This window comes from Chroogloeocystis siderophila 5.2 s.c.1 (assembly GCF_001904655.1).
In the GTDB taxonomy this organism is placed as follows: domain Bacteria; phylum Cyanobacteriota; class Cyanobacteriia; order Cyanobacteriales; family Chroococcidiopsidaceae; genus Chroogloeocystis; species Chroogloeocystis siderophila.
Genome location: NZ_MRCC01000008.1, coordinates 1 through 115,343, shown reverse-complemented (window position 1 = coordinate 115,343; position 115,343 = coordinate 1). Strand labels below are relative to the sequence as shown.

Genomic DNA, 115,343 nt, shown 5'->3' with positions numbered 1-115,343 from the left:
GCAAGCGATCATAGAAACCGCCCCCATAACCTAAGCGATATCCTTGGGTATCGCAAGCGATCGCGGGAACGAGAATTAAATCGACTTCGTTAACATCAATGAGTGGCGCACGTGAGTGAGGTTCAGGAATGTTATAGGCTCCTAATTGAATATCATCTCCTGGGTTCCAAGAATGCCAAATCAGTGATTTGTTGACACAGCGCGGCAAGCCCCAAGTTTTATTAATGCTAAATAACGCGTTAAGCTCTGGCTCCCAACGAAAACTGAAATAGCTAAGAACAGTTTTTGCTTGAACAAATAAGGATGATGATTGGAGGTGAAAACAAATGCGATCGCTTTTTTCTTGCCACTCTTGCAGTGTCATAGATTGCCGCTTTTGAAGTAGCAAACGGCGTAATTCTGTTTTATTTGTAGCTTGAATAATCACCCTTATAATTTGACAGATTGAGTTGAATTTAATAAAGCTGAAACTGCATTTAAAAACAAAATCGGCTGCGTTGCAGCAATGGCAACTATTGTATCTCGATTCAATACAATATACAGCGGTGAATGTTGTTATGTTGCTTTGAGCAAACGCGTGCAAGATAAGTATTTAGATCCCTAATGTTAATTCTTTAAGACATTCCGAGTGCAATACCATCGCTACGCAGATCGTGAGCGCCCGTTATCGTACCATCTGCTGCAATACTAATTGCTCCAGGATGTCCGGCTAGTGGGCTTTGTGCTGGAATTGGACTGATTTCGTGTCCGCGTGCTGCCAATTCTTTGAATGTTTCCTCACCTGCGTCTTGTTCTAACTTTAAGAGTGTCGCGGCTTTCAGAGAAAGTTTTACCAAGTAAAAAGCGCGGGCGTGCAAGTGCTGCTAAAGGATTCATTTTGTAGTCAATTATCCGTGTCAAGACTGTAGCAAGCGTTTGCGGTTGACCATCAGCACCTTGCGTACCGTAAAGAATACGCGGCACAAGATACATCCCAGGATTTAAGGTGTGAAACGGACGTTTACCTGGTTGAAGCACATTGTGATGTTTGGGGTCGAGACTAAAAGAAGCACTTCGGTTATGCCAAAGAATGCCTGTACCGCCAACAACAACACGACTACCCCAATCAAAGTACACTGTTTGCAGGACGCTGACACAATTTCCTTGGCTATCATTGAGCCTGAATAGTTGAGCGGGGTTTGTGCTGCCTGTCCCACCCCTGATAGCGTCTTGAGATTACCTTTGCGGTCGGAAATGTGACGAAAAAGGCATCGCCGCCAATTCCAGAAAAATGCGGATAGGTGACGCATAAAACAGCACCCATTGCGATCGCTGCCTCGATTGCATTACCTCCGGCGGCTAAGACTTATAACCCTGCACGGCTAGCTAAGTCATGTGGAGTCGTAACCATTCCTCGTTTTGAGCGTGCCAACTGATCCGCTGGAACTTGTGCTGAATGTACTCTATATAGTATGACTAGCGATCGCAGCACCACAACTCATTAGTGCCAGCGATGAAGTTAGAAACGAGCGGCGTGGAATTTTGTACACCTACACTTCCTCACGTCTAAATTGATTTTTTAAAAACAGAAGTATGAAGGTAAAGGGCTTTCGACAACATTGTATTTGTTACTTAGCGCGTCTCAAGATAGAAGGATGTCTAGATCATTAAAACCTTCTGCTTCCTACCGCTGCGTTGCATCAAGTTCAATCACCAAAAATATTGAGTGGAAGTACAGCAGAAACAACATAGTTCGGCACATCAACTAACTGACCAATCCGCAAATCGACGGCTACTGCGGCAATAATTAAAGCTTGCTCTCTGGTGTAACCGCGTTGTTGCACTAAATAGTCAATCATCTGTAACAAAGCATTGCGCGTTGCTAGGGTCAAATCTTCAGACAAGTTTTCTAATGCTGCGGCTTTCGGGCTATCTAAATAGGCAAGATGCGGTGGTAGTTCTCCTCGTGCTTTGAGTGGAATTCCCGTCGTTGCATAAAACTTAGTAGGTTCAGTTCGTTGCAGTTGTATACCGCCTTCAAATTGGGGAAACTTGACATACTCGCCCCATCCTTTGCGAATTTCAGTGCGGACACTCACGCGAGCAGCCATTTCAATTGCTGTTCCTGATACCTCGCCGTCGCCTTGAGCATAGTGAACGTCTCCACACCATAACCCACCACCTTCGACAAAGCAGGGAAACAACAATGTTGTACCGACTTGCATCTGTTTGATGTCCATATTGCCACCGAACTCGCGCGGGGGAATAGTTCGTAATGCTTTGTCTTTGTGCGCTCCCTGTTCGCCAAATAAATCGGCAGGAATTGCACCTGCTGCATTCGGTAACAAGACAAAACCCCCTGCTTGCGCAAGTTGTGCCTCCCGTGCCAAAGCTTTTTCAAGTTCAATTTCTCCTGGCAAAACACCAATAGAACCTGGAAAGGCGCACATGGAAATTTTTACGCCTGGAATTTGCTCGGAAGTAGCACTCAAACGATCTAATTGCCAATTAGCGATGAATGGCTCGCTAAATTGGTCGCGTAAAAACCCAAATCCAGGCACAATAACGGTATAGCCGTACTCGTCTGGTTCAATATCAACTAAAGTAACAGCCAAGACGTCTCCCCGTTCAGCACCTTCAATATATACAGGTCCAGTCATGGGGTGAACTAAATTGAGATCCGCAAAAGCAACTTGCTCTGGAGTCGATTTTGGTGAAAATTGATTGTCAAATGCATCGCGAGTTTCAAAGACAATTAACTCACCAGGTTTAGCATGAGCTACAGGTTTTAGGGCTGGATGCAGTCGATTAAAACAATTTGGATCGTTTTTAGCTTGAAAACCAGTTCGCGAAATAAAAGTAACATTACTCATAATTTGAATTGCATTTAGTTTAGCTGCTCAAAAGCATGAGCTACCCGTAACACAGTGGTTTCATCCCAGTAGCGACCAACAAGCATCATTCCCACAGGTAATCCTGCTGACATTCCCGCATTGATTGAAAGTGCTGGATGTCCGGTAACGTCAAATGGCGCAGTGTTGGGCAACATTTCTAAAGCTCTAGCAATGCGTTCTTCGCGCGAAGCATCACTTGCAGGTAATTTAGTTGCTTTTAGCGGTAATGTCGGCATAACTAAGACATCGCACTCTTGTAAGGCAGCATCGTAAGTATTTTTCAGCAACCTTCCTAGGTTTTGGGCTTTCGCATAATAACGACCATGATATTTATCTTGCATATATTGACCCGCAAGCAACACTAACTTTGTTGTTTCAGACAAATCATCAGCCCGACTTTGCCAACCGCGCGCGTAGACGTCTAACAAGCTTGTTGTATAGTGTCCTTTCCAATTGGTTCCCATGCTATTGCCCTTAACCATAAGCATTGTTGCACCTTCGGTAGCAATAGGAGTCCAAATATGCAAACCATCGCGGTGCATGGGAATTGAAATCTCACTGACTTTGCACCCTACTTTTTCTAAACGATAAGCAGCTTCCATGACGATTTCATCAACGTCAGCTTCGGATAATCCTAGAATGCCAAAACCTTCTTTCACAATTCCTACCCGAATATTGTTCGCTTCTCCCGTTAAAGATGCAGTGTAAGGCGCTGTTTGCACGTTGTATTGTCGAGGATCTAAACCATCTGCACCGGCGATCGCTTCTAATAGTAGCGCGACATCTTGCACCGTTCGTGCCATTGGTCCTGTATGATCGAGGGTTAGCTCAATCGGAAAAATCCCCGTATAAGGTACTAATCCGTACGTTGGCTTTAATCCGACAATGCCACACCAACTCGCAGGAATTCTAATCGAACCTCCCTGATCGCCGCCGATTGCCATATCAACAACTCCACCCGCGACGAGTGCAGCGCTACCACTCGAAGAACCACCAGCAGTGCGGCTTTCGTCATGTGGATTGCGGACAGCACCTGTATCTGCAGTAAAGCTGCTACCAGAAAAACACAAACTTTCACAGACAGCCTTACCTGCAATTTCACCGCCAGCATCTAATATCCGCTTCACAATTGTGGCATCAACTTCGGGGACGTAGCCTTCTAACACGGCAGTACCATTCATCATTGGCACGCCAGCTACGCAAACATTATCTTTAATGGCGATCGCCTTACCTGTTAATATTCCTGATGCAGCACCTTTAATAGAAGTCTTCCAGTACCATGCATTATATGGATTCTCGTGTGGTAGCGGTCGATAGCCTGGAGTACGAGGATATTTGACAGGTAATGTTGGCTCGGTTAGCTCGTCTAATCTACTGTACGACGCTAATGTGCCACTCATGAGTGATTGAAAAGAAGCAAGGTCGTCTGGCGTTAATTCAAGGTGGTATTGTTGAGAAATCCGATCTAGTTCGCCGAGTGTAGGTTTCTTCACGACCATCAGATCCTCCCGCAAAATTTTGTGAATGTCGATTTAACTACTTTTGTTCTTATTTCTTCAAGAATTTATTGCTGACACGCTGACGAAAATAGCAACACAAAAGTAATCTCCTGAAGTAAGAATTACTGATTTTCTCTGGAGATACTGTATATCTAAATACAGCATTTATGGCTTTGTAATAACTAATACGATGGAATAACTTTGTTAAAATTACTATCAATAACAATGAAAAGCGCTTATTATTTTGAGGAATTAACAAGCTAGAATTATGGCTTATCTAAAAGTAAAACCTACACCAGTTACCGTTATTACAGGCTATTTGGGTGCTGGAAAAACTACGCTTTTAAATCGTATTCTTACTCATAAACATGGGAAGAAAGTAGCAGTAATTGTCAATGAATTTGGAGAAATAGGTATTGACGCTCAGTTAGTTATCGATACTGATGAAGAAATTTTAGAGATGAACAATGGTTGTATCTGCTGTACAGTACGCGGCGACCTGATTCGGATTGTTAACAGCTTGATGCAAAAACGAGACAAATTTGACTACTTGGTCATTGAAACAACAGGATTGGCTGACCCTGCACCTGTGATTCAATCTTTTTTTGTCGATGAAGTGATGCGATCGCACGCCGAACTTGATGCTGTTGTTACTGTTGTTGACGCCAAACATATCTGCCATCATTGGGATAGTAACGAAGCACAAGAGCAAATTGCTTTTGCCGATGTGGTTTTGATTAATAAAATTGACCTTGTTTCACAACCACAATTGCAAGAACTAGAAAAACGAGTTCGAGAAATCAATGCATTCGCTAAGTTGTATCATACTCAAAACTGCAACTTGAACATTGAGGGCATTTTAGGAGTTAAAGCCTTTGATTTGAAGAATGCTTTGTCAATTGATTCCAATTTTTTGGAGGAAGATGCTCACGAACACGATCGTTCTATTAGTTCAGTTGCGATCGCCCAAACGGGAATCGTTGACAGCGATAAGTTAACCAACTGGTTAAATCAATTAACGCAAACTCAAGGTCAAAACATTTTTCGGCTCAAAGGTATCCTAAATGTTGATTCAGAAGATCGACGCTTTGTCTTTCAAGGCATCCATATGCTACTCGATGGTAGACCAGGTCGCCCTTGGAAACCAGGAGAGAGCCGCAAAAATGAATTGGTGTTCATTGGTCGCAACTTAGATGAAAATCAGCTAAAACAAGAATTTCGTAACTGCTTAGCTTAAAAATTTTTCACCATTTGTTTGCACCAACCGTAATTTTTCTTACAAAATGCTGCAAGAACTTTTGGTAAGTTGTAATCGCTTTAACTCAATATGTAATGCGACTCTTACCCGCAGAATTGAATGAAACTTCAGCATTATCTTGGTGGACTTGAGGGATTAGGACGCATCAACTTCGAGAAGCGCGTTTTTGTCCAACCTTGGGAAAAGCGAATTTTTGGTATCCATGTGGCGATGATGGCGCTTAGTCAACACTTAGAAGCTGCTAAGGTAACACCTACTCAATTCAAAAGTATCTGGACGTGGGCAAATTTGCGCAAACTTGCTGAAGGAATGAACCCTTTTGACTACTTCAAGTACCGCTACTACGAGAAATGGCTTGGAGGTATTTCCAGTTTTTTTATTGAATCAGGATACATTTCTACAGCAGAACTTGAAACGAAAACTGAAGTATTTTTAGAAAAATCTGATACACCTCTACCCCATAACACCGAGCCTGCAATTGATAATCAAGTGATTGAGTATCTGCGTGTGGGAGATTCGCCCAAGTGCAAGGTAGAAGATCTAAAACCTAAGTTCAGCGTAGGTGATGCAGTAACGATCAAAAATCCCTTACCAACTGAACATTGCAAATTACCAGGATACTTGCGAAATAAACAGGGAGTCATCGAAACAGTTTACGAAGGTGCTTACAATTATCCTTTACAGACAGGAGATGGTGTGGGAGATCCAATGCCTATTTACAGTATCAAGTTTGATTCCCATGAGATTTGGGGTAATTTGACAGAACCAAAAACCTGGATTTACGCAGATATCTACGAAGCATATATCGAAGACCCAAGTTGAAGGTGTTCATTTTGTGAGGAATTTAAAGTCATGAGCGACAGTAGCAGAGAAGCCTATAATGCAGCCCGTGTAAAAGCTTTAGAATCTCTGCTGATTGAAAAAGGAATTATTACCAGTGAAACGGTTGATAAAGTCATCGACTTCTTTGAAAAGGATATGGGACCATTTAACGGTGCTAAGATTGTCGCCAAAGCATGGGTAGATCCTGAATTCAAGCAACGCTTACTCGAAGATACACCTGCGGCGATCGCACAAATGAATTTACCACGTGGCATGGCGGGTGCTGAGGGCGAACATATGAAAGCAGTCGAAAATACTCCAGACGTACACAACTTAATTGTATGTACTCTGTGTTCCTGCTATCCTTGGCCCGTTCTCGGCTTACCTCCCTACTGGTTCAAAGATCCCACATTTCGCGCCAGAGCAATTAGAGAACCCAGAAAAGTCTTACAAGAGTTCGGATTAGACATTCCTGAATCAACTGAAGTACGCGTGTGGGATACAAGTGCGCAAATTCGCTGGTTCGTCATTCCAGAACGCCCCGCAGGTACAGAAGGATGGACAGAAGAACAACTCGCTGCAATAGTCACTCCAGAAGCCATGCAAGGTGCAGCGAAAGTCCAAATTTCTCAGAGTAGTTAGAATCAGCAAGTAGAGTGCCAAATGCAGATTAAGTTTGAGCAGTTTGTGACTGCAAGTATGCTGGGAAGCCAAGATGCACCGCCTCGCAGTAATGGGGAGTTATTATTTCAAAGCGATTGGGAAAGTCGTGCCTTTGGAATCGCGATCGCACTTTCTAAAAAAGGACACTACGAGTGGGAGGATTTTCGTCAGGAATTAATCGCGGCGATCGCCGAATGGGAAGCAAGCCACTATTTAGACGATCCAAATTGGGATTACTACCAACGTTGGCTTCTTGCTTTGGAACGCTTAGTACTAGAACTCAATCTCATTGACACGCAAGAACTCGAGACAAGAACTCAGCAGCTACTTGAGCGATAGTAGGGGTCAGGATTAGAAGCGAGGGTAGTGGTTCGCGTTAGAACGCAAACTTGATAAGGCAATAGAACGAATCTTCTATTATGTCCTCAGCACCACTTCAATTGCTATAGATGTTTAGTTGCGATCGCTGTAGAAAACTTGCAACCCTTAACTGAGGTATCAAGTGCGTATCTGTTTGTTCTCAAATGTACCGCGCTTGCTGCATTTGCCCCAAAGACATACAAACTCGGATGCCATATTCTATTGCATATTAAAAGACTGTAGTTATATATACGAAGTTCCAGTCTAAATTGGTATTTAATGTTTATGCTGTATACCAACAGACATAAGTTGAAAATTTTGGTTTTGAAATCATAGAAATTCAGCAAAAATCCTATTAGTATTATAAGCTTATGCTGCCTGCCAAACATTTTGCAGAGACAACTGCAACTAATACCGCAAGTCTGATACTCCTAGAATTTGACCGCGTTGGTCTCGAATACATTGTTGATAATAAACCCAAACGAATTATTGAAGATGTTTCTTTATCAATTAACGAAGGTGAGTTTGTTTCTATAGTTGGACCTAGTGGTTGTGGTAAAACATCAATCCTGAAAATGGTTTCTGGCTTAAACCCTACTGCGATTGGAGAAATAAGACTGCAAGGAAAAAAGATTACTAAACCTCTCAAAAATGTGGGGATTGCCTTTCAAAATCCAGTGTTATTACCTTGGCGAAATACATTAAAAAATGTTTTACTACCTTTAGAAGTTGTTCAACCATACAAGCGCGAGTATAAACAACGACTGCCAGAATACAAACGTATGGCGCAGGAACTTTTAGCAACCGTTGGCTTGCAAGACTTTCAACAACAACTGCCCTGGCAACTCTCTGGAGGAATGCGCCAGCGTGCCTCATTGTGTCGTGCCTTGATTCATCAACCAGAAATTCTTTTATTAGATGAACCTTTCGGGGCATTAGATGCCTTTACTCGCGAGGAAATGTGGGTGATGTTGCAAAATCTATGGATGCGAGTTAAGTGTGTTGGCATTCTGATTACTCACGATCTGCGTGAAGCTGTGTTTCTATCAGATACAGTTTACGTCATGAGTCCACGCCCTAGTTCAATTATTTATCAATTAAAAATTGACTTACCTAGACCGCGCACTTTGGAAATGTGTTTAACCGATGATTTTAATCATCTATTTTCTGATATTCGCAGGCACATTCGTCGAAGTTAGGTAAACGCAATATGAGCAAACAATTTAAATTGAATCAGATCTTTTACTCGAAGGTAGCTAGTTTTCTATTACCATTTTTGGCAACTATTTTGTTGTTGATTGTTTGGGAATTTGGAGTTCGTATTTTTCAAATTCCGCAGTTTAATTTACCTTCACCTAGTAGTATCTATCAAGCTGCTATTACATATAGTTCGCAACTTTGGACAAATGCTTGGCGAACATTAGTGACAACAACGATTGGATTTCTTTTGGCGATCGCAACTGGCGTCTTTTTGGGATTTTTGATCGGTTACTCGCGCATTGCTTACCTAACGCTTTATCCGATATTGGTAGGTTTTAACACGATCCCGAAAGTCGCGCTCGTTCCCCTCCTTGCAGTTTGGTTTGGTGCAAACGAAATTCCGGCAACACTGACGGCCTTCTTATTAGCCTTCTTCCCAATCGCCGTTAACGTTGCTTTAGGATTAGATACCGTTGAGCCAGAGATGAAAGACGTGCTGCGATCGCTTGGCGCATCCCAGCTTGAAGTTTTCCAAAAAGTTGGATGGCCCCACACTCTACCATATCTATTTGCATCGCTGAAAGTTGCCGCATCTTTTGCATTTGTTGGTTCCGTGATTGCTGAGTCGGTTGCATCGAATGGTGGAATGGGTTATCTCATCGTTGCAGCTAGTTCCAATTTTGATGTACCACTAGCTTTTGCCGGACTTTTGGCGCTCTCTATTTTAGGAATCCTCCTCTACGGCTTTTTTGTCATCTTGGAAAAGTATGCAATCTACTGGGCGCGTTGAGTGCCGGTAGCTTCAGTTATCTGTGCGTGGAACCATTATTCATCTCTGAAGGACGAAACCAAGTCATGTGGCGATAATTCGGATGAAGGTGTCCTTCGGACTGATGTTGAAACTCAACTGCTCCTAGTATTGCGATGTTTGACAAACTGATGTAGCAAGCGATTCATGAAAAACCTCCTCTTCACACCGTTAATACTTTGCGGCTTTATCTAAATTTTTTCTAATTTCTGTATCTTATTTTACCATTATTACAATTTCTTTAAATCAACTTCTGATCTCCCCAAGACGGATTTCGCTGCATCCGGAGTGATTGATTTCAACACCCCAACCCCTGACCTCTTATACCGTTCGTTTCGCTTAAAAGTTGATGCATATGGGCAGCATAGGAGCCAGTAGTGCAGTGCGGGAGGTCGGTTGCATGTGAAGGTATCCTCTGTTGAAGCAACTGGCGTACGCAGAGGTGCAGAGGAGAAATTATTTGTAGCTCTTTTTCAGGGAACTAGTATTAATCCCTAATTTATCTACATCTGAATTGGTTCGTGACAAAACCCTGACCCCTCTTATTCATGCTTGGCTTTACGCTCGTGTTTCTCAGTTCGCTTTGCCTCGCTGCTCAAAACGTTCTGCTGCGGGTGGTTTTCGTCAACAGTTTCATTTTTGGGATACTGCCCTTTGGTGGATTTGTTATTCCTAGTCTCGCTAACTCATTGTTGCTATTGCAGTTGCGCGCAGTCTTTATGCTACCGTTGATAGTTTTGCTAGCACCCAAGCTTCACGACACGACATGGATAAACTTAAAACAGTTGCTCCAACCTCAAAGCCGCCCTCTATTTATTAAAGCTTTTATTAGTAGTTTTTCTTTATTTTTATCCCTCGCACTTCTATTCATTGCCATTGCCAAGATACCTGCTGGGGTTGCTACCGTTTTATTTTTTATTCACCCAGCAATTACAGTTATCCTCGCTTGGCGAATTTTTGGCGATCGCCCAACGTGGTTGCGTTGGGGAGTGCTAGTTATTGTCTTCACTGGTAGTTTTCTTGTTGTGCCGAGTTTCACCACAACAACCGATAGCGATACTTTAATTGGTATTAGCGCAGCCTTAGGAGCCGGAGTCGCTTATGCTATTCAAGGGATTCTGGCACAAATTTGTTTTCGAGCAATTCATCCTGTGCCTTTTACCGTTGTCAGTTGTACAGTTATTTTAGTGTTTTCTAGCCTCAGTTTGTTATTCGTCAATATCGAGGTAGCTGATGTTTGGTCAATTCTGGGAATTGTAAGTTTAATTGCCGCTTTACTCACACTCGCTGGACAACTGTTGTACAATTTTGGCATCCATTTAGCCAATGCTGTGATCGCCTCCATTGTGGCAATTAGTAATCCTACTTCTACCGCAATCTTAGCTTGGTTGATTATTCAGGAAGCTTTACAAGGTAGGCAAATTTTAGGAGTAGCTTTGGTAACACTTGGGGTAGGATTACTCAGTCAAGATGCACGCAAAACAAAAAATAGCAGTTAGTACGTAACACAACAAGCACAATATATAAGATAACTTTGCACCTGGTTCAACTCTCTTGAATTATAATTTTTGACAAAAAATTGGAATTTTTCAGACAAATAATACTTTGATTTCAGTCAGATTTTAGTAAAATGTGCAATCGCTAAGCATCACGAAGTGCATGACCATCAGGATCGTTGTTGAAGTATACATACACGTCAAATCCTGTGTGCAGAAGGAATGGATGCGCTCAGCCCATAAAGTCAGCTCCCAATCGCTCAAATCAATGCTTGAGTGCTCACTGTGTATGCGGATACAAGTCCAAGAGGTAGTCAAACAGACATCAAGCGGAACAGTTGGCAAAGTGCGACGCCTGCACTTTCCAGTAGTTTGTAAACTTGTGGAATTAGCCAACTTGAATGACGGAATTAGACTGTAAATTGTTGTTGTGGGTAGGTTTGCAGTAATTCCAAAAAAGGCTGAAGACGTTCAATATTAATGTGCCAAGTCTGGGGAAATTGAAATAAAATAAGACCTAGCTTTTCTTGCAATCCCGATGCACGCTCCATCAAGCGAGATAGCGGCTCATCTGGGTCTTTAGTTATAAAACGTTGGGCATAAAATGACAATTGCTGGTTGCTGTTGCAATCTGGTGGATAGAAGATACCTATCCAATGTTTGTCAACCCAACCACTAGTACCAGTTTGTAGCTTAATCATCGATCTGAACACTCTCTGTTGTCAACCACCAAGCCCAAGCGACTAAGAAAACTTGAAAAGGAAATCGCAACCAAATCAGTGGCGGATCGTGCGGTAGCGCTGCAACTTCGATGTTATTAACTGCTTGATAGAGATTAGCTGGAAAAACAGCAATATAAAGTACAACCAGAAGCCATGCAGCAAAACGGCTGACACCAAGAATGAATAATCCTACTCCCGCTAAAACTTCCAAAAATCTGCTAATGTAAACTAGTGCTAAGGAATGCGGAAGGTATTCTGGCACAATCTTCTCAAATCCGTTTGAGTGAGTAAAGTGCAAAGCACCAACTATTATCATTGCGATCGCAAGTAAGATGCAGAAGACTGGTTTGTACTTTTTCATGTTCTAAATCTGCACTTTCCAGTTAAAACTAGCTTGACATTCAGCTAAACTTTTTAACCGCAAAAACTACTGGCGCATCATTAATAAATCTCCCCAAGGCAAAACATAGCGCATCCATGACCGAAAGCTATTTCTGGGATAGCGAATGTGTCCTTTGAGAATCAGACGACAAGTGTTTTTCGATAGTGGAAAAATTACCTAACTAGCGGCAATATTACCAAACATTGTTATGGCTCGTTCGTCATCCATGACTATTGCTAAATATCGATTTTGTTCAAAATCAACAATTTTAAAAACACCCATCACTCTTTGATCAAGGGCTAAATTTTCTACGCCTGGAAGCAGTTGTTTGAGACTTGGATCTGGAGTTTAGACTAAAGCAAGCGAAAATAGCTCGACAGTAGAGTCCATTTAGGTCATGTCGAACAACCAGAGCAAAAAGTGATACCAATTTAAATAGAGGACGAGGCAGATGTAGTAATCTGAGAGGAGTTGTTTAGTCTCCTGTGCTGATGGCTGGTGCAACCTCAATTGAAGTGAAAGAAAGCTGGGAAAATATGGCGCACCAGTTGCGTCAAGCTCAAACAAAGACGGACAAGGAACGATTGCAAGTCCTTTACTGGTTGAAACAGGAGAAGGCACCGAGTATCAGTACGATTGCCCAAGCGCTCGGTAAACATCGCAACACACTGCAAAGCTGGTTATCAATGTACCGGGCAGGGGGAGTATAGGCGATGTTGGAGATTAAGAAATCCCCTGGAGGAGTGCGAGTCATTCCGCAGTGGGCAGAAGATGCTTTGGCAAAGCGGTTACAAAACCCCGCACATGGGTTTCAAAGCTACGGAGCACAGTGCAGCAGTGGTTGGCAGAGGCGATGGGGGTCGAGGCGGAGTATCATGCAGTGTACCAAATGACGCGCTATCGACTCAAGGCAAAGCTGAAAGTGGCTCGTCCTCAGAATTGCCAGCAAGACAGCCAGCAGCGAGAGGCATTCAAAAAAAACCTTGCAGAAGACCTCGCTGTGTTGAGCCAGTACGTTCGCCAAGTCCACCAAGAGGAGTGACCGATTTGCTATTTTGCTCAGGATGAGAGCCGCTTTGGACTTCATACCCTCATCGGACGATTAATTACTGCCTGTGGCATCAAACCGATTGGGCAGTGGCAGTGGTTGTTCAAAGCATTTTGGCTCTACGGTGCCGTTGAACCAGTAACGGGAGAGTCCTTCTTTGTGCAATTTTCCCATGCTGATACCGAGTGTTATCAACGGTTTCTCGACGAGTTTTCCAAAGCTTATGCAGATAGTTTCAACATTCTTCAAATCGATAACGGTCGATTTCACAAGGGCAAAGATTTAGTGGTGCCAGAGAATGTGATTTTGTTGTTTCAACCGCCTTACTGTCCAGAGTTGAAACTGATGCCAGATAGAACAAAGACTCTTGTTTTGCTCTCCCACCCAGACCAGCCATAAAGGTTTGGGATTTTTCTGTTTAGCAACATCTATACGCTCAACTTGAATCACAGACATTGAGTGCTTGGCAGACTGTTGAAAGTGAAGCGCAGACCACAAACGTAAGCACAGACCTCCCCACTTTGGATGGTTGACTTGCATTCTTTGGTCAGGTGTCTTCCATGTTGTCGGGTCGTTAAGCTTAAATTTATCCCCGTGAACACAAGGGCGACCAAGACCTGTGTAAGCTTTTGGTACACCATAAAGCACACGGTTAGAGCGCAAGCGCATGAGTTTATCGGCAGCAACATTCGCAGTTTGCTTCACACACGAGGCACATCCGTATTCTGCATCCCACAATGATATTGCCCGTTGTGGCAAATTTGGGCATACAAGTTTTAGTTGAGCAGCAGCTTTGGTAATTGGATTGTCAAAACTGGTGATGCGTTCATGTAATAAAGGTAATGCCCAACTCCCCGGTTCTTCTGGAATCCAAGCCCGAAGTGCTATAACCTTGCCCCACTGTTACTGGTTTTGTACCTGACATCGGTTGAACTTGATGTTCGTAGGTACGGTCTTTTAGTGTCACTGCATCTGGTCTTGACCAAGCCGTATGATCTCCTGCTAATACTAGTTGTCTTGATTGTGGTAGCTGTGCGATGTACAACTGCATCAATTCAAAGCGTGGTGGCAAGCCATCTTCTATAGCTTCATAGATACTCGACTACTGCCGCCGAAACACTGCTGATGTTGACAACTCCACAAACGAGTCAACACTACGTGTCACTAGCACTGCATCCATCAAGTCAAATATTGCATCTTTGCCGTTACCCAAGAAGGTGTACACTTCTGTACGGAATTGTTTCAGCTTATCAAATGTCATAGTCAAGCTGTTTTTTTCTAAATCTCAGCATTGACTAAAAAGCGGTTACTTTTACATATTTGACCGCTTTTCCTCACCATTTAGTCTAAACTCCAGTTCTGCGCTGATCGTGCGTACGAGTGCTTTCTTTGGACCTTGGGATGATTACAACTTCGTGACTCTCGCGTTGCGTCAGTTGCGTCAAGGACAAATGTTCGTCGCTGCTGAGGATGTTGTCATTTCACCTACATACGTACCGGATCTTGTCAACACCAGTCTTGACTTATTGATTGACGGTGAAAGTGGGCTGTGGCATTTAGCAAACCGAGGCGTGATCGCCTGGGCTGAATTAGCGTGGCTCGTTGCCAAAAAAGCAGGGCTAAATGTTGATTGTATTATTGCCCGTCCCCCCTGCAAGAACTGCATTTTACCGCTTTGCGTCCCAGTTACAGCGTTCTCGGTAGCGATCGCGGTGTGTTACTACCGCCGCTAGAAAGTGCGATCGCGCGTTACTTTGACGAAATCGAACAATTGGACTAGTGTACTTAAATCGGGATGACTGGATTCGAACCAGCGGCCCCTTCGTCCCGAACGAAGTGCGCTACCAAGCTGCGCTACATCCCGTTACTACTTTTGAGCAATCATTATTGAACTTAAAGCATTCTAACATACTCGTTCGCCCACTGAATTTTTGTATTTTGGGTATGAATTAGGTACGAAATGGGTACGAAACAAACAAAAAGCAAAGTATTGAGTGTAATCACTCTCTACAAACCAATAATGAATTAGTTGGTTAGTCAGTTTTACCAGCATATCGTCTATTATATTTAAATTTTATAGTCAATTAGTACATATTTACTATTGCTGCTATCGGCGTTGCATAAGTCTTTACTAAATCAAGTCTAGATACATACACGGAAGATGAAGTGTAGAACTCGTTAAAAGTAGGTGAAATTGCGGAGTACTTTGATGATTTTTAGCGCTTAATATTATAAAACTATCTTTAATGTCTTTAACAACAATTTGAGCATTTCAAAGGAGATTACACTTTTTTTATTGTTATCCATTCGTTTTTCTAACATTTTTAAATATTAAATTTAAAAACATATTTTTTCTTAAACATCATCAAACCAATACTTTGTGTAACAAGATTTTTTAGAAATTAGAATGGCAAAAACCTTATTCAATACTAAAGTTTTATCGAAATCTCGTGGTACAGATCGACAAGAGTTAAATGTACAATTACCTATCGCTATAGCAGCTGCTTTCACTATTACAATTTTAATTTATATTTTGTTGCTTCCTGTACGTAATTCTTATCTAGGAAATCTCCTTTACAATAGAGGAATTACTCAGCAATTTGATATTTTTCTAGCATGTATAGTTGCAGCATTCACAACGCTAAAAATTATTAAGCTACAAAAATAGTTTCTAGCACTTAATCAAGATTACATTCCACAGAATATTTCTTTAGAAGACCCAAAAGCACCACAATTAGCCAAATTACAGCAAAGTTTAGCTTATACAAAAAGCTTAATTGCTACTCGTTGCAGTCGGGTATTAGCAGCCTATTTATATTCAGGAAATCGTAAAACCACCACCGAGTTTGCTTTAGATGATTCAACTTTTTACACAACTGCCTTAGAAGCATCTTATTCGGTTCCACGAATTCTAGTGTGGGCTATTCCTGTCTTAGGATTTATTGGCACAGTTATAGGTATCAGTAACGCTGTTAGTGGTTTTTCTGGATTTTTGTCAGATGCAGCCGACATTGAACAGATTAAGCAGGGAATTGGAACTGTAACTAATGGACTTGCTATTGGCTTTGACACTACCTTGCTTGCTCTTTGTTTGAGCGTTTTGATCATGATTCCTTTAGTTTTTGCTGAAAGGTTTGAGTCGCGGCTACTGTTGGCAATTGATATTTATATAAACGATAAAGTACTATCAAGACTCCGAGATCCTTTTGCTAGCTTAGATGAAGATGCTATTTATAAAACAGTTAAAAATGCACTTCAAGAAAGTTTTCCTAGCCCAGAAGCTTTAGTTCAAACAGCACATACTTATGCTAAACAAGCAGCAATGGCATTAGCAAAAGGGTTTCTTCTTGAAATTGGTAAAGTTCAAGGTGTGAGTGCGCAATTAATTGAAAAAATGAGCGAAGTTAGTCAATTTGCCTTACAAGATCGACAATAATTCCTAGCTTTTGTTGAGCAACAACGTCAGGTCAGTTATACAGCTATTACAAATTTAGTGACCGAATTTCAAGATATAAATTCACAGCTATTAGCTGAAGTCAAAGCGAGTAATTTAACAGTAGCTAACAATTTAACTCAACAAGCTGATCAACTTGGTCTTCGTTTGGAGCAAGCAGCAAAAGCGCTTGATACACGAATTGCTACTTTAGAACAATGTGCATCTCAAGTCTCAGAAATAGCTAAACTCCAGCAAAATTTAGAGCAAACAGTACATTCGCTAGAGCAAACCGCGCAGCTAGAACACGTTTTAGTAGGTGTTAGAGAAAGTTTAACTCAATTAACCCCAATTCTAGAGCAATTAAATCGCCCTCGTCGCATCACTTTAGTAGAACGCGATGACAGGAGTTTAGATTTTCATGCGTAGCTCTCGCCGATCAATTGAAGTCGAACTCTTTCCGTTTCTTTCTGTTTTAGTTTGTGTCATCGGTAGTTTGATTTTACTTATTGTTGTTGTCACTGCACAAATTTCGACTAACCAACGTCAAGTCACAATCGTTGCGCGAGAAAATGGGCAAAATCAAGCTAAAACACCGCGATATATAGAGTGTCGCAGTGATGGTATTGTTATTTACCCTGAGCAGACTTTTGTTAATCGAGAAGACATCAATCGTTCTAATTCGGCATTGCAAAGCTTATTAGCAGAAGTCAGTTTCAACAGAGATAAAGAGTATTTAATTGTGGCGATTCGTCCTGATGGTATCGATGTCTTTCAGGAAGTACGCACTCTTGTTGAGCGGCAAAATATCGATATCGGGTTTGAGCCAATCGACGAAGGTTGGCAACTCAAAGTTCAAGATGCTGCGACAAAGAGGATAAAATGAGAAGACGATTTTACAAACAGTCGATTCCCACACAAAATTTAGATTCTTTTTTAGATATTCTGACTAACACTGTTGGCGTGTTGATGTTTGTGGGTTTATTTGTCAGTGTGGTAGCTGTACAATCTGCTACTATTGTTCGCACTCCTGTAGTCTCTGATTCGGATAAAGTTCCGCAGTTTTTTGAGGTGCGAGGCAACAAAGTTATCCCTCTCGATAGCACTACAGTTAACCGTGAGTTTACAAATTTTAGTAACTCGCTACCTTCGTGTGATGAACCAGAATTACCAATAAATCTAGATGTTTACAGCTATCAATATTATCAACAGCAACGACAAGAGTATCACAATTGTATTAACAACAAAATTAGTCAAGTCAAAAATTTTAGAATACAAACTGCACACTACGAAATACGTATCAACCTAAATTCTTCAATAGGGTTAATCTATGAACCCTTAAGAAGCGACAGTGGTGAATCTACTCAAGAATTGATGCAAGTTAGTTCAGAATTTCACAGCCTTCTCAAAACATTCAATCCGCAAACTGATTACTTAGCATTTATTGTACGACCTGATAGCTTTGTAGCGTTTCGTCGCGCTCGCGAGATTGCCTGGCAAAAAGGTTTTGATGTCGGTTGGGAACCGATGCAGCAGGATGTACCCATTGAGTTTAGTTCACAAGGACGAGCCGTTAGCGTGCAGTAAACATTATGTAGCAATAATTCATTGCAACTGCCGCTGAATACGGCTACTCAAAGTGCTGTGTTTTGATGCTAAGCGCGCTTTACCCGCCGCAGCCCATTCTTGGAGAAACTCAATTTGCTCTTGCGCAGTTCGTGCTAGCGGAATAATTTGGCTAGCAGCTTCTAAAATATCGTCGGTGGTAAAGTCGCGGTTTTGACTAAAACCAATATGCATTGCTTCGATCAGCGTTTGCTCAATTTCTGCGCCGGAAAAGTCAGGTGTTTCGTAAGCTAAGCGTTCGATGTCGTAATTTTTAATATTGTGAGGGCGCAGTCGCGATAAATGAACGGTAAAAATTGCTTTGCGTTCTTCTTGAGTTGGTAAACCCACAAAGAAGATTTCATCAAAACGTCCTTTACGCAGCATTTCGGGTGGCAGCGATTGAATATCATTAGCGGTAGCGACAACAAACACTGGCGATGTTTTTTCCGCAAGCCAGGTGATGAATGTACCAAATACGCGACTTGTCGTACCAGCGTCGCCTTTCCCACCAATACCCGCAAACGCTTTATCAATCTCATCAATCCACAAAATGCAAGGCGACAAAGCTTCCGCAACTTGAATCATTTGTCGCGTACGCGACTCAGACTCGCCAACTAAGCCACCAAACAAACGTCCGACGTCTAACCGTAGTAGAGGTAAATGCCAGTGATGCGCGATCGCTTTGGCAGTGAGTGACTTTCCTGTTCCCTGAATTCCCACTAACAACAAGCCGCGTGGGTGCGGTAAACCATAAGTTCGCGCGCGTTCGGTAAATGCCCCACCCCTCCGCAATAACCAATCTTTCAGATTATCTAATCCCCCAATATCCGAAATCTTTTCCGTAGCAGGGTAAAAGTCGAGAATTTGGGTTTGCCGAATCGTTTGTCGCTTTTCTTGCAACACAAGTTCGACATCTTCCGGCTGAATTTGCCCATGCGTGGCGATTGCTCTTGCCAAAACGCGCCGGATGCGCTCCATCGATAGCCCTTGACACGAACGAACTAATTCATCAAGCACTTTTCCTGTCAGTGACTGTCCTGTGGCTGCGAACAACCGTTCGATTTCTACTTTAATTTCTGGTGCTGTGGGTAGCGGAAACTCTAAAACGGTTAAAACTTCGCTTAAATCTTCAGGAATTGCCACTTTTGGCGAAAGAATAACGATATTTTTAGGTTGCGACTTCAACAGCTTTGCTAAATTACGCAACTTCCGGCAAACCGACACGTCTTCTAAAAAGCGATGAAAGTCGCGCAAAATAAATACCGCTGGTGCTGATACCGGCAGTTTTTCAACTAACTCCAGCGCTTGTAGCGGGTTACGACGACCAAAACCTGCATCATTAGGATTCGCGGTGTATCCATCGACAAAGTCCCAAATATAAATTGCCCGATTGCCTTGACGCTGTGCTACTTCCCGAACTGCTAGTTCTACGCGTTCTTCTTCAAAGGTGGGAATATAAATCAAAGAGTAGCGGGCGCGCAGTAGCAATTCAAACTCATCGTGGAAGCTCATGGCAGTGATGGGGGCTAGAGGCTAATGAAGACTCGTGGGCATTTTAATGTTAAAGGTCTTTCTTTAGAGCTTGCAGCGAAGCCCAGCGTTTGTCAATAAGTACCGTTGCCGCATCATTATTTTCTGGTTGAATTCCTGAGCATTTGACGTCGCATAATTGCCTTTGCGGCAGTTCTAGACATAACTGCTCGTAAAGCCACTGACTAGGCTCGAAAAAACCGCGCGGTGGCAATGTTTCTACCAAGTCTTCCATCGCGATTTCTCGCTCGACTAAAAGTGTATCTGTTTGTTCAGCAGCTTCGTCTAACCAGATAATCTCTAAAGTATCGACAACCAAACGATGATTGTATTGTTGCAGGCAGCGATGGCACGTTAGCGTGATGATGGTTTCAGCAGCGGCAGACACTTCTAAATAATTGCCGCAATGCTTTACTTTTAACCAACCACGAACAGGTGTCAGTGTTTCTAAGTCTTGCAAGAACTCCTGAACTTGGATTGTCTCAGTTTTCTTTGGCGCTTTCAGTAGCTGCGGAACATAAATGGCTTCCATCATAATTTTGCGCCACCCCTTCAAACAAATAGTATTTCCACCACAGCGTTAGTACTCAAATAACAGTCTAGCTGTTGTTGTAGCGGTCGGAGATCGGAACTTACGATTCAAATGGGCGCAATTGCGCCCATGCTTGGTATGCTGTTCCTATTGCAGCTGGCGCACTACTAAATGTCGGTGTGGCTCCTTACCTTTACTAAAGGTTTCTAAATCTGGAAAAGTTTTCAAGAACGTATGAACTTGACGGCGCTCTGCTGATGAGAGCGATTTGATTTCGACTTCTTGCCCCGAAGCGCGAACTTGTTCAGCAGCTGCTTGGGCGATCGCTTGCACTTCTGCTTGACGACGTACGCGATAACCATCTAACTCAACGGTGTATGACGCTTGGTCGGCTGGCGATTGATTTAAGTTCAGCGTTGCGTTTGCTAAGTATTGAATTGCATCAAGTACACTGCCTTCTGAACCAATCAGAATTTCTATTTGTTCAGGAGTGAGTTGTGTAGCATCAATCGTTAGCCAGTAGCTATCTGGCTCTTCTGCACCTTCGACTTGATAAACTTCTAAGTGTGCCTCCACACTCGGCGACACACCCATCAGCTGAAGCAGCGTTTCTAGCCATATTTGACCCCGCTGCATACGCGTATCCTCTGTCATACCTACCCTGAAGCTTTTTTCTTAGAACGTCCTGGCTCAAAAGGAAGTGATTCACGCCCTTTGGCTTCTGATTCTTTTGTTTCGGATGCCGCTACAATTTTTTGCAGGTTTTCTGGCAGAGGTTCGCGGGAAACAATAAAAGTCTGCAACGTTTGGAAGATGTTCGCAATGAGCATATACATCAAGACTCCCGCAGGTAACGGGAAAAACAAAAACATCCCCGAAAAAATGACCGGAGTGATTTTATTGACTGTATCCTGTTGTGGATTACCTGAGGCACCTTGACCGGAAAGCACTTGGTTGAGGTACAAGCTTAAACCAAAGCCAATCACCATCGCCACAATATCCCAGTGAATTGTGCCATCAGCATCAAAAGCGCCTACTCTCCCCAAAGCATCAATAAACAGAAAGCCCTTCTCAGAAGCAATTCCTGGAATTGTCCCTTGAATTGTCGCATCGCCTGGTTGCAATGCTGTAATATTGCCTGCTTCGTCGATTTGTACCCGCTCTTGACCTTTTGTGATCTTCCAGTGGGGTGTAATACTCGATTCTGGATGTTGAGCAACCAACTCTTGCAGTGGCTTGCCTTCTACAGTTTGAAATTCGATCTTTGTTTTTTCGCCGACTGCTAAATTGTTACCGCTAGGAAGAATCGCGCTAATGCGATAATGTTCGCCATCTGCAATGTAGATGTTTTGCGGTGAAGTCGCAAAGGCTTTTGGTTGAATCCGTTCGATTTGTTCCTGAGGCAGGATTTGCAGGTTGACAGTATAGTTGACATCCGAAAACGGCGAACCGCGTAGCGTGGCGAACAAAGCAAATAATACTGGCATTTGCAGCAGCACGGGTAAGCACCCAGACAGCGGATTACCAAATTCTTTGTACACCGCGCTCATTTCTTCCTGCAACTTGGCAGGATTGTCTTTGTGGCGCTCCTGAATTTCTTTTACCCGCTTCTGCATTAAAGGTTGCGTGATTCGCGTGCGCCGCATATTGCGAATCGAGCCAGCACTGAGAGGGTAGAGTGCAAAGCGAATGACGAGTGTTAACGCCACGATCGCTAATCCATAGCTTGGCACGATCCCATAGAAGAAATCCAGGATCGGCAGCATTACGTTGTTAGAAAGAAACCCGATACCAAAATCCATTGGCGTTAAGTCAACCTGAACTACTCTAATATGTCTGAGTCTAATGTATCCGAACTAAGGGTCAGGCGTTGGAATTAGAGAACAGAGGAGCAATTTTCCTGATGTCTAATACCGATATATTGTTATTTAATTTATCAAGCCTGCCCTAGATTAATCGATTTCAGACTATGCTGCACCTACTTTCTTGGCAGCGACTTGCTCGTTGATATAGTCGTAAATCTCGCGAAACTTGGGAACCGCGCGTAATTCCAATCGGCTGCCGTCTCTGAGCGTGAGTACCATATCTCCCCACAAGCCGACACCTCTAGGAACTTTAACAATTTTAACTATTTCCGCATAAATTACATCCGTGCGATCTCGTCCTTGCCACCCTCCCGTTACCGTAATGCGGCGACTTGTAATGCGATAGCGCAGCCACAAGGCGCGGACAATCGCTCCAACTGTTAGCGGTAGACCAATTAACGTTAATCCAATGAGTAAATTAATAATAAGATCTCCAATATGCGGTCCGCCTTCAAAAAATACGTCCTCACGAATGCCCATCTATCACCTCAGCTTCGGTCAACAACTGCTCTAATTCTTGCAGAAATTGACCGTAATCGCACTGAGCTTGTACCGCTGACGGGTGTACAATCACCACCAGTAACCATCCAGGCGCGATTCGCGGTAATAAACTGCGGAAAGCTGCTCGAATTTGACGCTTGATCCGATTGCGAACCACAGCGCGTTTACTCACTTTTGTGCTTACTGAAATACCCAGACGCGTTGGTACTTCCATTAACTCAGATTGCTGAAGATTTCCACTAGCAGTGTTAACCATCTGCTTAGTTTTCCGCTGTAAGGCTCTAAGCGTTATGTGCGAACCATTACGGCGGATTCCTTCCCGAAACACGGCTCGGAAATTGTGCCGACTTTGCAGTCGATTTGCTTTGTGTAAAGCCACGCGTGGTTGATCTCGAATGTATCAACGCCTGATTTGCGACTAATGCTAAACCGTTAACCGATGACGTCCTTTTCTTCTGCGGGCTTTTATGACATTTTGTCCATCTGGGGTTCGCATCCGAGCGCGGAAACCAGAGGTTCTTTTTCGTTTGCGGTTAGTACCTTCTAAAGTGCGCTTCATAATTCTTCCTAGCTTAGCTGTCTATGAAAAAGTCACAATCTCTTATTATATCACCAAAGTGTAACTTTAGCTGCAAGGAAGATACAGTAAATTCCGTATCTCGGAATCCTGATTTTTTTTAAGTGATACTCAAAATCCACGTGCCTACATAGCGTAGCAGCGGGACATCTCCAGGTGTTTGAATCTGGCAGTTGAAATAGTACATCCCACCAAAGGTAGGATTTCTGACGTTAGAAAAGACAATTTCCGTACGCGTATTAGCTGGTACAGGTTCGACTGGGAAGATTTCCACAACGCGGTTTTCTTGATCCCATCTTACTTCTTGTAGTGGTACACTTTTTCCTCTAACACGGACTTCAATTCGGTCTGTGTCAAACTTACCGCGATAGTTTTCGGGATAGGAAACTGTAAACTGAGCAACAGCAAGATTCAGTTTATTTCCTGGAATACGCAAACGGTAGCGATCCCAGCCATTAGCTTGTCCACCAAAATCTAGGCGAAAAGGCAACTGGTTCTCGCGTCTGACGCCGCTAAATATTGTAAAACCAGGCAAGGACTGGGCAAGGGAAATAGCAGGAAACCCAGCAATTAAACAACCAGTAACGGCTAAAGCAGAAATTGCACGACGCATAGATACTTGTGTGGCTACCATCGGTATGATACCTAAATAATAGGTGTTTTTACTAAACTTTACTACTGACTCAATGAAGATAGACGTGCTGTAGTCGAAAAAAGTGCCAATGCTTTGCGATTTTTTTTAGTGCGCGTGTCTCGGCTGAAAAGTCACTAGAACACGCTAAGTCGAAATTATCTTATTGCAGAATTCACAGACATTTATGGATAAATGTATACCAGTGTGTCTATATTTGTGATTTTCGTTATAAAAGTTGAAACATTTTGCCACACAAATGCGGATCAAATACGCTAAATTCATCAAGACTCCCAATTTGTTCAAGAATATTCTTGATTACTAAGCAATAAAGTTACAAAAAGTAACAGAAAAAAGGCTTTTGGCGGCTCAATTTATAAAAGAAGCTAAAGATTAGAATTTAAAATTTGGGGATCGCAATAAGATGTGTAAAGTTAAGTACAAGTTAAGTTTTGAAAAATATTAAATCGCAATTGCCAAACCGATAAAGCCTCCACGTAGTCGCAAAGTGGAAACACCACTTAATTCAATCACGAGGAGGTTTTCATTTGGTTGGAGAGGGAGCTAGCAAAAGGCGTATTTTGAGTTGCTTATTTTCGAGATTGTCAGGAAGGAGATTGCATGAGATTAGCAGTTGCAAAAGAAATTGAAGTTGGCGAACGTCGTGTTGCTTTAGTACCGGATACTGTCGCTCGATTAGTTAAACAAGGAATTGAAGTATTGGTAGAAGCAGGTGCGGGCGAAAGCGCCTTTTTCACAAATACAGACTACGAAACCGCAGGCGCAAAAATTATTAACGACACAGATACTTTGTGGCAGGAAGCTGATATTCTCCTCAAAGTAGGAATACCTAAAGAGCGCGAAGATGGGCGCTTAGAAATAGATTTATTGCGTGAAGGCGCAGTTATAGTTAGCTTCTTAAATCCGTTAGGCGAACCTGCGATCGCCCAGCGTTTGGCACAAAAACAAATTACCGCGCTGAGTATGGAAATGATCCCACGCACAACTAGAGCGCAAAGCATGGATGCATTATCATCACAGGCATCGATTGCGGGATACAAAGCCGTATTAATTGCCGCCGCCGCACTACCAAAATACTTTCCGATGCTGACAACAGCAGCAGGGACAATCGCGCCAGCTAAAGTATTTATCATGGGTGCGGGAGTTGCAGGGTTACAGGCGATCGCTACCGCCAGACGCTTGGGCGCTGTGGTAGAGGCTTTTGATATTCGCCCCGCCGTTAAAGAAGAAGTTCAAAGCTTAGGAGCGAAATTTGTTGAAGTACAACTTAACGAAGATACTGTAGCCGATGGCGGATACGCGAAAGAAGTGTCAGAAGCCGCTAAGCAGCGGACGCAAGAAGTTGTCGCCGAACACATCAAGCAATCTGACGTTGTGATTACAACCGCACAAGTTCCTGGCAAAAAAGCCCCGCTACTCGTGACGGAAGACATGGTGGTAAACATGAAACCAGGTTCAGTGATTGTCGATCTTGCCGCTGAACAAGGTGGAAACTGTGCTTGCACCGAACCAGGTAAAGACGTGCAACGCAATGGCGTGACAATTATTGGTCCTATCAATTTACCTTCATCGATGCCCGTTCACGCTAGTCAACTGTATTCTAAAAACCTGTCTTCGCTCGTTCAACTGCTGATCAAAGATGGCAACTTAGACATAAATTTTGCAGACGATATTGTCAGTGCTGCTTGTATCACACACGCGGGTGAAATTCGCAATCAACGCGTAAAAGAAGCTTTGGCAACGTTGAGTAGTGCTACAGCGGGGTAAGCGGCGATCAGGAATCGGTAATAGGTCGTAAAAGCAATTACCAATTACCAAATCAAATTAGGAGAGTTTTCAATGACAGAAGCATTACTTGCCGCTTTGTTTGTATTTGTTTTGGCATCTTTTACGGGATTTGAGGTGATCAATAAAGTCCCACCAACACTACATACACCTTTGATGTCTGGCGCGAATGCAATTTCAGGCATTGCGGTAATCGGCGCGATTCTAGTTTCAGGTGCCAATGAAGGAAGCGTATCGGTAATTTTAGGCTTAATCGCCGTTGTGCTAGCAACCATCAACGTTGTAGGTGGTTTTCTAGTAACAGATCGGATGTTGCAAATGTTTAAGAAAAAAGAGGTGAAAGCGTGAGTGACTTTCTACCAACAGGAATTCAGTTAAGTTATTTAGTCGCGGCTTCGTTATTTATCGTCGGTTTAAAGAAATTAGGTTCGCCTGCTACCGCGCGTCAAGGTAATTTCTTAGCCGCAGTCGGGATGTTGCTTGCGGTTGTAGCAACGCTGCTCGATCGGCAGGTGCTGAGCTATGAAATGATCTTAGTCGGGTTAGCAGTTGGTTCGTTGATTGGGGCGATCGCGGCGCAAAAAGTTGCCATGACCGCGATGCCACAAATGGTAGGCTTGTTGAACGGACTTGGTGGCGCGGCTTCTGCGCTTGTCGCCGTCGCTGAGTTTTGGCGATTGAGGGGAACATCGCAAGCCATCCCTCTTGATGCCAACGTCTCGATGCTGTTGGATGTGTTTATCGGTGGCGTCACGTTTACTGGTAGTATGATTGCCTTTGCTAAGTTGCAAGGTTTAATCAGCGGTTCTCCCGTGACATTTCCCCTACAGCAACCGATTAATGCCTTACTTTTAGTTGGTTTTGTTGTTGGTAGCGGATATTTATTAGTCTCCCCCGAAAATTTACCAATATTCTTAGCAGTAGCAGGAATTTCCTTGCTCCTCGGCGTGCTATTTGTCTTACCGATTGGTGGCGGCGATATGCCAGTCGTGATTTCGCTGTTGAACTCATTATCAGGTTTAGCGGCGAGTGCGGCTGGTTTTGTCGTGATGAACAATATGCTAATCATCGCGGGTGCTTTAGTAGGCGCATCGGGATTGATTTTGACGCAGATCATGTGTAAGGCAATGAACCGCTCATTGGCAAGCGTCTTGTTCGGCTCGTTTGGTAAGGCGGGCGTCTCTGGTGGTAGTGGTACAGAAGATAAAACTGTCCACAGCATTGATCCCGAAGAAGGCGCAATGATGTTAGGTTATGCGCGATCGGTAGTGATTGTTCCTGGCTACGGTATGGCAGTCGCGCAAGCACAGCACAGCGTTCGTGAATTGGCAGATCAACTCGAAAAAATGGGCGTGGAGGTTAAGTATGCAATTCACCCCGTTGCAGGAAGAATGCCAGGACATATGAATGTGTTACTCGCCGAGGCAAACGTACCATATCCGCAGTTGTACGACATGGATGATATCAATCCCCAGTTTGAGCAAACCGATGTCGCGTTAGTCATTGGGGCAAATGATGTCGTGAATCCCGCCGCGCGTAGCGATGCTGCTAGCCCAATTTATGGAATGCCAATTTTAGAAGTCGATCGCGCTAAGCACACAATCGTCATTAAGCGAGGGATGAGTACTGGCTTTGCTGGGGTTGATAACGATTTGTTTTACAAAGATAAAACAATGATGCTCTTTGGCAGTGCGAAAGATGTCGTCGCGAAGTTGGTTTCTGAAGTGAAGCAGCTTTAGGTTACCTCAATCACAACGACGGTGTCCCCTAAATCCACGCCACTTGCTTCAACGGGGGGACACCCCGCACCGCAGTGGCTCTCCAATTCTCTCTAAAATTGCAAGGCTGGGAGTGGAATTAATACCACTGCTTAGCTTCTATTAATCACAACTAACAAATGCATAAGCTTGCTTTAAGAAATTAATGCTCTTGAGGCAAGTTATTTTATTTAAGTAGAATTACCGTTAGTTATTTTTGTATGTAACTATACAGGCTAGCGGTAGTTGACAAAAAGTTGATTAAAACTTATATTTATAAATAGGCACAGCCTAGGGGTGGTCGTAGACCGCCGCACCACTACCGCACTTCGAGGCGGTTTTGTTGTTTTTACGGCTTATCGTCAAAGCAGTAGTATTTAACTCCTAAATTATCTACAAGATTAGGTTCTAAATTACAATCTACTAGTAAATTAGCTGTTTTGAGGCTTAAAAGCGCTTGGTTATTTGGCTTAGTTTTGCTACTAACAACAGGATATAAACATAAGTCAGCAATTTGCATCACTGCATTGTTCTTTTTTTTACTATCGATTCCACGTAGTAGGGATGAAAAGTCGTTAGCACATAGCGGGGAATATTTGTTAGCTCGAACGGTATCAAAAGGGTGTCCTTGAGAGCGCAAGTCATTAAAATAGGATTTGATGAGTCTATCTTCTCGTTTGCCAGCAGCTTCAAAATAAACCATTAATGTACCATTTTTGGCTGCTACATACTTAGCTGCACGTTCTACTAAAATAGTGAAGGCACTTTTCATCATCTTCCATGTATCCTCGCCATACTTTTCTAAATAGCGTTTTAGATAACCATGACGAGATACAACACACGCATGAACAATAATAGGACAACGAACGATTGTATTAGTTAAGTCCTCCATGAATTGTTGATAGTCTACTTCTGAAAGATTTCCTAGCTATTTGTAGTTGTTCTTTCTAGAACGTATTTCACTTCCATGCAAAGGTATATCTAGACCAATATTCCATCGCTGTTTAAACTCTAATACTAACGTTTCAATAATCCGTTCATGTCCTCTATTTATTAAAACACCACCCATCCCAAAAAAAGGATGTGGATCTTTCGGATCGGGCTTGGGGCTACCTGAATCATCTAGATATAATGCAAATTCACTGTACTCTAATTTCATAAACTAAGAAATAGTAAAAAATCTCTTTTGTTTCATACTCAAAAAGAGCTATAAAAACAGAAACGTTCTTGATAAAACGCATAAAAAGCCGAACTGTGATTCTTTTCAAAGCAACATTTTAGCTTAAAACAAGTTTAACGCTAGCTTGAACAGCAGTTAATTATCAATTGATATCTTTTGGAAGAGTCTTTTACTCAAAAGAAGTTTGGTGAATTTATTAAAATTTTGATTTTTTTGAGTTACCCGACTTTCTTTCAAGAAGATATCTAGAGGATTTATATGGCTGCTTGGGATGTGGAGCGTTTGCTGTTAACTGGGATGCAGCGGCGGCGCTTGCTGATGGGTGTGAGTGCATTAACAAGTTTGGCGATCGCGAGTCAATTTTCGCGGCGAGTCGTTGCGCAACCAAAGTTTTCTGATTATCCGTTTAAACTCGGTGTTGCTTCGGGAGAACCGTTACCCGATGGTTTTGTCATTTGGACGCGGTTAGCGCCTCAACCACTCAACGGTGGCGGAATGCCAAACCAAAACGTTGAAGTGCGCTGGCAAATAGCACGAGATCCAAAGATGCAGCAAGTTGTCCAAAAAGGAACAGCGATCGCAACTCCCGAACTTGCGCATTCGGTTCATGTCGAAGTGCAAGGTTTAGAACCAAATCGCTGGTATTGGTATCAATTCAAAGCAGGTAACGATACAAGTCGCATCGGGAGAACGCGCACTGCACCCGCAAGAGGCGATCGCTTACAAAAACTGACTTTTGCATTTGCTTCATGTCAAGATTGGCAAAATGGCTTTTATTCTGCCTACCGCAACATGGCGCGAGAAGAACTCGATTTTGTCGTGCATCTTGGCGATTATATCTACGAATACGGACCTGATTTGAGCAAACCACGCCAACACAACAGTCCTGAAATTATCAGTCTTGCAGATTACCGCAACCGTCATGCTTTGTACAAAACCGGATTTCATTTGCAAGCGGTTCATGCAAAGTTTCCTTGGATTGTGACTTGGGACGATCACGAAGTTGAGAATAATTATGCGAACTTGATTCCCGAAGACGATCAAACGCGCGAAGAATTTATTAAACGTCGTGCCAATGCTTACCAAGCTTATTATGAGCATATGCCATTGCGTTTATCTTCCTTGCCCAAAGGTCCAAATATGCAACTTTATCGGCGTTTGACTTTTGGTGAATTAGCTGAATTCTTTGTACTAGATACTCGCCAATACCGCAGCGATCAGCCGTGTGGAGATGGCTTAAAACCTCGATGCGCAGAGGCTTTGGCAGAAAAGGCGACGATGACGGGCAAAGAGCAAGAACGCTGGTTATTTCAAGGATTAGAGCGCTCATCCGCGCGTTGGAATGTGATTGCGCAACAAACAATGATGGCTCAATTTGACTTTGATGCGCGTTCAGATAGTGAAACGTTTAACCTCGATCAATGGGATGGCTACGTTGCCGCACGCGATCGCCTATTTAACTTCATCCAACAGCGCAAAGTTGCTAACCCTGTTGTGATTACAGGTGACATTCACTCTAGCTGGGTACACGACCTCAAAGCCGACTTTAGCAATCCTGCTTCACCTACTATTGGTACAGAATTTGTCGGGACTTCGATTACTTCGGATTTTCCTGCACAGTTTATTGCCCCAGTCACCGCAGCTTTAGCCAATAATCCACATACAAAATTCTTTGATGGTGCTTTTCGCGGCTACGTTCGCTGTCAACTTACACCTAAACAATGGCGTAGCGATTATCGAGTTGTTTCATCAATTCTCGATCCACAAGCTCCAGCGAGTACGCTAGCGTCGTTCATTGTCGAAAATGGACAACCAGGCGCTCAGAATGCATAAAGATAATATCTTGTCAAGAGGGTAAGGCAATGCTTTACCCCTTTTTGCGTTTGTATCTACCTGAGGTGCGGTTTTCGCGATTTTCTTTGTCTTGGCGACGGCGATCGCGCCAATCAGCCGCTGTTAAGTACAAAACACCTCCGGTCACTGCAACGAGTAACCCAAAGGCGACTAAAACCAGAACATTAAGTGCTGTCGTTTCCACTTGAGCTTTTACAGTCCGTTACGACCCCAAACTACCATTGCAATTGACCATGTGAACGTAACAAGCAGCGTAACCCAACCAAGTGTCAAAATTTCCATAGCCGTGTATTAAGCAAGTAAATCAGTCTTAAAATTTATCATACTGCAAGATCGTCACCGTAGCAGAGATGGAAGATCAGAGTCAGGGCACTACTCGTATTGAAGAAACCTATCTTCATAGGTTTCGGTTGTGTAGCGGCGATTTCAATCACTCAGCTAACATCAAATTCGACAAAATCAGGTTGACCGTACATCATTTGGCGATCAACAGCGGATAGAATTTTATTATTCGCCTTTTCCGAATTGAGACAGCGACAGACAAGTTGCGCGACATCAGCGCGGTGAATTGTCCCAGCAACGCGCGGATCTTCAGTAAGAACGCCATCGCCTGTTGCGGGTTCTGATTTTAAACCACCTGGGCGAATGATTGTATACGTCAGTCCACTGTTGATCAAATGCTGTTCAGCTTTTTCCTTTTCAGCTAATACAGAACCTAATGTCGCCAAAGCTTGAGGTGGTAAAGCTTGCGCGCTATCACCGCTACCAATCGAAGAAACTAAAATAAATTTCTGTACTCCGGCTTTGACGGCTGCATCGATGAGGTTTTTATTGCCTAAATAGTCTGCGCGATCGCCATCTTTGGGTAAACCACCAATCGTACTAATAACTGCTGTGATTCCTTGTGTTATTGCACTTTCTACATCACTGATACGTAACGCGTCGCCTAAAACAACTTCAATTCCCATTGCTTCTAAATCTGTACGAGTCGCCTCGCTGCGCAGTAAAGCTTTTACCTTTAATTTTTGTTGTGTTAAGCAATGCGCAATTTCTCGACCAACGCCACGGCTGGCTCCCGCTAGAAAAATGTAGGATGGATTTATCATGCTGTGTTAATTCTCTCCTTTGTTGGGTAATGGGTACTAGGAAAGCTTTTAGCACTTGGTAATTAGCTATTTAGCTACACAGACACTAATCGCTACTAATTATTAATCTTAAAGTTATGTTTATTTCACGCGCGTACTTATGAGTAGAAAAATTGTTTTGTGGGGGCTTTGGGCAGCGTTCATTATCTATGTGCTGTTTTTTGCACCACCACTGCATCTACAAGAAACCTTAACACTGTTAATCAACATTCTGACGTTGCAGTGGACAAAGGTAAATCCAGTCATTTTATCGTTGTTTTCGCTCATTGGTGTTTGGATATTCATTTATAGCTGTCTATTATTTATTGATGGCAGAATGCAGAAGATTCCGTTTTGGGCTTTTGCACTGGCGTCAGTTGGTACAGGTGTGATCGGATTAATTCCTTACTTAGCCTTACGCGAGGCGAATCAAGAATTTACTGGTGCGAAAGATCCTTGGTTACAACTACTAGACTCGCGTAGTACTGGTGTCGCTGTGACGATATTTACGCTTGGTTTAGTCGCTTTTGGTTTAGTTGCTGGCGATTGGGGAGATTTTGTGCAGCAATTTTTGGGCGATCGCTTTATTCATGGTATGAGTCTAGCGTTTTGTGTGTTTGCGGCGTTGTTTCCTACCGTACTTGGTGACGATATGGCGCGTCGCGGTTATTCTAGCAATTCACAACTTTTCTGGGTATTTGCGCTTATTCCTTTATTTGGTCCGCTTGCTTACCTTTGCTGGCGTCCGCCTTTACCTGATACCGTTGCATCGATTTAGTACTTGCGTACTATTAAAATAGAAGTCAGGGAGAACATCACAAATTATGGCAGTTGCAGATTTACGCAAAAGCGAGATGATGGCGCATCTACTTGATGCTTTAGACGCGGGTAAGGATATTGGTCATTACGGTAGATTAGTGTTTGCGATGGTAGCGCGGCACTTTTTAAGCGAAAAAGAGTTAATTGAATATCTACAAAAAGACCGCGATTGTAGTGAAGAAGACGCGCGATCGCTTTATCAACAAGTGCAAGGTAAAAACTATAATCCCCCACGCCGCGAAAGAGTATTGCAATGGCAACAACAGCAAGATTTTCCAATTTGCCCCAATCCTGACGATCCTGATGCTTGCAACGTTTACAAAGATTTGCAGTTTCCTGAAGAAGTTTACGAGCACATATCAGAGTACCACGAGCAAAAGGAAAGTTGAGTTAATAGTGAATAGCAATTAGTGGCTAGGGATCGGGAATAGAGGTTTCCTGTATTGAATCGTAGATGAAAAGTTATCCGCAGGGAATCGCACTCCCATTGCAGCAAAGCTTGCGACAAATATTCGCAATATTTCGTTATAGTAGACGGGCTATCGCACTTGTATGGACAACTAGCCGCGTTCTCACAGTTGTTTTTGCAGTCTTCACTTTAACAGCAGGTTTACTTCCTGCAGCGATCGCCTACATTGGTAAATTGATTGTTGATGCGGTTGTTATCGCCTCGCACTCAGGAGGAGAAAATAATCGGGCGATCGCATTAGGCTATTTAACATTAGAAGCCATACTAGTCGCCTTACTCGCAGGTAGTCAACGCGGATTGAGTATTTGTCAATCGCTTTTACGAGTGTTGCTAGGGCAACGAGTTAATATTCTCATTCTAGAAAAAGCTTTAACCTTAGATCTTGCTCATTTTGAAGACTCCGAATTCTACGATAAGATGACGCGGGCGCGGCGCGAAGCATCAAGTCGTCCGTTGTCGCTGGTTAGTCGCACATTTGGTATTGTTCAAGATAGTCTTGCACTCTTTACCTACGGTGGGTTGCTGCTGCAATTTTCGCTGTGGGCGTTGTTAGCACTCGTTTTAACAGCAATCCCAGCATTTATTGCAGAAACAAAGTTTGCCGGCGAAGCGTTTCGTTTATTTCGCTGGCGCGCACCAGAAACGCGAGAACAGCATTATTTAGAAACTTTAATTGCGCGTGAAGATTTTGCGATGGAGGTGCAGTTGTATCAACTAGGACCAATGTTGCTACAACGCTACCACAATATTTTTAATCGCCTATACCGTGAAGATCGCGATTTAACTTTACGCCGAGGCGTGTGGGGTTATATCTTGGGTTTACTTAGTAGTGTGGCGTTTTATGCAGCGTATGCTTGGATTGTGATAGAAGCGATCGCTGGACGAATTTCACTTGGTGATATGACGATGTATCTCGTGGTATTTCGCCAAGGACAAACAACGTTTTCGTCGGCACTTACTTCGCTAGGGGGAATGTATGAAGATCAATTGTATCTATCGAATCTCTATGAGTTTCTCGAACAAGACATTCCCACACCACGCGGTAACGCTACCCAAGGAACCTCACCGCAAGATGGTATTCGGTTTGAAAACGTGACTTTTACGTATCCAGGAAGTTTGCAACCTGCGGTGAAAAACTTGTCGTTGCATCTCAAACCAGGTGAGAAACTTGCGATCATTGGTGAAAATGGTTCGGGAAAAACGACTTTAATCAAATTATTAACGCGCCTTTACTCTCCAGATTCAGGACGAATTCTGCTTGATGGCTTAGATTTACAAGCATGGGATATCGCGGTGTTGCATCGGCGAATTGGCGTGATTTTCCAGAATTTCGTCCGCTATCAATTCACTGTCGGTGAGAATATTGGTGTCGGAGATGTTCAACACTTGGTTGAAGAACCGCACTGGCATATTGCCGCAGAAAAAGGCATGGCGCAACCTTTTATCGAGCAAATGGCAGATAAATTTTACACGCAGTTAGGACGTTGGTTCAAAGGCGGTCAAGAACTTTCTGGCGGACAATGGCAAAAAATTGCGCTGTCGCGGGCTTTTATGCGGACGCAAGCAGATATTCTTGTTTTAGATGAACCTACCGCAGCCATGGACGCAGAAGCTGAAGTATTAATCTTCCAACGATTTCGCACGCTTAGTAAAGATAAAATGGCGATTTTAATTTCACACCGCTTCTCGACTGTCCGTATGGCAGACAAGATTATTGTTCTTTCTGGTGGAGAATTAATCGAACAAGGAACGCACGAGGAATTACTTCAAGCCCAAGGGCGCTACGCCCGACTTTTCTCGCTACAAGCGGCGGGTTATAGGTGAAGAGGAAGCAGAAAAGATAGACACTTATGAGTTCTCGTTGTTGAGTGTTGAGTTCTGAATGAGACGATTTAACTCAAAACTCATCACTCATCACTAACAACTAGCCACTAGCAAAAAGTAAAGAATTCCTAAGAAGACCGATATTTTAACGAAACTAGCGTCAAAATCAATGGCAAGTATTTTGATGTTGCCATGATGGTCAATTCTGCGCAAAACTCAAATCAATCAGCGGAAGTGCTGCTAACAGCGGCGGAACAAGATCTTATTGAGCAAATGCAATCGGAGTTAATATCGTTGACGCGTGTTACTCCTAATGAAACGATGGATTGGCAGCAATTTCCGTTTGGGACGAACTGGAGTAGTACTTGGGAAGGGGAAATCTATCGTAACCTGTGGTAGGAATCGATAAGCATTAAAATAGACAAAGCTTATATCTAAATGCTTTGTAATTTCGTCTTGGCTAAACAACGACTTGACACGCTACTTGTAGATTTAGAACTTTGTTCCTCTAGACAACAAGCCCAACGCTTAATTCGCGCTGGCGAAGTTTTTGTAAATCAACAAGTCGTTGATAAACCTGGTACTGAGGTTGAGACAACAGCAGCAGTTCATATTAAAGCGCGATCGCCTTATGTTTCACGCGGTGGCGAAAAGCTTTTCAAAGCCTTAACTGAATTTGATATTTCAGTCACTGGGCGTGTGTGCATCGATGGCGGAATCTCGACTGGCGGTTTTACCGATTGTCTCCTACAAGCTGGAGCAAAACGCGTTTACGGAATTGATGTTGGCTACGGACAAGTTAACTGGGGTTTACGCAACGATCCGCGTGTTGTTTTGAAAGAACGAACAAATTTACGCTATCTGCAACCAGCGCAACTATATCAAGAAAGTGACGCTATGGCTGATTTTGCGGTAGTTGATGTATCTTTTATTTCTTTAACTAAGATTCTACCTGCTTTGTGGGAATTACTACAACCCCCGCGCGAGGCAGTTTTACTCGTTAAACCGCAATTTGAAGCGGGACGATCGCACGTTGGTAAAAAAGGCGTAGTACGTGATCCAGAAGCCCAAGCTAAGGCAATATTTCAAGTATTACAAGCCGCACAACAAATGAGTTGGCAATATCGAGGCTTAACCGTCTCGCCGTTGCTAGGTCCCGCTGGTAATATTGAATACTTATTATGGTTAGGAATGAGTAGTCACACCTCAGCCCCTGATTTTCCTCAGATTATTCAGTTTGCCCAAACAGTCCGCGAACAATTCGCCACTAAGTAAACTCATTTCTAAATCTTATACACAAATTAAAACAGCGTCGTTGCATAGCTACTGAGTGCGAACAATATCGTCATGAAACTGGAATATTTCAAAGAGATTTTAAGTCAATTTTAGTTTTCTGGTAATCCTTGAAAAATTGCAATTTTCAGTAAATTACAGTAATACTTTTGGCACATCTCTAATCCTCACTTATGATGATGTTTAGTCATTAGGAGTGGGTATAAGTTAGTAAAATATTTAGATTCTTAATTAAGTATTTTTATTCAAGAAAAATTATTCAGATTAAGTTATTAGTTTAAAGAGCAGTAGAAGCACAAGCAATGGAAGTCATCAGAATTTCGGCACTTTATGATAATTACATTTTTTTGCTGCATGAACCCATGCAAAATATAGCTGCGGTTGTAGACCCAGCAGAAGCAGAACCAGTACTAGAACAGCTAGAGCAACTAGACGCAGAGTTAGTAGCAATTTTTAACACGCATCATCATAACGATCATGTAGGTGGTAATCGCAAGTTAATTCAGCGTTTTGGAAGTGTTACAGTGTATGGTGGCGAGAAAGATCGCGGCAGAATACCAGGACAGCAAGTTTTCTTAAAAGAAGGCGATCGCGTTGACTTTGGCGATCGCAGCGCTGAAGTTATTTTTGTCCCAGGACACACTCGCGCACATATTGCTTACTACTTCCCGCCAGAAACACCAGACACTAACGGAGATTTGTTTTGCGGCGATACATTATTTGCAGGGGGATGCGGTCGCTTATTTGAAGGAACTCCCGCACAAATGCTCGATTCTTTGACAAAATTAAGAGCTTTACCAGACAATACGCGCGTGTGGTGCGCCCACGAATATACTTTAAAGAACTTGCAATTTGCGCTGACAGTGGATGGTGGAAATCCCGAATTACAAGCTCGTTATGAAATAGTCAAAGCAGCACGCAATCGTTTGGAAGCTACAATACCTTCGATGTTGAACGTTGAAAAGCGTACAAATCCCTTTCTACGCTGGAATCAACCTGAGTTACAGTCAGCAGTACAAAGCAACGATCCACTACAAACTTTTGCACGCTTGCGCGGAATGAAAGATCAGTTCTGAGTGAAGAAAGGCAGAGAAAGCTTTGCTGTTTTAGATCGATTACTCCTGATATCTTCATCGTTTGAAAGACATTTTGCATGAATACGATCCTATTGCTATCGATTAACCAGACGTAGTAAGATATACGGTTGCGATTGCTTGCTATATTTCGTTACGATTATAGATTCTGATCAATTTTTTAAATAAACATTCGCAACGATACCAACATAATTCAACCACTACAGGAAAGACCATGGCAAAACGCGTGCAATTAGTTCTCAATCAGGATGTTAGCAAGCTAGGAAAATCTGGAGATTTAGTAGAAGTTGCACCAGGTTACGCTCGCAACTATTTGCTTCCCCAAAATCTCGCAATGCAAGCAACTCCAGGGATTCTCAAGCAAGTTGAGCGCCGACGCGAAAAAGAACGTCAGCGTCAAGAAGAATTACGTCAACAAGCCCTAACTCAAAAAGCAGCATTAGATAAAGTAGGGCAATTCACAATCGCGAAGCAAGTTGGTGAAAAAGACGCTATTTTTGGTACTGTAACCGCTCCTGAAGTCGCGGCCTTAGTTCAAGCAGCAATCGGTCAAGAAGTAGATCGGCGCGGGATAACTTTACCAGATATCAGTAAAACAGGTACTTACACCGCTGAAATTAAACTTCATCCAGAGGTAACAGCAGAAATCCTAATTCAGGTTGTACCAGAATGAAGAAGAGGTTAGGGATCAAAGGTCAGAGATCGGGGGGTAATGTTTGAACCGAAGGTCTGCGAAGCGCGTTATTAAATGAGAAATACAGGCATTTTCTCCCCTGCACTTGAAGCATCTCTGCTCGCTTGCTACCTGATTGGAGCACCATAACTTGAAATGGTATTAGCCCACGGAGGTAGACTTAGTCTATCAAGCCGCGACTTCAGTCACCAAGGCTATTCATATCATAAGGGTGTAGTGTGTCTTCCTAAGCAGGACAATCAGGGCAAGCGGAAAAAGCGATAATAGATACAGGATTTAATTCTTCATTGCCCTAACCCTAACCTCTGACCTCTGACCTCTGCTCTATGACTCAACAACTGAGTTTTCAAGATAATATCGGCAGCTTACCTCCACAGAATATTGATGCCGAAGAAGCCATTTTAGGAGGGATTTTACTCGACCCTGAAGCAATTAGCCGTGTAAGCGATCGCCTTGTCAAAGAAGCTTTTTACATCAGCGCCCACAGGGAAATTTACGAAGCCGCCCTCAGACTCCACCAGCAGGGAAAACCGACGGATCTTCTCAGTCTATCCGCATGGTTAGCAGACCACGATTTACTATCTCGGATCGGCGGGAGAAGCAAACTTACCCAACTTGTAGACCGCACCGTATCAGCCGTTAATATTGATGTCCTAGCAATGCTAGTCATGGACAAATTTCTGCGGCGCAAGTTGATTGAATCGGGTAATGAAATTGTCCAGCTAGGCTATCAAACTGATGTTGAGTTAGCAACAGTTTTAGACCGTGCAGAGCAAAAAGTTTTCAGCATTACGCAAGAACGTCCGCAAAAAGGTCTTGTCTCGATTTCAGATACGCTGATTGATACTTTTCAGGAACTCGAAAGTCGCGACCAAGGACAAACTCTACCAGGACTATTGTGCGATTTTTACGACCTTGACGCGCTTACCGGTGGTTTCCAACGTTCTGATTTAGTTATCCTTGCAGGACGCCCAGCAATGGGGAAAACGGCGCTAGCACTGAATATTGCTAAAAATATAGCGGCTCGCTACGAACAATCTGTCGCGGTTTTTAGCCTGGAGATGTCTAAAGAGCAATTAGTGCAACGACTCTTAGCCAGCGAAGCCGGAATCGAAAGTCATCGGATGCGCGCGGGACGTATTAGCCAAAACGAGTGGGAACAATTAAGTCGTGCGTTTGGCAATTTATCTGAATTACCGATTTATATCGACGACACCGCAAATATGACGGTGATGGAAATGCGATCGCAAGCCCGACGGTTGCAAGCTGAAAAAGGAACCGAATTAGCCTTGATTTTAATCGACTACTTACAACTGATGGAAGGTAGTAGTAGCGACAACCGCGTTCAAGAGTTATCGCGGATTACGCGATCGCTTAAAGGTATGGCAAGAGAACTCAAAGTTCCCGTAATTGCGCTATCGCAATTAAGTCGTCAAGTAGAAGCACGTACAAATAAGCGACCCTTACTCTCCGACTTACGCGAATCTGGCTCGTTAGAACAAGACGCGGATCTCGTTTTAATGATTTATCGCGATGATTACTACAATAGCGATACTCCTGATCGCGGCATTGCTGAAGTGATTGCAGCAAAACACCGTAATGGGCCTACAGGTACTGTCAAATTATTATTTGACCCGCAATTCACGAAGTTTAAGAATTTAGCCAAGCCTCCAAGTTACTAATATTGAAGTTTTTGTGAGTTACAGAGAATTTAAGAATCGAATTAAAGCATCGCGATCGCTTTGAGACATCTTTTTAAACATCTCTTTTGATTGTGCAGCTTCTCCTCCATGCCATAAAATAGCTTCTGCTAATGTCCGCGCCCGACCATCATGTAAATAGCCAGAATAAGGTAATACAGTTTGAGTCAAGCCTAAACCCCACAAGGGTGGCGTGCGCCATTCTGTTCCTGTTGCAGCAAAATCTGGTCTACGATCAGCTAATTCTGACCCCATATCGTGTAACAACAAATCGCTATAAGGATAGATTGTTTGATGTGCTAAAGCAGGAATTTTATAGTTTGTAGTACGTAATTCTGCCACATGACACGCAGCACAATTGGCTTGATTAAATAATTTTTCACCCTGCTTGACTATCGGATCGTCTACCATTGTACGAGCAGGAACAGCTAGTGTTTGTGTATAAAAGGTTGCTGTATTGAGAGTGCGATCGTCAATATCACTAGAGCCATCTTTTTCAGGAAATAAAGGATTAGTCACACCCATATCATTGACATAAGCAGAGGCGGTCTGTTGCAGAAGATTGGGAATATTAGCTTTATGCCCAAAACGACCTAACACTACTTTTTGGGTAGTTATATCCCATACCATGTTCGGACGACCAGAAATGCCATCTTTATTGCTATCTTCTGGATCAGCTAAAGCTAAGATGGTTTTGTCCGCGATCGCTTCGAGTAAACCGCGACCAAATATTGGTGTCGGAATCCGCAGTGAGGTTAAAACTTGTGGTGGTAAGGGTTTCCCGTTAGGAAGTGTGATTCGAGCAACAGGTGATCGCAGTTCGTAGGTTGTCCCGTCTGCATAGTTACCAAAAGACTTTTGCCACGAAACTTCTACTTCGGCTTCGGGTTGATAACCATAAACAGCTTGATCCTGAATTTGCGTACCAATTCCTGGAACAGGTGGTGCATTTCCTAAAGTAACTGATGCTTCAGGATGCGATTCAAAGATAACCTCTTGTTGTTCGCTAGTCGTGGGGTATCCTGGTGGTAAACTGACTCGGACAAGCATTTGTCCTTTCACAGGCATTCCTCTTCCATCACGGATGTGACAACCTGCACAAGAAGCATTGTTAAATAATGGTCCCAATCCTGAATTAACAGGCGCTGGCGGCGTGACAAAAACCGCCTCAAATGCGCGATCGCCTTCTAAATGATCTTTTAATTCAGCTTCACTTAAATTTGGTGCTGGCTGTTCAAAACCACGCGAAGTGCGATTGATGACTGTTGTTGCGCCTCCCGCCATTGGCGGCGGTAAAGACCAATCTTGACCCCAGAAAATTGATAAAGAAATTCCTGCGGCGATCGCTACAGCAAAAATTACCAAAAATTTTAGTTGTTTTCTGTGAATATGCAGTGAGGAGTTCATACTTTTACAGCTTAGTTCTGTACCAAGGGCAAAACTTCCTGTCTCATGGTTTGTTGAAGATTATCAATTGCAGTTTGTGCGGCTTGAATTTGTTGTACTGCTTGCGGATTAGCCATTGCAGTTTCTAAAGGTGCAGGAATTTTCTCTAACGCTGTTATTGATGACTGAAATTGACTTTTAATTCTGGCATCCAAGTCAGGGTTAACCTGGGCAATAAAATTACTAATTCCCTTGCCATCGGTATTAGCATCTGGGAAACGACCTAAATAGACGTTCTCTGCACCTTTGACGTTGCTTTTTAAGTCTTCAAGGGTATGAAAGCTAAATCGACTTTCGAGTAATTTAGTGTCTTTTTGCGCTAATGGTTCGCCGATCTTCTCATTAGCAACTTCATCTAGGCTGTCGATTGTTCCCTGAACAATTTCTGCTGCCCCAGAAGGTAGTGTAGGATAGTTGCTATTACTACTTTCACCGGCAGTAGCAAGTACTTCTCGATAAGCAGGTTGATTTTCAACTCCTGTTGTCCAACTAGCAACTAGTTCATTCGCCACGCGGTTAAAGTCTTTACCTAAAGCTTGTAAGTATTCGAGTTCTCGTTGGTTAAAATCACTAACTTTTTTGTTGTTCTGTGTACCAAATAGCAAAAACTCGATCGCATGAAATCCTTTTTCTGTGTCTTGACGCTTTTGAATTGTTTCTACAGTCAAAGGGTCATTACTTTGCAGTACAGCCGTTAAGTCAGTTTCATTAACTGGCCATGAATCTAAGGCTGCATCGTATCCTAAAGAATCTGCAGGTCCAAAGGTAAAGCTTTCACTCTGTTCCCAGGGCGATCGCGCATCGCGCCAAGCATTCCGTGCTGCTGTTAAGGTTTGGTTATTAGGTTCTTGCACAAAACTCTCAATTGCATTTGATAGTTGTACTGCTTTTTGAGCAAACAACTGATAAGTTGGAATCACAACTTGATCGGCAAAGTCACTGACAATCTGGCGATCTCTAAATTGACTATTACTCTGTGCTGAAGTCGTATTGGATGTAGTATTTGCTATTGTTGAAGTTTGATTTTGACAAGCACTCGCGCTCAATAGTATCCCCGCGAAGACTGCTATGCACATCCTTTGCTGCAAATGAAAACGCATTGCTCACCTGTTTATTGCAATTAAAACTCAACTGACTCTTATTATTGATCAACTTATTTGCTTTTTATTTTAAGTAAATCTTGAGATTTTTAGGATAGAATGAGAAAGTTTTGCAAGATAAACAAGTTACTACAAGAAAGCTAAGCTAGAAAATAGCGCGTTCAGAACAATATATATTTACTCCAAATACTCATGAAAGAGCTTGACCAAGAAAAGGCGATTCACCTGCTAAACACCATTATGGAGTTTGAACTTGCTGGTGTAGTGCGTTATACACACTATTCACTCATGGTTACAGGACCAAATCGAATTCCAATCGTAGATTTTTTTAAAGCACAAGCAAACGAATCGCTACTCCACGCCCAACAAGTTGGGGAAATTCTCACAGGCTTGGAAGGACATCCCAGTCTGCGGATTGCACCAATGGAAGAAACTTACAAGCACACAGTGCGAGATATTTTAGAAGAAAGCTTGAATCACGAAAAAAAAGCTTTGGAATTATATAAAAGTCTTCTAGAAACAGTGAACGATGCCAGTATCTATTTAGAAGAATTTGCCCGCACGATGATTGGACAAGAAGAATTACACAACATTGAAATTAAAAAGATGTTGCGCGACTTTAGTGGCAGTGCCGTCTAAAAAACATTTATGAGTATTAGTGCTGCGTTACCAACTTTTGTAATTACCCTCCGCGAAGGAGTCGAAGCTGCTTTAGTCGTAGGAATTGTCCTCGCGTGTCTCAAAAAAGCACAGCAAAGTCAATTGAATTCTTGGGTTTATGCAGGTGTGGGGGCGGGAATTGGGGCGAGTGCGTTGGTCGGTTTGCTGTTTAGTTGGATTATTCCTGTTATTAGTAATGCAAATCCTGAATACGCGCCTGTGATTAAACCCCTGATGGAAGGGATATTTAGCGCGATCGCAATTGTCATGCTAAGTTGGATGCTGATTTGGATGACACAACAGGCGAAGCATCTCAAAGCAGATATTGAAGGTACACTAACTAACACTTTGCAACACAATCAAGCTGCGGGTTGGGGAGTTTTCAGCTTAATTTTTATCGCAGTTCTCCGTGAGGGCTTTGAAACAGTTATTTTTATTGCTGCTAATTTTCAACAAGGTTTATTTCCTGCTTTAGGTGCAGTATTCGGCTTAGTGGGTGCTGTTTTGATTGGCGTAATGTTATTTAAATGGGGTGTCAAGTTTAATATCCGCCGCTTTTTCCAAGTAATGGGAGTTCTATTACTGTTAATTGTTGCAGGTTTAGTAGTATCTGCGTTAAAGCATTTTGATGCTGCTGTTGCTGCCTTTGCAAGTATTGATCCTGCTTCGGAGTCGTTGTGTTTCTATCGTGAACAATTTGTTAGAAATCCTTCTTGCATTTTAGGACCAAGAGTGTGGGATACTTCACAGATTTTGCCTGACAATCGCTTTCCTGGAATTATTCTCAAAGCTTTGTTTGGCTACCGACAAAACCTATTTTTGGTGCAAGCTATAGCGTATGTTGTATTTTTAGTGACGATCGGCAGCGTTTATTTTCGCAGCTTAGGTTGGGGTCAAAAAATGAGTGCTACAGTGCAAAAAACAGCTAGTTCGCAGCAAGATTAGTTTGCAGTAACACTCCTCAATTTAATAATCAGGTAACAGGAGGTAAACCGCGCGACTGACGAACAGCATTAATACAAATTAAACTGTCACAACCAAATAACCTAACTGCGGTATCACTTTCTTCATCGGATTGTTCAGTAGGTTTAGCAGTCGTTGAGATCATCGTAAACCGAGAATCGTCAGAAGTTTGGGAAAATCGCTGAAAAGTTAAAGGTCGTGTGTAAGAAGTTGGTTAAAAATCTAAACTTATTACTGGGCTAACAGGTTCAGCAGCATTAGCAACTCGGACTTAAGAGGAAAGTCAGTAGAAGTTTGCTCATTGAATTCTACCGTGAGAAGTTTTTGCACGCTTAGAGTATCAATTAACTTCGTTAATTACAGCAAAGTTATAGCTCAACACTCAACGTTCATAACTCTCTGTTACCTATTACCCGCTACTCACCTACTTAACTAATGTTCAAAAATATCTTTGAATTGTAATAAATCAAGCGTGACAATTGTCGGCAAACACTCAAAGCAGGCCTGTGCTAACTCTAATCGATCTTCACGTTCGAGCATAGCAACAAGTTTTTGCTGTGCAGAAAGCAAATAACGAACATCGTTTGCGGCGTAACGGAGTTGTTGATCGCTTAAAGATGCAGCGTTTCCCCAATCAGAACTTTGGGCGCTTTTATCAAGTTCAACCTGTTCGAGTTCTTGAATTAAATCTTTTAGCCCGTGTCGATTTGTGTAGGTGCGGGCTAGTTTACTGGCAATTTTAGTGCAAAATATGGGTAATACTTGAATGTCGAGATGATATCTTAAGGTTGCAATATCAAACCGTGCAAAGTGAAATACTTTAAGGATGTGACTTGCTTCCATTAGCTTTTGTAAGTTTGGCGCAGATTCTTGTCCTTTGGCAATCCGAATCGCCGTAACGCGCCCTTGCGGATCGCACAGTTGCACAAGACACAAGCGATCGCGCCAAGGTAGTAAACCCATTGTCTCAGTATCTACGGCGATCGCTTCCGCATTCAGATACTGTGTTAAGATTTCGTCGTCAATATCGCGATCGCAAACTTGAAAATCGGTTAATTCCATAAGGAGGGGTCAGGGTATACTTAAGAATGATTGATTTTGATATTAGCGGCTGCGGATAAAGATTTGGGTGAAGTAATATTCACCGTTAGCGTTGCGACTAATACCGATACCTGTTAAGTCATATTGACCTTCGATGTTAACGCGATGACGAGGGCTTTTAATCCAACCTTGGACAGCTTGCACATCTGGATTACTATAGTCTTGGTTAAACGCAACGTTTTCAGCAGCTGCGCGATAGGGTATTGTACGGCGGATAATTTGAAAGCGTTGATCGAAACCATCGTGACTAAAAGACACTTTACCACTTGCCATTGCTTGGCTGTGGGCTAATGCTTGGGCGCTAATGCGCGAATCAAGCGTGAGTGGTGATAAATTGCGCGATCGCCGATACTCATTGATTTGTCGATGAATTGATTGTTCCAAAGCTGTATGAGAACTGGAAGCAGGTGTTGGTACGCGTGACATTTGTGTGGGTATAATTTTGTGAGCAATCGAGGCAGCATGACAGCTAACAGTTCCACTTGCAATAAGCAAGCTCAAAGCCATGCTGGAAAAATACTTTTGCATTCTAGCGGTTATTGTTCAAACAGTTAATTGATTTGGGCGTTGCTGATGAGCGAATGATTTGCCCCCTAGCCCTGTGAATAGATGATTATTCCTGATTTCCTCTAACGTAGCCCAAAGCTAGAGAGACTTTAAAAGAACACTTTTACTGAAGTGATTCAGGAACACTTACAGCAGATAAACCCGCGATCGCGCGTAAATTTTGGCAACGAATCAGTTCAACAAAGGTTAAGCTAGGACGCTTTTCGAGTTTGGCGACGCTTTCGATTGCAGATAATAAATACTCGGCGGCTTCGGCTTCGATGTAGTTGCGCCTTTGGGCAATTTGAATCGCGGCTTCATCGGCTGCGATTTCGAGTTGCGTACTGCGATTATTACGCCAAATGCGATTAATGGCGATCACACTCAAACCTCCTGCAACTAAAACTCCTACAGCATCTTGCTGCACTAATTCGATTGTTGCGCCGATTAGCCCTGCGATCGCCACACCTTGATAAATATCTGGCTTTAACCACTTGATTCGCAAAAGCCATGATACGGTGCGTAACAACAGCAGATCTCTTTGCGGCTGCGAAAGACGACGCCATAAGTCAAAGTTAATATATATCAGCCGTTGTTGATTCCAAGGTAGAGGAAACGGGCTATTAATTACGGTTGCTTGCTCTGGTTTATTCACAATTTTAGTCATCATGCGACCAGAAGCAGGCATGATCTCTACAAGACGGCGAATTTCAATAGCTGGCTCCATTGATTTTAGTTCAGCAATAATACGACAATAAGACAATTGAGAGTGGAGAAGAGGTATTCTTTGCAACTACCAATTACCAGCTTTCACGCTATATTTATTTTCACCCACTTACTATAGATAATGAACACTTGAAATGAGGATTTCGGTGTGGATGCATTTGCTTCCCTAATTTCCGATTTCCGACCTCCAACCTCTTCAGAAAGGATTCCTGAATGGATGCGTTTGCGCCTGTTCCTCCTGAGTGGACTCATAAGGCAATTCACGCGTATGAATTTTGCTGTCCTACTTGTCGTGCTTCGAGTCGAGATGCGGAAAATGTTTGGCTAAATCGGCGATCGCCGGTAATGACCGATAATTATCGCCGTAAGTGGCAAGAGTTTTATCAGTGTCGTTGTGGTTGTGTATGGTGGGCTTGGAGTAGCGATCGCCCACCCTCAGAGTTTTCTTCATCTGAACAGCAATCGACTTAGCAGAAAAAAAGAATTGGGGCGATCACTACTTTGTTCGCCCCAAAAATTCAGCTAAATAATCCTAGTAATTACTTTAGAACGAGAATGTAGTACGAAGTGTGCCTACATAAATCGTGTCGTTAGCATTATTGTGTTCTGGATTAAAGATCACTAACACGCCTGGAGTGATCGAAACGTTTTCGGTAAGCTGTAGACGATAGAATCCTTCCAAGTGGTAGGAAATATCGGGATCTGTAGCAATAGTGCTTTCTGTCACTCGCGGTGGTTGACCAAAAACGACACCCAGCTGATTGCCTTCTCTTCCGAAGTCTTGTAGTGCTAATGAAGCCGCCCAATAGAATATATCAGCATCAGCAGCAGGTCCTACTAAAGCATCAGCAGTTGAGTAACCTGCCCAACCTGAGAGGTTCAAGGTTGTACCAAGTTGTAAACTCGCTTGTACGCCGTAGTGGTTAGCTTCGGTCGCAACGTTGCCAAACGGTGCATTCGCATTCGCACTACCTGTAGAGCCGAACAGATTAATTCCGCTAGCAGTATTTTGATAACTACGAGCATAAGTCGCACCGATTGTGAAAGTATCGCTGAGCCGGAAAGCAACTTGACCTAAGGCGGTGTAAGCACCTTCAAAAACTCCAGTTCCTGCGTCAGGAGTATTTGCTGTAGGCGCTATAAACGCTCCCGAAACGGTGAAAGGTCCTTGTGGGTTAAGGATGACGGATAATCCAGCACCACTACCACTTGTGCGGTAGATCGAGCTACGCTGACCGTAACGCGAGATTGAACCGCGACCACTACTGTCAAAAGCAGGGTTGAAAGTGAATAGCCCAGTATCTAGTCCTGCATTAGCACTAAGTTGAACTAATGCTGCGTCACCAACAGGGAAACGATAGAACAAGTCGTCGATTTCCACATTGTTATCGGTGGTGATGTCATAGCCCAAGCGGGTCATGACTGTACCCGTCTCGCCAGCGTTATTGTCGATGTTTCCAGCTTGCAGACGAGTTCTTAATAAATCCCGACCGCCAAAGCTCGTGTCAAAGTTTAACCGCGCGCGTGCCCCAGCAACCGTATTGTATTCTAAGTCGGCTCCTCCTACAGCTGCGTCACCAAATACGTCAGATGCGGAAATGATCACTTCGCCGTTGAGTACGGTTGTGGTTGAGAATTGATTTGCTTCAAGTTCGGCGGTTTGTGCTTCTAGCGCATCAACTCGACCGCGTAGGGTAGCAATTTCTGCTGCAAATTCTTCTTGCAAGCGCTGGAGGGTTGCTAAGTCTTCTCTGGTAACTTGGTCTGCGGTTGCTGTTGCAATCAACTCGTTGACACGGTCTAAACACGCGTTTAAACCAGCGGCAAACTCGTAGCGGGTTAAGGCACGATTACCACGATATGTACCGTCTGGATAACCTGCAATACAGCCGTAGCGTTCAACAAGTGACTGTAAAGCTTGAAATGCCCAGTCGGTAGGCTGGACGTCTGACAACTGCGAGACTGATGTCACTTGCGCTAGCGAGTTACTTGCGGGGGCTTGGCTCACCAAACTTGGCGCTACGCGATTGTCGGCAATTTTGATTTCGCTAGCAACGGTTGGTGTTGCTGCATTGCTGGTCGGAACCATGATGCTTTCAGTAGCTGGTTCAACCGCCGCAATTTGACTTGTTGTAGCTGTAGTCGCAACAACTAAATCGGCAGCCGCAGGAGTTTCAGCCGCTTGAGCGCGATTACTTAGAAGCAGTGCTCCTAGAATCACTGGACTTAGCTTCAAAGCATTCCAGAAAAATTTCGTCATAGTTTTCTCACTCACACCAATGTGTTACAGACAAATTTAAACTTGTAGGTGTATCTGCTGCACCATGTAGATTATACAAGTTTATATCACGCAAAAATCAATAGTAAAAACTCTGATTTCATGATTTTTTTAATTTAATGAGTTGACTACTTGATTAAGCAGAGAATTAATCGCCGTTGATGACGAAGCAACATTCCTTCTTCCTCGAATTGCTGTAACAATCGAGTTACGGAAACGCGTGTTGTATTGATAACTTCAGCGATTTCTTGATGCGTGATTGCTAAATCAATTAACCGCCCTTGCTCGACTTCGCGACCGAACTTCTCTGATAGCCAGATTAAAAAGTGCCACAATCGCATAGACACTGGTTTGCGATGTACTATACTAAGAAGTTCTTCAGATTGTTGGATGTGTAGTAACATCGAATCTACTGCTTGGTGCCATAATCCCGCGGGCAAAAGACTCATCTCGACACTTGTTAAGCACTCGATTTGGTAGGGATTAATGCGCGAAAGCGGATAACCAACGACATCGTCAGTTCCCCAATATCCCAGTGTAATTAAGGTGCCTTGTTCGCTCCAAGTAAAGGTACGTACAGCGCCACGTTCTATTTTCCACAACAGATCTTGACGAGGTGGAATAAGTTCTTTACGGCTAAATATACGCTGACTAATTGGAGAAGGTAAGGGTGGGTTTGGAGCGGAGATAGTCATATTTGGTTTAACCGTTTTTTGTTTTGTGGATGTGGCTATTATTTATTACTCTTCACTCATATTGTGGTAAATTTCGTTCTCCATAGGCTGCATATTTAAATCAATTTAGATATTTTGGGTAATGATTACCAAATGTTCTTTTGATATAGTTGTTAATCGTTTTGTTGACAGGCAAAAATACCACACCTTGTCACACTTGAGATCCATCATTTATAAGCTTAAGTGTAACTATAATCATGTTGAACTAGCCTGAAATGAGGCTTTTGTTATAGTTTTAATGATGATCTTAAAATGACAAGTTTAAGAATAGGTAAGCCTTTGTTAAAGATTAGAGCGGTGGGTGAATCGCGCTGGATAACTCACAAAAATTTCGACATAAAGCTGTACTATGATCGATGTCCAGTGACAATGTATGCCACTCTTTGACCAATATTAGTTGCATGATCTGCCATGCGTTCTAAGTGGCGAATGACAAGTACTAACAACAAAATTGGTTCGACAACGCCTTTAATATCGCGTTCGGTTGCTAAAGTTTGGTAGAGTGTTTCGTAGGCATCGTCTACAAAGTCATCAAGTTGCTTGACTGTTTTTCCAGCATCGGCGTCGAGATCGGCAAGCGCAACTAAACTAGTCGCGAGCATTGCTTGCGCGTGGTATGACATCGCTTCGATTTGAGGAACACAGCGATGCGGAGGATAAGGAAAAAGCTTGATGGCGATTTCGGCTAAATCTTTAGCATAGTCACCGATACGCTCTAAGTCGCGGACGAGTTGCATGAAAGCACTCAGTAGACGTAGATCTTGTGCTACAGGGGATTCTGAAGTAAGTAAAGCTGCACACTCTAACTCGATTTGTTTATAAAAGCGATCAATTTGTTTATCGAGGCGGGGTAGTTCTCTCGCGACTTCTAAGTCACGTGCAAACAATGCTTGATGACTCAGCCTAAAGGAATTTTCAACTAAAGCCCCCATGCGTAGAACGTCACGCTCTAAGCTTTTGAGACGACGTTCAAAGTGGCGACGCTCCGAATTAGAATTAACATTCACGCTTCGCAATGTTTGCGCTCAAGTCATTAGTTAGTATTGTCCTAATGTTAGTGCTAATTTTGAGGATTCGCTAATACCTCTGGTAGCAGAACTTGCAACCAAGCGCCACCAGTTTGCGGATGATTCATTGCTTTGATTGTTCCGCCGTGCGCTAAAACAATCTGTCGAGCGATCGCCAAACCCAAACCACAACCTGTACTTACAGGACAACTGGGATGCGTGAACGTTTCTTGGCGCGTGCGCGAGGGATCGCCTCGGTAGAGTCGATCGAACACGTGAGGTAAATCGGTGCTAGGAAAGCCTGGACCAGAATCAATAATATCAATTTGTACTTGCTCGGCTGCGAGCATACTGAGACTGAGCTTGACTTCAACTTTTCCTTGGGGAGGGCTGTATTTGATGCTGTTATCAAATAAATTCAAGAACAAGCGAAAAAGTCGCGATTCATCAGCGTTGAGCCATACGGCTTCAGGTCCAGAATAACTCAATTGCATCTGTTTATTTTTCGCCAAAGGTTCGAGCGTTTCCCACACAGCGCTGATGAGCGATCGCAGTTCGACGCGTTGGCGATTTAACTTACTGTTGGCTTCGAGTTGATTAAGTTCTAACCAGTCTTGAACTAAGTTGATTAGGCGATCAATTTCCGGAAGAATACGCGCCGCCCAACGTTGAAGTGGTGGCTGTAACTGATCGTGCAAAGTTTCGGCGACAAGACGAATTGAGGTGAGGGGTGTTTTTAATTCGTGGGCTAAATCTGAAAGTGTGCGATCGCGGGATTGCGCGAGTTCTACTAAAGGTTGGCGATTTTCAATAAAAACACCGACTCTTCCTTCTGGTAACGAATAACCAAAAGCTCGTAACGTGCGGGATTGGGCTTCGCCGGGGGATACTGCATTTGTGGAAGTTGGATGAAATACCCATTCTTTGACTTGTGGCTGTTGCTGATCGCGGGTTAGTTCAATTAAATAATCCAATTCATATGATCGCACAAGTTCTAGAAGCAGCCTCACTTGTCTTGGGTTCCACTTTTGAATGTTTAATAACTGCTGTGCTTGGGGATTACAGCATAGCAATTGATTTTCTTCATCGACTTCTATGTAACCTATGGGTGCAACTTCTAAGAGATATTTGCTCAAGTCAATTTTTGCTTGTAACTCGGCGTTGTGTTCTTTTTGCTTGAGAATTGCCCGCTGTAGTAAATTGATAGAAGGTAACGAAATTTCTGTTGCTTCTGAAGGAAGCCTGTGTAATACTTGCCGCAATCTTTTTTGGAATTGGGTATATTGCCATAACCAAATCCCAAGTCCTATCGCTAGTCCCAATAAGAATTCTAACAACGCTATTAAAGTCACGAACTTGTAAGCTATTAGCTACTAGCTTATCTATTTTGGCTAGGAAGGGATCAGATTGAGAAGCTATTACTAAAAGTTACTATTCCTACCCGAAGCGGTAGCCGAAGCCGCGTACGGTGATGATATATTCAGGATGGCTGGGATCTTTTTCTAATTTTTCGCGTAGCCAACGGATGTGAACATCGACGGTTTTGCTGTCTCCAATAAAATCTGCGCCCCAGACTTGATCGAGTAATTGTTCGCGCGACCAAACGCGGCGGGGGTAGGTCATGAATAGTTCGAGTAAACGAAATTCTTTAGGAGAAAGACTTGCTTCTTCACCGCGTACCGTGACGCGACATTCTTGCGAGTAAAGCGTGACATCTTTAAACTGAAGTAGCGGTAATTGCGGTAAGCTATTGAAGCGCTGGCGACGCAACAAAGCACGACAACGAGCAACAAGTTCGCGCATACTAAAAGGTTTGGTGAGATAGTCGTCGGCTCCTACTTCTAAACCTAAAACGCGATCTGTCTCGCTACCTTTTGCACTCAGAATGAGGATAGGGATTTGATTTCCTTGATGGCGGAGCAGGCGACAGACGTCTAAACCGTTCACTTGCGGTAACATTAAGTCTAAAATCAGCAAGTCATAAGGTACTTCGCCTTGAGTTGCCTCGGAAGTTGGTAGCATAGATAACGCTGTTCTGCCATCAGCCGCAGTTGCGACCATATAACCTTCAGCCTCTAGCGTGAGAACTAGCATTTCGCGGATTAACTCTTCGTCCTCTACAACTAAGATGCGGCTCATTTGTCCAATTTCTGCCCTCGGAGGACACTTGGCTGGTTCAAGAGTAAACATCAATCAAATATTTCGCGAGTAGGCTGCATAATTATTATCCACCTCTGATGGTATACGTGGTTATCCTACTTATGAAATTAATATACAAATTTATTTTGAAAGAAATTTATGTAGATTGTCTGGCGGTTGAAACCGCGACAACATAGACAAAACCCATTTTCATGGGTTTGTTTAAATTAGAGTTAGCCCACGCAGGTGGACTTAGGTTGTAAAGCCGCAACTAAATTCGCTAAGCTTCAATAAGAAAAAGCAAGACTAGGTTTCCACAGCGCGGGGATAATTCTTTCGCTTGCCATTCTAGCACCGGATAAATTACGGGCTACAGGTCCAATTTGGAGCGCGGCGAGTCCACCAGTGATGAATAATTCGCAACCCGCCCAGCGTAAGTGCGGATCGAGGACTGGTAAACCTTTGGCGGTGGAAATCGGATAATGTTCGATGATTTCTGTGAGTAAAGGTTCAGAGGTGATGTCGATTTTGGTTCCTGTGGCAAGCCAAATGCGATCGCACTCGTGTTTACTGCCATCGTCACAAATAATCTGCCACGCCTTATGCCATGTTGCAGATAATACTTGACATTTCTCCATTATTTTGATATTTTGCCGGCGCTGGGCACGGCGCAGTTGTAGCATAATCGCGGGTGTTAAAGAACCGCCGTTTCTGGCGTTTTGAATCGTTTCGGCGCGGGTTTCCCAATCCGGTTCTGCCCAAAAGTTTTTGAGGTATTTTGGTCCTAGCCAACCAGGATCGGCATCGAAGAGTTTTTCTTGCAGATTGCGGCGTGACATCAGTATGACTTTAGCACCACGAGCGATCGCGCCTAAAGCTAGGTGTCCGCTGGTTAATCCACCGCCGACAATGAGTATATTTTCTCCGTGTAGTTGTAAATGACGCAAATCGACATGACGCGAATGGCAAAGTCTGTCTTGCGGGTAGGGTGATGCGATTTTTTGCACCCAAGCGGGAATTTGCGGCGTACCGCTACCTGTCGCGAGAATGACGCGTCGTGCCACAATTGAGTGATCCAAGTTGTCTAACCAGAGGCGAAAGCGCGATCGCAAGTTTGGTTTAATCGGTTCAATGCGAACCACTTTAGCAGCGACAATGTGTTGTTGCAATGACCAACGACGAATTAATTCTTGGCAAAAATCTTGAAATAATAAGGTTCCTGGAAGATCGTAAGGCGGGTAAAGTTCGTGCGATCGCGATTGCGCAAATTGTCTTAAAGCATAAGGATTCGGATCGGGATGATGCACTGCAGGCGATCGCAAATGTGGAATCTCAAACGCGCTAAATTGATTTTGCCATTGTTGCATCCAAGTGCCACTAGGATCGAAGACTAATAACCGCTGACGTAACTGCTGGCGTTTTTGCAATAAGTGCGTCACGACAGTCATTGCATGAGGTCCCGCGCCAATGATGGCAATATCTGTGTAATTAGGTGGTGAGGTTGCCGCCATATTCGATGTCGATTTGTGTCATAATTTTTATGCAATGATAATCATTATCATATTGTGAAGCAATTAATCACTGCGGTGGCTGGTCTTCCTGGTGTAGGAAAGACCGATTGGATTCGCCAGCAATTTACGCAAAAACCCACTTTGTATTTTTCACCAGCAACGCGGGTTGGAATTGACCAAACTCGTTTAGCAGCGGAGTTTCCTTCTGTGCAATTTTTAGCTGACGACCAACAAGCACAATTGTGGAATTTACTTGCTTCAGGTGTTACGGCTTACTTGGAGTTAGGATACCACTTAGACTTAGCCCAAATAGCGCCGATTCTCGATACTCGAGACTGTCATCGCGTAGCGATTGTTCCTGCGAGAAGGCAAGCTGCTGATTGGGAAGAATGGGCAGATGAGATTGTTGAAGGTTCATCAACAGCAACGGATGCAACTGCGTTATGGGTTGCGAATACGACGGGTCATGTCATCGATCCTGATAGTTTAGAGGTTTTTTGGGATGAACTTACTCAAGGCGCTTACGGTACAGTATCGCGCGCCAAGGGGATTTTTGAGCTTGCGGATGGGTTATCGGTTTATGGTGACTTTGTTGCAGGGAGAAAACCGCAATTTGATGAGTTAAATTTACCACGTTGGCTGGAGGGAAGACCGCAGCGCCTCAGCGGTATTGAAGTGTGGGGAAATCAATTAGATGAAAATGCGATCGCTCAAACTTTTCAAGATTGCTGTTTATCAGATGCTGCGATTCGCCACTACCAGCAACAAGTAAAAGAAATGCTAATTGAGGAGGCTATAACATGAAATTAGCCGTTATGTCGTGCATTCATGGAAATTTACCTGCATTAAATGCAGTTTTAGCGGATATTGCCCAACAGAAAGCTGATAAAATCTATTGTGTTGGCGATCTCGTTGGTTATGGTCCTTATCCTAACGAAGTCGTAGAACGCATCCGCACGTTAAATATTCCGACGTGTGCAGGTTGCTGGGATGAAGATGTTGTTGAAGGACTCAATGCGTGTGACTGTAGTTATCCTTCATTATTAGCCGAAAAACGCGGCATGGCTGCCCATGCGTGGACAAATCAAGAAGTGACGCCTGAAACACGCGAATTTTTAGCGCAATTACCGCATAGTTTGCACGAAGGTAATTTATGCTTCGTTCATGGTAGCCCTTACAGCGCGCATGAGTATCTGTTACCTGAAATGGATGCTTTTGTAGCAATGGAACGAGTACTTTCGACAGGGGCGGATGTGCTATTCTGCGGACACACTCACGTACCTTACGTGCGATCGCTCGATAATGGACAATTGCAAATTCGGATTACCGGTCCTAGCGTTGATTCAGAACAACAGTTAAATTTTACAGCGCCTTTCAAGCAAATTGTGAATGTCGGTTCAGTCGGCGAACCGCGTCACGGACGCCCAAACGCGACTTATGTTCTTTACGATACTGAGACGCAGCAGGTAGCGCTACGCGAAGTTGCTTACGATTACCAAAAAACTTGTGCTGCGATCGTCGAAAAAGGTTTACCGCCTATTTTTGCGTGGCGTTTAGCAAGAGGATTGGAATATGCAGAAAAAGCGGAAGATCCCACGCATGTGTGCGTTAGGTAACGGGTAATTGGTAATTGGTTTAATTGAAATTATGGGTTACTGGGCAATTTTAAGTGGTGTTGAAGGTAATCTTGCAGCTTATGAAGCTGTGCTTGGAGATATTCGACAAAGGGATGTAGAAGAAATTTATATTTTGGGGGATTTAGTCGGACCACACGCAGACTGCGAAAAATTAGTACAGCGAGTTCAAAATCCTCGTCAAGGAGAACTACCGCCGCAAGTATGCAAAGGATGGTGGGAAGAACAGTGTTTGATTTTACATGGTGTGGGTGCGACTGGAGATGCGAGTGAGTTAATGCATAAGTATGGCGCTGAAATTATCGAAGTTTTGTGGAAATCTGTTTCGCGTCAAACCGTAGAATGGCTACGCAAGCTTGATTTTGGTTTTCACGATTTGGATTGCTTATTAATTCACGGTAGTACTTTAGGTGTTGATGATGAATTAACTCCCGAAACACCTGCGCCGCAAATGCTTGATCGCCTTCTACGCGGAGAAGCCCAAACGTTATTCTGCGGGCGATCAGGGTTGGCGTTTCAATATCAGGTGCAATTTGGTTCAATTACAGCAAGTGTCGCAACGTTGGATGCGCAAGAACCACCCTGCGCGATCACCACACAGCCACGCCAAGTTATTGGGGTAGGTAGTGTTGGCAAATTGCCAGAAATTGCTATTTATACTTTGTTTGATCCTGAGGTTAATCGCGTACAGTTTAAAACTGTTAATTACACAGTGAAAAAAAGTTACTAACAGGCGCTGATAGTAATATTCCCCTGTACAAAAGGTTCCTTTAATATTTCTGTCATCTTCCATTGGTCGTATGTTCCTAGAACTATTTTTTGCCTTATGTATAAAAATCAGACTTAATTGAGAATTTTTTTCATTTACCTTGCTTTTTCGACTCAACGAATCTATACTCAATTCCAAGCAATATCCACACTCCTCACTTTTTAAATCCAAATGCTATGGCTTTTGTAACTCACACCCCAACGTCGCCGGCTAATTGGAGTCAGTTTACCTTCAGTCGTGGCGACAAAATTCCATTGCAACCAAATGTCCTACTACGTATTGAACGCGGGGCTGTACGTAGCTTAACTTGGAGTGAAGAAGGTACAACAGTAACGCTTGGTTATTGGGGTGCTGGGGATGTCATAGGTCAACCTTTATCTCGCATTCAACCTTATCAAATTGAGTGCTTAACCAGTGTCGAGGTGACTTATGTTCCCGCTTTACAGTGGTGTCAGATCATCGATAATATTTTACGAAACGTACAGCAAGCGGAAGAGTTACTCTGCATCGTCCGCCACGAACGAATACCCAATCGTTTACTGCAACTTCTATCTTGGTTGGCTAGCAAGTTTGGGCGTAGCGTTGACCAAGGACAGTTAATCGATTTACGGCTGACGCACCAAGAAATTGCTGAAGTGATTGGCACAACGCGAGTCACGGTAACGCGAATGCTAGCACGGTTTGAGGAAGAAGGTATTATTTACCGCCCTCGGCGTCATTTTATTTTGTTGCGTCGGGTTTAGGGTTCTCCGACTGAAGTCGGCGCTATCTAGCGATCGCATTCATGCTATGAACCTTTTTGTAAAATAATGATTATCATTTTTAAGTCAAATACTGAGCTTATGTCTTCACAAGTTGTTTCAACTCATGCAACATTGACAACTGATGCACCGATAATTCGCCCGCGCCGCTTGCGCCGGACGCCTGCATTACGGCGGATGGTATGCGAAACACAATTGAGTGTGAAGGAAGTTTTCCTTGGCGTTGCGGAAAGAGTAATGATATTTTTGCCAAAAAAATGGAAGAATGAAATGCTTCTATGGCAACTCGAGTCAGAGCGGTCAAGAACGGACATCGCCAGGGTAGGCAGTGCTACAGGTGTAAGCAATGTGGTTGCTAGTTTCTGGAGTGCTATCGCCCCTGGAAGGACTCAGATGATGTTAGGCAGCAGTGCATCAAGATGTACTTGAATGGAATGGGACTGCGAGGCATTGAGCGGGTCAGTGATATTCACCATACTACAGTGATGGGTTAGGTTCGAGAAGCCGGATTAAAGTTGCCAGATATGCCCGAGTCGGAATCGGAAGATGAACCTGAGATTACTGCTCTAGATGAATTACAAACGTTTATAGGTGACAAGCAGCATAAAATCTGGTTGTGGACGGCGGTAAATCATTGGCAACCAGGAATTATTGCCTGGACAATTGGCGATTGATCGTAGTTCAGCAACGTTTCAATTACTGTGGGTAGTCATGAAGTGTTGGCAGAGCTTTTGGGACATTACAGATGGTTACGCTGTCTATGCGCAGTTGATGGATGGCTCTCAACACATAGTCAGTAAAACTTACATGACACGGGTGGAAGGGGAAAATACGCGGCTCAGGCACTACTTGGCACAGATGCATCGTAAGACTCTCTGTTACTCCGAGTCAGTAGAGATGATTGAGTGTTCCATCCGGCTATTGTTGCACTATCTACGATTTGAAACTGTACCACTTTTCGCTTAAATCATTACTCTTTCCGCAACGCCCAACGCCGCCACTGGTGGACCAGATTTTCCCAGCTTTCTTTCACTTCAATTGAGGTTGCACCAGCCATCAGCACAGGAGACTAAACAACTCCTCTCAGATTAATACATCTGCCTCGTCCTCTATTTAAATTGGTATCACTTAGAACAATACCTGTCAAAATGACTTTGGTAGACTACTAGAACATCACCGCAGGCAGGCTATGGCATTTCAGAGGAACAGATAAAAGCGGCTCAAGCAGATTCATCCCGTTCCTTGATCGATAGCTATTGGGACAGCCTACAAGCGTGCATTCAGTTAGCCTACTTGGCACATTAGCACCTTATTCTAACCTCTGGTTTTGTGCCTGTTGTGGATGGTGTGACGGTGAGTGCCCTCCAACGTCTGCAAAGGTTGAGCCACTAGGGGCAGCAGATATTGGTGTTTTGTCCGGATTATTGATCGTTAGAGTCGATCTGACCAAATTGGGAAGCGTATACGAGGGAAATTCTACCGAGTATGAGAGTGGTGAATCTTCCCAGCGTTCCGTTTATGGGGGTAGAGTTTGAGCAAAATGCGGGAAGGCAAGCTTATCCAATTCTGCTACATAAATTGCAACAATTTTCTCCTGATATCCTTCTCCTCAAGAAACCATATTTGCTTCGGAGAGGGAAAAAAAAATTTGGGCAACTCCTGCATTATCTCCACCCATGGCGCTATATCTGATGCAGGATGCAGGCGCAATCGCCTGACATTCACAATACGGAGTTGCGATTGCGTAAACTTGCTGATACAAATTGCGTGATATCAACTTGCTGCATTTTTTGGGCAAGCCAATTTTCAAATAATTCATCTTGTAAACGACGGCGCATCGATTTATCAAGTCGTGCGGGAATTAACTTTTCCAGACGAATAATCACCACCCATTCGGCTAGAGGACGCGGTGCCCAAATTTGTCCAGCTTGGCTGACAGAGAGCAGTTTACTAATGGCAGGATGCGGCTGTGCTAAAGGCACAGGTCCCAATAACCCACTTGTTTTAGCTTCTGCACCTTGCGAGTATTCGCGGGCTAACTCGGCAAACGATTGTTCGCCTTCTAAAATCCGAAAGTAAATTTCTTGTGCTAACCCCATATCTTTCGTCCGAATCAGAGAATATACTACCTGATCGAGATGTGCTTTGCGGGTTAAGAAATAGTTATCTACTTTGGGTCCCCAAACTGTGGTTTTGTGCTTTTCTAGTAACAGAGGTCGAAGCGCAAGTTCGTGCATTTGCGTTAGGGTCATACCTTGTTGCTTGAGCCAAGTTTCGCGGGTTGTAGAGGTAATTTGGTGTTGCGCTTCAAAGGCTTTGATCGCGGTTTGGCGTTCCTCATCGGTGTAAGCTACATTAGCGATCGCATTGTCTATTATTAGGTTGCGCGCTAACTGCGGCATGAGTTGATAACGGCTTAATAAATCTAAAACTGCATCAACTTGGTCTTGACTACTCGTTTGCATAATTCCTGCTTACAAAATCATCTTCGATGTTTGCCTGAAAGCTTGATGCGGATAACATCAATGAACTAATAGGTTTAGGACACAACAAATATGCCCCTCATGACTACATTGCTGAAGGACTATAATACGAAAATATCCGCGTGTGTTATGTCTAAACCTTTTGGTAGGAGTGCAAACTGTACTTTCTGAGTTGCGCCTGTACCATCCTCATCAAAAAACAACGCGCCAGTGTTGTGGTTATAGATAAAGCGCTGATCGGTGTTCGACGCGGCTTGACCGATCGCAAATTGGGCGGCGCTAATGTGCGTCCCGCGATTCAACTGACAGTTGACACCAAAACCAACACCTGAATTAGGTGCGATCGCATAGACAGCAATTTGATCTTCGCCAACGACAAAATCGGTAATTTTATCGACTCCTTGAAACGGTTCATAGAAGCCAAATTCGTCACGCCCTGCGCCACCGGTGAGAACATCATCGCCAAAGCTGCCAAAAAGCGTATCGTTACCCGCGCCGCCAATGAGAGTGTCATTGTCGGAACCACCTCTGATGTAATCGTGACCATCACCGCCGTTGAGTGTACCGCCTCCTTCTAGTGTGTCGTTACCCGCGCCACCAAACAAAAAGTTAGCCTCGGCACCAAACTCCATGTCTCGCAAAACATCGTCACCCGCACCGCCTATCAGCGTATCGTTACCATATCCGCCTTGGAGTGTGTCGTTACCAATTCCACCATCGAGGCTGTCATCACCGAAACTACCATTTAATTTATCGTTACCCACGCCACCAAAGATCGTGTCATTGCCATCATCACCTTCAAGCGAGTCATTGCCATCACCACCTGCGATGAAATCGTCTCCTTTGCTACCGTTGAGCGTGTCGTTACCATCGTTACCGTAAAGGCGATCATTACCAAAGCTAGCGTCAATTTTGTCGTTACCTAGCCCACCTAATAAGATATTGTTGCCACTGTTGCCATAGATAATGTTGTTGAGAGCATTACCAGTGCCATTGATATTACCTTCGCCACCTAGTAATAGGTTCTCAAGATGATTACTTAAGGTGTAATTGACGGTTGATTCAACCCAATCCACACCCTCATTCGCCAATTCAATAATGGAATCTTCAATACTGTCAACAATGTAATAGTCATTGCCCGTACCACCGACTAAGGTATCATTTCCCAAACCGCCATCTAGGTAGTCTGTACCTGCACCACCGTATAGTATATTATTAGCATTATTGCCAACAATGTCATTGTTTAACGTATTACCCACTGCAAAGCTAGGAGTGTTGATACTATTTGCTGTAGTGTTTAACGGATTATCAACACCTATTAGCCCGTCCTCAGTTCCATTATCGATGAGGACTAAATGTTCTACATTTTCGCCGAGAACATAACTGATTGAAGAATAAACAATATCAACACCTTGGTTTGGTAACTCAACAATGACGTCATTCGCACTATTAATAATGTAAATATCATCACCTATTCCGCCGACTAAGGTATTATTGCCCAAGCCACCATCAAGCGTATCATTGCCAGCTTTGCCGTAGAGTTTATTATTACCATTGTTGCCAACGAGAAAGTTGTTTAAAGAATTTCCTGTACCATTTAGAGGCTGATCGCCAATAAGAAATAAGTTTTCTACATTATCAGTTAAAGTGTAATTAATCGAGGCATAGACTGTATCTATATCTGCATCAACAATTTTTATATTCCAGTTTTCATCAAAAATTTCTAGTGGATTAATTTTCTCAATGACGACATCGCTACCACTGTCAATGAGGTAGACATCATTACCAATTCCACCTGCTAGAGTGTCATCGCCGTACCCACCATCTAAGACATCATCACCCGCGTTACCGTAAAGCTTGTCGTTACCGCCACCACCATGAAGATGGTCGTGACCATCTCCACCGTATAAAGTATCTTTACCAGAACCACCGTAAATGCTGTCGTCGCCTTTACCGCCTGAGAGTAAGTCGTCGTTGGCTTCTCCGTAGAGGCGATCGCTGCCGTTACCTCCTTCTAGTGTGTCATTTCCTGTACCACCATAAAGAATATCTAGCCCTGCACCACCTACTAAGCTGTCATCTTTTGTACCGCCATAAATCGTATCGTTGCCCGCATTACCTAGCAAAGTATCGTTTCCTGAAGGACTTGCAGCATTATCGCCTGATGCCCAACCGAAGATTCGATCTGCACTCGCAGTGCCTTTTCTTAGGTCAGGTTTCCTCGTACCATGAATAATTGACATATTTTCTCCTGCTTTCCCTCAACCATATTTAAGGCGTAGATTTGATTGATGATTTACGACATCATGTCAAACTCGCACTTTCCGCTTTGATTTAATTTTTTCTATAAAGGTTTCAGGGCTAATGCAGATTTTTCTGCAAAAAACGCTGACTAACATGATTCTCAAGAACCGTTTGAAATAACTTCTTTTGCACCCAAGAGCTATTTTCTTTCTGAAATAAATCTCACCTTATGGGCTATCAAACACTGGTATAAAAAGATGCTAATCTTACTTTAGAGACTGATAAAGAGGATTGCTGGATTTTTCATAAACAAATACTTTAAAATAGATTGAATCATTTCTAGATTATCCTAAAGCTATATCCTAAAGCTAAAATAGGTAAATCCTCCTGATATCAGAATCGCTAAATATTAAAGTATTACTTTTGATTCGTTAATTGTATAAATTTTATGTAAAGACTTGATGAAAAATTTATGAACATTAATTAATCTTTTAGTTTTAGAAAACGCGAGCTAAATCAGTTTATAAATAAATGATAAAATTGCATCTATCAAAAAGTAGAAATTTAGTGTTTGTCTTAATTAATAATTAATACCCGCAAGGATAAGCACAATCGCTTTATGTGTATGACATAAAAAATCCCCATGCAGAGGATGGGGAACCGTATAAGTTATGAGAGACTGTTTACCAGAACATTAATTGAGTCTCGACATCAAACATTGTACCTGGTTGAAGTTGAGCGACTTGGCGTTCAACAACCTGCTGGTTGATAACTTCATTATAAAGTAGCGCTCCGCTACTACTGTTATAAGTGAATGTACCGTTATAAAAGCCCATATAACTAGCAACGATCATATCTCCTTGCCTTCCATTGAAGTCTTGAATCATTGCGTAGGCGGAAGGGTTATTTAAGATAAAGATATCTGCACCTGCGCCACCGGTGAGAGTATCATTTCCAATACCGCTTTCGAGTGTATCGTTACCTTGACCACCTTTGAGGTGATTATTACCAGCAAAGCCGATTAGGTAGTCATTACCTGTACCACCAAGCAAAGTATCATTACCAGCACCACCAAAGAGCGTATCATTACCAGTACCACCCCGCAGCATATCATTACCAGCACCACCATCAAGATAGTCATCACCGCCGCCGCCGTAAAGAATATCGTCTCCCGCCTCCCCTACTAGGGTATCGCTGCCTTGGTAGCCATAAATGATGTCATTAGATGATGAACCTAATAGATAGTCAGCTTTAGTGGTTCCATGAAACTTTGCCATATTAATTTCCCTTCTATTCTCTAATCTTTGATACGCGATAAAAACTATAGATTTTGTTAATGTTTTACGTATTTCCTCGGAGTGAATTTGATAAATACACTGAGGCAGTTTTGCTTTACTTTGAAGCTAGATCAAATTTAAGTGTATCCACCGATTTTTGTCTGTCACTTAAAGTCACTTATAGTCACACTTCATAAAAAAGTTTTGGAAACTTAGATAAATTTCGGTGAACTCACTGATCTGTTGTCTGTAAATCTGCGGGTAAGCTAGGAAGCAAAATAAAGTACTATAAACATCGCTGTTTTGTTGAATAATGGATATTGAACAAGCACTACTTGTCGTAGATGCAGCTTTAGAAAACATTTCTTTAAATAATGTACAAGAGCTAGTTTTGCGCCAATCTTGGGAAGGTAAAACATATCCAGAAATTGCAGAAAGTTATGGATATGAGGCAAATTATATTAAAAACGTTGGTTATAAATTATGGATTTTACTTTCGCAGGCTTTCGCAGAAAACGTCACAAAAAGTAATTTTCGCTCAGTTATTAGAAGACAGTCTATTCGTGTATTAGCAGAGCAATGTAGTACAGTTGCAGCAGATAGCAATAGTAAGAATAATCAAAATACTACAGATGTACTGAAAAGAACATTTTTTGAAACGAAACTAGCGCACTACGACACTAACAGTACAACATTAAATCAGCATTTAGTCGCGATAAATATGCTCAAACAGTGCAGCGAATGCTCTTTAATAGTACTATCTGCGCCCAGCAAAAATGCCAAGCGTTAAATACAGAATTTTGCTTGGCACGTGTAGTCACTGAGGGTGACAACATCATTATTAATCAAGTCAAGACAAAACAATATGCGCAAACAGTTAATCGCTAGCCTACATTAGTCTTCAGCCTGACCGATGCGGCGTAGATTAATAACATCGCTCATTTTCTTAATTTGTGCAAAAACTTGTTCAAGCTGAGTGCGATCGCGGACATCAATTCCTAAATCAATTAAAGCAGGTTGCCCGTCGGATGTTTTGACTTGAGCATTGCGCACATTAATGCTTTGATCGCTGAGACGTGAGAGAATATCTTTAAGAATTCCCACGCGATCAATTGCTTCGATCTGAATATTGACGGTGTAAGTCTGCGGGCGACTTCTTTCGGAGTTGTTATGATTCCAACTGACAGGAATTAAGCGATCGCCTTCGATATTCTCAACATTCTGGCATCCTTGACGGTGAATTGAAATACCGCGACTATTGCGCGTGACAACTCCGATAATTGGTTCGCCTGGAATCGGCGTACAACACTTTGCCAAGTGATACAGCAAGCCTTCGACACCCGCGATGGGAGAATCGGATCGCGAACTGGGTAGCGGTTCTTTATGTGTTTTGGTAGAAGACGGTAAAACGGTGACATCTGGTGTCTGCGCGATTGGTTGTTGGGCTTTAATAATTTCCCGCCAGCGATTGAGAACAAGATTAAGTGTAATTTCACCGTAACCCAACGCCGCCAAGAGGTCTTCGACGCTATGATAGTTACATTTTTCAGCAACGGCTTGCATCGGTTCTGATTTCAGTAGCGCCTCAAAGCCTGTTTTACCGAGTTCTTTTTCTAACAACTCGCGTCCCCGCGCAATATTTTCTTCGCGGTGCGATCGCTTGTACCATTGACGAATACGGTTTTTTGCTCCAGTCGTCACCACAAAGTTGAGCCAATCTAAACTCGGATGGCTATTTTTTTGCGTCAGAATGTCTACGATGTCGCCGTTTTTTAATGGCGTATCTAGCGTTACCATTCTCTCATTGACACGCGCTCCGCAACAATGGTTTCCGACCTCGGTGTGAATACGATAGGCAAAATCAACAGGAGTTGCGCCTGCGGTCAGCGAAACGACATCACCTTTCGGGGTAAAAACATAAACGTCGTCTTCAAACAAGTTATCTTTGACGCTATCAAGATATTCTTGCGCATCATTGACATCTTTGAGGTCATTTTGCCATTCTAAGATTTGGCGCAACCAGGTAAATTTTTCCTCGCTTGTCTTGAGTTGACTATGGCTAGAACTTCCTGTTTCTTTATACTTCCAGTGCGCCGCGATTCCGTACTCGGCGACGTGGTGCATTTCTAGCGTGCGGATTTGAACTTCTAATGGACGCCCAGTAAAACCGACAACGGCTGTATGTAATGATTGGTAGCGGTTAGGCTTTGGTAAGCCGATGTAGTCTTTAAATCTACCTGGAATGGGTTTAAACGCATCGTGAACCTCGGCTAAAGCGCGGTAGCATTCTTCTTTGGTATTGACAATGATCCGAATCGCGGCGATGTCGTAGATTTCGTGAAATTCTTTTTGTTGCCGCTGCATTTTCTGGTAGATTCCGTAAAGATGCTTCGGACGACCGCTGATATCGATACATTTAATTTCAGCTTGCTCCATCCGCGCTTTCAACACGTCGATGACGCGTGTTAGCCTAGCTTCTCGATTCGCCCGTTTTTCAGCTACTAAGTCTTGAATTTGCCGATAGGCTTCAGGTTCTAGGTACTTAAACGCTAAATCTTCTAATTCCCACTTGAAGCGTCCAATTCCTAACCGATTCGCTAACGGTGCAAAAATTTCGCGCGTTTCTAAGGCAATTCGCCGCTGTTTTTCGGGTGCGAGATGTTCTAATGTCCGCATATTATGAAGGCGATCGGCAAGTTTCACTACGATCACGCGGATATCTTTCGCCATCGCCAAGAACATTCGCCGAAAATTCTCTGCTTGGCGCTCAGTTTTGCTAGAAAACTTCTGCGAAAATTCAGAAAGCTTTGTTACCCCTTCAACTAACTGACGAACTTCATTCCCAAAGCGCTGTTCAATTTCTTCAATTGAGACATCCGTATCTTCAACGACATCATGGAGAAATCCCGCAGCAATCATCGCGCTGCTACCACCCAAATCGCGTAACAAACCGGCGACAGCTACGGGGTGACAAATATAAGGTTCGCCAGATTTGCGGTATTGACCTTGATGTAGATCGTACGCGAAGCTAAAAGCCCGACAAATCAAGCTATTGTCTTGCTCCGAAGGTTGATGACTCTCCTGCGGTGCAACCAAACACTTTTGCAGCCATTCGGGAAGCTCGACATCAAAGGCGACGGGAGCGGTAGCATGAGTAACGGTGGAAACAGCGGCGTTCATAGGATCGGGCGGTAAATACGGATGGTGGATGTTGGATAAGATATGTGTGGAAGACTCCACTACTTATAAAGGATGAATATAACGAAACATTAATCAATAAATTTATAGAGTAAAATTATCATCGCGTAGATTGTGCTAAGTATTAGCTGCGAGAAATATTAAACTTTCCAAAACTTGCACGATTTACTCAAACTTGCAGATAAGCATGAGTAAGCTTTCGCTCTGGAACAGAGTTTATGCTAAGGGACAAAATTCTTTACATTAATAATATCGTAAGAAGCCACTGAATGTTGTCTAATTTTCATTATCAGAGCTATCAAGAATTTGCTGCGATTCTCGACGAGTTACAAGCAAATGCTAATAGCGCGCAGCTAGACTTTACTCAACTGCGTCGAGTATTTGAGCAAGCACAACAGCTGTTTCGGCAGCAAATCGTTACTATGGATACGAGCAATTTAGCACCGAGCGTTGCATCGCGCGTCCATTCGTATCATACGGAAATTGATAAGCAGCTAAGGCTACTAGGCGTTGATGTCAGCTTTTTGCAAGCAGCACGACAACCGGCAACAATTGCAGCGCGAAAAGCCCGAGTTTTTACCAGAATTCAAACTTTAATCAACTATTGCCAGGTTTTGTTAAAGGTCGGTGAATAGTGGTCAAAGTTGCTACCACTCTTTATAAAAAAGTCTGTGGATGTTTGGAAGTTCTGACATAAGCAGTTGCCGTAACTCGCCCCTAAATCCCCCATGCATTAGCCTGCGCCCTCTCACTCGCCTCAATTTTGGCGCAGATATAGGCTTTTGAGATTTAATCTATATTTTTTTCTTTGTCAGATGTGCTGAATGAGGTGCAAAAATATTTACCTAATATTGTTAACGATCGCCGTGATCGCATTTATGTAATCATGCCTTTGACACATCACTCATATCGCCGCAAAAATTTATTGCAGAATACCCTTATGAGCGAAGCTTTGTTTTGTATTGAAAATCTCAAAGTTGCTTATCCGCAACGCAACGCAACGCAGCAATTACAATGGGCTGTTGATGATGTGTCTTTAACACTCAATCGTGGGGAAAGACTAGGATTAGTGGGGGAATCGGGTTGTGGAAAGTCAACGCTAGGGCGCGCCGCTATGCGGTTATTACCAACATCGACGCAAATTGAGGGTAAAGTCACGTTTGAGGGAAAATCAGTTTTTGATTTTACTCCTGCACAGTTGCGTAAATTTCGTGGGGAAGCTGTCGCTTTAATTTTTCAAGATCCCATGACACGCCTCGATCCGTTGATGACAATCGGGGATCATTGCACTGAAACGCTGAAAGCGCATCAACCGCATTTATCACAGCGCCAAGCCAAAGAAACGGCGATCGCAACCCTCGAAGCTGTGAAAATACCTGCGAGTCGCTGGAGTCAATATCCGCATGAATTTAGCGGTGGAATGCGCCAACGAGTTGCTATTGCACTTGCATTGTTACTCAATCCCAAGTTGATTGTGGCAGATGAACCGACAACGAGTTTAGATGTGACAGTGGCGGCGCAGATATTACAAGAGTTAACTCGTTTGTGCCGCGATCGCGATATGGCGCTGTTATTGATTTCGCACGATTTAGCCTTAGTCGGGGAATACTGCGATCGCATCGGTGTGATGTATCATGGGAAGTTAGTTGAAATCGGTGCTTCGCAGTCGGTTTTTCGCGATCCCCAGCATGAATATACACATTCTCTTCTTAACGCCGCATTGCACCTCCAAGCTGGAGGAAATAAAGTTGTAGGCAATCGCGAGCGCCATCCAATTTTACGACTAACAGACTTAAAACAACATTATTCTCTAGAAAGTAATTTTATCGAACGACTATTTCAAGGAAAAAATCAAACAATCAAAGCAGTTGATGGAGTCAGTTTAGAACTGTATCAGGGAGAGATTTTAGGATTAGTTGGCGAATCAGGATGCGGTAAGAGTACGCTATCAAGGACAATTTTGCAGCTAATTCGTCCAACATCAGGAAAAGTAGAGTTGCAAGGAACAGATATTACTGCCTTACCAAAAGCAGGATTGCGTTCTTATCGGCGACAAATGCAAATGATCTTTCAAGATCCTCATGCTTGTCTTAATCCTGCCATGACAGTGGGACAAAGTATTGCTGATCCCTTGTTGATTCATCACTTGGCTGATGCAACTTCAGCAAAAAAGCTAGCATTGCAAATGCTAGAACGAGTTGGTTTAACACCTGCTACAGAGTATTATGAACGATATCCAAGTCATCTTTCTGGCGGACAACAGCAACGAGTCGCGATCGCCCGTGCATTAATTACACATCCCAAACTGCTCATTTGCGATGAACCTGTGAGTATGCTGGATGCTAGCGTACAAGCGCAAGTATTAGATTTGATGCTGGAATTGAAGCGCGAGTTTGATTTAACGTATTTATTTATTACGCACGACCTTTGGGTAGCAAGATTTTTATGCGATCGCATTGCAGTGATGAATGCAGGTCAAATTGTTGAGATTGGTTCTACACAGGAAATTTTTCATCATCCAAAACACGCCTACACGCAAACTTTACTACAAGCTGCCCCTTTACTCGCAAAAACTTAACTAGTGGCTAGTTGCTACTCACAAAAACAGCAAGTTGTCAAGCAAATTTTTCTCAACAAATATCCGATAAATTCTTTCCAAATGAGTAGAACTACAGTGTTCTAGCGATCGCCTGACATTGTTATAATTTCAAAGCGCTTCTATACAAAACTTAACAGCAACTCGTTTGCTAGGGAGTTTGGCAGCGATGTGGCACACTTTGTTTAGGTATTCATGACTACATTAACGACACCGCGTTCGATTCCAACCAATGAAGGTACAGATATTCGCCTCAAAGATATTCTCAAAACTTTACCAAAAGAATGTTTTCAGCAAAATCAACGCAAAGCTTGGTTAGGGTTGTTAACGAATGTATTGTTGGTTGGTTTAGGTTACGCAGGTATAGCGATCGCACCGTGGTATCTACTACCGCTATTTTGGATTTTTACCGGTACAGCATTAACCGGTTTTTTTGTGATTGCGCATGACTGTGGACATAGATCGTTTGCAAAACGCCGTTGGGTAAACGATTTAGTTGGACATATCTTTATGTTGCCGTTGATTTATCCGTTTCATAGTTGGCGGCTACTGCACAATCACCACCACTTACATACAAATAAACTTGATATAGACAACGCTTGGCAACCATTTCGCCCCGAAGTTTTTGCAAATTCAGATAAATTTACCCAATGGGGTTATCGCTTAGTACGCGGTCGATTTTGGTGGGTAGGATCAATTGCACACTGGGCAATTATGCATTTTGATTGGTCGCAGTTTTCTGGTAAGAACCGCAATCAGGTGAAGCTATCAGTATCAGTTGTGGCGATCTTTGCGGCGATCGCTTTTCCAGCTTTAATCGCGACAACGGGAATTTGGGGCTTTGTGAAATTTTGGCTGATGCCCTGGTTAGTTTACCACTTCTGGATGAGTACGTTTACGCTAGTTCATCACACCGTATCAGACGTTCCTTTTCATCCAGCTAGCAATTGGAATGCAGCTACAGCGCAACTATCTGGTACACTTCACTGCAACTATCCGCGTTGGATTGAGTTTCTCTGCCACGATATTAATGTTCACGTTCCACATCATATTTCTACTGCAATTCCTTCGTATAATTTACGCTTAGCGTACAGCAGCTTAAAAGAAAATTGGGCAGAGTATCTTCATAAAGAATCGCAATTTTCCTGGTCTTTAATGCAGCAGATTACTGATGAATGTTATCTCTATGACCAAAAGAATTGCTATCGATCTTTTCAAGATTATCATGGTATCAGTCGGTAATTTAAATTAACTAAATTATGGGATAGCCATTTGGGCTATCCTTCCTTTTACTTGCAACTTTGTCCCATGATAGATTTAAGTAGGGACAAGCCCGCAATATTATCTAGCAATGAAACTGTAAGAAGTCTTATTAATTTTGGCAGCATACCAGGAAAAGCTAGAGAAACTAAAAGTCAAATCTTTAGAATTATTTGGTTCTGTGGCTCGAAATGAGGCAACATTTGAGAGTGATGTTGATTTTTTAGTTGAATTTTCGATTGATGCAGGATTATTTGAGCTATTTAGAGTTCAGCATTATCTAGAAGATATTTTAGGATGTGCAGTGGATTTAGGCACTAAAGATGCTTTACGAGAACATTTGCAAGAACCTGTCTGTGTTGAAGGATGTAATTTGTGCCTTCTAGAAACGGGCAAATCCATGTTCAAGACATTCTCAATTCTGTAAATAGTATTCAACGTTGTACAGCCAACATGAGTTTTGAGGAATTTGAGCAAAATGAAACTGTTAATGTTCCTCATGTTCAATTACAGTATCCTCAATTTCCTTGGCAACTAATGAGTAATATGCAAAATGTAATTGCTCATGAATACTTTCAAATTAATTTAAGAATTTTTTGGAATACAGTTTAAAATAATTTACCTCCTTTGATAGCTCACATTCAAGCATTGCTAAAATACGATATTCAAGATAGCAATTAGGTGTTCTTCAGAATTGGTTTTAAATCTTCACTCTTTCACAGCAACAATCCGTATACGGCGATAATCAGCAAACCAAGTGTCATTTTGATACAACACTGGATGTAATTGATTTTCTATATCAGAAATAATACTTACTTGTTGTTCAGGAGAAAACGCATTTAAAAAACTATTAGCAAACATTTTCAACCAGTTGGCTAGTCCTTTTTCGCCATCCTCTAGACGAGTGGGGCGATCGAAGAGAGTAGCAAATACGAGTTGTAAGCCATGTTTTTCTAATAAACTTCCATACTCTGCAATACTTGGAAAATACCAAGGATTTAGTTTTTTATCTATAGGATAACGAACATTTTTTAAAGCTTGATATAATGCTGTAGTAATTGCTTTTACATTATCCTTACCACCGAACTCCGCCACAAAACGTCCACCTGTTTTTAAAGCTTGGTGAATTCCCAATATGACTTTTTCTGGTTCTGTAATCCAATGAAGTACAGCATTAGAAAATACAGCATCAAATTCTTCTTTATATTGCAATTCTCTAGCATCAACAACTGCAAAATGTAAATGTGGATAGTTACTCCGCGCTTGTTCAATCATCGTTGCAGCATAGTCAATCCCAACTACTTCTACTCCTTGACTGGCAATTTTGTCAGCGAGATAACCTGTACCGCAACCTAAATCAAGAATGCGATCGCCTGTTTTGGGTGCAAGTAAATCTATTAAATCTGTTGCTAATTCTGAAACAAAAGCGTGGTTGCGGTCATAGAGTTTAGCATCCCATTGATTAGTCATTTTATCAATAGTTAAAGAGTAAACAATGTTTTATTTTTTTTCTGCTAGGTAATAGATAATGGCTAATGGATAACTCTTAACAAATATTTTTTCCAATGACCAATCACCAGTTACTAAATAACATATTTTAGGCAGTCATCACCCGTTGCTTTAGTTTAGGAATGTTTGCATCAGAAGTACCTAATAAAATTTTAGCTAGCAGTTTATCTTGTTGACTCACACTGCATTTTTTTAGAGTAGGGACAATTTTAATATTCTAATTAATACCAAATTGTTTCAAGATTTAAAATAAACCCATCTAGAAGATTTTCTCCTGACAAAGTAGCAGGAGAGTGTAAAACTTCGATTTCGCGATTGGGTCGATAAATTTCAACTTGTTGAGTTTCTAAATCAATTAACCAGCCTATTTGAACACTATTATCTCGATACTCATTCATTTTACTTTGTAGTCTTTGCCAACAATCTACGTTGGAGCGCAAATCTACAACAAAATCAGGACAAACGGGCGGAAATTTTTCTTGTTGTTCTTTAGTCAGTGCATTCCATTTATCGCGCTGTAACCAAGATACGTTTGAGGCACGGACTGCACCATTTGGTAGTATAAACCCAGTCGCAGCAAATGCAATTCCTGTTTTGTCTTGATTCCACATCCCCAGTTGATAAATCAGATTGGCAATGCGAATACTTGTTAAACCTCCAACAAGTGGCATTAATAATAACGTGCCATCTGGGTTATGTTCAAATCTAACAAGTTCATTAATCTGACATAGCTGAAAAAATTGCTCATCTGTTAATTCAATAACAGGTTTGAGGTTGAGTGTTAGGGATGTCATTAGATGCTTTATCCCAAAAAAAATAGAAAGTGGGGCGGGCAAGTTGCCCGCACTACACTAATAATATAAAGCTACTCAATTCCTTCGATGCGGTCTTCGACTTCTTGATACAACTCGCGGAGTAGTTCGAGATTACTTTCACTAGTTTCCCAATAACCGCGTCCGTTGACTTCTAGTAAAGTCGCGACAACTTTACGGAATGAATGCGGGTTCAGATTCATTAACCGCTGACGCATTGCTTCATCTTGGATAAATGTGGTGTTCGTATCCTCATAAATCCAATTATCTACCGCGCCTGCTGTTGCACTCCAACCCATTGTATTGACAAGACGTTTTGAGAGTTCGCGGACACCTTCATAACCGTGACTCAACATTCCCTCGTACCACTTGGGATTAAGTAGTTTGGTACGGGCGTCGAGGCGCACAGTTTCGGATAAGGTACGGACTTGCGCGTTAGCTGTTGTAGTGTCTGCAATATAAGCTGCTGGGGTTTTGCCATCACCGCGTAAACTCGCGACTACCTTTGTAGGATCAGAGTCGAAGTAGTGTGAAACGTCGGTAAGGCTAATCTCGGAAGAATCAAGGTTTTGGAAGGTGACTTCTGCAGTTTTTAAAGCACTTTCAAAAATTTTCCGCGATTCTTCCATTGTGCCAGGGTTATCGGAGGTGAAGGCAAATGATTTGCGCTTGAGGTACATTTCTTGTAACTCAGCTTCACTATCCCAAGTGCTATTTTCGACGGCTAAGTTGATGTTAGATGAATAAGAACCCGAAGCATTTGAGAAGATGCGGGTAGCAGCTTGACGCAAGTTGATCCCCATTTCCTCGGCTTGTTGCGAGGCGTGTTTGCGGACAAAGTTCATCGAGGGCGGTTCATCGGCTTCTGCTGCCATTTTGACAGCTTGATCTAGTAAGTTCATTTGATTGATGAACAAGTCGCGGAACACACCCGAACAGTTAACAACAACATCAATACGCGGGCGTCCTAATTCTTCTAAAGGAATCAGTTCGAGTTTGTTGACTCTTCCCAATGCATCAGGAACAGGGCGTACACCTATCATCCACATAATCTGTGCGAGGGATTCGCCATAAGTTTTGATGTTGTCGGTACCCCAAAGAACACACGCGATCGTTTCGGGATATTGACCGCCATTATCGGCTTTTTGTCGTGCAATCAAGCGATCGACAACAATTTTGGCAGATTGTACCGCAGCAGTTGTGGGGATCGATTGAGGATCGAGGGCGTGGATATTTTTGCCAGTGGGGAGAACATCAGGGTTACGAATCGGATCGCCGCCAGGTCCAGGAATAATATATTCACCCTCTAGGGCTTTGAGTAATGCACCAAGTTCGTTATCGGCGACAACTTGTTGTAAGCAAAATTCGATATACTCGAACAGCGGTTTCAACGCTTGGGGATCAACTTTGGGGTAGCCTGCTTGATGCAATGCTTCTAACCAAGGCTCTTTTTTACCCATATTGAAGAAATTGAGTTTAGAAACCTTAGAAACTCGTCCATCTGCATCAGTTTGGGCTTTGACTAGAGCGCTGATTGCATCGCGTGTCGCGAGGGTGATCTCTTGCAACAATTGCACATCTTCGAGTATACCGCGATCGCTATTGCGATAAATTTCATCAATATCGCGATTAATGCTATTCGCAATAATTCGAGGTAGACTCAAAATTTCTTCTTCTGGGCGATCAAGTCCGGCGATATTCACTAAAGTTGCGATCGCTTCTTCTGCTGTCGGTGGTTTACCAATCACGTGCAAACCACACGGTAAAAGTCGCGACTCGATTTCCATCAACTTGCGATACACTGAACCGACAATTTTATCGCGTTCTTCCGCCGACATATCTTTCGCATCAACTTCGGGTAAAGCAATATCTTTATCCAAATTGACAATGCGACACTTGTCCATAATTGTATTCACGATCGGAATTCCGCGTCCGCTGTCTTTGAGCGTTTGATACGAAGCGATTAGTTCGCTCAGTTCCTTCAAACCTTTATATAACCCAGCATTTTCCGCAGGGGGAGTTAAGTAAGAAATCGTTTCTGCGTAGCTGCGGCGTTTGGCGATTGTGGCTTCGCTAGGGTTATTCGCCGCGTAGTAGTACACATTCGGAATCGTACCGATCAAGTTATCAGGGTAGCACTCGCCAGACATCCCAATCTGTTTTCCTGGCATGAATTCTAACGAGCCATGCGTACCAAAGTGTAATACTGCGTCAGCTTGCCAAACGCGTTCTAAATATGTGTAGTAAGCAGCAAAACCATGATGGGGGCTTGCAGATCGTGAGAACAACAACCGCATCGGATCGCCTTCGTAACCAAATGTTGGCTGTACACCGATAAAGACATTACCGAAGTGTTTGCCGTAAATCAGCAGATTTTGTCCATCGCTATTAAGATGTCCTGGCGGTGGTCCCCAATTTTCCTCTAATCTTTCTGAATAAGGTGTAAGCTCCTCGTATTGCGGAACTGACATCCGATAGGCGATATTGAGTTCAGGGCTGCTATATTGTGCTTGTGCGTCGTGAATCACTTCTTGCATCAGCTTTTCGGCAGATTCTGGCAAGTTCTGCACGTCGTAGCCATTCCGCTGCAATGACTGCATTACTTCATAAATCGAGCCAAACACATCAAGATACGCCGCTGTTCCAACGTTACCTTTATCCGGTGGGAAGCTAAAGACAGTAATTGCTACGCGCTTTTGTAGTTTTGGCTTGCGGCGCAAGTTTGCCCATTTTAATGCTCGTTGCGCAACAGCTTCGATGCGATCTTGAAGTGCGATCGCTTTTCCGGTTGTCCCGTCTCTTCCTGATAGAATAATCGGTTCAATCGCACCATCGAGTTCGGGGATCGCAATTTGCAATGCGACTTGAATCGGGTGCAATCCTAAATCGCTATCTTGCCACTCTTCGGTAGTTTGAAACACTAATGGCAATGCCACCATGTATGGACGATTCAAACGCTTGAGTGACTCAATTGCTTTCGGATGATCTTGTCTAGCTGGGCCACCAACGAGCGCAAAACCTGTCAGCGAAATCACCACATCAACTATTGGAACTCCTTTCCCTCGCTCCTCGCTCCTCGCTCCTCGCCCCTTATCATAAAAATAAGCATCTACAGGTTTAGAAAAGTCTAAACCACCTGCAAACACCGAAATGACTCGTGCGCCCATTGCCTCGATTTCTTGCACCATCGCGACGTAGTGCGCATCATCACCCGTGACAAGATGCGTACGTTGCAACACTAAACCAACGCAAGGAGCTAAGGGATCTTTGAGATCCGCAGAAATGTCTTTACGGCTGTTGTACCAGTTGAAATATTCTTCAACATCCTCAAACATCTGTGGTGCTAGCGGGTGCCAAATTCCCATATCAGGATACGTTACGGGATCTTGGAATTTTACCTTTTGCTGCAATGAAGGTACGTATTTATCTGCCAACATCAGCAAGAAGTTTTCCAAGTTTTCGGCGGAACCACCCAGCCAGTACTGAAAGCTCAACATAAAGTTACGCGCGTCTTGTGCTTTGTCCATAGGTAGGTACTTCAGCACTTTTGGTAGCGTTTGCAACAGCTTGAGCATTCCATCTTGGAACGACGAGCCTGATTTTTCCTTGCGCTTGCGCATGAATTGTGCTATTGCACTTTTAGATTGCCCCAACTGTGCCATCGAGAAGCTACCCATTTTGTTAAGGCGCATCACTTGCGGCATTGAAGGAAAGACAACCGCTGCATCTAAGCGATCGCGGTGTGGTTCGACGGCGGCGACAACTTTGTCTGCTAAGTCTTCAATAAAAATTAATGAAGCGATAAATATATTTGCCTCGGCAACGTCGCGTTTGAAGTCCTCATAATTACCTGCCTCTCGAAGTTCTTCAACCAAGTAGCCGCTAATTTCAATAGCCACAGATGAGTTGTTTGCATTAATCGTGCGTACCGCTTGAGATAATGCACTTTGGTACTGTGACTCAAGCACGACATAGACCACCTTGATTAAAGAACGTCCCTGGAGACTTTCAGGAGCAATGTGACGAATGGTGGACTTGACGTGTGTAAACATTCAGGTAAGGCTCCTTAAGACAATGCGTGTTTTGTGTTCTCTTTTTTTTAGGCTATGAAGTGATTTTTACCAGAAAATGCTTACCTGTCGAGAATTTGCGCGCTTAACTGACACAATTTGATAAATATGTTGCAATAATTCTTTTTATTTGTTGACAACTCATCAAGTATGAACTTTATGTCTAATTAATAAAAGTTATTAGAGGTATAAGCGAATGAGTGAGAACAAACGTCACATTAAGGCTGCTAACTGGTAATTGGTTATTAGCGAGAATGTGTTAAGCAACAATTACCCGTTACCGATTACCGCTAATAATGCAACTTATGCCCGAAATTGATATTTTGATTCTCTCGAATGGTCCAGGAGAAATTACAACGTGGGTGCGTCCGGTTGTCAAAGCATTGCGTCAACACTTAGGAAGCGATTCCACCCAAGTCCGTATTTCTGTCATTTTGTCGCCGTGTCCGAATGCAAGTGGTAAAGAAGCGGCGATCGCACAAAGTTACCCAGAAGTTGATCGCGTTCAAGACGCAGAACATTTCTGGCAATTTCTTTTAACAGGGAAAACTGCCGCAAATTGGGATTGGCGCAAGCACGGTGTCGTTCTCTTTCTGGGTGGGGATCAGTTTTTTTCGGTTGTGATTGGCAAACGTCTCGGCTACCGCACCGTTATTTATGCCGAATGGGACGCGCGATGGTATCGCTGGATTGATCGCTTTGGTGTAATGAAAGCTGAATTGATTGAGCGCATTCCTGCACAATACAGGCATAAGTTTACTGTTGTTGGTGACTTGATGGCAGAAGCATCAAAAGGGGTGAGGAATGAGGGGCGAGGGGTAAGGGGACGACAAGAATTGATTGGGTTATTGCCAGGATCAAAGCCGGCAAAATTGACTCAAGGTGTACCGTTAGGATTGGCGATCGCACAACACATTCACGATCAAAAACCTGAAACAGAATTTGTGATTCCAGTCGCGCCTACACTCGATTTGGAAACTTTAGCCAAGTGCGCGAATCCACAATTCAATTCGATGATCGAGCGTTTGGGTGGTGTCAGTGCTGAATTAATGACAACCGAGGCGCGTCCATTTTTAAAAACAAATACCGGATTGCGTGTCGAGTTAGAAACGCAGTTCCCTGCGTATGACTTACTTGCCGAGTGCAGTCTGTGCTTAACAACTGTCGGTGCGAACACAGCAGAATTAGGCGCTTTAGCTGTACCAATGATTGTGTTACTTCCTACGCAACAACTCGATGCGATGCGGGCTTGGGATGGACTTCCAGGACTATTAGCAAATTTACCAGTTGTTGGCTCTAGCATGGCAAAAATAATTAATTGGCTAGCATTAAGACGCCTAGGCTTACTCGCATGGCCTAATATTTGGGCAAAGTCTGAAGTTGTTCCCGAACTTGTCGGCAATTTACAACCGCACGCCGTCGCAGAACTCGCCTTAGATTACTTAAACCATCCTGAAAAACTAGCAGCCATGCACGAACAACTTCGTCACATTCGCGGCGAATCTGGCGCAGCCCAAAAACTAGCCAGCATCGTCAAAGAAGTTATTGATTAAGAAAGAGGTCTGAGGTCAGCACTCAGGGTTTTAACGATAGATTATAGATGTGTGTCAAGATAGGTTGTGATGCAACACATTCAAGTATCAATGAATGAATATTCTTTGATCTCTGATCCTTGCTATAACAGCTATCTCGAAGACTGTCCATCGCGTCGCCCTAGTTCATACACCCCGCAGCCCATGCACGCGAGAATTCCCATGCTGATTGCCCAGCTTTTGCCTAAGCCAATTTCGACACCATAGTTGCATAAGCTACCGACAATCAGAAACGGCACAATGCTAAAAAGTGAGGCATAGAAGGCGTTTTGCGATTCCCTGGCAACGCGGGTTTTCTCAAATTCAGTTTCACTGCTGTAAAGCGATCGCTCAGCAAAATTAAACCAGCGATTGAGTTGATCGATGACCCACTCGCTGACAGGCGAAAACCCTAGGTATAAAGCCAAAGACCACAAACTCGCTCCGGCGATCGTTGTAGCGTTGATATCGAATTTAAACAGAAAAATATCACTCAGCATGGTTCAAGAGGGTGCGAAGATTCACTAGAAAGTAACTTATGGCGTTTTCAGAATTTTAACGATAAAGCGGAGCTTTCACAAAATCGTATTTCCAATCTGTAAATCCGCCATGATAAATCAGCACGCAGTTTGTTGTATCAATAATGTTATTCTTAAAACATACTTTTTCTGAAGATTATGCTTACCCACTCATCATTAAACTTCACGCTTTATCGACCTAGTTGAGATAAGATTAATCTTTATAAAGAACCAAATTTAAAAAGAATATTTTTTCTAAAAATAATCCGACTTGTAACACAATTATATTATGCAAAGCAATAGCTCAAAATCGCCAAACGCAAATTAGACATCGTGATCGCAGTTGTATATCTTTAGACAGTAAGCTTGCACACTTTGCAAATTGAGTGCTAAATGTGGAACTTTTATGACATAGTTAATTCCATAAATACGAGTGTGAATTGAATAGCTTACGCATCAAGATTTTTCTCTTGCATCATCAATACATTTAGCAAACTCTCAGCAATTAACAATGAACAACAAAGGTTTAATCTTGTGGCTAACTGGATTGAGTGGTTCGGGCAAAACGACTCTTGCTAAAGAAATTGAGCGCGAACTCAAAGAACGTGGTTGTTCAGTAGAGTTACTCGATGGCGATGTTGTTAGAACTAACCTTTCCAAAGGCTTAGGCTTTAGCCGAGAAGACCGAGACACAAATATTCGACGTATAGGCTTTGTTGCCAATCTCTTGAGTCGCAACGGTGTGATTGTCATTGCGGCTGTCGTCAGTCCCTACCGTGCAGCTAGAGATGAGTTGCGTCACACAACCGATAACTTTGTTGAAGTCTATGTTAACGCTCCGCTAGAAGTATGTGAAATGCGCGACGTGAAAGGATTGTATGCAATGGCAAGGGCGGGTGAAATTCGTGCTTTTACAGGAATTGACGATCCTTACGAAGAACCCTTAAACCCAGACATAGTTTGCTACACCGCCGCAGAAACCGTCGAAGAAAGTGTAGCTAAAGTTATAATGGAATTACAACGCCGAGAATATATCACTGAGAAACCGCAACTTGAGTATGTGATTTAATTTCGTCTGAGGCATTAACTATCAATCATGATGAGGGGCGAGGTATTGCTTTGCCCCTCACGGCTTTTAAAGAGCGATCGCTATCAACTGCGAGAAACACTTTATCAAACTTCCCTAACTTTGCAGTAATTAGCCGCAAGCTGAATTTAAGCTTAAGTGTAACGCGCCTACGAGCTTAAAAAGAGTAAAATTCAGCGTAAGCTACGGTGAATTGAAATTGTCAGCAGTCAAGCTTGAAGTAAGTGAGTTAACCCAAAGTCAGATTTCACAAGTGAAATTCCTTCTTAATATAGAAATTAAGGGCGATTGCATAACTCAACCATAGCTTGATCGCTCATAAGTCAGACGCGTTTATACTTGGCGCAAACTTGGCGATCGCGAAAATTTTCACAGGCGATCCACAAACATAGGGAGAAGAAACATGGCTGAAGCGCAACAACCACTAGACTACGAGTACGCGCTGGATCGCGATTGTACAACTTTGTCACGGCACGTATTACAGCAACTCCAAAGCTTCTCGCCGGATGCACAAGACCTCAGCGCCTTGATGAATCGCATCGCCTTGGCTGGTAAGCTCATTGCTCGACGTCTTAGCCGTGCAGGTTTAATGGAAGGTGTCTTGGGCTTTACGGGAGACGTTAATGTTCAAGGTGAATCCGTCAAAAAGATGGATGTCTATGCAAACGATGTTTTCATCTCAGTATTTAAGCAAAGTGGTCTAGTTTGTCGCTTAGCTTCCGAGGAAATGGAAAGACCTTACTACATTCCAGAAAACTGCCCGATAGGTCGCTATACACTACTTTACGACCCCATTGATGGCTCCTCGAATACAGATATTAACTTAAGCTTAGGCTCCATTTTTGCAATTAGACAGCAAGAAGGAGACGATAGCGATGGCGCAGCAACTGACTTATTACAAAGTGGTCGCAAACAAATTGCCGCAGGATACATTCTTTATGGTCCAAGCACAATGCTCGTGTACTCGATCGGCAAAGGCGTACACTCGTTTTCGCTTGACCCTAGTTTAGGCGAGTTTATTTTAACCGAAGAAAATATTCAAATTCCTGAAAAAGGAGCCGTATACAGCGTTAATGAAGGTAACTTCTGGCAGTGGGAAGAATCAATTCGCGAGTATATTCGCTACGTGCATCGTACAGAAGGTTATACAGCACGCTACAGTGGAGCTATGGTGAGTGATATTCACCGAGTTTTGGTGCAAGGTGGCGTGTTTCTCTACCCAGGAACGACAAAAAAACCTGACGGTAAAATTCGTTTGTTATACGAGTCTGCTCCTTTAGCCTTTTTGATTGAACAAGCAGGTGGAAGAGCAAGTACGGGAACCCAGGAAATTTTAGACGTAGTACCCAGACAACTTCATCAACGCACACCTTTGATTATTGGAAGTAAGGAAAACGTTGCGTTAGTAGAGTCATTTATTCAGCAACAAGCAAAAGAACAAAGCGAAAAAACAATGATGGCTCGTTCGCGCGTACCACAATAGGAGCGAGTTGCATAACATATTTTCTTATTCAATGAATAAAAGCGTTAACATCAGTAGGAGAGAATAGCAATGACTGATCAAGCAAGAAAACCCGCTAATCACTTGATCGAAATCAAGGAATACGGTCAAAGTATCTGGATGGATAACTTGACTCGTGACATGATTCAATCAGGCGAACTCAAACAGCTAATTGAAAACGGTGGAATTTGTGGTATCACCTCAAACCCAGCAATTTTTGAAAAAGCAATTAATGGTAACGTCATCTACGACGCAGATATCGAAGCGGGGATCAAGGCGGGGTTACCAACATATAAAATCTACGAATCACTGATTTTTGAAGATATTCGTAATGCGTGCGATATTCTACGCCCTGTGTATGAAGCCTCGAACGGTCTTGATGGTTACGTAAGTATCGAAGTACCGCCGACGATCGCACACGACACCGAAGCAACTGTCAAGGAAGCCAAGCGTTACTACCGAGAAATTGGTCGGGAAAATGTCATGATCAAAATTCCTGGTACCAAAGAAGGCTTACCCGCAGTTGAGCAAGTTATCGCGGAAGGAATTAATGTGAACGTTACGCTGCTGTTTTCAGTAAAAAGCTATGAGGAAGCAGCTTGGGCTTATATTCGCGGTTTAGAAAAGCGTGTAGCTGAAGGTAAAGACATCAGCAATATCGCCTCAGTTGCGAGTTTCTTCCTCAGCCGCATCGATAGCAATATCGATAAGCGCATTGATGACAAACTTGCTGAAGGCATTGATGATTTGAGCCTAAAAGCAAAACTCGAAGCGCTCAAAGGGAAAGTCGCGATCGCCAACGCTAAAATCGCGTATCAGAAATACAAGGAGATCTTTAGTAGCGATCGCTGGAAAGCGCTTCAAGAAAAAGGTGGTAAAATTCAGCGCTTATTATGGGCAAGCACCAGTACCAAAGACCCTAAATACAGCGATGTGATGTACGTCGATGAATTGATTGGTCCAGATACCGTCAATACTCTACCACCAAACACGATCGAAGCTTGTGCTGACCACTGTAATGTTGATAACCGCATTGAAACTGGGATCGAAGAAGCTTATAAATTGATCGAGAGCCTTAAAGATCCAGACATCAATATTAACCTTGATGAAGTCATGGATGAATTACTCGTCGAAGGTATTGACAAATTTGTTAAACCTTTCCAATCGTTGATGGATTCTTTGGAAGAGAAGGTAAGCAAATTATCCCCTGTTTAAGCTAGTTAGTTGTGAGCAATTAGCGAGTAGTAAGCAAGGTAAACTGCTAATTGCTAATTGTTAAATCAAGTCACGAAACCTTTACAAACACTATGGTCACGCTGCTAGAAAATCCGCTGCGCGTAGGGTTGCAACAAGAAAGAATGCCAGAACCTCAGATTCTGGTCATTTTTGGAGCATCAGGGGATCTTACCCAGCGTAAGTTGGTTCCAGCACTTTACAAACTACGCCGCGAACGACGCATTCCCCCAGAAACAACGATTGTTGGTGTCGCGCGTCGCGATTGGAGTCACGACTACTTCCGCGAACAAATGCGCGAGGGAATCGAGCAATTTTCCGACGGTCTTGGTCGCGAAGAACTGTGGCAAGAATTTTCTCAAGGATTATTCTACTGCCCAGGTGATATTGATAATCCCGAAAGCTATCAAAAGCTCAAAGAGTTATTAAGCGAACTTGATGGCAAGCGCGGTACGCAAGGCAACCGCGTATTTTATCTTTCAGTCGCACCAAAATTCTTCCCAGAAGCAATTCAGCAACTCGGAGAAGCAGGAATGCTTAGCGATCCTGTGAAACACCGTTTGGTGATTGAAAAACCCTTTGGACGAGATTTAGCTTCGGCGCGATCGCTCAACCGCATTGTGCAGAAAGTCTGTCGCGAAGAACAGGTTTACCGCATTGACCACTACTTAGGTAAAGAAACGGTGCAAAATCTGTTGGTCTTTCGCTTTGCCAACGCGATTTTTGAGCCGCTGTGGAATCGTCAGTTTGTCGACCACGTGCAAATCACAGTTGCTGAAACCGTAGGCGTAGAAGACCGTGCAGGCTACTACGAAACCGCTGGCGCATTGCGCGATATGTTGCAGAATCACTTGATGCAACTATTTTGCTTTACGGCGATGGAACCACCAAATTCACTCGATGCAGAGAGTTTCCGGACTGAGAAAGTCAAAGTTCTACAAGCAACGCGCTTAGCAGATGTGCAAAACTTAGACTTGTGTGCAGTGCGGGGACAGTACAGCGCTGGGTGGATGAAAGGCAAGAAAGTTCCAGGATACCGCGAGGAACCAGGTGTCGATCCGAACTCAACTACCAACACCTATGTGGCAATGAAGTTTATGATCGATAACTGGCGCTGGAACGGCGTACCATTCTATTTACGCACCGGAAAGCGCTTGCCAAAGAAAGTATCGGAAATTTCGATTCATTTTCGCGAAGTCCCAAATTTGATCTTTCAATCCGCTTCACAGCAGATGAATACAAACATTCTGGCAATGCGAATTCAGCCGAATGAAGGAATTTCACTGCGCTTTGAAGTGAAAATGCCAGGACCCGATTTGCGGACTCGGTCGGTGGATATGGACTTTAGCTACGGTTCAACCTTCGGGTTTGCCGCTTCGGATGCGTACGATCGCCTACTATTAGACTGTATGATGGGCGACCAAACCTTATTTACACGTGCTGATGAAGTGGAACTCGCTTGGCAAGTTGTGACTCCTGCACTCGCTGCTTGGGATGCACCCGCTGACCCTGCAAGTATTCCGCAGTATGAAGCCGGAACTTGGGAACCCGCCGAAGCCGAAGCCCTGATTAATCGCGATGGACGCCACTGGCGTAGACTTTAGTAGCAAGTAGGGGTGAGGAGTTAGTGCTTTCGTTCTAATCAAAATTCACTCCTAACCTCTGACAGCTGCTAGACAATCCTGTTATGCAAAAAAACAAAAAGAATTGAACTACCTTAAAAGCTAACGACTGACAGCCCATCACATTAAAACTGTAAAGTAAATTATGGCAATTCAATCTCCTCCAATTTTTTCACTTCAGGAGCCAAAGGATGTTTCCCTCGGTGAAATTGAGGCAGAACTCAATAAGATTTGGCAAAGTTACGGGACTACTGGAAACGGTGAGGGAAGTCCCGCAGCTACTCGTGCTACAACATTTAGTCTAATTGTTTACGAACCCGAAGAAACGCAACTCCTGCTCGCAAATTTAAATATTTATCGCGGTCCAATCGATGGCATTCCTGGACCGCAAACTGAAGCCGCACTCCGTGAATTTCAGAAAAAATATGACTTACCTGTTAGTGGTATGGCAACACCAGAAACACGGGCGAAATTACGCGAAGCTGTTGCACAGCAACACGGAAACGCTTCAGCTAATGGTGATGCGCCTTACAATTGGGATACGAGCAGAAATCCTAAAATTGCTGATGCGGTCGCGCTACGTAACCCGTGTCGCATTATCACACTTTGTCCCGTTGTCGGTGATGATGACGGCGTGACAGCACAAGTTTCAGCGTATTGTCCGATCCAGAAGCAATCTGCAACAACACTGATTTGTTGCGAATATATCACCTTCACGGGAACTGCCGCCGGATTAGAACGCATAGCAGGGATGATTGCGGCACTTCTTATCGGTGACTTGCCCAAGTTTATGTGGTGGAAGACAACGCCGGATCATCACAATCCACTTTTCAAGCGTCTCGCATCTGTCTGTAATTCGGTAATTGTAGACTCTAGTGGCTTTAATGCCCCCGAATTCGGGCTATTGCGCGTCCAAGAACTCGTCGAAGCAGGTATTCCAATCGCCGACCTCAACTGGCGACGCATATCAGCTTGGCAAGAATTAACAGCAGAAGCATTTGACCCGCCGCAGCGACGTGCGGCTTTAACTGAAGTAGACCGCGTTACGATCGATTACGAAAAAGGTAACCCTGCACAAGCTCTGCTATTTTTAGGTTGGTTGGCAAGTCGCCTGCATTGGCATCCGTGCGAATTTGAGCAGGAAGCAGGCGACTACGAAATTAAGCGTATTCGGTTTACCGCTCAAGACCAACGCCAAGTTGAAGCCGAGTTAGCAGCGATTCCTACAGCTGATAGCGGTGAGATTCCTGGAGATTTACTCGCGCTGCGCTTGAACTCGACGAACCCTAAAGCTGATTGCTGTACGGTAGTGTGTTCGGAAACAGGTGGCTGTATGCGCATGGAAGTCGGCGGCGGTGCCCAAGCGTGTCGTTTTCAGCAAGTATCATCGCTTGCTGACCAAAAAGCAGAAATTTTGTTGAGTCAACAACTGCAACGTGTCGGACATGAGGCACTTTATGAAGAAAGCCTTGCCGTAACCGCACAAATTCTACAACTCGCGCCGCGAAATTAGAAGAGTTTAGGGATCAGAGGTCAGGGTTATAAAAAAATACTAGCCTCTTCTATAAAGTGAGAATTTGAAACACATCCCTTAAATCCCAATTTCCAGCCTCTGATTCCACCTCGTCATGACTTATTGAAATAGAAATAACCATAAAGGTAATACAAGCAGCAATAAAACCGTAGAGACAACAATACAGCTTGCGACTAATTCGCGTTCTAAATTGTATTCTTCAGCGAAAATCAATCCAGCAAACGCTGAAGGCATTCCTGACATCAAGACCATAGCTAGACGGCGATCGCCAGATAATCCTAAACATAACGTCGTTAAAATACCGACTAACCCAGGAATAACGACGACTTTTAGCATCGCGGGCATAACTGCAAGCTTTAAACTCTTCCACCCGCGTAGTTGGGCAAGTCGCATTCCTGTTAGCAAAAACGCCGCAGGAATGACAATTCCAATCGATGCTTGCAGTCCTGATTCTACTAAAGCAGGTAATTCAATATCGCGTGTCAGGTAGCCCAGCACAAAAGTCCACAGCGTTGGTACAGTAAAAACATCTCGTAGCTGCACCCACCAATGATTCTGATGCGTTTCACGCGCAAAGTAACTGGCAATAAAGACACCAAAGCCATAAGTACCAATTAGATTGTGCGTCAGGCTGTAGAAGACGATCCAGTTTAGGTAAGTATGATCGATAAACGCTGGCGCGATCGCAAGTCCTACAAACCCAGTATTACCCAGTACCGCAGCTAAAATAAAACTGCCTTGAATCGCTGGGGAATTTAAAGCCGCAGCCATCGGCAAAAAAGCAAGTCTTTGTATTATCTTTAAACACAAAACGGCAACACCCAGCCCCAAAAGCAGTGCTGTGAAAGTAATAAATGGGGGAAGCGCGATCGATTGCGAAAAATCTGTCTGTCGCGCGAGTGCCAAAATTTCTATGGGAATGCCTACCCAATATAGGCTACGTCCTAGCAGGCGTGGTAACGTTTGCGGCAGAAAGCGAAAGCATAACAATCCTAAACTGGTCCACAAAATCAGTGGGAAGTAGGCATCAAATAGCGTTTGAGTCATTCTTGAGGGGTGAGGAGCGAAGATAATATAGCAGAGGTCAGAGGTCAGAATTAAAAGCTAGTTGAATCAGCACAAACCCCCCGTGCAGAGGTATCCTTTGCTCAGCGCAAACTTTACAAGACAACGGTTCTGAGTTTCCATCATGTCCTAATTGACCATTGCTGTACAACAGTCCCTTGGAAGCTAACTATATTCGTGACTTACCATCATGATTGTAGAAGCTAATGGCTAATCGCTCATCGGCAAAAGCTAATTCAAAACTTGCATTTGTCGAATTCGCCACGCGCTATTGCTGCGGACTAAATCGTATCTAACGCGGAGGTTTTCATCAGCATAGGAAGCACGTTGATTCAGCTTTCCCTGATCGTAAATTTGGGCAATTTCGCTAACGGTTGCTTGTACCGTTGCCAAATCTGGATTCGTCGCGTTGACTTGTAAGGAATCTATTTTTAGATTGTGCTGAAATTGTCGATGGCGGTTATTCGCGCGATCGCTCCTCACACGCTGTTGCCATTGTGCTAACGCCGGATCGACTAAAATGTTTTGCAAGCCTTCGATCGCATAATCAGTGCTAAAAGCCGCTGCTTTTGCCGACAGCCAACTCTGGATAACTTGCTCGGCGGTTGCCGCATCCAGCGGTTCAACAACAGGCAAAAATTGCGAACCAGGGCTAGGAATAGCAAGCAGTGGTTGGTTTAACTGTACTGCTAGTTGCTCGCCTGGTAGCGGTGGCGGTGCTGGATATAAGGTTTGGCGTAACCAACCGAAAGCTTGACCAAGCAGGGCAAAGACAAATACACTGCCAACAAGTCCGGCAAGGGCTAATAAAGCGATCATTGTTTTGTCTTTAACCGCAAAAGCTTTTCTTTTGCGTCTTTTTCTTTGGGGAACGCGTACGTGTTGCATAGCAGATGTTTGTGCAACTGTCAAGCCCCCTTTCTGCTGCATTGAAGTAGTCTGCACTGTTGTTGGTTCTAAGGTTACACTTCTAGCTTTATTTGCGGTAGTAGTACCATCTTTTGTCGTATGAACTGCTGTATTCGCAGTCGTCTTGCGTGTACGGTTTGACTTTTGCCTTTGCGGTTGAGATGCCGTATGAGTTGTTGATGTTGCTACCGTAGCCACGGTTTGTGAGGTGTCGCTTTGGTTGGGTAGTGCTTCTAAGTAAGTTTGAACGTGTTCGTCGGCAAAGTATTCTTTTAAAGAAGCTTGCTGGTGTTTTAAGTCGCGAAACTGGGGAAAAACTTCATTTTGCAGCCAACGTTCGGCATAAAGACACAAACCAGGTAATAAGTCAGGAGAACCTTGGGAATGTTCGCGAATAAATTCTAATGGTTCATGTTCCTGTGAAAGTTCTAATGCGCGATTTGCTTCGATGGTTTGACCTAAAAGCAGCGTTGCTATAGCGTGTTCTAAATACACATCTTGACGCTTAGTTTTAGCAAGATATTGTAACAACTGCTTCGCTTGCGAAATCAGCACAGGCATTCGCTGCGTAAAGCCTCGCGCGATTAAGGCGTACACCGCAAGATAGTTGGCTACTGCCGAAGGGCGTTTACTTTCTGCTTCAAATAAAGTTTGTTGTTCGGATATGCTGAGGTAAGTGCGCAGTTGCTGAATAAAGCGTAGAAAGTCATCAAGACTCAACCCTGAACCATCATCACTTGCACCATCAATTCCGCCGCGCGCATCAAGGATATCTTGTAATAACTTGAGTCCCAAACGTCGGCGTTCTAAGCTTGTGCCTTCTGGTTCGGCAAGCAATGCCAAAATTCTATAGGGACGCAATTTATTGAGGTCTGCGGCAATGTCGTTTCTGATGTTAAGAAACATACCTTCGCGCGTCAGCTGTTGTTCGCCGTTTTGTAGCGAGTTCGCCGCACTTTCATAGTTTCCTTGCTGCCATTGTTCGCGCCCTAGTTCTAAATATGCTAAGGCAACGGTTAACACAACATCGGCGCGGAGTTGATCGTCATTTTCGCGGTACGAGTGATTGAGATACGAATTTCCCAATGTTAAAACAAGTTCATATTCGCCGAGTTCTTGAAGAATCAGCAAAGCACCAGCGAATAAATTATCTGCAATCTCGATAATCGGCGTGTGCGGCGCGAAAATATCCTCAACGAGATATTCTGAATTTTCCGTGTCTTTTAGTGTTGGTTGCTGTTCGTAGCGATGCGCGAAATAATTTGTATCGTAAGTCTTACGCTGTATAGGGTCAGATAAAACTGCGTACGCTTGCTCGATCAATTGCTTGCGGGCGGCGATCGCTGCAGGTGAATACTCGCGCCGCGGTAACTGTTGTAGGCGATCGCGATAAGCTTGTTGTAATTGTTCGTGACTTGCCGCGACTGGCAGTCCCAAGATTCGGTAGTAGTCTAGTGGAATTTGCACAGCTTACTTCCCCTGCACCGCAAGTAACCAACTTAAACGAACGTTTTTCCGTCTCAGCAAAACCGTGCAATTATAATAACTTGAGAGCTTTATCCGCAACACGGATCTGCCCACAATAGTTAAAGTTACCTAACTTGAGATACTAGACAGTATACAACTATTCATCCTACTACGAGGATACGATACAGCAATGGTACAAGAACGAACATTACCCACCTTTTCTGCAACTACGGCGCAACTGAGTAAAGAAGAAGGTTTGCGGCTGTACGAAGACATGATTTTGGGGCGCTACTTTGAAGACAAGTGCGCGGAAATGTATTACCGAGGCAAAATGTTTGGCTTTGTCCATCTTTACAACGGGCAAGAGGCCGTTTCAACTGGCGTGATTCAATCGATGCGCCCTGGCGAAGATTATGTTTGTAGTACATATCGCGACCACGTTCATGCGTTGAGTGCAGGAGTACCAGCTAAACAAGTGATGGCAGAACTTTTCGGCAAAGCCACAGGCTGTAGTAAAGGGCGGGGTGGCTCGATGCATATGTTCTCCGAAGAACATCGCCTGCTTGGTGGTTATGCATTTGTCGCGGAAGGCATTCCAGTGGCTACAGGCGCAGCGTTTCAATCGAAGTATCGTCGCGAGGTGATGGGCGATGAAAGTGCCGATCAAGTGACGGCTTGCTTTTTTGGCGATGGCGCTTGTAATAACGGTCAATTTTTTGAATGTCTCAACATGGCGGCGTTGTGGAAACTGCCGATTCTTTATGTTGTCGAAAATAACAAGTGGGCGATCGGTATGGCGCACGAACGCGCAACCTCGCAGCCAGAAATTTATAAGAAAGCTAGCGTGTTTGGCATGGTGGGCGTCGAAGTTGATGGCATGGATGTTTTAGCTGTGCGCCAAGTTGCGCAAGAAGCTGTAGCACGCGCTCGCGCAGGCGAAGGTCCTACACTAATTGAAGCATTGACCTATCGTTTTCGCGGTCACTCACTGGCTGATCCGGATGAATTGCGCAGCAAAGACGAAAAAGAATTTTGGTTTGCCCGCGATCCCATCAAGAAACTTGCTGCGTATTTAACTGAGCAGAATTTGGCATCGCAGGCAGAATTGAAACAAATTGAACAGCAAATTCAGCAAGAAATTGACGAAGCGGTGAAGTTTGCTGAAAGTAGCCCAGAGCCAGATCCTAATGAATTGTATCGCTACATCTTTGCAGAAGATTAATCAACTGTGATGGGCAACACAATATTTGCTTGGGCAATGGCTAATTGGTAAAAGGTTAGAGAACGCTCCTATTACCAATTACCCGTCTTGTATTTTTATCGATTTTCAGCGAATTATAGGGAATTATCGTGTTTGCGATCGCCTGTTCTCAACAACAATACAAAACCTACACCCTCGTCGATAAAGCCGCTAATTCAGTTGTAGAGATTGTCCCCGAACGCGGCGGAATTGTCGCTCGTTGGTCGATTCAAGGTCAAGAGATTTTCTACTTAGACGCGGAACGGTTTGCGAATCCGGACTTGAGCGTACGTGGTGGAATTCCGATTTTATTTCCGATTTGTGGAAATTTACCAGACAATACTTATACGCACAATGGGCAACACTACACGCTCAAACAACACGGCTTTGCCCGCGACTTACCCTGGAAAGTCACTGACGAGGATACGCAGAACCAAGCCAGTATAACGCTCGTTCTAGAAAGCAACGAAACGACGCGTGCAGTCTATCCGTTCAATTTTCAGCTAGCGTTTACATATCAGCTACAAGCAAATCAATTAGCGATTTTGCAACGTATTACAAACCACTCCGCAGTTGCTATGCCCTTTTCGTTAGGACTACATCCTTACTTTCTGGTACACGATAAAACGCAGTTGCAATTCACTATCCCCGCGACGGAATATCAAGACCAGCGTACCAAGACGCATCACGCCTTTACAGGTTTTGATTTTGAGCAGGATGAGATCGACGCTGCGTTTCGACCGCTGAATGCTGCAAATGCCAGTGTTCGCGACCGCGATCGCGGTTTACAGTTACACCTGAGTTGGGATGATACGCATTACACAACCTTCGTTTTCTGGACGCAAAAAGGCAAAGACTTTTACTGTGTCGAGCCGTGGACTGCACCGCGTAATGCCCTCAATACAGGCACTGATTTGATCTCCTTAGAACCTGGTGCAAGTTTGAATACTTGGGTAAATATGAAAATCACTTTTTTATAGAAATTTTTACCAAATTCTGAATTTATGTGGTATCTTAATAAAGTTGCCAAAAAGCATCAGGCATCTGGGTCGCTAACTCAACGGTAGAGTACTCGGCTTTTAACCGATTAGTTCCGGGTTCGAATCCCGGGCGACCCATGGATATTTAATTGCTGGAAGCTATACATAGATTACAACGGTTCTAGCTGTTTTTTATGACAATGAAAGTCGTAGCGTAGCTATTGACTTTGTATAAAACTTGTATAAAGTTTCTCTCGTTGACGAGTTAGGGAGAATTACCAGAAATAAAGATCCCAAAGTATTCTCTGAATATAATTGCTTATAAGTTGAAAATTATCTTAAGATTAGCGTAAGAATTACGTTTGTCTTAAGACGACTAGCTGATTATCAAAATTAGGAGGACTATCTATGGCGCTCGTACCAATGCGGCTGCTGTTGGATCATGCGGCTGAAAACGGTTACGGCATTCCAGCTTTCAACGTGAACAACATGGAGCAGATCCAGGCAATTATGCAGGCTGCTAAAGAGACAGATAGCCCCGTGATCTTACAAGCTTCTCGTGGCGCACGTAAATATGCTGGTGAAAACTTTTTGCGTCACTTGATTCTAGCAGCAGTAGAAACCTATCCTTACATTCCTATTGCCATGCACCAGGATCATGGTAATGAGCCAGCAACTTGCTACTCTGCGATGAAAAATGGCTTTACCAGCGTGATGATGGATGGTTCGCTGGAAGCAGATGCGAAAACTCCTGCAAGTTATGAGTATAACGTTAATGTTACCCGTGAAGTCGTGAAAGTTGCTCACGCGATCGGTGTTAGCGTTGAAGGTGAACTCGGCTGTTTGGGTTCCTTAGAAACTGGTATGGGTGAAGCTGAAGATGGTCATGGTTTCGAGGGTAAACTTGACCACTCCCAACTATTAACCGATCCTGACCAAGCAGTTGATTTTGTTGAGCAAACTCAAGTTGATGCTTTGGCGGTAGCAATTGGTACTAGCCACGGTGCTTACAAGTTTACTCGCAAACCGACTGGCGAAATTTTGGCAATTAGCCGAATTGAAGAAATTCACCGTCGTCTACCAAATACCCACTTGGTAATGCATGGTTCTTCTTCAGTACCTGAAGATCTGCTAGAACTTATTAACCAGTATGGTGGTACAATTCCTGAAACTTACGGTGTACCTGTAGAAGAAATTCAAAAAGGTATCAAGAGTGGCGTCCGTAAGGTAAATATCGATACTGACAACCGTCTGGCGATTACCGCAGCAGTACGCGAAGCTTTGGCAAAAGATCCTAAGGAGTTTGACCCGCGTCACTTCCTCAAGCCTTCGATTAAGTATATGCAGAAGGTTTGTGCTGACCGCTATCAACAGTTTGAAGCTGCTGGTCAAGCTAGCAAGATCAAGCAAGTTTCGCTCGATGAGTTTGCAGCCAAATACGCTAAGGGTGAATTGAGCGCTGTAACGAAGAAGACAGTTTCTGTGTAAGAGATTTGTTGGTTGGTTTTTGGGGCGGGTGGTCGTCGGGCTACCCGTTTTTTTAATGTAGACGCGCAGCAATTCCAGAAACAAAGAGCGCAGAGTATTTTTGCTGTCGAGAATGTGTTAGCTTGACTCAACAAAGAGTTCGGCTTTCATTCCGGCTGGGAAGTGTCCTGGAATGTTGCATTCGATGAGATATCTTCCAGGTTGGAGGTTGGTGAGGAGTGTTGCTGTTGCACCGCTGGGAAGATCTTCGGCTTCGATTTCATCGATTTTTTCGCCGACTTTTTTGCGGTCGAGTCGGTTGTCTTTGATGGGCATTTGGTCGAGTGGTAAATCAGTTTTGACAATCTCCATTTCGTGGGGAAGTTGACCTTGGTTGTAGGCAATGAATTTGATGGCACCCGCAGGTACTGTTGATGGTAATAGTTCAATTGCCATTTCGGTTTCGATCACTTTGACTTGGGTTGCTGTATTTGATTGTGCGATCGCATTCTCTTCAATACCACCAATCAAAAAGAATAATAATGTCCCAATCAGTAAGATTCTTCGCAATATTTTCAACTTGACAACCTCATAAACGCACTCGATAATTATTTAAATTCTAGAATCGATAGCGAATTTATTCTTCCCTCACCCCTCGCTTCCTCGCTCCTACAAAAACACGCTATGTTGCAGTGATGGCATTTGTCTGCGGACTTGGTCTAAGCGCGTTGGGTTAATTTCCGCGATCGCAACTCCTGGCGAATTTCCAGCATCGGCTAAGATGACTCCCCAAGGATCGACGATCATTGCGTGTCCGTGCGATTGACGCAGGGCGTAGTGTTGTCCGGTTTGTGCTGGGGCGATAATATAGCAAGTATTCTCGATGGCTCTGGCTTGCAGTAGCACTTGCCAATGGTCTTTTCCGGTGTATGCTGTAAACGCAGCCGGAACGAAAAGAATGTCTGCGCCTTTGAGTGCCATGTGGCGGTAAAGTTCAGGAAATCTTACATCGTAGCACACCGAAAGTCCGAGATTGCCGAGATCTTTGGAAGCGTATACAGGGGGTAGTTGGTTTCCTGCCATCACTGTACTTGATTCGCGGTAGGTGTTACCGTCGGGTAAGTTGACATCAAACAGATGAACTTTGTGATAGCGCGAGAGTTCTTGACCACTAGGATCGATGAGTAAAGCAGTATTGTAGACTTTTGTACTGTCTACAGGTACGGGAAACCCACCACCCAGGATTGTGACTTGAAAGCGCTGTGCCATTGTTTTGAGGAATTTTTCACTCTTTTGAGCGATCGCACTTGCTTGCGCAATCTTTGCTGTTTCCTCTCCCAAGTAAGAAAAGTTTTCTGGCAAACTCACTAACTTGGCACCTTGACGCACAGCAAGTTCGATTAATTCTTCTGCTTGAACTAAGTTTTTCTCTAAGTTAGGCAGGCTCGTCATTTGGATTGCGGCGGCAAGATAAGGCTTCATTGATCGGTAATAAAATTTATGTATAGGGTAGAAAGACGGTAGAAGAGCTTTAGGAGAAGGCGATCCTAACTTAATATCATATTTTGAGGTCAGGCGATGGGTAATGGGTAGTAGGAAGTTGACCTCATATTATTGTCAATCACCACTTACCAGCTTGTTTACTTAATTACATCATCTTTGGCATTCTACATTTAATTGATATATAGTGAATGAAGCTAAGTTTTGACAATTGCACCGAAATCTGCTAGCACGCGGGCATGATTGCGTAATAGTCCTAGTAAATTTAGGCGATTTCGTCTAATTTCTGGGTCAGAATCCATCACTAAAACGCTGTCTGGTCCATCGAAGAAGTTGCTTACTTTAGGGGCAATTTCTGCTAATGCTGTTATCAATTGTTGATAATCACGCGAAGTACGGGCAGCAATTGTTCTTGGTTCGAGTTGTACCAAGGCATCATAAAATGCTTGTTCGGATGATTTTTGAAATAGTTCTTGATTGATTAATTGTGGATGTAACTCGGTAGTATTTAAATCTCCTTGCGCAGCTAATCTTGTTGAACGATTTACCGTGTCGTAAACTTTCTCAAGCTCACCATTGTTACGAATGGATTGGAGAAATAAAGCGCGATCGCGTACGTCTAGTAAATCTTGTAGCGCTCGCAACTTGTACTCAAAGTCATTATCTCCTAAAACAGCATTCACTAAATCATAATCAACTGTTTCCTCTTGTAATTGAGTGCGCAGGCGTTGTAAGAAGAATTCTTGGAGTTGGTGTACTAATTCATCCCATCGCGCTTGAGGATGCGCGGTGACAAAATCTGTAGCTACTTGCTCTAATAGCTGCTGTAAATTAAGTTGTAAGTTGGCACTCCAGGTAATATTAATTATGGCATTGGCGGCACGTCTTAAAGCAAAAGGATCAGATGAACCTGTTGGGATCATTCCCAAGCCAAAAATACTGACTAACGTGTCGAGTCGGTCGGCTAAACCAACGACTTGACCTGTAATGGTTCTTGGTAAGCGATCGCTTGCGCCGCGTGGTAAGTAATGCTCAAAAATTGCGGTGGCTACGGCTTCAGGTTCGCCACTTGCCAAAGCATACTTTTGCCCCATAACTCCTTGAAGTTCGGGAAATTCATACACCATTTGTGTCACTAAGTCAGCTTTGCATAACAAAGCGGCGCGTTGAATTAAGTCGCGCTCATTTTCTGATAGCCCTAATTGTGTAGAAACAAGTTCAGCAATCTTACTTAATCGCGTGACTTTATCGCGAACTGAACCTAAATATTCTTGAAAAGTGACGGTTTCTAGCTGTGGTAAATAGCTTTCTAATGGTTTTGATAAATCAGTTTTGTAGAAAAATTGAGCGTCAGCTAATCGAGCGCGAATTACTCTTGCATTACCCGCAGCAATAATATCTGATTTTGCTGGGTCACCATTAGAAATCGTAATAAAGTATGGTAAAAGCTCGTCAGAATTATCAGCTTTAAATACAGGAAAGTATCGCTGCTGAGTCACCATAACCGTTGTAATGACTTCCGTAGGTAAGTTCAAAAACTCATCATCAAAATTACCAACAACGGCAGTTGGAAATTCTACTAAATTCGTTATTTCTGCTAATAAATCAGGATAAATCTGCGTAGTTCCCTTTACTTTTTGGGCAGCAGCTTGTGTCTGTTCTTGAATTTGATTTTGTCGCTGCTGTGGGTTGACTTCAACGAAAGCACGTCGTAGTATATCTACGTAGTTATTAGGATGGTCAACTACTAACTTTTCTGGCGATAAGACGCGATGCCCGAGACTAAAGCGATCGCTCTTAATCTTTTCTGAACCATTCTCTAACTCTACAGGCAATACAGCATCATCGAGCAACGTCACTAACCAGACAATCGGTCGCACAAACCGCAAATCGCCGTCACCCCACCGCATCAAGCGTTTACCTTCGAGTTTCGTAATCCACTGTGGGACTAATTCTGTTAAGATTTCGGCAGTCGGTCGTCCAGGGATGCGCTGCTGTACAAAGACAAAATCACCCTTATCTGTAGCGCGAATTTCCAGCGCTTCAAGTGCAACGCCTTGCTTCTTGGCAAATCCTGCCGCGGCCTTCGTTGGTTGTCCATCTTTAAACGCCGCTTGGGCGGGTGGACCTTTAATTTCTTCCTCGCGATTTGGTTGTTGCGTGGGTAATCCTTGAATCACAATTGCTAATCGTCGAGGAGTACCGTAAACGTCAATCGAACTCGCCGACAAACTATTGTCTTGCAAACTCTGCGGAATCAGCGATCGCCATTGTTGAATCGCACTTCCCACAAAATCCGCAGGTAATTCCTCTGTACCAACTTCCAATAAAAAACTAGGCATAAGAAATTAAACTACATATATTCCAGTTTCAACAGTTTATCGCGCCACCTGGTAATTGGTAATTGGTAAGGAGTTGGTAATCGTTAGCCTGATTCATAGTAAGATATCTAGATCTGTGTCTGTTTTCTCAGCAGATGCTAGATATATAGAAAGACTTTGACAACTGTTACCTTATTTAATCACCAGCGACAAAACTCAAGCAACTATGCGAACTCACTATTGCGGCGAATTGCGTTCCTCAAATATTGGAGAAACTGTCACCCTAAATGGCTGGGTAGACCGTCGCCGCGATCATGGGGGCGTGATATTTTTAGATTTACGCGACCGTACTGGCATTGTGCAAATTGTCAGCGATCCGCAACGTACACCAGGATCTTACGCGCAAGCTAACGCACTGCGAAACGAATACGTCGTCCAGATTACCGGAAGAGTCACCCAGCGTCCGCCCGAATCGCTTAACCCACGCCTACCTACAGGTGAAATCGAAATTTACGCCGATGAAATAAAGCTTCTCAACGCTGTACACAAGCAATTACCCTTTCAAGTCGCAACATCTGATACCGAAACAGTGCGCGAAGACTTGCGGCTAAAATATCGCTATTTAGACATCCGCACGAGTCGCATGAGTCGAAATTTGCAGTTGCGTCACCAAGTTGTCAAAGCAATTCGGCGTTACCTCGAAGACGAATACAACTTTATTGAAGTTGAAACACCGATTCTGACGCGTTCTACACCCGAAGGCGCACGCGATTATCTTGTTCCTAGTCGCGTTAATCCAAGTGAATGGTTTGCCTTACCGCAGTCACCACAGTTATTTAAACAATTGCTGATGGTGTCAGGATGCGATCGCTACTATCAAATTGCACGGTGTTTCCGCGATGAAGACTTACGCGCCGACAGACAACCAGAATTTACACAACTCGACATGGAAATGAGTTTCATGTCACAAGCCGAAATTCTCGAACTCAACGAAGGTTTAGTTTGTCATATTTTCAAAACCGTTAAAGGAATCGAACTTCCACGTCCTTTCCCGCGTTTAACATGGATGGAAGCGATGGAACGTTATGGTAGTGATAAACCGGATACGCGCTTTGGGTTGGAACTTGTTAATGTTTCCGATTTAGTAAAAGATTCTGGCTTCAAAGTATTCTCAGGTGCGATCGCCGCTGGTGGTACTGTGAAAGTTCTGCCAATTCCTCACGGAAATGACATTATTTCTAATGTCCGGATTAAACCTGGCGGCGATCTCTTCAAAGAAGCCATCGAAGCTGGTGCTAAAGGTTTAGCTTACATTCGCGTGCGCGATGACGGTGAGATTGACACCATTGGCGCGATTAAAGACAATCTCACCGCTGAACAAAAGCAAGAATTATTGCAGCGTACAGGTGCAACAGCAGGGCACTTGTTACTTTTTGGTGCTGGTGATACTGCAACTGTTAATAAAACTTTAGATCGATTGCGGCTAGTTATTGGACGCGAATTAGGGTTAATCGACCTTGATAAAATTAACTTACTATGGGTGACAGATTTCCCGATGTTTGAGTGGAATGCCGACGAAAAGCGTTTAGAAGCGCTGCATCATCCTTTTACCGCGCCGCATCCTGATGACTTGCGCGATCTTAAAACCGCCCGCGCCCAAGCATATGATTTGGTATTAAATGGTGTCGAAGTTGGTGGTGGAAGTTTGCGGATTTACCAACGCGAAATTCAAGAACAAGTTTTTGACGCAATTGGACTTTCGCAAGCGCAGGCACAAAATAAATTTGGCTTTCTTTTAGAAGCGTTTGATTATGGAACACCACCGCATGGCGGAATTGCTTACGGTTTAGATCGTTTGGTGATGTTACTGGCTGGCGAAGAGTCGATTCGGGATGTCATCGCGTTTCCCAAAACACAACAAGCACGGTGTTTGTTAACCGATGCGCCTTCGAGTGTGGATGACAAGCAGTTGAAGGAATTGCAGGTTGTTTCGACGTATAAGCCCAAAGCTTAAGGTGGTAATTGGTAATAGATGATAAACTGATTTAAATTTCCTTTTACCTCAAGCAACCACAAATTCAATTGGTAATGGGTTGGTAATAGGTAATAAACTTATGAACGTCCAATTACCAATTACCAATTACCAATGACCTATTGCTGATTTTCAAACGTAGAACGACCAACGATATATTTTGTCGCTTCTACATTTGGAGTGAGAGGCTCAATTCTACCTAGACGAACTAATGCTTGATGAATCCACGCAGCTGCGCTGGCGCGGCTTAGAGGTTCAGTAGGATTCAAAACGCGTACGTTAGGATAATTCACAACAATATTGGCTTCCGTAGCTCTAGCAACCTCTTCAACTGCGTTTGGGGGAATTTGTGCCGCATCAACGTAGTAGGTACTGACAATTTCCGAGGGTGGGCGGCTAACTGCGGCTTGCGTGTCAGGCGGGGTTGTTGTTTCAGGTGGCGATGCTTGTGCGGGTGCGACTTGACTTATTGCGCTAAATACAGGTTGCATTAAGGATGCGATCGCAAACGGAATTGTACCTCTTTGCGCGCGGCGAGTAGCTCGTGTTGTTTGTCCTGCAGTTGTTTGCGGTGCGGCGGTAGCTGTTTGTGCGGGTGCTAAATTCAATCCTCGCATTAAAATTACAAGCGCCTCTGCTCGTTCAATCTCTTCTCTGGGGCGGAAATTGTTATTTTCAGATTCCATAAAGCCTTGCTCGTAGGCTTCTTGAATTGCCGGATTTGCCCAGTATCCTTCAGGGACGTCATTAAACGTACTCGCATCAGGAATATCTCGGACTTGTTCAGCATCAAAAGCCCTACGCACAAGCGCTGAAAATTCATCCCGTTTCACTACTTGTTCGGGTCTAAACGTACCATCAGGATAGCCAGCAATGATGTTTCGTGCTGTAAGTGATTCGATGAACGGTCGTGCCCAATAATTTTGAGGTACATCAGGAAAAGTTGTTTGTGCGATCGCTGGTGCAACACTAACTAACGGAGCAACTACAGTTAATCCTAAACTTAATAGTGCTATATCTTTTGTGGAAAAGCTAGACATCCTTACACATTCCTTCTCAAAAGCTTTGTTCTTAATCTAAAAATACCTTTATTACCTTTTTAATCTTCTCCCTCTCTCGATAGAAAGGGTTTCTTGATAACGTGTTTAAATAAATTGCAAGTTTTTCAGAGTATTTATGACTTTTCCTTGATATCTTGAAGCTAAGCCTTCAAAAGTTTTCTTTAATGCTGTGTGTGAGCAGCCGTTGCTTTGATAGCCTTTCTTTACAGTTGGTAAGAGACATTCTTTGATTGCTGTACTAAATTGTATTGGTATTCTCAGTTAGAACTTTTACAGCAACGATTATTAGCATAAGCTCTCAACGAAGTTCTATCTTTAAATGGATTTTCGTAATATACCCAAAGAAAGAGTAAAGCTTGATCGCTTGGCTACTTTTACTAAAAATAGCATTATTTTTGCTAACTCCTGCTTGATAGTCACCGTGTATTGTCCGTGTAGTTCATCGATATACACAACCCTGAGATAGGAATTTTTTAAAATTGAACTCCTACCTCAGAAAGATGGATTAACACAATAACTTTCTAGGCTAGTTAATAGATGAAATCAACAGGAGGGTACAACATGGTTCTTTACAAACTGGAAGATTTCGATCCTGACTATCGCGATAGTTTTGACGGTAGCGATATTAAAGGATTTGATGTTTACACAGACGTAAACAACGAGAATGTTGGTACTATCAAAAATATCTTGGTAGACGAAGCCGGACACTTTCGCTACTTTGTGGTTGATACAGGTTTCTGGATTTTCGGTAAAGAAGTTTTATTACCCGTCGGTCGTGCGCGGATTGACCAAAGTGCAAGAAGAGTTATCGCATCAGGCTTAACAAAAGAGCAAGTCGAAGCTTTACCCGAATTTAGCGACGATTTGCGCGTAGACTACGATTATGAAGAGCGCGTACGTGGAGTATATCGTCCACAAACGCTAGAATCAACAGCATCCTTAGATGCACCTACAGCGACTACAGCAGGTGCTGTCGCGCCCCGCGCGAATACAGAATACAATCGCGATACCTACGACTACCAACATGACGCTGATTTATACAACATGAATCGGCAAGACCAGCAATCGCTTAAGCTTTATGAAGAGCGGTTAGTCGCTAATAAGACCCGGAGGAAAGCAGGCGAGGTATCGATTGGTAAAAAGGTAGAAACCGAAACCGCGCAAGTCTCGATACCTGTAGAAAAAGAAAAAGTCGTAGTGGAACGCACAACCCCTACCAATACTCAAGCTGTCGCGACTCCTGGAAGTGATGCTTTCCGCGAGGGTGAAGTTGCCCGTGTAGAATTGCATGAAGAAGCAGCAGACGTTCAAAAAGAAGCTTTTGTGCGTGAAGAAGTCAAGGTGAAAAAAGTTGTGGATCAAGAGACTGTTAACGCACAAGAAACAATCCGTAAGGAGGAGTTGGATTTAGGTAAATCAGGCAACTTAAATGTTGACCAAAAAAGTTAGGTGACGTTGAAAGTGCCTAATCATCTGATTCCTTAACCTTAAACTGATAGAAGCATTAAGTCCTTGATGTGTTCAAGGACTTGTTTTTTGCTATGTTCTAACCGTAGTAACTTGGTTCGTTGCCAGGTTTCCATTTAATATTGCAGCCGATACTAGGTTTTTGGTTAGAATCAACTGTTTTCCCTGTTAGTAGCGCATTAATTGCTGCACGTAAATCTTTACCGGTTACGGGGATACCGTTACTTGGTCGACTATCATCTAACTGACCCCGATAAACTAACTTTTGATCCGCATCGAACAAAAAGAAATCTGGCGTACAAGCCGCAGTATAAGCTTTAGCAACTTCTTGGTTTTCATCGAAGCAGATTGGAAACAAAAATCCAGCTTCTTCAGCCATGACTTTTAATTGTTCTGGTGCATCATCTGGATATTTGTTGATATCGTTAGAGCTAATCGCAACGATTTTTAGATCGCTATTGGCGTAGTCTTTGCCTAAGTTGGCGAGTTCTGATTTGACGTGCTTGACAAATGGGCAGTGCTGACAGATAAACATTACCAGCAGCGGCTTTCCAGCAAAACTTGAGAGCAAAATTGTTTTTCCAGTTACGACATCTGGTAACTCGAAGTGTGGTGCTTTAGTCCCTAACGGCAACATTGTTGAAGCAGTTTTTACCATAATTAGAGTTGCTCCTGCTATTGGAATTCAAACAATTTATTGATCGGGAGTTTTATTCATATAGTAAGGTAACTACTTCAAGCGCGAATCGCGTCAATAACTGAGAGGATGTTGAAAAGCATTGATAACTTGGTGTAACTGTTGTGCGATCGCGAGTAGTTTCATCTCGCACCACCGCTGTCCTACAATTTGCATTCCCATCGGTAATCCATCTTCAGTTTGTCCAATCGGGATAACAACAACCGGATGACCTGTGAAACTAAAAGGAATTGTATACGCTCCTGATGCCATAAGATAAGGGACGTTTTTACCATCGATTTCAATCGCTGTCCCTGTAGCGCGGTGCGTGAATGCAGGTGTCATCGCGACAGGACACAATAGTGCATCATAAGGTTCAAGTTCGCGATCCATTTGCGCAATTAAGCGATCGCGTTCAGTTAAAGCTGCAAAATAATTTTTGAGATTGGCATTAAAAAACGCTGAAAAGCCAATTCTAGCAACGTTGCTGCGCTGACGTAATGTGCGATTACCTTGTGTTGCTTCGCGTAACATCAAAGAAGACGAGTTGCGTACAAAATCAAGATTAAACGGTTGTTGGTGTGGTGAAATGTAAGCAGAAAGTGCAAAGTATACTTGCCAAGCCAAAGCAAAATTAAACTTGGGAACCCAATTTTCGACAACGATCTTAGTATCCGTTAATTTTTGGGCAACTGACTGGAGTGCAGTTTTAATTGTTTGCGCAACTGGATACAAATCAAGTTCATCGATCCAAGCAAGACGGATTTGAAAATTTGGTGTATCGAGTGGAATCGGTGGGATTTCTGGTTGGCGCGGATCAGCCCCAGCAATTAATGAAAAACATAAGCGCAGATCTTCAATCGAACGCGCAATTGGGCCTACTACTAGCATCTGGCGAATGCATCGCGGTATTCCTGGAACTTCGGGAATATGACCTGCGGTAGATACTCGGCGATCCGTTGGTTTGAGTCCAAATACACCGCAAAAATGCGATGGTTGACGAATTGAACCGCCAATATCACTTCCAAGATCTAACGGTGAAAATCCTGCTGCGATCGCCGCCGCAGTTCCGCCAGAACTTCCACCTGGCGTGTAGTTCAAATTCCAAGGATTATTCGCACGGGGAAACAAATCGTTTGTAGTTTGAAAATCTCCTGCGAGTTTTGCAGGGTTCGTTTTACCGATAATGATAGCCCCAGCCGCGCGTAGTCGCCCGACAGCGGTTGCATTGTCTTGCGGAACGTAGTCTTTTAATGGTTTATAGCCAGCCGTGGTGAGGAGTCCAGCGGTTTCTAAGCAGTCTTTAATTGTGATGGGTACGCCATGCAAAACACCCCAGTTTTCGCCGCGTGCGAGGGCTTGATCCGCAAGTTTGGCGCGATCGCGGGCGCTTTCATCTAGAGTACAAATCGCGTTAAGTTGACCGTTATGCTTGACAATTTGGTTTATGTATGCATCCAACACTTCAACTGCTGAAACTTCTCGCTGGCGGATCATTTGCGCCAGCTGGTATGCAGGTGTAAAGACAAGATCGCTCATCAACTAGCTTCTCGCTCGAATATGATAGGCTAAAAAATTTGATACCCCTCGCCCAAAACTCATGGTAGGAACTACACAGCATTTTACTTACAAACCATTGTATAAGCCTAACCAGTTGCTTTATGGTACTGGGCAAACCGCAGTTGTCACAGGATGGACATTAAAACAAGCGATCGCCAAAAAACTCCATCCGCACGAATATGCTGCGATCGGACAGTTGTATTCTCCCACGCGGGGTATTAGTTTCCTAATTCGTAATTTACTCGCTAATCCTCACGTCCGCTTTTTAGTCGTACTGAATGCTACCAAAGAAGATAAAAACTCTGGCGCAGGAACTTGTCTATTAGACTTTTTTCGTGATGGATTCGAGAAAGGTTACAGCGACACTGGGCGCGAAACTTGGGTCATTCGTTCAAAAATTACTGGTTATATTGATATCGAAATTGCAGCGGAAGCACTGGAGAAATTAAGGAAAGCGATCGCCTATCAAGAAGCGAGTTCAATTAACGAAGCTGTGTCTTACGTACAGACTTATGCTGCAAAAGATATAGAACCTTGGGGAATACCTTTAGAGTTTCCGATTACTCAAGTTGAACCGACTGTTTTACCAGGAGTGCGTTATGGTCATCGCATTGAAGGAAAAACAATTGCTGAGACTTGGGTAAAAATCATTCATCGCATCAAAACGACTGGGACAATTCGACCCACTGGTTACGATGGACAGTGGCAAGAGTTAATTGATTTGATGGCGATCGTTACGGATGAACCTGAAGATTTCTATTTTCCTGAACCGAATTTTTTACCATGTAGTAAAAATTTTATTCAAGAATATGTTTCTCAAATTTTAGATGACGCACCGCATCAAGAAGGTGTGAAATATACTTATGGGCAAAGACTGCGATCGCACTTTGGACGCGATCAAATAGAACAAGTTATTCAAAAACTTATTAAAGATATTGACTCAGCTAGAGCCGTCATGTCTTTATGGGATGTAGAAGATCATGAAGATAATAGCAGCCCCCCTTGTCTAAATCACATTTGGGTAAGAGTTATAGAAAATGAACTTGCTTTAACCGCAACATTTCGCAGTAATGATATGTTTTCGGCATGGGCTGCGAATGCAATGGGCTTAAGGGCTTTGCAACAGCACATTCGTAATGAAATCGCGAATCATTCAGACTACAACTTACAAATGGGACCTTTAATTACAATTAGTCAAAGTGCACATATATATTCCGATTGTTGGGAAAATGCCGAGCAAGTTATTCAAACGCAATATCCTAAAATTTGTCAAAAAAGAGACTACAAAGATCCTTCAGGTAGTTTCGTCATTAATATTCAGAATAACCAAATCATTGTCGAACACATGACACCAGGAAGCGGAGAAGTTGTTAATTGCTACGTTGGTAAATCAGCAACCCAACTTTACAAGCAAATTGCAGCAGCTTGTCCAGCTTTACAAGTCGAACACGCGATGTATTTAGGAACCGAATTACAAAAAGCCGAAATAGCTCTATCTCTACAACAAGATTATCAACAAGATAAATCTTTTATACTAAGTTCATCAAAGACCAAACTTAAATAACTTACTACCTCTTTCCTTAATTCTTATCTCGGTGTTCTCTGTGCACGGATACTTTGCTTCCTTCGGGAAACCGCCCCTTACGGTTGTGTCCTCCTCTGTGGTTCGTAAAACATTATACCCATAACGTAAAAAATCATACTTTAGCCAACGTTACAACTTGCGGCTGATCTTGATATTTACCTTTACGAGTTTCATAACTCGTCGCGCAAGGTTCTCCTTCCAAAAAGAGTAACTGTACGACACCTTCCGACGCATAAATACGACAATCCGCACTCGAAGAATTAGAAAATTCTAAAGTCAAATGACCCCGCCATGCAGCTTCCGCAGGAGTTAAATTTGCAATTATACCGCAACGTGCATAAGTACTTTTACCTATGCAAATTACTGTAATATTCTCTGGAACTGCTAATCTTTCTAAAGCAACGCCTAAACCGTACGAGTGTGCAGGCAAAATAAAATAACTGCCATGACGATCTGTATGCAGTTGCGTTGGTTCTAAATTCTGCGGATTAAAATTTTTAGGATCGACGACAGTTCCAGGAACATGCCGGAATATGCGAAACTCAACTGGTGAAAGCCGAATATCGTAACCGTAAGAAGATAGACCATAGCTAATGACAGGTCTAAATAACGTAGTTTCCTGTACTTGTCGAATTAAAGTAGGCTCAAAAGGCGAAATCATCCCCTTCTGTGCCATTTGTGAAATCCAAACGTCGTTTTTAATCACGGTTTCCTAGGTAATCGCAACCGAAATACTAGAATATCTTGATTTGTTGATTATGGGCGATCGCTTCTGCGCACTTGCGTAATTTGATCGGCGACATCAAGCAGTGGTTGCGGCATTTCGGGTCCTGTGAGAATAATATCTACATGACTAGGGCGTTGGTCTAACAAAGCTAAAACTTCTTCTAGCGCAATCAAACCAAAATTAATCGCCAAGCTTAGCTCATCTAAGACAACTAACGAATATTTTCCTTCTAGTACTACTTGCTGTGTATATTGCCACAATTGACATAACGATTGATTTTCTGTCTCGCCCAATTGTGGTGTATCAATATAGCGTGGTAAGTCGCAGCGAATCCAATCTAGATGCTGTCCTAGCCGCGTTGGATGCTGGTGTCCTTGGTTAATCCCGCCTTTGAGGAACTGCACTACTAAAACTGGGGTTCCTTGTCCAGCAATTCGCAAAGCTTGCGCCATTACGTTTGTAAAGAAACTGCGGTGCGAGCAAGTAAACACTTGCACCAACCCTTCCACCGGATAAAGTGAACCGCAAGTCGAATTTAAGGCTGGATTTTCAAGCTGGGCAACCATAGCGCAATTTTGAGTGGGGTGTGAGGAATAACAGCCAGATATATAGTGTACTTCTTCTATTTGTCCTTTAATAAAACACTAGATATGTTTCTACGTCAACTGTCATAGAGTAGTAGTTTAACCTAATATGTTTTGCGATCGCACTGCTGCCGCCAACACCATATGTGCTGTATTCTAATCAAGGTCTTATATGGCAACAGCAATGTCCTGGCAACGCCCAGATCATCGACAATCACACCAAATGCGTCCTCATAGCTTTGAACTTGGCTTTACGCGCTTCGCGGCTGCGTCAGTTTTGGCTAAATGCGGCGATACCCAAGTTTTATGTAACGTTTCAATTCAGCCAGGAGTCCCCAGATTTTTAACTGACTCGGGTCGAGGTTGGTTAACCGCAGAATATCGAATGCTTCCTGGTGCAACTCCTCAACGCCAAGAACGTGAATTTATGCGACTCTCTGGACGAACGCAAGAAATTCAACGACTCATCGGACGCAGCTTGCGCGCCGCGCTCGATTTTGCAGCATTGGGAGAACGCACAGTTACAGTTGATGCGGATGTGTTGCAAGCCGATGCTGGGACTCGTACTACAGCAATTAGTGGCGGATTTGTTGCGCTAGCGCACGCGATGGATAAGTTATTACAGCAAGGAGTTTTAACGCGATCGCCAATCGTTCACCAAGTCGCAGCGGTTTCGGTAGGATTATTGCAAGGCGAACCTTTCTTAGATTTAAACTACGTTGAAGACGTCGCCGCCGAAGTTGATTTCAATGTGGTCATGAATGAACATCTTGGCATTATCGAAGTTCAAGGAACCGCAGAATTAGGAACTTTTAGCCGGAATCAGATGAATCAAATCATGGATTTTGCCGAAAAAGGTATTCAAGAATTACTAGAAGCACAACGTCAGGCACTTGGTAAAGGATAAATTATGAACAAGAGTTTGGCAAGAAACTCATTTATAGCAGAGGTCAAAGTTAAGCTCTAGTGAGGAAAATCGCTATGAGCTTCAATAATGTCCTAACTCTATTGACGAAGGCTATAATACCGTTTTGCCTTAGATTTGCTAGATATGCAACACCATTTCACTAAATAAAAACTACAAATCATTTCTCCTCTGCCCACGCCAGTTGCCTCAACGGGGTAAACCCCCGTACGGCGCAGGCTCCTCTGCTGCCTATTTGTAGCAACTTAAAAGTAAAGTAGTATAGTAAAACGCATTCAGCTTAGGATAAGTATATTGAGTAAATGTATTACTCGATAAAGCTTTTAAAAAAGCTAAGAGCTAACAGAAGAAATCGCTAACTGTTATATAAGAGCAGAAGTGCAGCGAAGAATTGCAACTCTAAAAAGAGAAATTTGAATTAAGAAATATTTTCTTCCTCTACTTCAAACAAATAAGTTAAAGCTCTCAGACGCAGAGAAATCAACTGTTGATAGATAGGATTGAAATTGCATAAGGGTGGAATATGAATCATAAAGCAATTGAAAAAATAGATTGTTCGTTCAAAAGGACAACGTGCTGGAATAAGTTTACAAATAAATTGAGCAGCAATTGGATTGCAAATTTGTATTGAATCTAGCCATTTTCGCACGACATCTAGGAGATTAAGCGGTAAGGCGATTAAGGTGAAAATCATAATATTCCGAGTATAAGTAAAAAATAGCGAGAGATTAGTAACAGAAGTTTGACTAATCTCTCTATGAACTGTATTCAAGTTGCTAAATGCTTACGGATAACTTTCATTAACACAGCTTCAGGTACTGTACCCACAATCTTTTCGACTACTTGTCCTGCATTAAACATGAGTAGTGTTGGAAAACAGTCTAGATTGTAGTGCATAGGAATACTAAAACTTTTTTCAACGTTAATTTTAATCAGCTTCAGGTGATCGCTATATTGTGTAGCAATTTTATCGACGATTGGGGACAGCATTTCACACGGTTGACAGCCAGGCGCCCAAAAATCCACAAGAACAGGTAACTCGCTTTCATTAACTTCTTGTATAAACCGCTCAACCTCAGCGGTATCAATTTGTATTGGGACAAATTCTCCGTTTAATGAAGCATTAAACATTTGATTTTTGAGAGTATTCAAAATGTTTTTCAGCATGGATTTTTCCTGTTTTTAAAAATAGGTAAAGTGTGAATACTAAATTGCTAAAGCTATGTAGTTAAGCAATCAGCTTGTCCACAATATATCAATGATTATTTCAAAAATCATCAACTTTTTTGAAGAGTCCGTAACCGATTTCAGACAAGAGAAATGTAGAAAACTGCTAACTCTCAAAGAGCGCTGAAAATTCGCAGTTTTCTTAAGACAAACTGAAGGAAAGTTTCCTGTCGAGAAATAATGCTAGCAGATGCTTCCATCCCCGACTGAAGCCGACATTGCCGTTGATGAGTGCCAAATTGCGATCGCTCTGGCTCGATCGTGACTGCATAGGTAGAGTTATTGTTCGTTCCTTGTGTGTTGTTTGAAGTCTCACCCGCAGCGCTTTGCTGAAAACTCGTATCGGGCGAAATTTCTGTCACTTTACCCTTCAATGTTCCGTAATCGGTATAAGGGCAAGCCTCAATGCGCAAGGATACGCTTTGCCCTAACACAACTTTGTCAACATCCTGGTTAGCAATATGGGCTTTAATAACCAAAGGAGCATCAAACGGAGCGATTTGAGCAATCGTATCTCCCGCACGTACAACTTGGCTGGGATTGAGCAAATTGAGCCGGAAAACAACACCATTGCTTGTTGCGCGAATGACATTGCGCGCGATCTGTTGCTCGATTTGTTCGAGTTCTTTTTGCTCGCGGATAAGTTGCGCCTGAATCTCGGCTTGCCGTTGTACCAAGGCTTCACGTTCGCGATTGAGGTTGGCGAGTGTCGCAGCACCTCTGGCCCGTTGCTGTGCAATTGCTTCTCTGGCAATATTAATCGAGGCGGCACTAGGTGATAGTAGAGCTTGCGATCGCGCGAGTCTAGCCTGCGCTGATCGCACTGCTGATTGCTTTTCTACGAATTGCTGTTGCGAAATTGCTCCTTGTTCTGCTATCTGTGCGTATCGATTAAACTCACTTGTTGCTAGCTCCAAAGCAACCTGCGCTTCTTCAAAATCGGCTTGGGTAGAGCGCGATTTTTCTGTAAATTCGCTTTGATTGCGAGAGACTTCAGCTTGGGCAGCAATAACTGCGCGGTCGATTGCATGCGATTCAGCAAGACTTTGCGCATTGATCAGTCGCACTTGCGAATCGAGTTGATTCAACTGTCGTTGATTTTGCTGGATACTGCCTTGGAGTTGGCTTTTTTGAATTTGCAATTTTGTGTCGTCGAGAAACGCGATCGCCTCGCCTTGCTGCACCAATTGATTTTCTTTTACCTCAATTTGTCGAATTGTTCCCTCCATTTCGGCGTGTACAACACGCAACTCACCAGCCGGACGCACAACCGCCTTCGCTTTAACGGCAACGTTGTATTTCATCACCGACGCGAGTCCGACGGCAACGCCGAGCGTACCAACAAGAATCAATCCACTAAGTGAAGACCAGCGACCGACTGAAGGCAGAAACTCATCGCTATGAATGTGAGGAAGTGAATCTAAATAGCTGCTTGTCATGATAGTTGTAGAGAGATGAGAGATGGACACGCCTAGTAAACGGCACGCGCTAACGAACTGTTAGACAAATTTGCATCAGTCGAATACAGTGCTTCAAGATGGCGATCGCCTTGAGCGAACACGTCAGATCGCGTTCCCTGAGATTTTAAACAACCATTCTCTAAGACAACGAACCAAGTTGCGCGTTGAATAACACTAGGACGATGACTAATGACGATTGTGGTTTGACCGCAACGATGCTCAAGCAAGCGATCTAGCAACTCCATTTCACCCGTAGGATCAAGCCCTGAGGTTGATTCATCTAAGATCAGCACCGCCGGATTGCGAACAAGTGCGCGGGCGATCGCGAGTCTTTGTCGCTGTCCTCCAGAGAGATTTGTCGCAAATTCACCTAAAATCGTTTGGTACTTGTCGGGCAGTTTACTAATAAATTCATCGGCTCCCGCAATTTGACACGCAGCAACAACCTGCTCAAATGAAGCATCTGGTACGCCCAGACGAAAATTTTCGAGAATTGAGCGGTTCCAGAAGTGGGGTTCTTGAGGAACCAACATCACCTGCTGTCGTAAGCTATCGAGTGCTAAATCTTGCTGATTGTAGGAACCAATGCGAATATTGCCAGTATAGGGAGAATGCAATCCGGCGAGCAATTTAGCAAGTGTACTCTTTCCACAGCCTGATTGTCCGATCATTGCTGTCACCTGTCCTCCAGGAATCTGAATTGACAGATCTGTGATTAAATTAGCGCGCCCTGGATAGTCAAAACTTATATTGCTACAGACAATTACCGCATTTTTCGCAATTTTGGCGACAGCTTTATGAGTATTATCTTCGCCTTCAGGAGTCGTTGCCGTGACTTCTGCTAAGCGTTGAGTTGCTGCTTGAACGCGAGTTAATTCATCGATAAAGTTGATGACGGTTGTAATAAAATGTACCAAACGATCACTGAGTGCCTTGAATGCTAGCAGTTGTCCGATCGTGAACTGTTCTGCGGGGTTCATAACTAACAATCCCCCAACCCACAATAAGCTGATGCCGCCCAATTGACCGACTAAGTTTGAGAAATTGCTGTTGATAATGGCAATTTGGTTCGTCTGTAAATTCAAAGTCGCTAATCGGCTGAAGCGTCCCTGAAACTCGTTCCAAAACTGCGGCATTGCCGTTGTCGTTTTGAGCGTTAATGCTCCTTTGAAAGTTTCAACTAATACACCTTGATTTTCACTATCTGTCACCAAAGCGCGTTGTGTTTTTCGTTTCAACATCGGCTGAAGGATAACAACCGAGAATGTCATTGCGATCGCAACTCCAACTGCAATAACACTCAGTTTCCAGCTATAAAACAGCATTAGCCCCAGCGAAACAAGTGCGATAAAAAACTGACTCGGTAAATTGACGATAACTTGAGAAATCAGATAGTTGATTTGTTGAATATCTTGTACGCGACTGACAATTGCACCGCTGCGGTGGGTTTCGTAGTAGCTAAGTGGCAAGCGGAGAATGTGTTGGCAAAAGTCTAAAACTAAGCTTAGCTCTAGCCGTTGCGCAAAGTGAGTAATTAAATGCGATTGTACTAATTCGAGAATGTTACTAATCAGAATGAGTACCATAACGGCGATTGCCAATGTATTGAGAAACTGAAAATCTCCTTGTGTTAGAACATCATCAGTGAGGATTTGCAGCAAAACCGGAGAGGCAAGCGCTAGAATGCCAACAACTGTATTCAGCGCGATCGCTTGCCCTAAAATTCCCCGATACGACCAGGTTTTGGCGACGATTTGCTGGATACCACTTGCACTTTGACGCTCAGAAGATTGGTTAAAACGATGCGGATCGGGTTCTAGCAGCAGCATCACCCAATCTTTCCATCCAGCAGTTAACTCTTGCACTGAGAGATAAATAACTCCAATTCCTGGATCGACAACGACAAATTTTCTGCCTTGCTTGCCGTACAAAACAACCCAGTGGTTGCCATTCCAATGAATGATACATGGTAAAGGTGCTTCTGATATGCGTTCGAGTAGTTCTGGTGCCGCTTTCACCGCGCGAGTGTTAAAACCAAGTTTTGCAGCACCTTGCTGTAATCCCCACAGATTTGTGCCATTTTGTCCAGTCCCGACGAGATCGCGGATGTGACGCAGACTCATCCTTAAGCCGTAGTATTTGGCAACTGAAGCAAGACAAGCAGCCCCGCAATCTTCTTCGCCATGCTGCTGAATGAAAGGATATTTCTTCTTCATTAGCGTATTCCTCGATCCTGACGCTGGTAAAAGTGCTTGAGAACCTTGTTTTGTGTAGTGTATGGATTGCTTTAAGCAAATACACGCTTACTTTTGTCCAATTCGAGCGCAGAATTAAGCACAGTTGATTGCAGAAAACTACACAGAAAAAAAGCACCTCGCTCAGAGATGCTTTGCGTAAGGTAGATATTTAACAAGGTTGCACTAACTAACACTATATCGATAACATTTGGTATTAGTAGCAACGCCAAGCATAAGCCCACTGCCAGAAGCAATAGAAGCCATAGCAAACTTTTCTCCAAAAGTAGACATATCGGCAGAAAGAACCGCCATTAAGCGCAGATTGTTCGTCGGTTGTTAAATCAGAAAACATCGAGTCATCGTTGACTGAAAGCATAGTATCCTCTCGGTTGGGTAATTGCTACTTGCAGAAAGTAGCGTTTGCTTGATTCTTAGATTAAGCGGCTTGATGAAGAAATTTATTACTGTTATCAGTAAATGAGATTGCCGAATTCAGCGAAGATAGATGCAGTTTATTTCCTAGAAAAAAGCATTGTTTTGTACTAAGTTCAGCAACAAAAAAGTCATTTTTTCTTATTGACTTCTCACTTTATTTGTGAATTGAAATTGATTATATGTATGTGCAATCAAGCGTTGTCTGTAGGGTTTATTCACATATAGCGCATCGAATACTACAGAATATAGCGAAACATTAAGAATAGTTGCATATAAGGCAGCAGGCGATCGCAGTTTCCTAAAGTTAAAACTCCTGCCTATTCTTATTTATAGCCTTTAGTCGTTATGATTAAGTGACGTTACATCTACTATTCTCATGCCCCTGTATCTTTGAGACAATCTGAGACAATTAGAATCTCATAAACGCCGTAAATTAACTGATAATAATCAGCACAAGGGAGACAATTTTATGAAATTGGCTTACTGGATGTATGCAGGTCCAGCCCATATTGGTACGCTGCGCATTGCCAGTTCGTTTAAGAATGTCCACGCTATTATGCACGCCCCACTGGGTGACGACTATTTCAATGTGATGCGCTCGATGTTAGAACGCGAGAGGAATTTTACTCCTGTCACCGCGAGTATTGTTGATCGCAACGTACTAGCGCGTGGTTCCCAAGAAAAAGTAGTAGACAACATCACGCGTAAAGATGCAGAAGAACATCCTGACTTGATTGTGCTAACACCGACTTGCACGTCGAGCATTCTCCAAGAAGATTTAAATAACTTCGTCGAACGCGCCTCGATCGAAGCCAAAGCTGATGTAATGCTAGCGGATGTCAACCACTATCGCGTTAACGAATTACAAGCGGCGGATCGGACTTTAGATCAAATCGTGCAGTACTACATTAATAAAGCCCGTCGTAAAGGCGAATTGCCCACAGATAAAACCGAAAAGCCCTCAGTCAATATCATTGGTAGTTCTACGCTTGGTTTCCACAATCAGCACGACTGTACTGAGTTAAAGCGACTCATGGCTGATTTGGGTATTGCAGTCAATGCCGTAATTCCTGAAGGGGCTTCGGTACACGAGTTAAAGAATTTACCCCGCGCTTGGTTTAACTTAGTACCGTATCGTGAACTCGGTTTAATGACGGCGCGATATCTAGAGCAAGAATTTGGGATACCGTATGTCGATATTACACCGATGGGTGTCGTAGAAACAGCCCGATGCATTCGGAAGATTCAGCAGGTGATTAACGCACAAGGTGCGGATGTTGATTACGAAGAGTTTATCGAAAACCAAACGTTGTATGTTTCACAAGCGGCGTGGTTCTCGCGTTCGATTGACTGTCAAAATTTAACAGGGAAAAAAGCTGTTGTGTTTGGTGATAATACGCACGCGGCGGCGATGACGAAAATTTTGGCGCGGGAAATGGGTATTCACGTTGTTTGGGCAGGAACTTACTGTAAATACGATGCAGATTGGTTTCGCGAACAGGTGAGTGAATATTGCGATGAAGTGATTATTACCGACGATAATGGTGCGATTGGTGATGCGATCGCCCGTGTCGAACCAGCAGCAATCTTTGGTACGCAAATGGAACGTCATGTCGGTAAGCGTCTCAATATACCATGCGGTGTGATTGCAGCCCCAATTCATATTCAAAACTTCCCGATTGGTTATAAGCCTTTCTTGGGTTACGAAGGCACAAACCAAGTTGCTGATTTGGTCTACAATTCCTTTACTTTAGGAATGGAAGACCACTTACTCGAAATCTTCGGCGGGCATGATACAAAGGAAGTGATTACCAAGGGAATTTCTGCGGATTCAGACTTGACTTGGAACAAAGAAGCGCAAGCTGAACTTAATAAAGTTCCTGGTTTTGTGCGGGGTAAAGTCAAGCGGAACACCGAAAAATTTGCCCGTGATCGCGGTTTAAGCGAAATTACACTCGAAGTAATGTACGCCGCAAAAGAAGCTGTGGGCGCATAAGTTTAGGGGTGGGCTTGTTGCCCACTTTAGGCTATTGCCCCAAACACAAGACAACCTAGGACGATGCGTAAAACAAGTGGTAGTTGGAAGACGCTGGCGGTGATGACAATGACGGTTGCGGCGATCGCGCTTTTGGTTGTTTGTGGTGTTTGACTCAAATCGATAATACCACTAATTGCCATAACGAGAATGACGGCGAAGGGGATGTGATGCAACCACGGAGATTGTATTGGTTTTGTTGCCCAAATACCAACGCTACGCATTAGGTAGGTGCCTAAGCCAGCTAGTAGAATGATTATCCAGATATTCATGTTAACGAACCAATCCAGACACAGAGGTTGCAGATTAAGATTTTTGTAATGTTGCTACGGCAGCGACTCCAAGGATGGATAAGAGGATACCGAGTGTGCCGATATTTTGCAGTGTTAGTACTAGAATGACACCTGTAAGGATCGTGAAGATTAGCTGCTGATCCCAAGTTTTGATGTTGTCGGTGAGAAGGCAAATAAATAAGCTGGGAAGGGCGAATTGTAACCATTGGGCTGAAATTTGTTGTCCTAATTGACAGCCGATCCAGGTGCCAAGTATCCAAGAAAGCCAGCAAAATATGTGAATGCCCGTGTAATAATGCCACGATCGGGGTTTATCAGAGACATCTAACGCAAAGGCTTCGTCGGTAAGTCCATGGGCGAGAAATAGCTGCTGTTTGCGGTCAAATCGATTGAAAATAGGGTCGCTAAACTCATTGGAATATGCCGTAGGTTCATCAGCAGCATTGTTAAGACAATACTTAGCCAAGAAAGATTTTGTCTGATTCCTTCGAGTGCTGCAAATTGTGCTGCACCTGCATACACCCAAACAGACATCACGACAGCCGCAGTATCCGAAAGCCCTGATCGCGTCGCTAGCGCCCCAAAACTAATTGCGATTGGAACGTATCCCACACCAACTCCTAAAGCACGATTGACACCTTTGAGAAAGTCTTGCATAGGTGACAATTACCTCTTACCAATTACCACCCCTAAGTTTACGTAGTGCTAATCAATTTCGTCGTGATACCAAGTTGCGGTCTAACAAAGTATTCTTAGATGAGGAAAAAAAGTTAGAGAG

115 protein-coding genes, 2 tRNA genes and 3 pseudogenes (1 of these 120 running past the window's edge) are annotated in these 115,343 nt (G+C 43.3%); 58 read left to right on the top strand and 62 right to left on the bottom strand.

The window, feature by feature from the left end:
• The 4 genes from NIES1031_RS11375 to NIES1031_RS26365 all read right to left on the bottom strand — a co-directional run.
• A protein-coding gene (locus NIES1031_RS11375; protein WP_073549498.1) for a 5-formyltetrahydrofolate cyclo-ligase crosses the window boundary here: on the bottom strand, positions 1-427 show its 5' portion. 140 nt of this gene lie to the left of the window's left edge; the window shows 427 of its 567 coding nt (coding positions 1-427); its start codon is at positions 425-427; its stop codon lies beyond the left edge, outside the window.
• A 187-nt stretch (positions 428-614) separates the two neighbouring features.
• Positions 615-761, bottom strand: coding sequence for a hypothetical protein (locus NIES1031_RS24925; RefSeq protein ID WP_218596770.1), 147 nt, complete (start codon positions 759-761; stop codon positions 615-617).
• 16 nt (positions 762-777) lie between these two features.
• A complete protein-coding gene (locus NIES1031_RS11370; RefSeq protein ID WP_218596786.1) occupies positions 778-1,203 on the bottom strand; it encodes a gamma-glutamyltransferase in 426 nt (141 codons plus the stop codon).
• Positions 1,151-1,303, bottom strand: a complete 153-nt coding sequence (locus tag NIES1031_RS26365; protein ID WP_084544316.1) for a hypothetical protein — start codon at positions 1,301-1,303, stop codon at positions 1,151-1,153. Before NIES1031_RS26365 ends, NIES1031_RS11370 begins: the two co-directional genes overlap by 53 nt.
• On the opposite strand from NIES1031_RS26365, the gene NIES1031_RS26025 reads away from it, so the two are divergent.
• Complete coding sequence (locus NIES1031_RS26025) at positions 1,281-1,415, top strand: hypothetical protein (RefSeq protein WP_269086004.1); 135 nt, start codon at positions 1,281-1,283, stop codon at positions 1,413-1,415. The genes NIES1031_RS26365 and NIES1031_RS26025 overlap by 23 nt on opposite strands.
• 270 nt (positions 1,416-1,685) lie before the next feature.
• On the opposite strand, the gene NIES1031_RS11360 is transcribed toward NIES1031_RS26025, so the two are convergent.
• Both NIES1031_RS11360 and NIES1031_RS11355 read right to left on the bottom strand, forming a co-directional pair.
• Positions 1,686-2,852, bottom strand: a complete 1,167-nt coding sequence (locus NIES1031_RS11360) for an acetamidase/formamidase family protein (protein WP_073549497.1) — start codon at positions 2,850-2,852, stop codon at positions 1,686-1,688.
• 14 nt (positions 2,853-2,866) lie between these two features.
• The gene (locus tag NIES1031_RS11355) at positions 2,867-4,366 is read right to left on the bottom strand and encodes an amidase (protein ID WP_218596769.1); all 1,500 of its coding nucleotides are present in this window, start codon (positions 4,364-4,366) and stop codon (positions 2,867-2,869) included.
• A gap of 274 nt (positions 4,367-4,640) precedes the next feature.
• Here NIES1031_RS11355 and NIES1031_RS11350 point away from each other — a divergent pair, with 274 nt between their 5' ends.
• The 7 genes from NIES1031_RS11350 to NIES1031_RS11320 all read left to right on the top strand — a co-directional run bounded on the left by NIES1031_RS11350 (position 4,641) and on the right by NIES1031_RS11320 (position 10,982).
• Positions 4,641-5,609, top strand: a complete 969-nt coding sequence (locus tag NIES1031_RS11350) for a CobW family GTP-binding protein (RefSeq protein WP_073549495.1) — start codon at positions 4,641-4,643, stop codon at positions 5,607-5,609.
• Positions 5,610-5,729: 120 nt separating this feature from the next.
• The gene (gene nthB, locus NIES1031_RS11345) at positions 5,730-6,452 is read left to right on the top strand and encodes a nitrile hydratase subunit beta (RefSeq protein ID WP_073549494.1); all 723 of its coding nucleotides are present in this window, start codon (positions 5,730-5,732) and stop codon (positions 6,450-6,452) included.
• A 30-nt stretch (positions 6,453-6,482) separates the two neighbouring features.
• Positions 6,483-7,094 (top strand): nitrile hydratase subunit alpha, encoded by a 612-nt coding sequence (gene nthA / locus NIES1031_RS11340; RefSeq protein WP_073549493.1) that lies wholly within the window; start codon positions 6,483-6,485, stop codon positions 7,092-7,094.
• A 21-nt stretch (positions 7,095-7,115) separates the two neighbouring features.
• Positions 7,116-7,454: a nitrile hydratase accessory protein gene (locus tag NIES1031_RS11335; protein WP_073549492.1), complete on the top strand. Its 339-nt coding sequence runs from the start codon at positions 7,116-7,118 to the stop codon at positions 7,452-7,454.
• A 392-nt stretch (positions 7,455-7,846) separates the two neighbouring features.
• A complete protein-coding gene (locus tag NIES1031_RS11330) occupies positions 7,847-8,674 on the top strand; it encodes an ABC transporter ATP-binding protein (RefSeq protein ID WP_073549491.1) in 828 nt (275 codons plus the stop codon).
• An 11-nt stretch (positions 8,675-8,685) separates the two neighbouring features.
• The gene (locus tag NIES1031_RS11325; RefSeq protein ID WP_073549490.1) at positions 8,686-9,465 is read left to right on the top strand and encodes an ABC transporter permease; all 780 of its coding nucleotides are present in this window, start codon (positions 8,686-8,688) and stop codon (positions 9,463-9,465) included.
• 566 nt (positions 9,466-10,031) lie between these two features.
• Positions 10,032-10,982: a DMT family transporter gene (locus NIES1031_RS11320; RefSeq protein ID WP_073549489.1), complete on the top strand. Its 951-nt coding sequence runs from the start codon at positions 10,032-10,034 to the stop codon at positions 10,980-10,982.
• 407 nt (positions 10,983-11,389) lie between these two features.
• Here NIES1031_RS11320 and NIES1031_RS24920 read toward each other — a convergent pair whose 3' ends face one another.
• Together NIES1031_RS24920 and NIES1031_RS11310 are read right to left on the bottom strand one after the other, a co-directional pair.
• Positions 11,390-11,680, bottom strand: coding sequence for a DUF72 domain-containing protein (locus NIES1031_RS24920; protein ID WP_218596768.1), 291 nt, complete (start codon positions 11,678-11,680; stop codon positions 11,390-11,392).
• On the bottom strand, positions 11,673-12,062 hold the full coding sequence (locus NIES1031_RS11310) for a DoxX family protein (RefSeq protein ID WP_178378111.1): 390 nt from the start codon (positions 12,060-12,062) through the stop codon (positions 11,673-11,675). The genes NIES1031_RS24920 and NIES1031_RS11310 overlap by 8 nt, the downstream gene beginning before the upstream one ends.
• Before the next feature lie 512 nt (positions 12,063-12,574).
• Between NIES1031_RS11310 and NIES1031_RS23785 the strand changes: the two genes are divergently transcribed.
• The 3 genes from NIES1031_RS23785 to NIES1031_RS24335 are packed head-to-tail and all read left to right on the top strand — an operon-like array spanning position 12,575 to position 13,530.
• Positions 12,575-12,793 (top strand): helix-turn-helix domain-containing protein, encoded by a 219-nt coding sequence (locus NIES1031_RS23785; protein WP_143167758.1) that lies wholly within the window; start codon positions 12,575-12,577, stop codon positions 12,791-12,793.
• A gap of 50 nt (positions 12,794-12,843) precedes the next feature.
• Complete coding sequence (locus NIES1031_RS23780; RefSeq protein WP_143167757.1) at positions 12,844-13,125, top strand: helix-turn-helix domain-containing protein; 282 nt, start codon at positions 12,844-12,846, stop codon at positions 13,123-13,125.
• Between the two features lie 3 nt (positions 13,126-13,128).
• Positions 13,129-13,530 carry a transposase gene (locus tag NIES1031_RS24335; RefSeq protein WP_330219964.1) on the top strand — a complete coding sequence of 134 codons (402 nt, stop codon included), beginning with the start codon at positions 13,129-13,131 and terminating at the stop codon, positions 13,528-13,530.
• On the opposite strand, the gene NIES1031_RS26360 is transcribed toward NIES1031_RS24335, so the two are convergent.
• From NIES1031_RS26360 to NIES1031_RS24905, 3 genes are read right to left on the bottom strand one after another with little or no spacing between them, the layout of a single operon-like run.
• The gene (locus tag NIES1031_RS26360) at positions 13,414-13,932 is read right to left on the bottom strand and encodes a transposase (RefSeq protein WP_407919496.1); all 519 of its coding nucleotides are present in this window, start codon (positions 13,930-13,932) and stop codon (positions 13,414-13,416) included. The genes NIES1031_RS24335 and NIES1031_RS26360 overlap by 117 nt on opposite strands.
• A gap of 25 nt (positions 13,933-13,957) precedes the next feature.
• On the bottom strand, positions 13,958-14,203 hold the full coding sequence (locus NIES1031_RS24910; RefSeq protein WP_218596767.1) for a hypothetical protein: 246 nt from the start codon (positions 14,201-14,203) through the stop codon (positions 13,958-13,960).
• A gap of 30 nt (positions 14,204-14,233) precedes the next feature.
• Positions 14,234-14,392 (bottom strand): hypothetical protein, encoded by a 159-nt coding sequence (locus NIES1031_RS24905; protein WP_218596766.1) that lies wholly within the window; start codon positions 14,390-14,392, stop codon positions 14,234-14,236.
• A gap of 109 nt (positions 14,393-14,501) precedes the next feature.
• Here NIES1031_RS24905 and NIES1031_RS11285 point away from each other — a divergent pair, with 109 nt between their 5' ends.
• Positions 14,502-14,864, top strand: a complete 363-nt coding sequence (locus tag NIES1031_RS11285) for a sugar nucleotide-binding protein (RefSeq protein ID WP_073549486.1) — start codon at positions 14,502-14,504, stop codon at positions 14,862-14,864.
• A 57-nt stretch (positions 14,865-14,921) separates the two neighbouring features.
• On the opposite strand, the gene NIES1031_RS11280 is transcribed toward NIES1031_RS11285, so the two are convergent.
• Positions 14,922-14,995 (bottom strand) — tRNA-Pro (locus tag NIES1031_RS11280).
• Positions 14,996-15,538: 543 nt separating this feature from the next.
• On the opposite strand from NIES1031_RS11280, the gene NIES1031_RS24900 reads away from it, so the two are divergent.
• The 5 genes from NIES1031_RS24900 to NIES1031_RS11265 are packed head-to-tail and all read left to right on the top strand — an operon-like array spanning position 15,539 to position 18,151.
• Positions 15,539-15,799, top strand: coding sequence for a hypothetical protein (locus NIES1031_RS24900; protein WP_218596765.1), 261 nt, complete (start codon positions 15,539-15,541; stop codon positions 15,797-15,799).
• 24 nt (positions 15,800-15,823) lie between these two features.
• Positions 15,824-16,567: a MotA/TolQ/ExbB proton channel family protein gene (locus NIES1031_RS24895; RefSeq protein WP_218596785.1), complete on the top strand. Its 744-nt coding sequence runs from the start codon at positions 15,824-15,826 to the stop codon at positions 16,565-16,567.
• Between the two features lie 57 nt (positions 16,568-16,624).
• Positions 16,625-16,993 (top strand): hypothetical protein, encoded by a 369-nt coding sequence (locus NIES1031_RS24890; protein ID WP_218596764.1) that lies wholly within the window; start codon positions 16,625-16,627, stop codon positions 16,991-16,993.
• Complete coding sequence (locus NIES1031_RS11270) at positions 16,986-17,450, top strand: hypothetical protein (RefSeq protein ID WP_073549485.1); 465 nt, start codon at positions 16,986-16,988, stop codon at positions 17,448-17,450. Before NIES1031_RS24890 ends, NIES1031_RS11270 begins: the two co-directional genes overlap by 8 nt.
• Complete coding sequence (locus tag NIES1031_RS11265; RefSeq protein WP_073549484.1) at positions 17,447-18,151, top strand: hypothetical protein; 705 nt, start codon at positions 17,447-17,449, stop codon at positions 18,149-18,151. Before NIES1031_RS11270 ends, NIES1031_RS11265 begins: the two co-directional genes overlap by 4 nt.
• Before the next feature lie 18 nt (positions 18,152-18,169).
• On the opposite strand, the gene NIES1031_RS11260 is transcribed toward NIES1031_RS11265, so the two are convergent.
• From NIES1031_RS11260 to NIES1031_RS11225, 8 genes are all read right to left on the bottom strand, one after another.
• On the bottom strand, positions 18,170-19,684 hold the full coding sequence (locus NIES1031_RS11260) for an AAA family ATPase (protein WP_073549483.1): 1,515 nt from the start codon (positions 19,682-19,684) through the stop codon (positions 18,170-18,172).
• Positions 19,685-19,733: 49 nt separating this feature from the next.
• Positions 19,734-20,234, bottom strand: a complete 501-nt coding sequence (locus NIES1031_RS11255) for a YceD family protein (protein ID WP_073549482.1) — start codon at positions 20,232-20,234, stop codon at positions 19,734-19,736.
• 147 nt (positions 20,235-20,381) lie between these two features.
• Complete coding sequence (locus NIES1031_RS11250; protein ID WP_073549481.1) at positions 20,382-20,888, bottom strand: Jag family protein; 507 nt, start codon at positions 20,886-20,888, stop codon at positions 20,382-20,384.
• Positions 20,889-20,890: 2 nt separating this feature from the next.
• Complete coding sequence (gene yidC / locus NIES1031_RS11245; RefSeq protein WP_073549480.1) at positions 20,891-22,036, bottom strand: membrane protein insertase YidC; 1,146 nt, start codon at positions 22,034-22,036, stop codon at positions 20,891-20,893.
• Between the two features lie 165 nt (positions 22,037-22,201).
• Entirely contained in the window at positions 22,202-22,579 is a 378-nt protein-coding gene (locus NIES1031_RS11240; protein WP_015189366.1) for a PH domain-containing protein, read from the bottom strand.
• Complete coding sequence (gene rnpA, locus NIES1031_RS11235; protein WP_073549479.1) at positions 22,566-22,979, bottom strand: ribonuclease P protein component; 414 nt, start codon at positions 22,977-22,979, stop codon at positions 22,566-22,568. Before rnpA ends, NIES1031_RS11240 begins: the two co-directional genes overlap by 14 nt.
• A gap of 45 nt (positions 22,980-23,024) precedes the next feature.
• Entirely contained in the window at positions 23,025-23,162 is a 138-nt protein-coding gene (gene rpmH / locus NIES1031_RS11230) for a 50S ribosomal protein L34 (RefSeq protein ID WP_196797612.1), read from the bottom strand.
• Positions 23,163-23,277: 115 nt separating this feature from the next.
• Complete coding sequence (locus tag NIES1031_RS11225) at positions 23,278-23,811, bottom strand: DUF2808 domain-containing protein (protein ID WP_218596762.1); 534 nt, start codon at positions 23,809-23,811, stop codon at positions 23,278-23,280.
• Between the two features lie 618 nt (positions 23,812-24,429).
• On the opposite strand from NIES1031_RS11225, the gene NIES1031_RS11220 reads away from it, so the two are divergent.
• The 3 genes from NIES1031_RS11220 (at position 24,430) to NIES1031_RS11210 (ending at position 27,353) form a co-directional block, all read left to right on the top strand.
• A complete protein-coding gene (locus NIES1031_RS11220; protein WP_073549478.1) occupies positions 24,430-25,596 on the top strand; it encodes a Re/Si-specific NAD(P)(+) transhydrogenase subunit alpha in 1,167 nt (388 codons plus the stop codon).
• 72 nt (positions 25,597-25,668) lie between these two features.
• Positions 25,669-25,962: an NAD(P) transhydrogenase subunit alpha part 2 gene (locus tag NIES1031_RS11215; protein ID WP_015189371.1), complete on the top strand. Its 294-nt coding sequence runs from the start codon at positions 25,669-25,671 to the stop codon at positions 25,960-25,962.
• Positions 25,959-27,353 (top strand): NAD(P)(+) transhydrogenase (Re/Si-specific) subunit beta, encoded by a 1,395-nt coding sequence (locus NIES1031_RS11210; RefSeq protein WP_073549477.1) that lies wholly within the window; start codon positions 25,959-25,961, stop codon positions 27,351-27,353. Before NIES1031_RS11215 ends, NIES1031_RS11210 begins: the two co-directional genes overlap by 4 nt.
• Before the next feature lie 367 nt (positions 27,354-27,720).
• Here NIES1031_RS11210 and NIES1031_RS11205 read toward each other — a convergent pair.
• Positions 27,721-28,530 (bottom strand): annotated as a pseudogene (locus NIES1031_RS11205) (DUF3800 domain-containing protein).
• 279 nt (positions 28,531-28,809) lie between these two features.
• Between NIES1031_RS11205 and NIES1031_RS11200 the strand changes: the two are divergent.
• A complete protein-coding gene (locus NIES1031_RS11200) occupies positions 28,810-30,384 on the top strand; it encodes an alkaline phosphatase D family protein (protein ID WP_073549476.1) in 1,575 nt (524 codons plus the stop codon).
• Positions 30,385-30,418: 34 nt separating this feature from the next.
• On the opposite strand, the gene NIES1031_RS24330 is transcribed toward NIES1031_RS11200, so the two are convergent.
• From NIES1031_RS24330 to NIES1031_RS11190, 3 genes are all read right to left on the bottom strand, one after another.
• On the bottom strand, positions 30,419-30,589 hold the full coding sequence (locus tag NIES1031_RS24330; RefSeq protein ID WP_178378110.1) for a hypothetical protein: 171 nt from the start codon (positions 30,587-30,589) through the stop codon (positions 30,419-30,421).
• Between the two features lie 8 nt (positions 30,590-30,597).
• Positions 30,598-30,687 (bottom strand): cytochrome b6-f complex subunit PetN, encoded by a 90-nt coding sequence (petN, locus tag NIES1031_RS11195; RefSeq protein WP_015189376.1) that lies wholly within the window; start codon positions 30,685-30,687, stop codon positions 30,598-30,600.
• Between the two features lie 152 nt (positions 30,688-30,839).
• Positions 30,840-31,511 (bottom strand): SDR family oxidoreductase, encoded by a 672-nt coding sequence (locus NIES1031_RS11190; protein ID WP_073549475.1) that lies wholly within the window; start codon positions 31,509-31,511, stop codon positions 30,840-30,842.
• Between the two features lie 139 nt (positions 31,512-31,650).
• Between NIES1031_RS11190 and NIES1031_RS11185 the strand changes: the two genes are divergently transcribed.
• The 8 genes from NIES1031_RS11185 to dnaB all read left to right on the top strand — a co-directional run bounded on the left by NIES1031_RS11185 (position 31,651) and on the right by dnaB (position 39,404).
• Positions 31,651-32,307, top strand: coding sequence for a hypothetical protein (locus NIES1031_RS11185; RefSeq protein ID WP_073549474.1), 657 nt, complete (start codon positions 31,651-31,653; stop codon positions 32,305-32,307).
• 46 nt (positions 32,308-32,353) lie between these two features.
• A complete protein-coding gene (locus NIES1031_RS11180) occupies positions 32,354-32,737 on the top strand; it encodes a hypothetical protein (protein WP_073549473.1) in 384 nt (127 codons plus the stop codon).
• Positions 32,738-32,802: 65 nt separating this feature from the next.
• Positions 32,803-34,641, top strand: coding sequence for an ABC transporter ATP-binding protein (locus tag NIES1031_RS11175; RefSeq protein ID WP_073549472.1), 1,839 nt, complete (start codon positions 32,803-32,805; stop codon positions 34,639-34,641).
• Positions 34,642-34,833: 192 nt separating this feature from the next.
• The gene (locus tag NIES1031_RS11170) at positions 34,834-35,040 is read left to right on the top strand and encodes a hypothetical protein (RefSeq protein WP_015189381.1); all 207 of its coding nucleotides are present in this window, start codon (positions 34,834-34,836) and stop codon (positions 35,038-35,040) included.
• 57 nt (positions 35,041-35,097) lie between these two features.
• Entirely contained in the window at positions 35,098-35,916 is an 819-nt protein-coding gene (locus NIES1031_RS11165) for a TlyA family RNA methyltransferase (protein ID WP_073549596.1), read from the top strand.
• Positions 35,917-36,236: 320 nt separating this feature from the next.
• A complete protein-coding gene (gloB, locus tag NIES1031_RS11160) occupies positions 36,237-37,010 on the top strand; it encodes a hydroxyacylglutathione hydrolase (protein ID WP_073549471.1) in 774 nt (257 codons plus the stop codon).
• A 232-nt stretch (positions 37,011-37,242) separates the two neighbouring features.
• A complete protein-coding gene (gene rplI / locus NIES1031_RS11155) occupies positions 37,243-37,701 on the top strand; it encodes a 50S ribosomal protein L9 (protein WP_073549470.1) in 459 nt (152 codons plus the stop codon).
• Between the two features lie 347 nt (positions 37,702-38,048).
• Positions 38,049-39,404, top strand: coding sequence for a replicative DNA helicase (gene dnaB, locus NIES1031_RS11150; RefSeq protein WP_073549469.1), 1,356 nt, complete (start codon positions 38,049-38,051; stop codon positions 39,402-39,404).
• An 18-nt stretch (positions 39,405-39,422) separates the two neighbouring features.
• Here the strand turns inward: dnaB and NIES1031_RS11145 are convergent, their stop codons facing one another.
• Together NIES1031_RS11145 and NIES1031_RS11140 are read right to left on the bottom strand one after the other, a co-directional pair.
• Positions 39,423-40,829, bottom strand: coding sequence for a di-heme oxidoreductase family protein (locus NIES1031_RS11145; RefSeq protein WP_073549468.1), 1,407 nt, complete (start codon positions 40,827-40,829; stop codon positions 39,423-39,425).
• An 11-nt stretch (positions 40,830-40,840) separates the two neighbouring features.
• Complete coding sequence (locus NIES1031_RS11140; protein WP_218596759.1) at positions 40,841-41,944, bottom strand: imelysin family protein; 1,104 nt, start codon at positions 41,942-41,944, stop codon at positions 40,841-40,843.
• Positions 41,945-42,160: 216 nt separating this feature from the next.
• Between NIES1031_RS11140 and NIES1031_RS11135 the strand changes: the two genes are divergently transcribed.
• Both NIES1031_RS11135 and NIES1031_RS11130 read left to right on the top strand, forming a co-directional pair.
• Positions 42,161-42,607 carry a ferritin-like domain-containing protein gene (locus tag NIES1031_RS11135; RefSeq protein WP_073549467.1) on the top strand — a complete coding sequence of 149 codons (447 nt, stop codon included), beginning with the start codon at positions 42,161-42,163 and terminating at the stop codon, positions 42,605-42,607.
• Between the two features lie 9 nt (positions 42,608-42,616).
• Positions 42,617-43,573, top strand: a complete 957-nt coding sequence (locus NIES1031_RS11130; RefSeq protein WP_073549466.1) for an FTR1 family iron permease — start codon at positions 42,617-42,619, stop codon at positions 43,571-43,573.
• A gap of 28 nt (positions 43,574-43,601) precedes the next feature.
• Here the strand turns inward: NIES1031_RS11130 and NIES1031_RS26020 are convergent, their stop codons facing one another.
• The 4 genes from NIES1031_RS26020 to NIES1031_RS11115 form a co-directional block, all read right to left on the bottom strand.
• Entirely contained in the window at positions 43,602-43,736 is a 135-nt protein-coding gene (locus tag NIES1031_RS26020; protein ID WP_269086003.1) for a hypothetical protein, read from the bottom strand.
• A gap of 287 nt (positions 43,737-44,023) precedes the next feature.
• On the bottom strand, positions 44,024-44,653 hold the full coding sequence (locus NIES1031_RS11125; RefSeq protein WP_073549465.1) for a ribonuclease D: 630 nt from the start codon (positions 44,651-44,653) through the stop codon (positions 44,024-44,026).
• Positions 44,654-44,695: 42 nt separating this feature from the next.
• Entirely contained in the window at positions 44,696-45,199 is a 504-nt protein-coding gene (locus NIES1031_RS11120; protein WP_178378109.1) for a CAP domain-containing protein, read from the bottom strand.
• A 163-nt stretch (positions 45,200-45,362) separates the two neighbouring features.
• Positions 45,363-45,965 (bottom strand): DUF3318 domain-containing protein, encoded by a 603-nt coding sequence (locus tag NIES1031_RS11115; protein ID WP_073549463.1) that lies wholly within the window; start codon positions 45,963-45,965, stop codon positions 45,363-45,365.
• Between the two features lie 212 nt (positions 45,966-46,177).
• On the opposite strand from NIES1031_RS11115, the gene NIES1031_RS11110 reads away from it, so the two are divergent.
• Positions 46,178-46,435, top strand: coding sequence for a hypothetical protein (locus NIES1031_RS11110; protein ID WP_073549462.1), 258 nt, complete (start codon positions 46,178-46,180; stop codon positions 46,433-46,435).
• Positions 46,436-46,508: 73 nt separating this feature from the next.
• Here NIES1031_RS11110 and NIES1031_RS11105 read toward each other — a convergent pair whose 3' ends face one another.
• The 6 genes from NIES1031_RS11105 to NIES1031_RS11080 all read right to left on the bottom strand — a co-directional run bounded on the left by NIES1031_RS11105 (position 46,509) and on the right by NIES1031_RS11080 (position 53,633).
• Positions 46,509-48,224 (bottom strand): iron uptake porin, encoded by a 1,716-nt coding sequence (locus NIES1031_RS11105; RefSeq protein ID WP_073549461.1) that lies wholly within the window; start codon positions 48,222-48,224, stop codon positions 46,509-46,511.
• A 146-nt stretch (positions 48,225-48,370) separates the two neighbouring features.
• Positions 48,371-48,937 (bottom strand): Crp/Fnr family transcriptional regulator, encoded by a 567-nt coding sequence (locus NIES1031_RS11100; RefSeq protein ID WP_073549460.1) that lies wholly within the window; start codon positions 48,935-48,937, stop codon positions 48,371-48,373.
• Positions 48,938-49,323: 386 nt separating this feature from the next.
• Positions 49,324-49,983 (bottom strand): phosphate signaling complex protein PhoU, encoded by a 660-nt coding sequence (phoU, locus tag NIES1031_RS11095; protein ID WP_073549459.1) that lies wholly within the window; start codon positions 49,981-49,983, stop codon positions 49,324-49,326.
• A 53-nt stretch (positions 49,984-50,036) separates the two neighbouring features.
• Complete coding sequence (locus NIES1031_RS11090) at positions 50,037-51,335, bottom strand: sensor histidine kinase (RefSeq protein WP_236738803.1); 1,299 nt, start codon at positions 51,333-51,335, stop codon at positions 50,037-50,039.
• Between the two features lie 85 nt (positions 51,336-51,420).
• A complete protein-coding gene (locus tag NIES1031_RS11085) occupies positions 51,421-52,173 on the bottom strand; it encodes a response regulator transcription factor (RefSeq protein ID WP_073549458.1) in 753 nt (250 codons plus the stop codon).
• Positions 52,174-52,409: 236 nt separating this feature from the next.
• On the bottom strand, positions 52,410-53,633 hold the full coding sequence (locus NIES1031_RS11080) for an FAD/NAD(P)-binding protein (RefSeq protein WP_073549457.1): 1,224 nt from the start codon (positions 53,631-53,633) through the stop codon (positions 52,410-52,412).
• A 54-nt stretch (positions 53,634-53,687) separates the two neighbouring features.
• On the opposite strand from NIES1031_RS11080, the gene NIES1031_RS11075 reads away from it, so the two are divergent.
• The 4 genes from NIES1031_RS11075 to NIES1031_RS11060 all read left to right on the top strand — a co-directional run bounded on the left by NIES1031_RS11075 (position 53,688) and on the right by NIES1031_RS11060 (position 56,779).
• On the top strand, positions 53,688-54,437 hold the full coding sequence (locus NIES1031_RS11075) for a GTP-binding protein (protein ID WP_236738802.1): 750 nt from the start codon (positions 53,688-53,690) through the stop codon (positions 54,435-54,437).
• Positions 54,434-55,249 (top strand): metallophosphoesterase family protein, encoded by an 816-nt coding sequence (locus NIES1031_RS11070; protein ID WP_073549455.1) that lies wholly within the window; start codon positions 54,434-54,436, stop codon positions 55,247-55,249. The genes NIES1031_RS11075 and NIES1031_RS11070 overlap by 4 nt, the downstream gene beginning before the upstream one ends.
• Before the next feature lie 31 nt (positions 55,250-55,280).
• Positions 55,281-55,997, top strand: a complete 717-nt coding sequence (locus NIES1031_RS11065) for a metallophosphoesterase family protein (protein ID WP_073549593.1) — start codon at positions 55,281-55,283, stop codon at positions 55,995-55,997.
• A gap of 215 nt (positions 55,998-56,212) precedes the next feature.
• Positions 56,213-56,779, top strand: coding sequence for a Crp/Fnr family transcriptional regulator (locus NIES1031_RS11060; RefSeq protein WP_073549454.1), 567 nt, complete (start codon positions 56,213-56,215; stop codon positions 56,777-56,779).
• 97 nt (positions 56,780-56,876) lie between these two features.
• On the opposite strand, the gene NIES1031_RS24880 is transcribed toward NIES1031_RS11060, so the two are convergent.
• Positions 56,877-57,050, bottom strand: coding sequence for a hypothetical protein (locus NIES1031_RS24880; RefSeq protein ID WP_218596758.1), 174 nt, complete (start codon positions 57,048-57,050; stop codon positions 56,877-56,879).
• 25 nt (positions 57,051-57,075) lie between these two features.
• Between NIES1031_RS24880 and NIES1031_RS11055 the strand changes: the two are divergent.
• Positions 57,076-57,763: pseudogene (locus tag NIES1031_RS11055) on the top strand (IS1 family transposase).
• Positions 57,764-58,518: 755 nt separating this feature from the next.
• Here the strand turns inward: NIES1031_RS11055 and NIES1031_RS11045 are convergent.
• The 3 genes from NIES1031_RS11045 to NIES1031_RS11035 all read right to left on the bottom strand — a co-directional run bounded on the left by NIES1031_RS11045 (position 58,519) and on the right by NIES1031_RS11035 (position 62,801).
• A complete protein-coding gene (locus NIES1031_RS11045) occupies positions 58,519-59,262 on the bottom strand; it encodes a peptidylprolyl isomerase (protein ID WP_073549452.1) in 744 nt (247 codons plus the stop codon).
• Positions 59,263-59,381: 119 nt separating this feature from the next.
• Positions 59,382-61,523 (bottom strand): calcium-binding protein, encoded by a 2,142-nt coding sequence (locus NIES1031_RS26230; protein WP_073549451.1) that lies wholly within the window; start codon positions 61,521-61,523, stop codon positions 59,382-59,384.
• A gap of 684 nt (positions 61,524-62,207) precedes the next feature.
• The gene (locus NIES1031_RS11035; protein ID WP_073549450.1) at positions 62,208-62,801 is read right to left on the bottom strand and encodes a calcium-binding protein; all 594 of its coding nucleotides are present in this window, start codon (positions 62,799-62,801) and stop codon (positions 62,208-62,210) included.
• A gap of 313 nt (positions 62,802-63,114) precedes the next feature.
• On the opposite strand from NIES1031_RS11035, the gene NIES1031_RS11030 reads away from it, so the two are divergent.
• On the top strand, positions 63,115-63,591 hold the full coding sequence (locus tag NIES1031_RS11030; protein WP_073549449.1) for a helix-turn-helix domain-containing protein: 477 nt from the start codon (positions 63,115-63,117) through the stop codon (positions 63,589-63,591).
• Between the two features lie 104 nt (positions 63,592-63,695).
• Here the strand turns inward: NIES1031_RS11030 and NIES1031_RS11025 are convergent, their stop codons facing one another.
• Complete coding sequence (locus NIES1031_RS11025) at positions 63,696-65,981, bottom strand: RelA/SpoT family protein (protein ID WP_073549448.1); 2,286 nt, start codon at positions 65,979-65,981, stop codon at positions 63,696-63,698.
• Between the two features lie 287 nt (positions 65,982-66,268).
• On the opposite strand from NIES1031_RS11025, the gene patD reads away from it, so the two are divergent.
• The 5 genes from patD to NIES1031_RS26000 all read left to right on the top strand — a co-directional run bounded on the left by patD (position 66,269) and on the right by NIES1031_RS26000 (position 70,467).
• Positions 66,269-66,634, top strand: a complete 366-nt coding sequence (gene patD, locus NIES1031_RS11020) for a heterocyst frequency control protein PatD (protein ID WP_073549447.1) — start codon at positions 66,269-66,271, stop codon at positions 66,632-66,634.
• Between the two features lie 317 nt (positions 66,635-66,951).
• Complete coding sequence (locus NIES1031_RS11015) at positions 66,952-68,577, top strand: dipeptide ABC transporter ATP-binding protein (RefSeq protein ID WP_218596781.1); 1,626 nt, start codon at positions 66,952-66,954, stop codon at positions 68,575-68,577.
• 213 nt (positions 68,578-68,790) lie between these two features.
• On the top strand, positions 68,791-69,837 hold the full coding sequence (locus tag NIES1031_RS11010) for a fatty acid desaturase (protein WP_073549446.1): 1,047 nt from the start codon (positions 68,791-68,793) through the stop codon (positions 69,835-69,837).
• A gap of 133 nt (positions 69,838-69,970) precedes the next feature.
• On the top strand, positions 69,971-70,282 hold the full coding sequence (locus tag NIES1031_RS11005) for a nucleotidyltransferase family protein (protein ID WP_330219963.1): 312 nt from the start codon (positions 69,971-69,973) through the stop codon (positions 70,280-70,282).
• 26 nt (positions 70,283-70,308) lie between these two features.
• The gene (locus tag NIES1031_RS26000) at positions 70,309-70,467 is read left to right on the top strand and encodes a HepT-like ribonuclease domain-containing protein (RefSeq protein WP_269086007.1); all 159 of its coding nucleotides are present in this window, start codon (positions 70,309-70,311) and stop codon (positions 70,465-70,467) included.
• Between the two features lie 96 nt (positions 70,468-70,563).
• On the opposite strand, the gene NIES1031_RS10995 is transcribed toward NIES1031_RS26000, so the two are convergent.
• The 3 genes from NIES1031_RS10995 to NIES1031_RS10985 form a co-directional block, all read right to left on the bottom strand.
• Positions 70,564-71,325 (bottom strand): class I SAM-dependent methyltransferase, encoded by a 762-nt coding sequence (locus NIES1031_RS10995; protein ID WP_073549445.1) that lies wholly within the window; start codon positions 71,323-71,325, stop codon positions 70,564-70,566.
• A gap of 260 nt (positions 71,326-71,585) precedes the next feature.
• A complete protein-coding gene (locus NIES1031_RS10990) occupies positions 71,586-72,158 on the bottom strand; it encodes a Uma2 family endonuclease (RefSeq protein ID WP_073549444.1) in 573 nt (190 codons plus the stop codon).
• Between the two features lie 71 nt (positions 72,159-72,229).
• Positions 72,230-76,228: a magnesium chelatase subunit H gene (locus NIES1031_RS10985; RefSeq protein WP_073549443.1), complete on the bottom strand. Its 3,999-nt coding sequence runs from the start codon at positions 76,226-76,228 to the stop codon at positions 72,230-72,232.
• Between the two features lie 323 nt (positions 76,229-76,551).
• On the opposite strand from NIES1031_RS10985, the gene NIES1031_RS10980 reads away from it, so the two are divergent.
• Entirely contained in the window at positions 76,552-77,799 is a 1,248-nt protein-coding gene (locus tag NIES1031_RS10980) for a glycosyltransferase family protein (RefSeq protein ID WP_073549591.1), read from the top strand.
• 131 nt (positions 77,800-77,930) lie between these two features.
• Here the strand turns inward: NIES1031_RS10980 and NIES1031_RS10975 are convergent, their stop codons facing one another.
• Positions 77,931-78,317 (bottom strand): hypothetical protein, encoded by a 387-nt coding sequence (locus NIES1031_RS10975; protein WP_073549442.1) that lies wholly within the window; start codon positions 78,315-78,317, stop codon positions 77,931-77,933.
• A 499-nt stretch (positions 78,318-78,816) separates the two neighbouring features.
• Between NIES1031_RS10975 and cysC the strand changes: the two genes are divergently transcribed.
• From cysC to opcA, 5 genes are all read left to right on the top strand, one after another.
• On the top strand, positions 78,817-79,404 hold the full coding sequence (gene cysC / locus NIES1031_RS10970; protein ID WP_269086006.1) for an adenylyl-sulfate kinase: 588 nt from the start codon (positions 78,817-78,819) through the stop codon (positions 79,402-79,404).
• Positions 79,405-79,825: 421 nt separating this feature from the next.
• The gene (fbp, locus tag NIES1031_RS10965; protein WP_073549440.1) at positions 79,826-80,905 is read left to right on the top strand and encodes a class 1 fructose-bisphosphatase; all 1,080 of its coding nucleotides are present in this window, start codon (positions 79,826-79,828) and stop codon (positions 80,903-80,905) included.
• A 69-nt stretch (positions 80,906-80,974) separates the two neighbouring features.
• A complete protein-coding gene (gene tal / locus NIES1031_RS10960) occupies positions 80,975-82,138 on the top strand; it encodes a transaldolase (RefSeq protein ID WP_073549439.1) in 1,164 nt (387 codons plus the stop codon).
• 92 nt (positions 82,139-82,230) lie between these two features.
• Positions 82,231-83,760, top strand: coding sequence for a glucose-6-phosphate dehydrogenase (zwf, locus tag NIES1031_RS10955; protein ID WP_073549438.1), 1,530 nt, complete (start codon positions 82,231-82,233; stop codon positions 83,758-83,760).
• Between the two features lie 163 nt (positions 83,761-83,923).
• Entirely contained in the window at positions 83,924-85,291 is a 1,368-nt protein-coding gene (gene opcA / locus NIES1031_RS10950; protein ID WP_073549437.1) for a glucose-6-phosphate dehydrogenase assembly protein OpcA, read from the top strand.
• 120 nt (positions 85,292-85,411) lie between these two features.
• Here the strand turns inward: opcA and NIES1031_RS10945 are convergent, their stop codons facing one another.
• Positions 85,412-86,359 carry an AEC family transporter gene (locus NIES1031_RS10945; protein WP_073549436.1) on the bottom strand — a complete coding sequence of 316 codons (948 nt, stop codon included), beginning with the start codon at positions 86,357-86,359 and terminating at the stop codon, positions 85,412-85,414.
• A gap of 249 nt (positions 86,360-86,608) precedes the next feature.
• Complete coding sequence (locus NIES1031_RS10940; protein ID WP_073549435.1) at positions 86,609-88,753, bottom strand: IMS domain-containing protein; 2,145 nt, start codon at positions 88,751-88,753, stop codon at positions 86,609-86,611.
• Between the two features lie 190 nt (positions 88,754-88,943).
• Here NIES1031_RS10940 and pdhA point away from each other — a divergent pair, with 190 nt between their 5' ends.
• From pdhA to fba, 4 genes are all read left to right on the top strand, one after another.
• The gene (gene pdhA, locus NIES1031_RS10935; protein ID WP_073549434.1) at positions 88,944-89,975 is read left to right on the top strand and encodes a pyruvate dehydrogenase (acetyl-transferring) E1 component subunit alpha; all 1,032 of its coding nucleotides are present in this window, start codon (positions 88,944-88,946) and stop codon (positions 89,973-89,975) included.
• Between the two features lie 125 nt (positions 89,976-90,100).
• Positions 90,101-90,973 (top strand): aldose epimerase family protein, encoded by an 873-nt coding sequence (locus NIES1031_RS10930; RefSeq protein WP_218596780.1) that lies wholly within the window; start codon positions 90,101-90,103, stop codon positions 90,971-90,973.
• A 66-nt stretch (positions 90,974-91,039) separates the two neighbouring features.
• Positions 91,040-91,111, top strand: a tRNA-Lys gene (locus tag NIES1031_RS10925).
• 270 nt (positions 91,112-91,381) lie between these two features.
• Entirely contained in the window at positions 91,382-92,461 is a 1,080-nt protein-coding gene (fba, locus tag NIES1031_RS10920) for a class II fructose-bisphosphate aldolase (protein WP_073549432.1), read from the top strand.
• A gap of 117 nt (positions 92,462-92,578) precedes the next feature.
• On the opposite strand, the gene NIES1031_RS10915 is transcribed toward fba, so the two are convergent.
• The 3 genes from NIES1031_RS10915 to glyS all read right to left on the bottom strand — a co-directional run bounded on the left by NIES1031_RS10915 (position 92,579) and on the right by glyS (position 96,282).
• Positions 92,579-93,019 carry a sulfocyanin-like copper-binding protein gene (locus tag NIES1031_RS10915; RefSeq protein WP_143167756.1) on the bottom strand — a complete coding sequence of 147 codons (441 nt, stop codon included), beginning with the start codon at positions 93,017-93,019 and terminating at the stop codon, positions 92,579-92,581.
• A gap of 90 nt (positions 93,020-93,109) precedes the next feature.
• Positions 93,110-93,922, bottom strand: coding sequence for a carbon-nitrogen hydrolase family protein (locus tag NIES1031_RS10910; protein ID WP_015188056.1), 813 nt, complete (start codon positions 93,920-93,922; stop codon positions 93,110-93,112).
• A gap of 215 nt (positions 93,923-94,137) precedes the next feature.
• Positions 94,138-96,282 carry a glycine--tRNA ligase subunit beta gene (gene glyS / locus NIES1031_RS10905; protein ID WP_073549430.1) on the bottom strand — a complete coding sequence of 715 codons (2,145 nt, stop codon included), beginning with the start codon at positions 96,280-96,282 and terminating at the stop codon, positions 94,138-94,140.
• Between the two features lie 205 nt (positions 96,283-96,487).
• Here glyS and aspS point away from each other — a divergent pair, with 205 nt between their 5' ends.
• On the top strand, positions 96,488-98,275 hold the full coding sequence (aspS, locus tag NIES1031_RS10900; protein ID WP_073549429.1) for an aspartate--tRNA ligase: 1,788 nt from the start codon (positions 96,488-96,490) through the stop codon (positions 98,273-98,275).
• Between the two features lie 137 nt (positions 98,276-98,412).
• Here aspS and NIES1031_RS10895 read toward each other — a convergent pair whose 3' ends face one another.
• Positions 98,413-99,333, bottom strand: a complete 921-nt coding sequence (locus NIES1031_RS10895; RefSeq protein ID WP_073549428.1) for an S-layer homology domain-containing protein — start codon at positions 99,331-99,333, stop codon at positions 98,413-98,415.
• A 582-nt stretch (positions 99,334-99,915) separates the two neighbouring features.
• Between NIES1031_RS10895 and NIES1031_RS10890 the strand changes: the two genes are divergently transcribed.
• On the top strand, positions 99,916-100,803 hold the full coding sequence (locus tag NIES1031_RS10890; protein WP_073549427.1) for a DUF2382 domain-containing protein: 888 nt from the start codon (positions 99,916-99,918) through the stop codon (positions 100,801-100,803).
• A gap of 97 nt (positions 100,804-100,900) precedes the next feature.
• Here NIES1031_RS10890 and NIES1031_RS10885 read toward each other — a convergent pair whose 3' ends face one another.
• Positions 100,901-101,479: a thioredoxin family protein gene (locus NIES1031_RS10885; protein WP_073549426.1), complete on the bottom strand. Its 579-nt coding sequence runs from the start codon at positions 101,477-101,479 to the stop codon at positions 100,901-100,903.
• Positions 101,480-101,572: 93 nt separating this feature from the next.
• Positions 101,573-103,036: an amidase gene (locus NIES1031_RS10880; protein WP_073549425.1), complete on the bottom strand. Its 1,464-nt coding sequence runs from the start codon at positions 103,034-103,036 to the stop codon at positions 101,573-101,575.
• A 61-nt stretch (positions 103,037-103,097) separates the two neighbouring features.
• Here NIES1031_RS10880 and NIES1031_RS10875 point away from each other — a divergent pair, with 61 nt between their 5' ends.
• Positions 103,098-104,621: a thymidylate synthase gene (locus tag NIES1031_RS10875; protein ID WP_073549424.1), complete on the top strand. Its 1,524-nt coding sequence runs from the start codon at positions 103,098-103,100 to the stop codon at positions 104,619-104,621.
• Between the two features lie 133 nt (positions 104,622-104,754).
• Here the strand turns inward: NIES1031_RS10875 and dcd are convergent, their stop codons facing one another.
• On the bottom strand, positions 104,755-105,348 hold the full coding sequence (dcd, locus tag NIES1031_RS10870; protein ID WP_073549423.1) for a dCTP deaminase: 594 nt from the start codon (positions 105,346-105,348) through the stop codon (positions 104,755-104,757).
• A 50-nt stretch (positions 105,349-105,398) separates the two neighbouring features.
• On the bottom strand, positions 105,399-105,935 hold the full coding sequence (locus NIES1031_RS10865; RefSeq protein ID WP_073549422.1) for a P-loop NTPase family protein: 537 nt from the start codon (positions 105,933-105,935) through the stop codon (positions 105,399-105,401).
• A gap of 202 nt (positions 105,936-106,137) precedes the next feature.
• Here NIES1031_RS10865 and rph point away from each other — a divergent pair, with 202 nt between their 5' ends.
• The gene (gene rph, locus NIES1031_RS10860) at positions 106,138-106,860 is read left to right on the top strand and encodes a ribonuclease PH (RefSeq protein ID WP_073549590.1); all 723 of its coding nucleotides are present in this window, start codon (positions 106,138-106,140) and stop codon (positions 106,858-106,860) included.
• A 436-nt stretch (positions 106,861-107,296) separates the two neighbouring features.
• Here the strand turns inward: rph and NIES1031_RS26355 are convergent, their stop codons facing one another.
• The 5 genes from NIES1031_RS26355 to NIES1031_RS24305 form a co-directional block, all read right to left on the bottom strand.
• Entirely contained in the window at positions 107,297-107,572 is a 276-nt protein-coding gene (locus NIES1031_RS26355) for a Mo-dependent nitrogenase C-terminal domain-containing protein (protein WP_073549421.1), read from the bottom strand.
• A gap of 74 nt (positions 107,573-107,646) precedes the next feature.
• The gene (locus NIES1031_RS10850; protein WP_218596757.1) at positions 107,647-108,045 is read right to left on the bottom strand and encodes a thioredoxin family protein; all 399 of its coding nucleotides are present in this window, start codon (positions 108,043-108,045) and stop codon (positions 107,647-107,649) included.
• Between the two features lie 173 nt (positions 108,046-108,218).
• Entirely contained in the window at positions 108,219-109,544 is a 1,326-nt protein-coding gene (locus tag NIES1031_RS10845; protein WP_073549420.1) for an HlyD family secretion protein, read from the bottom strand.
• A 32-nt stretch (positions 109,545-109,576) separates the two neighbouring features.
• Entirely contained in the window at positions 109,577-111,781 is a 2,205-nt protein-coding gene (locus NIES1031_RS10840) for a peptidase domain-containing ABC transporter (protein ID WP_073549419.1), read from the bottom strand.
• 235 nt (positions 111,782-112,016) lie between these two features.
• Positions 112,017-112,178 (bottom strand): hypothetical protein, encoded by a 162-nt coding sequence (locus NIES1031_RS24305; RefSeq protein ID WP_178378108.1) that lies wholly within the window; start codon positions 112,176-112,178, stop codon positions 112,017-112,019.
• 528 nt (positions 112,179-112,706) lie between these two features.
• Between NIES1031_RS24305 and bchB the strand changes: the two genes are divergently transcribed.
• Positions 112,707-114,233, top strand: coding sequence for a ferredoxin:protochlorophyllide reductase (ATP-dependent) subunit B (gene bchB / locus NIES1031_RS10835; protein ID WP_073549418.1), 1,527 nt, complete (start codon positions 112,707-112,709; stop codon positions 114,231-114,233).
• 26 nt (positions 114,234-114,259) lie between these two features.
• Here bchB and NIES1031_RS10830 read toward each other — a convergent pair whose 3' ends face one another.
• Together NIES1031_RS10830 and NIES1031_RS10825 are read right to left on the bottom strand one after the other, a co-directional pair.
• On the bottom strand, positions 114,260-114,544 hold the full coding sequence (locus tag NIES1031_RS10830; protein ID WP_073549417.1) for an AzlD domain-containing protein: 285 nt from the start codon (positions 114,542-114,544) through the stop codon (positions 114,260-114,262).
• Positions 114,545-114,578: 34 nt separating this feature from the next.
• Positions 114,579-115,222 (bottom strand): annotated as a pseudogene (locus NIES1031_RS10825) (AzlC family ABC transporter permease).
• Between the last annotated feature and the right edge of the window lie 121 nt (positions 115,223-115,343).

Excerpts from the sequence above, each read along its gene's own strand:
- NIES1031_RS11200 (WP_073549476.1), top strand. The coding sequence starts at position 28,810 with ATGGCTGCTTGGGATGTGGAGCGTTTGCTGTTAACTGGGATGCAGCGG.
- NIES1031_RS11225 (WP_218596762.1), bottom strand. The coding sequence starts at position 23,811 with ATGGTAGCCACACAAGTATCTATGCGTCGTGCAATTTCTGCTTTAGCC.
- nthA (WP_073549493.1), top strand. The coding sequence starts at position 6,483 with ATGAGCGACAGTAGCAGAGAAGCCTATAATGCAGCCCGTGTAAAAGCT.
- NIES1031_RS11175 (WP_073549472.1), top strand. The coding sequence starts at position 32,803 with ATGAAAAGTTATCCGCAGGGAATCGCACTCCCATTGCAGCAAAGCTTG.
- NIES1031_RS26355 (WP_073549421.1), bottom strand. The coding sequence starts at position 107,572 with ATGATTTTCACCTTAATCGCCTTACCGCTTAATCTCCTAGATGTCGTG.
- NIES1031_RS11270 (WP_073549485.1), top strand. The coding sequence starts at position 16,986 with ATGCGTAGCTCTCGCCGATCAATTGAAGTCGAACTCTTTCCGTTTCTT.
- NIES1031_RS11220 (WP_073549478.1), top strand. The coding sequence starts at position 24,430 with ATGAGATTAGCAGTTGCAAAAGAAATTGAAGTTGGCGAACGTCGTGTT.
- NIES1031_RS10910 (WP_015188056.1), bottom strand. The coding sequence starts at position 93,922 with ATGAAGCCTTATCTTGCCGCCGCAATCCAAATGACGAGCCTGCCTAAC.
- NIES1031_RS11240 (WP_015189366.1), bottom strand. The coding sequence starts at position 22,579 with ATGGGCATTCGTGAGGACGTATTTTTTGAAGGCGGACCGCATATTGGA.
- fbp (WP_073549440.1), top strand. The coding sequence starts at position 79,826 with ATGGCTGAAGCGCAACAACCACTAGACTACGAGTACGCGCTGGATCGC.
- glyS (WP_073549430.1), bottom strand. The coding sequence starts at position 96,282 with ATGCCTAGTTTTTTATTGGAAGTTGGTACAGAGGAATTACCTGCGGAT.
- NIES1031_RS11115 (WP_073549463.1), bottom strand. The coding sequence starts at position 45,965 with ATGGAGCCAGCTATTGAAATTCGCCGTCTTGTAGAGATCATGCCTGCT.
- NIES1031_RS11320 (WP_073549489.1), top strand. The coding sequence starts at position 10,032 with ATGCTTGGCTTTACGCTCGTGTTTCTCAGTTCGCTTTGCCTCGCTGCT.
- NIES1031_RS11185 (WP_073549474.1), top strand. The coding sequence starts at position 31,651 with ATGAGTAGAAAAATTGTTTTGTGGGGGCTTTGGGCAGCGTTCATTATC.
- NIES1031_RS10985 (WP_073549443.1), bottom strand. The coding sequence starts at position 76,228 with ATGTTTACACACGTCAAGTCCACCATTCGTCACATTGCTCCTGAAAGT.
- tal (WP_073549439.1), top strand. The coding sequence starts at position 80,975 with ATGACTGATCAAGCAAGAAAACCCGCTAATCACTTGATCGAAATCAAG.
- NIES1031_RS11180 (WP_073549473.1), top strand. The coding sequence starts at position 32,354 with ATGGCAGTTGCAGATTTACGCAAAAGCGAGATGATGGCGCATCTACTT.
- NIES1031_RS10945 (WP_073549436.1), bottom strand. The coding sequence starts at position 86,359 with ATGACTCAAACGCTATTTGATGCCTACTTCCCACTGATTTTGTGGACC.
- dnaB (WP_073549469.1), top strand. The coding sequence starts at position 38,049 with ATGACTCAACAACTGAGTTTTCAAGATAATATCGGCAGCTTACCTCCA.
- NIES1031_RS26000 (WP_269086007.1), top strand. The coding sequence starts at position 70,309 with ATGAGTTTTGAGGAATTTGAGCAAAATGAAACTGTTAATGTTCCTCAT.
- NIES1031_RS11110 (WP_073549462.1), top strand. The coding sequence starts at position 46,178 with ATGGATGCGTTTGCGCCTGTTCCTCCTGAGTGGACTCATAAGGCAATT.
- aspS (WP_073549429.1), top strand. The coding sequence starts at position 96,488 with ATGCGAACTCACTATTGCGGCGAATTGCGTTCCTCAAATATTGGAGAA.
- NIES1031_RS11100 (WP_073549460.1), bottom strand. The coding sequence starts at position 48,937 with ATGACTATCTCCGCTCCAAACCCACCCTTACCTTCTCCAATTAGTCAG.
- NIES1031_RS11190 (WP_073549475.1), bottom strand. The coding sequence starts at position 31,511 with ATGATAAATCCATCCTACATTTTTCTAGCGGGAGCCAGCCGTGGCGTT.
- NIES1031_RS11045 (WP_073549452.1), bottom strand. The coding sequence starts at position 59,262 with ATGCAAACGAGTAGTCAAGACCAAGTTGATGCAGTTTTAGATTTATTA.
- NIES1031_RS11335 (WP_073549492.1), top strand. The coding sequence starts at position 7,116 with ATGCAGATTAAGTTTGAGCAGTTTGTGACTGCAAGTATGCTGGGAAGC.
- NIES1031_RS11260 (WP_073549483.1), bottom strand. The coding sequence starts at position 19,684 with ATGAGCTTCCACGATGAGTTTGAATTGCTACTGCGCGCCCGCTACTCT.
- NIES1031_RS10885 (WP_073549426.1), bottom strand. The coding sequence starts at position 101,479 with ATGGTAAAAACTGCTTCAACAATGTTGCCGTTAGGGACTAAAGCACCA.
- nthB (WP_073549494.1), top strand. The coding sequence starts at position 5,730 with ATGAAACTTCAGCATTATCTTGGTGGACTTGAGGGATTAGGACGCATC.
- NIES1031_RS10895 (WP_073549428.1), bottom strand. The coding sequence starts at position 99,333 with ATGTCTAGCTTTTCCACAAAAGATATAGCACTATTAAGTTTAGGATTA.
- NIES1031_RS11070 (WP_073549455.1), top strand. The coding sequence starts at position 54,434 with ATGAAATTAGCCGTTATGTCGTGCATTCATGGAAATTTACCTGCATTA.
- pdhA (WP_073549434.1), top strand. The coding sequence starts at position 88,944 with ATGGTACAAGAACGAACATTACCCACCTTTTCTGCAACTACGGCGCAA.
- NIES1031_RS10845 (WP_073549420.1), bottom strand. The coding sequence starts at position 109,544 with ATGACAAGCAGCTATTTAGATTCACTTCCTCACATTCATAGCGATGAG.
- NIES1031_RS10840 (WP_073549419.1), bottom strand. The coding sequence starts at position 111,781 with ATGAAGAAGAAATATCCTTTCATTCAGCAGCATGGCGAAGAAGATTGC.
- bchB (WP_073549418.1), top strand. The coding sequence starts at position 112,707 with ATGAAATTGGCTTACTGGATGTATGCAGGTCCAGCCCATATTGGTACG.
- rplI (WP_073549470.1), top strand. The coding sequence starts at position 37,243 with ATGGCAAAACGCGTGCAATTAGTTCTCAATCAGGATGTTAGCAAGCTA.
- gloB (WP_073549471.1), top strand. The coding sequence starts at position 36,237 with ATGGAAGTCATCAGAATTTCGGCACTTTATGATAATTACATTTTTTTG.
- NIES1031_RS26230 (WP_073549451.1), bottom strand. The coding sequence starts at position 61,523 with ATGTCAATTATTCATGGTACGAGGAAACCTGACCTAAGAAAAGGCACT.
- NIES1031_RS10865 (WP_073549422.1), bottom strand. The coding sequence starts at position 105,935 with ATGGTTGCCCAGCTTGAAAATCCAGCCTTAAATTCGACTTGCGGTTCA.
- NIES1031_RS26020 (WP_269086003.1), bottom strand. The coding sequence starts at position 43,736 with ATGATCTCAACGACTGCTAAACCTACTGAACAATCCGATGAAGAAAGT.
- NIES1031_RS11060 (WP_073549454.1), top strand. The coding sequence starts at position 56,213 with ATGGCTTTTGTAACTCACACCCCAACGTCGCCGGCTAATTGGAGTCAG.
- NIES1031_RS24305 (WP_178378108.1), bottom strand. The coding sequence starts at position 112,178 with ATGCTTTCAGTCAACGATGACTCGATGTTTTCTGATTTAACAACCGAC.
- NIES1031_RS11105 (WP_073549461.1), bottom strand. The coding sequence starts at position 48,224 with ATGACGAAATTTTTCTGGAATGCTTTGAAGCTAAGTCCAGTGATTCTA.
- NIES1031_RS11325 (WP_073549490.1), top strand. The coding sequence starts at position 8,686 with ATGAGCAAACAATTTAAATTGAATCAGATCTTTTACTCGAAGGTAGCT.
- NIES1031_RS11330 (WP_073549491.1), top strand. The coding sequence starts at position 7,847 with ATGCTGCCTGCCAAACATTTTGCAGAGACAACTGCAACTAATACCGCA.
- NIES1031_RS24905 (WP_218596766.1), bottom strand. The coding sequence starts at position 14,392 with ATGACATTTGATAAGCTGAAACAATTCCGTACAGAAGTGTACACCTTC.
- NIES1031_RS11130 (WP_073549466.1), top strand. The coding sequence starts at position 42,617 with ATGAGTATTAGTGCTGCGTTACCAACTTTTGTAATTACCCTCCGCGAA.
- NIES1031_RS10975 (WP_073549442.1), bottom strand. The coding sequence starts at position 78,317 with ATGCTGAGTGATATTTTTCTGTTTAAATTCGATATCAACGCTACAACG.
- opcA (WP_073549437.1), top strand. The coding sequence starts at position 83,924 with ATGGCAATTCAATCTCCTCCAATTTTTTCACTTCAGGAGCCAAAGGAT.
- NIES1031_RS11140 (WP_218596759.1), bottom strand. The coding sequence starts at position 41,944 with ATGTGCATAGCAGTCTTCGCGGGGATACTATTGAGCGCGAGTGCTTGT.
- NIES1031_RS10990 (WP_073549444.1), bottom strand. The coding sequence starts at position 72,158 with ATGACATCCCTAACACTCAACCTCAAACCTGTTATTGAATTAACAGAT.
- NIES1031_RS11135 (WP_073549467.1), top strand. The coding sequence starts at position 42,161 with ATGAAAGAGCTTGACCAAGAAAAGGCGATTCACCTGCTAAACACCATT.
- NIES1031_RS10980 (WP_073549591.1), top strand. The coding sequence starts at position 76,552 with ATGCCCGAAATTGATATTTTGATTCTCTCGAATGGTCCAGGAGAAATT.
- NIES1031_RS11030 (WP_073549449.1), top strand. The coding sequence starts at position 63,115 with ATGGATATTGAACAAGCACTACTTGTCGTAGATGCAGCTTTAGAAAAC.
- NIES1031_RS10850 (WP_218596757.1), bottom strand. The coding sequence starts at position 108,045 with ATGCTGAAAAACATTTTGAATACTCTCAAAAATCAAATGTTTAATGCT.
- NIES1031_RS11215 (WP_015189371.1), top strand. The coding sequence starts at position 25,669 with ATGACAGAAGCATTACTTGCCGCTTTGTTTGTATTTGTTTTGGCATCT.
- NIES1031_RS24920 (WP_218596768.1), bottom strand. The coding sequence starts at position 11,680 with ATGATTAAGCTACAAACTGGTACTAGTGGTTGGGTTGACAAACATTGG.
- NIES1031_RS10875 (WP_073549424.1), top strand. The coding sequence starts at position 103,098 with ATGGTAGGAACTACACAGCATTTTACTTACAAACCATTGTATAAGCCT.
- NIES1031_RS11360 (WP_073549497.1), bottom strand. The coding sequence starts at position 2,852 with ATGAGTAATGTTACTTTTATTTCGCGAACTGGTTTTCAAGCTAAAAAC.
- NIES1031_RS11025 (WP_073549448.1), bottom strand. The coding sequence starts at position 65,981 with ATGAACGCCGCTGTTTCCACCGTTACTCATGCTACCGCTCCCGTCGCC.
- NIES1031_RS11065 (WP_073549593.1), top strand. The coding sequence starts at position 55,281 with ATGGGTTACTGGGCAATTTTAAGTGGTGTTGAAGGTAATCTTGCAGCT.
- NIES1031_RS11080 (WP_073549457.1), bottom strand. The coding sequence starts at position 53,633 with ATGGCGGCAACCTCACCACCTAATTACACAGATATTGCCATCATTGGC.
- NIES1031_RS11035 (WP_073549450.1), bottom strand. The coding sequence starts at position 62,801 with ATGGCAAAGTTTCATGGAACCACTAAAGCTGACTATCTATTAGGTTCA.
- yidC (WP_073549480.1), bottom strand. The coding sequence starts at position 22,036 with ATGGATTTTGGTATCGGGTTTCTTTCTAACAACGTAATGCTGCCGATC.
- NIES1031_RS11120 (WP_178378109.1), bottom strand. The coding sequence starts at position 45,199 with ATGGCTTTGAGCTTGCTTATTGCAAGTGGAACTGTTAGCTGTCATGCT.
- NIES1031_RS11125 (WP_073549465.1), bottom strand. The coding sequence starts at position 44,653 with ATGGAATTAACCGATTTTCAAGTTTGCGATCGCGATATTGACGACGAA.
- NIES1031_RS11010 (WP_073549446.1), top strand. The coding sequence starts at position 68,791 with ATGACTACATTAACGACACCGCGTTCGATTCCAACCAATGAAGGTACA.
- NIES1031_RS11255 (WP_073549482.1), bottom strand. The coding sequence starts at position 20,234 with ATGGAAGCCATTTATGTTCCGCAGCTACTGAAAGCGCCAAAGAAAACT.
- patD (WP_073549447.1), top strand. The coding sequence starts at position 66,269 with ATGTTGTCTAATTTTCATTATCAGAGCTATCAAGAATTTGCTGCGATT.
- rph (WP_073549590.1), top strand. The coding sequence starts at position 106,138 with ATGTCCTGGCAACGCCCAGATCATCGACAATCACACCAAATGCGTCCT.
- NIES1031_RS24900 (WP_218596765.1), top strand. The coding sequence starts at position 15,539 with ATGGCAAAAACCTTATTCAATACTAAAGTTTTATCGAAATCTCGTGGT.
- NIES1031_RS11170 (WP_015189381.1), top strand. The coding sequence starts at position 34,834 with ATGATGGTCAATTCTGCGCAAAACTCAAATCAATCAGCGGAAGTGCTG.
- NIES1031_RS10890 (WP_073549427.1), top strand. The coding sequence starts at position 99,916 with ATGGTTCTTTACAAACTGGAAGATTTCGATCCTGACTATCGCGATAGT.
- NIES1031_RS10880 (WP_073549425.1), bottom strand. The coding sequence starts at position 103,036 with ATGAGCGATCTTGTCTTTACACCTGCATACCAGCTGGCGCAAATGATC.
- NIES1031_RS11350 (WP_073549495.1), top strand. The coding sequence starts at position 4,641 with ATGGCTTATCTAAAAGTAAAACCTACACCAGTTACCGTTATTACAGGC.
- NIES1031_RS11265 (WP_073549484.1), top strand. The coding sequence starts at position 17,447 with ATGAGAAGACGATTTTACAAACAGTCGATTCCCACACAAAATTTAGAT.
- NIES1031_RS11310 (WP_178378111.1), bottom strand. The coding sequence starts at position 12,062 with ATGAAAAAGTACAAACCAGTCTTCTGCATCTTACTTGCGATCGCAATG.
- petN (WP_015189376.1), bottom strand. The coding sequence starts at position 30,687 with ATGGAAATTTTGACACTTGGTTGGGTTACGCTGCTTGTTACGTTCACA.
- zwf (WP_073549438.1), top strand. The coding sequence starts at position 82,231 with ATGGTCACGCTGCTAGAAAATCCGCTGCGCGTAGGGTTGCAACAAGAA.
- NIES1031_RS26365 (WP_084544316.1), bottom strand. The coding sequence starts at position 1,303 with ATGGGTGCTGTTTTATGCGTCACCTATCCGCATTTTTCTGGAATTGGC.
- NIES1031_RS11145 (WP_073549468.1), bottom strand. The coding sequence starts at position 40,829 with ATGAACTCCTCACTGCATATTCACAGAAAACAACTAAAATTTTTGGTA.
- fba (WP_073549432.1), top strand. The coding sequence starts at position 91,382 with ATGGCGCTCGTACCAATGCGGCTGCTGTTGGATCATGCGGCTGAAAAC.
- NIES1031_RS23785 (WP_143167758.1), top strand. The coding sequence starts at position 12,575 with ATGGCTGGTGCAACCTCAATTGAAGTGAAAGAAAGCTGGGAAAATATG.
- NIES1031_RS10995 (WP_073549445.1), bottom strand. The coding sequence starts at position 71,325 with ATGACTAATCAATGGGATGCTAAACTCTATGACCGCAACCACGCTTTT.
- NIES1031_RS11250 (WP_073549481.1), bottom strand. The coding sequence starts at position 20,888 with ATGACAGAGGATACGCGTATGCAGCGGGGTCAAATATGGCTAGAAACG.
- NIES1031_RS11085 (WP_073549458.1), bottom strand. The coding sequence starts at position 52,173 with ATGTTTACTCTTGAACCAGCCAAGTGTCCTCCGAGGGCAGAAATTGGA.
- NIES1031_RS10830 (WP_073549417.1), bottom strand. The coding sequence starts at position 114,544 with ATGAATATCTGGATAATCATTCTACTAGCTGGCTTAGGCACCTACCTA.